Consider the following 113361-nt stretch of genomic DNA (forward strand, 5'->3'; position numbering starts at 1 on the left):
TCGTCCGAAACCACCTTCCTGCGCGAGCGCGCCGCGACCGCGGCCTACATCGCCTATCAGCGGGCAGGTAATGCCGGCGAGGAGGCCGAGGCGCTGGCCGTGCTCGGCCGAGCCATGGAAGAACGCAGACTGTGGCGCCCGGCGCTGGACGCGCTACGCCTGTCGCTCGAGATGCGCGAGGTCGCCGATGTGCGCGGCCAATACGAGAAGCTGCGCGACGATCACGGCTTCCGGCTGCTCGATTACACAGTGGACTCTGATTCCGCCTCGCCGCGGGCCTGTTTCCAGTTCTCCGAGGAGCTCGCCAAGCGGGTGGATTTCGCGCCGTTCCTGGCGCTGGCCGGCAGCGACAAGCCGGCACTGACCTCCGACGAGAAGCAGCTCTGCGTCGAAGGCCTCAAGCATGGCGAGCGCTACAACATCAACCTGCGCGCCGGCCTGCCGTCGACGGTGAAGGAGAGTCTGCCGAAATCGGCCGAGTTCAACATCTATGTGCGCGACCGCAAGCCGTTCGTGCGTTTCACCGGCCGCGCCTATGTGCTGCCGCGCACAGGCCAGCAGGGCATCCCCGTGGTCTCGGTCAACACCCAGGCGGTCACCGTCAATGTGTTCCGGATCGGCGATCGCAACCTGATCAACACTGTCATCGGCAGCGACTTCCAGACGGCGCTGAGCAAGTACCAGCTTGAAAGCCTCGGCGACGAGCGAGGCGTGAAGGTCTGGACCGGCGAACTGGCGACGGCGTCCACGTTGAACGCCGACGTTACCACGGCATTCCCGGTCGATCAGGCGATCGGTGAGTTGCAGCCTGGCGTCTATGTGATGACCGCGGCGGCCAAGGGACCGGGGTCCGGCGGCAGCGATGACGATGGCTCGCTGGCGACCCAGTGGTTCATCGTCTCGGATCTGGGCCTGACCGCCTTCTCCGGCAATGACGGGATTCATGTGTTCGTCAATTCGCTGGCCTCGACCGATCCGATGGCCAAGGCAGACGTGCGCCTCGTCGCGCGCAATAACGAAATTCTCGCGACCAGGAAGACCGACGACTCCGGCCATGTGCTGTTCGAAGCGGGCCTCGCGAAGGGCGAGGGCAGTCTGTCGCCGGCGATGCTCACGGTTACCGGCGACAAGAATGACTATGCGTTTCTGAGTCTCAAATCGAACGCCTTCGATCTCAGTGATCGCGGCGTCTCGGGCCGGGCTGTTCCTGCCGGCGCAGACGCCTTCGTCTATGCCGAACGCGGCGTCTATCGCTCCGGCGAGACGGTCTATCTCACCGCGCTGTTGCGCGACGGGCAGGGCAATGCGGTGACCTCTGGGCCGATGACGCTCGTCGTCGAGCGCCCGGATGGCGTCGAGTTCCGCCGCGCTGTCCTGCAGGACCAAGGCGCAGGCGGTCGCAGCCTGACACTGCCACTGAATTCGGCGGTTCCAACGGGCACCTGGCGCGTTCGTGCCTTCACCGATCCGAAGGCGCCATCGGTCGGCGAGACTACCTTCATGGTCGATGATTACGTCCCGGATCGGATTGAATTTGACATATCTTCCAAGGATAAGCTGATCAAAGCTGATGCTCCTGTAGAACTTAAGGTGGATGGTCGCTTCCTCTATGGCGCGCCCGCGTCGGGCCTGCAGCTCGAAGGCGATCTGCTTGTCAGCCCTGCCGCGAACCGTCCGGGATTCGTCGGCTATCAGTTCGGCGTGGCCGACGAGGAAACCGCCAGCAATGAGCGGACGCCGATCGAAGGCCTGCCGGAGGCCGATGCCAACGGCGTCGCGACGTTCCCCGTCAGCCTCGCCAAGCCGCCGTCTTCGACCCGGCCGCAGGAGGCCCAGATATTCATCCGCATGACAGAAGCCGGCGGTCGCGCCGTCGAGCGCAAGTTTGTGCTGCCGGTTGCCCCCAGTGCACTGATGATCGGCGTGAAGCCGCTGTTCAAGGACAAGAACGTCGCCGAGGGCGACAACGCAGCCTTCGACGTGGTGGTCGTCTCGCCCGAGGGAACCTCGCTGGCCCGTAGCGGCCTGCGTTACGAATTGCTCAAGATGGAATCCCGCTACCAGTGGTATCGGCAGAATTCGTCCTGGGACTATGAGCCGGTCAAGTCGACCAAGCGCGTGGCCGATGGTGACCTCACCGTCGCCGCCAATGCTCCAGCCCGCATCTCGCTGCAGCCGCAGCCCGGCCGCTATCGTCTCGACGTGAAATCGAATGAAGCCGACGGTCCGATCACCTCGGTGCAGTTCGATGTCGGCTGGTATTCCGACGGCAGCGCCGATACGCCGGACCTGCTGGAGACCTCCATCGACAAGCCGGAATATCTGTCGGGCGACACCATGATCGTTTCGGTCAATGCCCGCACCGCCGGCCTGCTGACCATCAATGTACTTGGCGACCGCCTGCTGACCACCCAGAGCATTCAGGTCAAGGAAGGCGCATCGCAGATCAAAATTCCGGTCGGCAAGGACTGGGGCACAGGCGCTTATGTGGTGGCCACGTTGCGTCGGCCGCTTGATGCCGCCGCCAAGCGGATGCCTGGCCGTGCCATCGGTTTGAAGTGGTTCGGTATCGACAAGAAGGCGCGTACGCTCGACGTGGCACTGTCGCCGCCCGCGCTGATCCGGCCCAGCACGACGCTGAAACTGCCGGTGAAACTCGGCGGGCTCAATCCCGGTGAGGACGCCAAGATCGTCGTTGCCGCGGTCGATGTCGGTATTCTCAACCTGACCAACTACAAGCCACCGGCGCCGGATGACTATTATCTCGGCCAGCGGCGCATGACGTCGGAAATTCGCGACATCTATGGGCAGTTGATCGACGGCATGCAGGGCACCCGCGGCCAGTTGCGCACTGGCGGTGATAGCGCCGGCGCGCAGATCGAGGGCTCGCCGCCCACTCAAAAGCCGATGGCGCTGTATTCCGGCATCGTCACCGTGGCTGCCGACGGCACTGCGCAGATCGAGTTCGAGATTCCCGAATTCGCCGGCACCGCCCGCGTGATGGCCGTGGCCTGGACCGCGACCAAGCTGGGCCGCGCGACCGTGGACGTCACGGTGCGCGATCCCGTGGTCCTGACGGCGACGCTGCCGCGGTTCCTGCTGTCCGGTGACAAGGGCACGATGAGCTTCGATCTCGACAATGTCGAAGGTGCCCCCGGCGACTACACCATCGCTGTAAAGACCTCCGGCCCCGTCAAGGTGACCGGCAATCCAGCGACGACGATCAAGCTCGCGGCCAAACAGCGGACCTCGATGGCGCTGGCCATCGATGCATCCGGTGCCGGCACGGCCCAGTTCGACGTCGATATCAAGGGACCGAACGGGCTGACACTGGCACGGCACTATGTGCTCGACGTCAAGGCGGCCACGCAGGTGCTGGCGCGGCGCTCGATCCGGACGCTGGCGAAGGGCGAGAGTCTGACACTGACGTCGGATATGTTCTCCGATCTCGTATCGGGCACCGGCGGCGTCTCGCTGTCGGTCAGCCTGTCCACGGCACTTGATGCGGCGACCATCCTGAAGGCACTGGATCGCTATCCCTATGGCTGCTCCGAGCAGATCACCAGCCGCGCGATGCCGTTGCTCTATGTCAACGACCTCGCGGCCGGCGCGCATCTGGCAATGGACGCAGGTGTCGATCAGCGCATCAAGGATTCCATCGACAGACTGCTGGCGCGTCAGGGCTCGAACGGTTCGTTCGGTCTGTGGTCGGCGGGTGGCGACGATGCGTGGCTCGATGCCTACGTCACGGACTTCCTGACCCGCGCCCGCGAAAAGGGTTTTGTGGTGCCGGACGTTCTGTTCCGTGCGGCGCTGGACCGCGTCCGCAACTCGGTCGTCAATGCCGCCGAGCCGGAAAAGGACGGCGGTCGCGATCTCGCTTACGGTCTCTATGTGCTGGCCAAGAACGGCACCGCGCCCATCGGCGACCTGCGCTATCTCGCCGATACCAAGCTGAAGAACCTGGCAACGCCGATTGCCAAGTCGCAGCTGGCGGCGGCGCTGGCGCTCGTCGGTGACCGTGCCCGCGCGGAACGTGTCTATGCGGCGGCCGTCGAAAGCCTAGCGCCGAAGCCGGCGATCGAATTCGGCCGCGTCGATTATGGCTCGGCGCTCCGCGACGCTGCTGCTCTGGTCTCGCTCGCCAGCGAAGGCAATGCGCCGCGCGCAACACTGACGCAGGCGGTTCAGCGTGTCGAAGCCGCGCGCGGTCTGACGCCGTTCACCTCCACGCAGGAAAACGCGTGGTTGGTGCTGGCGTCGCGTGCGCTGGCCAAGGAAGCGAATACGCTGGCGCTGGACGTCAACGGTTCGCCGGTGAAGACCGCACTCTATCGCAGCTACAAGGCCGCGGAGATGACGGGCCAGCCGATCAAGATCACCAATACCGGCGACACGCCGGTGCAGGCGGTTGTTTCGGTTTCGGGTTCGCCGATCACGCCGGAGCCGGCCGCGTCCAACGGCTTCAAGATCGAGCGCAATTACTTCACGCTCGACGGCAAGCCTGCCGACGTCACCAAGGCGAAACAGAATGATCGCTTCGCCGTGGTGCTGAAGATCACGGAAGCCAAGCCGGAATACGGACACATCATGGTGGCCGACTATCTGCCGGCTGGTTTCGAGATCGACAATCCGCATCTGGTGTCGTCGGGTGACAGCGGCACGCTGGACTGGATCGAGGATGGCGAAGAACCTGAGAACACCGAATTCCGCGATGACCGCTTCACCGCGGCGATCGACCGGAAGAGCGACGACAAGGCGGTGTTCACCGTCGCTTACATCGTCCGCGCGGTGTCGCCCGGGAAGTACGTGCTGCCGCAGGCCTATGTGGAGGACATGTATAATCCGTCGCGCTACGGGCGGACGGGAACGGGCTCGATCGAGGTCGCGAAGGCGAAATGAGTGAGAGGCTAACAACAGAAGCGCCGTCATGCCCGGGCTTGTCCCGGGCATCCACGTCTTCTGTAACGGGTTGCCAAGGCGTGGATGGCCGGGACAAACCCGGCCATGACGTGAGTAGGGGCTGGAAGCGCACCCGGAAAACGTTGATCTCTGTGGCCGCCATTGTGGCCCTCGGAGGTCTTTCATTTGCCGCGTGGGTGGCCTCTCTTGGCCCGCTCCCCCTCGAACAAGCGCGGAAGATCTCCACCACCGTCATTGATCGCAACGGCAAGCTCCTGCGCGCCTATGCCATGTCCGATGGACGCTGGCGGCTTCCGGTTGATGCCAGGACCTCAGTCGATCCCGGTTATCTCAAGATACTGCTCGGCTATGAAGACAAGCGCTTCTACAGCCATCATGGCGTCGATCCACTGGCGCTCGGCCGCGCCGCGCTTCAACTCGTGACGCGCGGCGAGATCGTGTCGGGTGGCTCGACCATCACGATGCAACTCGCACGGTTGATCGAGCCGCGGCAGCAACGCTCGATATCGGCCAAAATCAGACAGGCCGTCCGGGCGCTGCAGATCGAGCGGCAGATGAGCAAGGATCAGATCCTTGATCTCTATCTGGCGCTGGCGCCGTTCGGCGGCAATCTCGAAGGTCTTCGCGCCGCGTCGATCGCCTATTTCGGCAAGGAGCCGAAGCGACTGTCGCTGGCGGAATCCGCATTGCTCGTAGCGCTGCCGCAATCGCCGGAACATCGCAGGCTTGATCGCCATCCCGGCAATGCCCGCGTGGCGCGCGACCGCGTGCTCGAGCGCATGGTCGGCGAGGGCAGAGTGTCGGCTGCCGATGCCATGCAGGCGAAATCCGTCAGCGTCCCGAAGTTGCGCAAGCCAATGCCGATCCTGGCGCCGCATTCCGCGGATCAGGCGACGTCGCTGCACAAGGACCGCCCCATTATCAAGCTGGCGCTTGATGCCGGCATCCAGCGTGTACTTGAAGGTCTCGCGCATGACCGCGCGGCGGCGCTGGGCAACAATATCTCCATCGGCATCATCGCAGTCGACAACGAGAGCGGCGACGTGCTCGCCCATGTCGGTTCGCCCGACTATTTCGACGATCGCCGCGCCGGGCAGGTCGATATGACCCGCGCGGTGCGCTCGCCTGGCTCGACGTTGAAGCCGTTCATCTACGGCCTCGCCTTTGAAGATGGCTTCGTGCATCCGGAAAGCCTGATCGAGGATCGGCCGGTGCGTTTCGGTAGCTACGCGCCGGAGAATTTCGACATGAGCTTCCAGGGCACCGTGCCGGTGCGCAAGGCGCTGCAGCTTTCGCTGAATGTCCCTGCCATTGCGCTGCTCGATCGTGTCGGCGCATCGCGGCTGTCGTCGCGCCTCAAACAAGCGGGCGGCAATCTGATGCTACCACCGGGTGAGGCGCCGGGTCTCGCCATGGGCCTCGGCGGCGTCGGCATCACGCTGCAGGACCTCGTCCAGCTCTATACGGGCGTGGCGCGGCTCGGCAGCTCGAAGCCGCTGCGGGAAATCATGCAGGCCAATGGGGGCGACGATCGCGAGCCATTGCGGCTGATGGACCCGGTCGCGGCCTGGCAGGTCGGCAATGTCCTGATCGGCACGCCGCCGCCGGAGAATGCCGCGCATAACCGGATCGCGTTCAAGACCGGCACCAGTTACGGCTATCGCGACGCCTGGTCGGTCGGTTTCGACGGACGCATGACCATCGGCGTCTGGGTCGGCCGACCCGATGGCGCGCCGGTGCCCGGCCTGGTCGGTCGCACGGCCGCGGCTCCGATCCTGTTCGATGCCTTTGCCCGGACCGGCAAGCTGCCGGCTCCGTTGCCAAAGCCGCCCAAGGGCGTGCTGATGGCCAGCAATGCAAAATTGCCGCTGCCACTGCGCCGGTTCCGCCCGGTCGGCGAATTGATCCGGACCGGCAGCGATCAGGCCCTGCACATCCAGTTCCCGCTGAACGGTTCCCGGATCGATGCCAGTGGCGGCGAGGGGAAGCTTTTGGCCGTGCCGGTCAAGGTGGCCGGCGGGGTTCTGCCCATGACCGTTCTGGTCAACGGCATGGCCGCCGGGGAACTCGACAGCCGGCGCCAGCGGCTGGTTGATCCGCCTGGTCCGGGCTTCGTCCGGCTGACGGTTATGGACGCCATGGGCACCGCAGACACAGTTGTGGTCAGAATCCAATAAGCGCGGGCTAACTGGTTGTCCGGTCGGCGGTTTCAGCGTATGCGACAGGCATGGCCGAGACCTATCCAAGACCCCGATTTGGCGCCCCGCGTGAGCCGAAAACCCGTGTTGATCCGGGCAGCAGACTGGTGCGTGTGCTTGATTTCGTCAGCTCCGGCCATGCTCGTGTGGTCGCTTTCCTGACGATTTGCGGGTTCCTGTTTTTTCTGCCGGGCTTCTTCACCATCCCGCCGATCGACCGCGACGAAGCCCGCTTCGCGCAGGCGACCAAGCAGATGGTCGAGACCGGCGATTTTGTCGACATCCGGTTCCAGGACGAGGTCCGCTACAAGAAGCCGGTCGGCATCTACTGGATGCAGGCGACCGTGGTCGAGACCGCCGAGGCGCTGGGCTTGCAGAACGCCGAAGTCCGCATCTGGCTCTATCGGGTGCCATCGCTGATCGGCGCCATTGGTGCAGTGCTGCTGACCTACTGGACCGCGCTGGCCTTCCTGACGCGGCGCGGCGCCGTATTAGCGGCGTTGATCATGTGCAGTTCGGTGCTGCTCAACGTCGAGGCCCGGCTTGCCAAGACCGACGCCATGCTGCTGCTGACGGTCATTGCCGTGATGGGTGCGATGGCGCGGATTTATCTGGCGTGGCAGCGCGGCGAGGAGGCCGACAAGGCCCGCTGGCAGGAGCCGGTGGTGTTCTGGACGGCGATGGCGATCAGCATTCTCGTCAAGGGACCGCTGATCCTGATGTTCGTAGGGCTGACGATCATTGCACTGGCGATCATGGATCGCTCGGTCGGGTGGCTGTGGCGATTACGGCCGCTGGTTGGCGTCGTCTGGATGCTATTGCTGGTGCTGCCGTGGTTTGTCGCGATCTTCCTGAAGTCGGGGCAAGCGTTCTTCTCCAATTCGCTCGGCGGCGACATGTTGAGCAAACTGGCAGCGCAGGAATCCCACGGCGCGCCTCCGGGCATGTATTTCCTGCTGTTCTGGATCACCTTCTGGCCCGGGGCACCGCTGGCCGGTATGGCCACCCCGGCGATCTGGCGCGCGCGACGCGAGCCTGGTGCACAATATCTGCTGGCTTGGCTGATCCCGTCCTGGATCGTGTTCGAAGTCGTGATGACGAAGTTGCCGCATTACGTGCTGCCGCTCTATCCGGCGATCGCCATCCTTGTCATCGGTGCGCTTGAGCGCCAGGTGCTGGCGCGCAATTGGCTGGCGCGCGGCGCGGCCTGGTGGTTCGCGATCCCGGCGCTGACCGCTGTGGTCGCCGAGATCGGTGCCGTCGCGATCGTCCGCCATCCGGTGTTTCTGGCCTGGCCATTTGCCGCCGCGGCACTGGTCTTCGGCCTCTTTGCCTGGTGGCTGTATGATAACGCCCGCGCAGAACGCTCGTTGCTCAATGCAGTTGTGGCCTCACTGTTCATGAGCGCCGCCTTTTACGGCGTGCTGCTGCCGTCGCTCCGGCCGCTGTTTCCAAGCGTGCAGATCGCACGTGCGCTGCGTAACGTGGTCTGCGTCGGTCCCAAGGCTGCGGCAGCGGGATATCACGAGCCGAGCTTGGTGTTCATGACCGGCACATCCACACAGCTCACTGATGGTGCCGGCGCCGCGGATTTCCTCGGGCAGGGCAGCTGTCGCTTTGCGCTTGTCGAATTGCGTTCGGAGCGCCAGTTCGCCATGCGCGCCGAGGCCATCGGCCTTCGCTACAACATGGCGACCCGTATCGACGGCTATAACTTCTCGCAGGGCAAAGCGATTTCGGTGGCAATCTATCGCTCCGAAGGGACCGAGTGATGGTAGCCCCGGACAAATCGCAGCCACAGACCTATCTGTCGCAACTCACGGTGCTGCTCTGGCAGTCGTTCGCGCAGCTCGTTCGTGCACCGTCGCATTCGCGGCGTGCCGAAGCCGCGCGTTACTGGGCGCGCCGTTCGCTGATGCTTGGCGCCGTGACCGCCGTAATCATCATCGCGCTGATGTTCATCGTCGATGCCACCGAGATCGGCTTGATGCCGGCGCGCGGCACGGCCGGCCTGTGGCCGCTGCGTATTTTTACGGATTTTGGCAAGGACGAGTATGTCCTGCTGGCGTTGTTCGCGCTCATGATTGTGCTGGCCCTGCTGACGCCACTGCGGCACGGCACGTCACGCGCCGTACTTGTCAGCTTCGGCACGCGCATTCAGTACATCTTTCTGTCGGTTGCGCTGTCGGTCTTCGTGGCTGAAATCATCAAAGGCATGCTCGGCCGTGGCCGGCCTTTTGTCAGCGGCGCGGCGGATCCCTTCCACTTTTCGCATTTCGCCTGGACGCCGGCCTATGCCAGTTTCCCGTCGGGCCATGCGACCACCAGTTTTGCGCTGGCCTTCGCGGTCGCTGCGCTCTGGCCGCGGCTGCGCACGGTGATGATCGTCTATGCGGTCGCCATCTGTGCCAGTCGGCTCGTCCTGCTGGCGCATCATGCCAGTGACGTGGTCGGCGGCGGGCTGGTCGGCTGGATCGGCGCCATGAGCGTGCGATACTGGTTTGCGGCCCGGCATCTTGCCTTCACCATCCACCAGGACGGTACGATCGACCCGCTGCCAGGGCCGTCCGCAGGCCATCTCAAAAGGGTTGCCCGCGGGACCGCGGCCCCATAATAAGCGGTCTTCGTTCGGCTGGCTGCGACAAGTTCCCGCAGGCTGGCCTTGCGAAAATCTGCTTCCAACCATGAGCTCCGATTTGTCCGCTCCCGAAGCTGCCCCCGTCGACGTCTCTATTGTCGTGCCCGTGCGCAACGAGCAGGACAATGTCGCGCCTTTGATCGCCGAGATCACGGCTGCGCTCGATAGCCGTTGGCCCTATGAGATCATCTACGTCAATGACGGCTCCACCGACGCGACGCCAGCACGGCTCGCCGAACTGATGCAGACGCGCGCCAATCTGCGCCGCATCGATCACGCCGCATCATCGGGCCAGTCGGCCGCCGTGCGTACAGGCGTGCGCAACGCCCGCGGCGCCATCGTGGCCACGCTGGATGGCGATGGTCAGAACAATCCGGCATTCCTGCCCAACCTGATTTCGGCCATTCAGGATGGCGGCGGTCGCGTTGGTCTCGCCGCCGGGCAGCGTGTTGGCCGCAAGGATACCGGCTTCAAGAAAGCCCAATCGAAGATCGCCAATGCAGTGCGCAACGCGATCCTGAAGGACGGTACCCGCGATACCGGCTGCGGTCTGAAGGCATTCCGCCGCGATGTGTTCTTGTCGATGCCTTATTTCGATGGTTTGCATCGCTTCCTTCCGGCGCTCGTGCGTCGCGAGGGCTTCGACATCGCCTATGTCGATGTCACCGATCGGCCTCGCCATTCCGGTGTGTCCAATTACGGATTTTTCGACCGACTCTGGATCGGGATCATGGATCTCGCCGGCGTCTGGTGGCTGATCCGCCGCAAGCGTACGACGCCGGTCGCAACCGAGTTCAAATAAATGCTGATTCAATACGGTCAGGCGCTTGGCGACTATATTTACGACGTCTTCGTCGCGAAGTTCGATTTCTGGCTTGCCTTTGGCCTGATCGCGCAACTGCTCTTTACCGCGCGCTTCCTCGTGCAGTGGATCTCCAGCGAACGTGCCGGGCAGAGCGTGGTGCCTATGGCCTTCTGGTTCTTCTCCATGGCCGGCGGGTTCATGACGCTGATCTACGGAATCGCCAAGCGCGAGCCAGTGATCATCCTCGGTCAGGCTTTTGCCACCGTAATCTATGTCCGCAACATCATGCTGATAATCAAGAACCGCGGCAGCGGATCAAAGACGCTCGATAGCTGAGCGTCTTTGTCTGGCGACCCCGCCGATTAGAGCGCCGCGTTGAACGCCGCCAAGCCTCGCTCCAGATCAGCCTTCAGATCATCGACGCTTTCCAGCCCGATATGAAACCGCAATGCCGGGCCGCCGGGCGCCCACTTGGTCGCACTGCGATAGTCCGAGCAGTCGAACGGGATGACGAGGCTCTCGAAGCCGCCCCAAGAGTAGCCCATGCCGAACAGCTTGACGGTGTCGAGTAGGGCATCGACGGCTTTTTGCGACGACGGCTTCAGGATGATGCTGAACAGACCGGATGCGCCTGTGAAGTCGCGCTTCCAGATGGCGTGGCCGGGATGGCTGGGCAAAGCGGGATGCAGCACCTTCAGCACTTCGGGACGGGTCTCCAGCCACTGCGCTATCCCTAGCGCCGAGCGCTGATGATGCGCGAGCCGCACCGACATCGTGCGTAGTCCGCGCAGCGCGAGGAAGACGTCGTCCGGGCCTGCACATGTCCCGAGCAGCCTGATTCCTTCGCTGATCAGCGGCCACGCTGCGTCATTGGTGGAGATGGTGCCGAACATGATGTCCGAGTGGCCGCCGATATATTTGGTCGCCGCCTGGATGCTGATATCGACGCCTTGTTCGAGCGAGCGATGATAGAGCGGCGTGGCCCAGGTGTTGTCGTCGAGCACCAGAGCGCCGCGCGCATGCGCTATGCCGGCAATGAGAGGCACATCTGGCATTTCGAATGATTGCGAGCCCGGCGCTTCGATCAGGACGGCGCGAGTATTCGGCTTGAACAGCGCTTCGATGCCCGCGCCGATCAGCGGATCGAAATAGGTGGTCTCGATGCCGTAGCGTGCCAGCATGCCGTTGCAGAAATTGCGTGTCGGCCGATAGGCGCTGTCGCTGACAAGGAGATGATCGCCGGCCTTGAGCACTGAGAGCAGGGCAGTCGAGATCGCGGCGAGGCCCGACGGCACGAGTCCCACGCCGGCACATTGCGGGCCTTCCAGCGCCATCAGTGCTTCCTGCAATGCCTTGGTGGTGGGCGTGCCATGGCGCCCATACTGAAACTCGCCGCGATGCGCGTGGAGGTCGTCGGCGGTCGGATACAGCACCGTGGAGCCGCGCACGACCGGCGGATTAACGAAGCCCCTCTGCGATTTGGTGTCGCGGCCGGCGGTGACGATCACGGTGTCCGTGTCGAGCGAGGTGGTGCCGTGATTGTCGTTCGAAGCTGTCATAATGGGGCCGCCAGTCTGCAGGTGTTGCGCGGCCATTGGCATCTCGGGCGCCGAATGGCTGGTTCCGTCACTAAGAGGACACGGAAGATGGCCGTCAACCCCTTGACCCGGCTGGCTGATCGTTCTCTGTTGCGGACCTCGGCGATCCCCCGCGACCCGTTGAGGGGCATGCCGCGAAATCTGCGATTTCCTGCTGATTCGTCCGGTCTTTTTAGATCGTCTCTGCTGTAGTTCGCCTTTCCGGTCGGGCAATTCAGGGCTATGGAACTGATCCGTAGGCTCGTCATTCAATTCTTTGCGTCGACCGAGCGTCCTGACGTCCCCAAAGAGGCCTTACATGAAACGCGCAACCCTGATGCTCTCTATCGCTCTTGCCGCTGGTCTGACCGCGCAAGGCGCATCTGCGCAGACGCTCAAGACGGTGAAGGACCGCGGCATGCTGTCCTGCGGCGTCACCCAGGGCCTGCCGGGCTTCTCGGCGCCGGATGACAAGGGCAATTGGGTAGGCTTCGACGTCGACCTGTGCCGCGGCATCGCGGCGGCGATCTTCAACGATGCCACCAAGGTGAAATATGTGCCGCTCTCGGCGAAGGATCGCTTTACTGCTTTGCAGTCCGGCGAGATCGACGTGCTGTCGCGCAATACGACCTGGACGCTGTCGCGCGATACGTCGCTTGGCGTAAACTTCGCCGGCATCAATTACTATGACGGCCAGGGCTTTCTGGTTCGCAAGGCGCTCAAGGTGAACTCGGCGCTCGAACTCAACAGCGCCTCGATCTGCCTGCAGACCGGCACCACCAACGAGCAGAATGTTGCCGACTACTTCAAGGGCAACAACATGAAGTATGAGGTAATCGCGTTCTCGACCGCCGACGAAACCATCAAGGCCTATGAGTCGGGCCGCTGCGACGTCTTCACCGCTGATCTCTCGCAACTTTATGCGGAACGCCTGAAGCTCACCGTGCCTGCCGATCACGCGGTGTTACCTGAAGTGATCTCCAAGGAGCCGCTCGGCCCGCTGGTACGCCATGGCGACGATCAGTGGCTGGACGTGGTGCGCTGGACGCTGTTCGCCATGATCAATGCGGAGGAGCTCGGCATCACGCAGAAGAACGTCGATGAACAGGCAAAATCCGACAAGCCGGAGCTGAAGCGTATCTTCGGCACCGACGGCAATCTCGGCGAAACGCTGGGCCTCACCAAGGACTGGTTCGCACGCATTATCAAGGCGACGGGTAATTACGGTGAGGTGTTCGACCGTAATGTCGGCGCAGGCTCCAAGCTCGGGATCTCGCGCGGGCTGAATCAGCTCTGGAACAAGGGCGGCATCCAATACGCACCGCCGATCCGCTGAGCGCATCATCGCTCGTGGCGACATCGACCGAAGCCAGAAAACCGCCGCTGCAGCTCGCTGCGAAATTGCGACGCGTGCTGGGCGGGCAGGCGGGCTGGAGCGGCTTTGTGCTCCAGGTCGTGTTTGTCGCGGCCCTTGTCTGGATCGGCTATGAGATCGTCGAGAATGCGCGCAGCAATCTGGCCGCGCAGAAGATCGCATCCGGCTTCGGTTTCCTGTCAAATACTGCGGGCTTCGCCGTCAGTCAGGCGCTGATCCCGTATTCTGAATCCGATACCTATCTGCAGGTGTTCTTCGTCGGCCTCGTGAACACGCTGGTCGTGTCGTTGATCGGCATCTTCTTTGCGACCATCATAGGCTTCATCGTCGGGCTCGGTCGGATGTCGCCGAACTGGCTGCTGGCGCGCATCGCCGGCGGCTACGTCGAACTGATCCGTAACCTGCCGCTGCTGTTCCAGATACTGTTCTGGTATCTCGCCGTGCTCGCGAGCTTGCCGCAGCCGCGGCAGAGCATCTCGCTGCTGGACAGTTTCTTTCTCAGCAATCGTGGCTTTGGATTACCGAAGCCGATTGGGACGGAGGCTTTCACCGCGTTCGCGATCGCCGTGGTCGTTGCGATCATCGCTGCGCTGGTGTTGCGTGTTTATGCGCGACAGCAGCTCTTCGCCAAGGGGCGTGTGATATCCGTCTGGCCGATCGCCTTGGGCTTGCTGGTCGGCTTGCCACTTCTGACGGCGCTCGTGCTCGGCAAGCCCGTGACATTCGAGTATCCGGTGCTGAGAGGTTTTAATTTCTCAGGCGGCCTGCGTGTGCTGCCAGAATTCGTCGCGCTGACACTGGCGCTCTCGACCTACACCGCCGCCTTCATCGCCGAGATCGTGCGTGCCGGAGTCCAGTCGGTGCATAAGGGACAGACCGAAGCGGGCGCATCGCTTGGACTTAGCCGGGGTGCGACGCTCCGACTGATCGTGGTGCCGCAGGCGATGCGCGTGATCCTGCCGCCACTCACCAACCAGTATCTCAACCTCACCAAGAATTCGTCGCTGGCCGTCGCCATCGGCTATCCAGACCTCGTTTCGGTGTTTGCCGGCACCACGATGAGCCAGACCGGGCAGGCCATCGAGATCATCGCCATCACCATGGCGGTCTATCTCGTGATTTCGCTGATCACGAGCGCCATCATGAGCGTCTATGGCTGGCGTATCTCACGGAGCATGGGCGCATGAGCGATACCAGCTTCGTTGCAAAAGGACTGATTGTGGAGCGCGCCGCGCCAGTGCGCAGCTCGGGTTTTATCGGCTTTGTGCAGACACGGCTGCTGAATTCGCCGACCAATATTTTGCTGACTGTCGTCAGCCTGTTGCTGCTGTGGTTCACCATTGTCCCCACGGTCAAATTCCTGCTGATCGACGCCGTCTGGCATGGGCAGGACCGCACGGCGTGCCTGCCGGAAAACGTTGACCACGCCGTTGGCGCCTGCTGGCCGTTCGTGCAGGCCAAGTTCATGCAGTTCATCTACGGCTTTTATCCCGAGCCGGAACGCTGGCGCGTCAACCTGACATTCCTGCTCGGTGCGCTGCTACTTCTGCCGCTCCTGATCCCGCCTCTGCCCGCGAAGAGCGTGAATGCTGGACTGTTCTTCCTCGCATTCCCCGTCGTGGCGTTCTTCCTGCTGTATGGCGGTGGCATCAATGGCTTCGGCATCAGTTGGGCCGCAGATTGTCTGTCGACCTTCGCGGTCCACTTTATGGATATTGGCCGCTGGCTTCGGGGTGTGGGTCTTCTGTCCGATGTTACTGTCATCGGTTACCCACTCACGCTGATTGGCAACGGCATCGTGGCATTCGGAGAGGGTCTGCAGCTCGTCGCGCTGCCGTTCGACTGGCTGCGCAACGAAGGCGTCAACCGGGGTGAACCCGTCTGGTTCGAACTGGCGGCAACAACGATTATCGTTTCGCTGCTTGTCTTCCTGTCGAATGGCCATGTTCGCAACGGCTGGCGCGTGCTTGCCAACACGATCTCCATCTTTATTGGCATCGCCGTCGTCATCGCCTTGCTGCGGCTCGATCGCGGCGGATTGCCGATTGTCGATACGCGGCTGTGGGGCGGATTACTGGTGACGCTGGTGGTGTCGATCACCGGCATCGTGACGTCGATGCCAGTTGGTATCGCGCTTGCACTCGGCCGCCGTTCCACCATTCCGCTGATCCGTCTGTTCTCAATCGCCTTCATCGAATTCTGGCGCGGCGTGCCGCTGATCACCGTATTGTTCTTTGCGACCTATATGCTACCGCTGTTCCTGCCTGGCAATTTCACTGTCGATGGTTTGGTGCGTGCGCTGATCGGCATCGCGCTGTTTGCCGGCGCCTACAATGCCGAGGTGATCCGCGGCGGACTGCAGGCAATCCCGCGCGGGCAGGCGGAGGCGGCTAGTGCGCTGGGCCTGTCCCACTGGAAGACCACGCGTCTGGTGGTGATGCCGCAGGCGCTGCGCCACGTCATTCCCGGCCTCGTCAACAGCTTCATCGCGCTGCTGAAGGATACATCGCTGGTGTCCATCGTCGCGCTATTCGATCTGCTCGGTCAGCTCCGCGCATCCTTTGCCGATCCGAACTGGTCGACGCCAACGACCTTGTTCACCGGCTTTGCCTTCACCGGCATCATGTATTTCGTGATGTGCTTTGGCATCTCGCGCTATTCGCTATTCGTCGAGCATCGGCTCAATGTGCATCGACGGAGTTGAGGTGACATGTCCGTATCCGTGAATCCCATCGTCTCGGTTGCCGGCCTCAACAAATGGTTCGGCGATTTCCACGTGCTGCGCGACATCGATCTTGCGGTCGGTCGCGGCGAGCGCATCGTGATCTGCGGGCCGTCAGGCTCGGGCAAATCGACGCTGATCCGCTGCATCAATGCACTGGAGGAGTTTCAGGAAGGCCGCATCACCGTCGACGGCATCGAACTCGGTCCCAACCTGCGCCGCGTCGACGATATCAGGCGTGACGTCGGGATGGTGTTTCAGAGCTTCAACCTGTTTCCGCATCTGACCGTGCTGGAGAACTGCACGTTGGCGCCGATCTGGGTACGGCATATGCCGAAGAAGGACGCCGATGCCGCGGCGATGAAGTATCTGGAGCGAGTGCGCATTCCGGACAAGGCCAATGCCTATCCCGGTCAGCTCTCCGGCGGCCAGCAGCAGCGTGTGGCGATCGCGCGGGCGCTGACGATGACGCCGAAAGTCATGCTGTTCGACGAGCCGACATCAGCGCTGGACCCCGAAATGGTCAAGGAAGTGCTCGACACCATGGTCGATCTCGCCGGCGAGGGCATGACCATGCTTGTGGTCACGCACGAGATGGGCTTTGCCAGGGAAGTCGCCAGCCGGGTGGTATTCATGGACGCTGGGCAGATCATCGAGGCGAATACACCGGACAAGTTCTTCGCCAATCCGCAGCACGCTCGGACGAAGCTGTTCCTGAGCCAGATTCTTCGCTGAGGCTCTGCGCCTCAGACTGTCTTGAACGGCACCGAGATATCGCTCTTGGTCTCCAGCCATGCCGGCACCGGCAGGTTCTTGCTGCGCATGAAGTCGGGATTGAACAGCTTCGACTGATAGCGGCCGCCGGAGTCGCACAGAATGGTGACGATGGTCTTGCCTGGGCCCAACTCCTTCGCGAGATGGATCGCGCCGGCGATGTTGATGCCGGTTGAGCCGCCAAGGCAGAGGCCTTCGTGCTGGAGCAGGTCATAGATCACAGCGACGGCTTCCTCGTCAGGGATCAGGAAGGCGGTGTCGACCTTCGCGGTCTCGATGACCGGCGTCACGCGGCCGATCCCGATGCCTTCCGTGATGGAATCGCCGGGCGTGGACTTGGCCTCGCCATGCTTGAACCAGTTATACATCGCAAAGCCTTCAGGATCGGCGCAGGCCGTAACGATGTTGTTGTTCTTTTCCTTCAGGTAGCGGGTTGTGCCGGCTAGCGTGCCCCCGGTGCCGACTGCCGAGATGAAGCCGTCCACCTTGCCGCCAGTCTGCTCCCAGATCTCGGGGCCCGTCGATTCGTAATGGGCTTTGGCGTTGTCGAGATTGTTCCACTGGTCGGCAAACAGAACGCCGTTCGGCTCGGTCTTGCGCAGCTGATCTGCGAGCCGTCGTCCGACATGCTGATAGTTGTTTGGATTGGCGAACGGCAGCGCCGGCACTTCGATCAGTTCGGCGCCGTTGAGCCGCAACATATCTTTCTTTTCCTGGCTCTGCGTCTCCGGGATCACGATCAGCGTGCGATAGCCACGCGCGCTCGCCACCACGGCGAGACCGATACCGGTATTGCCCGCGGTCGACTCGACAATGAGACCGCCGGGCTTCAGATCGCCGCGCTTCTCAGCTTCGAGGATCATCCATTTTCCGGCGCGGTCCTTCACCGACTGGCCGGGATTCATGAATTCGGCCTTGCCGAGAATGGTGCAGCCAGTCAGTTCGGATGCGCGTTTCAGCTTGATCAGAGGCGTGTTGCCGATCGCCGCGACGACGTCTTTGTTGAAGGTCATGGTGCTGAAATTCTTCGCTCGGGTTGTCGATCTTGTCGCGACCCTAGTGGAGGCCGCCGGGCCAGACAAGGGAAGGGTCAGGCCTCAAGATCTGGTGCCGCAGTGCGGAAAGTCCAGAGCGCGGGCTATGGGGTTTTTGCGAATACGACCTGGCGGACGTCGATATTCCCCGACAGGAAACCGGCCTCGCAATAGGCCAGGTAGTATTCCCACAACCGCCGGAACCGGTCGTCGAAACCGAGCGGCGTCAGGCTCGGCCAGGCCGCGCGGAAACTATGTCTCCAGGTCGCCAGTGTCTTGGCATAATCCAGTCCGAAAATGCGTTCCTTGATGACAGGAACGCCGTATCTGACCCCGAAGGATTTCAGGATCTCGGGCGTCGGCAGCATGCCGCCGGGAAAGACGTAGCGCTGGATGAAGTCGACCTCGCGACGATAGGTCTGGAAGAATTTGTCTTGGATCGTGATGGCCTGAATGCCCACGAGCCCGCCCGGCAGCAGACGGTCGCGCAATTGTGAGAAGTACTGCGGCCAGAACTGTTCGCCGACGGCCTCAATCATCTCGATGGAGGCGATGCGATCATACTGGCCGCGCTCGTCGCGATAGTCCTGAAACTTGATTTCGACCTGATCGTCGAGGCCCGCGTCCTGCATCCGCTTGCGGGCGAAATCGCGCTGCTCGGTCGAGATGGTGAGACCGGTGACATGCGCGCCGTAGTTCTTCGCGGCATATTCGGCAAAGCCACCCCAGCCGCAACCGATCTCAAGCACCTTCTGGCCGGGCTTGAGATCGATCGCTTCTGCAAGCCGGCGATATTTGTTGTTTTGCGCGGCGGTGAGATCCTGCGTACCGTCTTCGAAAATCGCAGACGAATAGGTCATGCTCGGATCGAGCCACGCGGAATAGAACGCGTTGCCGATGTCGTAATGCGCGTAGATGTTCTTGCGAGCTTGCCGCTTGGTGTTGCGGTTGAACCAGTGGCGAACGATCTGGACGAAGCGCATCAGCGGATTGTTGCCGAGCATCACCTGAATGAGATCGTGATTGACGCAGAACAGATACAGGAATTGCGTGAGATCCGGCGTGTCCCATTCGCGGTGTAGATAGGCTTCCGCGATGCCGATATCGCCGCCATTCAGAAGGCGCGACGCGAAAGCGTAGCTGCTGATCGTCATCTCTGCGGCGGGACCGGGTTCCATGCCGCCGAGGCGGACACGCCGGCCATCGGGCAAAGTCACGTCGAGCGTGCCCCGGCGCAGACGCGAGCCGAAACTAAGCGCGAGCCGGACGATGCGCGGCAAATCCGGCAGCGCCTTGTCGACATTTTCCGGAGTAAGAACGATCAGGTCAGACATCTGCAGATCCAAGGGAGTTCGTGGTTCTGTGTCCGCATTCAAGTCGCATGGATGGATGTGGCCGCCGCTCTTCTGTCGGACAGGATCGCGCTTGTGCGTTGCAAAATCCGATCAACGCGCGGACGATTTTACAGGAGTATAAGCGCGGCTTTGTTCGCTCGCCAAGCGGGTATTTCTTGCAGAGCTTGCTTCATGCGGCACAAATCGGGCGCCCTTGATCCACAGGCGCAGCGCTTCCCAGTGGATGGCGGCCATGATCTTAACGGTCACCAGCGGAAGCGCGAAGAACGAGCGCAATAGCGCGCCCGACGTCAGCGCGTGCCGCTTGCCATTGAAGGTCGCGGCGAGGATCGGCCCCTCCGGGTCGGTCTCCAGGATGCGCAACTTCACGTCAGCGCCGGGAGGTGAGACACGGAAGTGATAGCGCATCGGCATATCGATAAAGGGGGAGACGTAAAACAGCTTGTCCTGCTCCTGCCGGATACCGACGTCTGTTTGTTCGCCCGGCTGAATCGGCAGGACGTAGGAGTGGATGTCACCAAAGGTGTTGCGGACCTCGTAGATGATCAGAGCAAGCTCGCCATCGGCGCGGCTGCAGAAATAGGTCGAGAGCGGATTAAACGTGTAACCGAGCAGGCGAGGGTAACACAGCAATTCCACGCGTCCGCCGGTCAGGTCGATGCCACGCTCCCGCGCACAGCGCTGCGCAAACGCAAGCAGTGACGAGCCATCGCGATCGCCATGATCGGACTCGCGAAAGCTGTACAGCGCGGCACGATTGACGCCGAATAGCGGTGATATCCTGTCCGCGTCATCCAGACGGTCGAGATTGATCAACAGGCTCATCACGCGGTAGCTGAAGCGATGGCCCATCGGCTTGAGCCGCGCATGCATCACGTTCCCAAAATACAGCGCCGCAGTTGCATCTACTGAGCCCGATTTCGCTGTTGTGCTGGTCACGACGTCACGCATCGCTACTCCGCGGCTTCGGCGAGTTCCGGCGGCGGCGCCCGCCATGGCACGGTTGCACCCAACGCTTCGGCCACGGCGAGACCGGAGCGCAATCCGTCCTCGTGAAAACCATAGCCGGTCCATGCACCGCAGAACCAAGTGTGGCGCTTGCCCTGGATCTCGTCGAGGCGCTTCTGTGCCGCAAATGCCCTGGCATTGTATTGCGGATGCTCGCACATGTAACGCCCGAAGGTCAGATCGGGATCCGGTGCGAACGGCGGATTGAGGCTGACGAACAGCGGTTTGTCGTCGGCAATGCCTTGCAGCCGGTTCATCCAGTAGGTCACTGCGACGTCGTTGACGTGGCTGCTTTTGCGCTGCCAGCGCAGGAAGTTCCAGGATGCCCAGGCATTCTGTCGCTTTGGCATCAAACGGGCATCGCGATGCAGGTAGACGATGTTCGGCGCATACCCGATGTCGCCGAGAATGGCGCTCTCGTCGGCGCTCGGGTCTGACAACATCGCCAGCGCCTGGTCGCTATGCGTGGCGACGACGACATGGTCGTAGGTCTCGTGGCGACCGTGGCTGTCGTGGACCACAACCCCATGCGCGGAGCGCTCGATCGCGGTCACCGCGCAGCCGAGGCGCAGGTGATCGCCGAATGCGGCCGTGAGCTTCTCGACGTAAGTCTTGCTGCCGCCTTTGACCGCGCGCCAAACCGGGCGATCATATTGCAGCAGACGGTGATTGCTGAAAAAGGCGATGAAGTTCTCTACCGGAAAATCCAGAATCTCGTCGGCTGGTGCGGACCAGATCGCGGCACCCATTGGCCCCAGGTAGTCGGTCAACAGACGCGGCGCGAATTTGCGCCAGCGGAAATACTGGCCGAGCGACATATCGCCGAGCAGGCCTTCGGCACGATCCTTCACGCTCTGCTCGTTGAAGATCAGAATATCCTTGAGCATCCGCAGATAGGAGGGCGAGAACAGGTTGCTCGGCTGTGCGAACAGACCTTTGGCCGTATCCGCCCATGTATCGCCGCCGCCCTTCCATTCGAACCGCCCGCCATCGGCGGTGACCGCGAAACTCATGCAGCTTTCCACGGTCTCGACGCCAAGATGGTCGAACATCGCGGTGAGGTCGGGGTAATTGAGCTCGTTATAGACGATGAACCCGATATCGACGGCGACCTGGGTGCCGTCATAATCGACGCTCACGGTGTGGCTGTGGCCGCCCGGGCGGAGTTCGCGGTCGTAGACCGTGACGGGATAGCGCTTTGACAGTGCCCATGCGGCGGCATTGCCGGCAATTCCCGTTCCGATGACTGCGACGCGCATTCCAAGTCCCCTGTGGCCAATTCGTGACCAAGTTACGGTTGGTATTCCCGGCAGGTTTCAAAATGGCGCAGGGGAGCGCGAACTTGGCGTCAGCAACAAATGAACACATGAAATCTTCGTAAGCCTGACCTGTCGGGCGCTTCTGTCAGCGGCCAAAAAGCTCGATAAAATCGGGGGAATCTGTGCAAATCCGCTCATTCGCGGGTATGTCGCATCTATGCCGCTTGCACGTTGCGACACGTAAGAACACTGTCCGCAGGATGATTGGGCCGCTAGAATGCGGGCTCGTTTCATTGACCAAGCATCACCCGGTGAACGTGTCTCAGGCTGCATACCCCAACGCCCCGAATCTCGGCGCAAAGCGCGCGCGGCGGAGCCTTGTCCGGATGTTCGTGCGGTGAATCTCGTGTTCGCGAAAAAGATCGGGCGTTCGGTCGTCGCCTTTGCCGTTGTTGCCAGTTCGGCAGGCTGCATTTTGACCAAGGATCTGCCTGATCCGGCCCTCGATATTCCCGAGGGCTACAAGGCGGCACGGCTGGCCAATCCGAACGGCGCCACGCCGACACTGGACTGGTGGCGCGGCTTTCGTTCCAGGGAACTGACGCAGCTGATGGAGGAGGCCCAGACAGTCAACCTCGATATCGCTGCGGCAACATCGCGAATCATGCAGGCCGATGCGCAGGCCCGAATCACCGGCGCCGCGCTGCTGCCCAGCGTGGGCGGCGGTGGGCAGGAAACCTATTCGCGGACTTCGGGCTCCAGTTCCAGCGGCCTGACCAATGGCGGCCGCGAGGTGGTGACCTATTCGGCCTCGCTCTCGGCCAGCTACGAGATCGATTTCTGGGGCAAGAACCGTGACGCGGCTCTGGCTGCGGAAGAAACCTCGACTGCCAATCGCTTCGACCGCGACGTGGTGGCGCTGACCACTATGGCGGCCGTCGCCAATGCTTATTTCCAGGTGCTGACCTCGCAGGACCGCATTCGCACGGCGGAGCGCAACATCGCTAGCGCGCAGCGCATCCTTGATGCGATCAAACAGCGCTTCAGTGCCGGCACCGGCACCGATCTCGATGTCGCGCAGCAGGAAAGCGTACTGGCCAATCAACGCGCTGCGGTGCCGCCGCTGCGGACCACGCTGGCGCAGAACGTCAATGCGCTGGCGACGCTGGTGTCCCGGCCCCCTGAAAGCGTGCGCGTGGCCGGCGGCTCGCTGAACAATATCGCAGCCCCGCGCGTCACGCCCGGTCTGCCGTCAGAGCTGTTGACCCAGCGGCCGGATATCCGCCGGCAGGAAGCGCAGTTGGCCTCGGCGACGGCCAATGTCGGCAGCGCCCGGGCGCAGTTCTTCCCCTCGATCCAGCTCACCGGCTCGGGAGGCTATCAGAGTGCTGCGCTGGCCTCGCTGTTTCAGCCCAATGCCGCCTTCTTCAGCCTCGTCGGCGGCCTGACCCAGCCGATTTTCGATGGCGGGCGCATTCAGGGCAATTTCGAGCTGACCCAGGCGCGGCAGGACGAGCTGCTGCAGACCTATCGCAAGACGGTCGTGCAGTCCTTTGCCGACGTCGATAACGCGCTGGTCGCGATCCGCCAGACCACCGAGCGGCTGCGGCTACAGCGCGAGGTGGTCCGGGCGTCGAAGCGGGCCTTCGAGCTGTCCGAGCAGCAATTGCGCGCTGGAACCGCTGACATCGTAACTGTGCTAAACACCCAGCTGACGCTGTTCCAGGCGGAAGATGTCCTGTCGCAGGCGCAACTGGCGCGGCTACAGGCGATCATCAGCCTCTATCAGGCGCTGGGGGGCGGCTGGGAGCCGAAAATGGAAAGACCGGTCAATGCTCTTTAAGCCGGAGTTGAAAGAGGCCGCGAAAGCGACGGGCGACGGTGTTGCCAAGGTCGCCGGCAAGGCGCGCCGCCGTACTGTGTCGATTGCCGTGACACTGCTGATCCTCGGCGGGCTCGGCTATATCGGCTGGAACGCGTTCCAGCAGCGGCAGACGGCCGGTCGCGGCGGCTTCCGTCCGGACATGATGACCGTGCCGGTGCTGGCAGCGACGCCGAAGATCCAGGACGTGCCGGTCTATCTCGATGGTGTCGGTTCGGTAAAGGCGTTGAACAACGTCACCGTGCGCGCGCAGGTCGACGGCAAGCTGATCAAGGTCAATTTCAAGGAAGGCCAGGACGTCAAGGCCGGCGACGTGCTCGGCGAGATCGATCCGGTACTCTACAAGGCACTGTACGATCAGGCCGTCGCCAAGAAGGCGCAGGACGAGGCGACGCTGGCCAACGCGCGGCTCGACCTGATCCGCTACCAGCAGCTTGCAACGTCAAACGCTGGCTCCAAGCAGCAGGCCGACACCCAGAAGTCGCTCGTCGCCCAGCAGGAAGCGCTGGTGAATGCCGATCAGGCCGCAATCGACAATGCCGCAGCGACGCTGAGCTATACCAAGATCATCGCGCCGCTCTCCGGCCGCGCCGGTCTGCGACAGGTCGATCAGGGCAACATCATCCATGCGTCGGACACCACAGGCCTCGTGGTGATTACGCAGCTGCAACCCATCGCTGTGCTGTTCAGCTTGCCGCAGCAGCAGATTGTTCGCGCCAATGCGGCTGCTGCCAAGGGGACGCTGCTGGTCGATGTATTCGGCAATGACGGCGTCACCGTCATCGACACCGGTACGCTCACTGGCATCGACAATCAGGTCGATACAACCACCGGCACCGTGAAGCTGAAGGCCGAATTTTCGAACCCGAATTATCAGCTCTGGCCCGGCCAGTTCGTTAATGTGCGGCTGAAGGTCGAGACGCTGAAGGATGCCATGGTGGTGCCGACCTCGGCCGTGCAGCGCGGTCCCGCCGGCACGTTCAGTTACGTGATCGAGGAGGGCGACATCGTCAAGGCGGTGCCGGTCACCGTTACGCAGCAGAACGAGACCACGGCTGTCATCGCCAAGGGCCTGTCGGCGACCGAGCGTGTTGTCACCACGGGCTTTGCCAATCTCGCAGAGGGATCGAAGGTGTCAGTCGGCACCAATGATCAGGAACCGACAGCCGATCTCGCGCCACGCAAGCGTGGCGGGGGCAAGGGCAATGATGCCGGCGAACGTCGCGGCAAGCGCGGCCAGAATTCGGGTGGCGCGGGCGGCCAGGGCAATCCGCAGGCACCGATTGGCCAGACACCGCCTCCAGCCAGCCCGAGTGCTGCGCCATCGGGAGCGAAGTAGCCATGATATTCGCACGATCGATCGCCTGAGTTGATGATTTCGATACCAAAGAGCGCACAGTCATGAGCGTCTCGGAACCCTTCATCCGCCGGCCCATCGCGACGTCGCTGCTCGGCATCGCGCTGCTGATCGGTGGCGCGCTCGGCTACTTCGGGCTTCCGGTGTCGGCGCTGCCGCAGGTCGATTTCCCGACTGTGCAGGTCTCGACGCAATTGCCGGGCGCGAGCCCCGAAGTGACCGCGTCGCTGATCACCGCGCCTCTGGAGCGTCAGCTCGGGCAGATTCCGTCGCTGTCGTCGATGACCTCGACGAGCTCGTTCGGCGTCAGCCAGATCTCGCTGCAGTTCGATCTGAACCGCGATATCGATGGCGCGACCCAGGACGTGCAGGCGGCGATCAATGCCGCCGCCGGCGTTCTGCCGAAGAACCTGCCATATCCACCGGTCTACGCGAAGGTCAATCCGGCCGACGCGCCTGTGATGACGTTGGCGCTGACCTCGGACACGATCTCGCTGCGATCGATGAGCGATCTGTCCGATACGTTGCTGGCGCAGCGGCTCAGCCAGATCTCGGGTGTCGGGCGCGTTGCCGTGTTGGGCGGCTTGAAGCCGGCGGTGCGGGTGCAGGCGGATCTGGCGCGGCTCGCTGCCTACGGCATCGCGATGGAGGACCTGCGCGCGGCAATTGCCGGCGCCAATGTGTCGGGCCCCAAGGGCTCACTCGATGGCGCACAGCAGGCCTATACGATTGCGGCCAACGACCAGATCGTTGCAGCGGATGCGTACAGGCCGATCATCATCGCCTACCGCAACGGATCGCCCGTCACCATCGGCGACATCGCGCAGATCGTCGATGGGCTGGAAAACGACCGCACTGGCGGTTGGTATCAAGGCACGCCTGCCGTCATCATCGAGATCCAGCGTCAGCCCGGTGCAAATGTCATCGAGGTCGTTCGCCAGATCCGCGAGGAAATTCCGAAGGTACAGCGCGCGATGCCGGCCGGCGTCAAGCTGACCATCGTGAGCGATCGCACCGTGACCATCCGCGCCTCGGTCCATGACGTGCAATTCACGCTGGTGTTGTCCGTCATCCTCGTGACTTTGGTGGTGCTGCTGTTCCTCCGGTCGCTGCGGGCAACGCTGATTGCCGGCGTGGCCCTACCGCTGTCGCTGATCACGTCCTTCGGCGTGATGTATTTCGCCGGCTTCAGCCTCGACAATCTTAGCCTGATGGCGCTGACCATCGGCACCGGCTTCGTGGTCGACGACGCCATCGTGATGATCGAGAACATCGTCCGTCACATGGAAGAGGGCGAGAGCCCGATGGAAGCGGCACTGGCAGGCGCGAAAGAAATCGGCTTTACGGTCATCTCGCTGACGGTGTCGCTGATCGCGGTGTTCATCCCGCTGCTATTCATGTCCGGTCTTGTGGGCCGCATGTTCCGTGAATTCGCGATGACGCTGACCATCGCCGTCGTCATGTCCGCCGTGGTCTCGCTGACGCTGACGCCGATGATGTGCTCGCGGCTTTTGAAGCACACCAAGGATGAATGGCAGGTGCCCGGTCTCGGGGCCGTCAGCCGCGGTATCGACCGGATGGTGGCGTTTTATCATCGCACGCTGTTGTGGGTGCTGCAGCATCAGGCGGGTACACTCGTGGTCACGTTCTTGACCATCGTCGCGACGCTGGGCCTCTATGTCATCGCCCCCAAGGGCTTCCTGCCGCTGCAGGACACTGCCTCGATCACTGCCGTGACGGAGGCCGGCGCCGACGTGTCATTCGCAGAGATGCAGAGCCGACAGAGCGCGGCGGCAGCGGCGATCCAGGCAGATCCGGATGTGACGGGAATCATCTCGGTGATCGGCGGCGGCTCGGTCAATCCGACCACCAATGTCGGTCGGCTCGTGATGACCCTGAAGCCGCGCGGTGAGCGCAAGGATGACATGAATGCCGTGATAGCGCGGCTCAAGGATCGCGTCGCGGCGATCCCGGGTATGACCGTGTATTTCCAGCCCGTGCAGGATATCCAGATCAGTACACAGAGCAGTCGCTCGCAGTACCAATATACGCTGACAGGGACCGACGCGGCGCAGGTGACCGAGTGGTCACAGAAGCTCGTTGCTGAGTTGCGCCGCGATCCGATGTTCCGAGACGTGTCCTCGGAAGCCCAGACCGGTGGATTGCGAGCATCGCTCGATATCAATCGGCAGCGTGCCGGTCAGCTCGGCGTCAATCTGCAGGGCGTCACCGACACTCTGAATGATGCCTTCGCGCAGCGCCAGATTTCGACCATCTACGGTCAGGCCAATCAGTACCGCGTCGTGCTTGAAGCATTGCCGTCGCAGCAGCGCGATCCCGACGTGCTGTCGAAACTGTATCTGCCCGGTGTAGCAGGCGCGCAGGTGCCGCTATCGGCTGTGGCCACACTGACTCGCACGACAGCGCCGCTGGCGATCTCGCATCAGGCGCAATTCCCGGCGATCTCGCTCAGCTTCAACCTCGGGCCGAACGAAGCGCTTGGGGATGCGGTCGATGAAGTGAAGAAGATCGAGACCCGGATCGGTATGCCGACCAGCATCGTCGGGATGTTCTCCGGCGACGCTGCAGAATTCTCCAAATCGCTGTCCGGCCAGCCCTGGCTGATCCTCGCTGCACTGGTGACGATCTATATCGTGCTCGGTGTGCTCTATGAGAGCTACATTCATCCGATCACGATTCTCTCGACGCTGCCATCGGCAGGTGTCGGTGCGATCCTCGCGCTGATGCTGACCGGGCAGGACCTGTCGGTTATCGGCCTGATCGGCATCATCCTGTTGATGGGCATCGTCAAGAAGAACGCGATCATGATGATCGACTTTGCGCTGGATGCCGAACGCAATCGCGGCATGGCACCGGAAGCGGCGATCGTCGAAGCCTGTCTACTGCGGTTCCGGCCGATCATGATGACCACGCTGGCGGCATTGTTTGGTGCGTTGCCGCTGGCGATCGAAAGCGGCACCGGCGCAGAGCTGCGCTTCCCGCTCGGTGTGTCGATCATCGGCGGTCTGCTGCTCAGCCAGATCCTGACGCTCTACACCACGCCGGTGATCTATCTGGCGCTGGATCGCATCAATCGTCGGTTCGAGAAGAGTACAACGCCCGTGGCGGGTGCAGCCGGAACGGCGGGAGCAGGGGGGGCGCCCTAGTGGCCATCTCCATCTCAGCACCATTCATCATGCGGCCGGTCGGCACCACGTTGCTGGCGATCGGACTGTTTCTTCTCGGCGTTGTCGCCTATCACTTCCTGCCGGTCGCTGCGACGCCCAATGTCGATTTCCCGATGATCCGCGTGCAAGCGTCGCGGCCCGGCGCCGATCCGTCGATCATGGCTGCGACCGTCGCAGCGCCGCTGGAACGACGGCTGGGTATCATTGCTGGCCTGGATCAGATCACCTCAACAAGCTCCTTGGGCTCGACGAGCATTCAGCTGCAATTCGCCATAGGCCGCGACGTCGATCGCGCCGCGCGTGACGTCCAGGCTGCCATCAATGCGTCGATGGCCGATCTGCCGACCGATCTTCCGACGCTGCCGACGTTCCGCAAGGCGAATCCGTCAGCCGCACCTGTCTTCATTCTCGCTTTGACGTCGCCAACGATGTCCGCATCCGCAATCTACGACGTCGCCGACACCGTGATCGTGCAGCGGCTGTCGCAGGTGCCGGGGGTCGGCGAGGTCACGGCCAGCGGCGCCGACCAGCCCGCAGTTCGCATCCAGCTCAATCCGGTCGCGCTGTCGAATGCCGGGATTGCCACCGACGACGTGCGCACCGCCATCGTCAATGCGAATCCACTTGGCCCAGTCGGCATCTTCCAGGGATCGCGGCAGAGCGAGACGATCTCGATGAATCCGCAGATGCGCACGGCGGAAGAGTTTCGCGAGATCATCGTCAAGAGTTCGAATGGCAATTATCTGCGGCTGTCCGATGTCGCCGATGTTCAGGATGCGACGCGCAACAGCCGCTCGGTTGCCTGGTTCAACAAGCAGCCGGCGGTGCTGATCCAGATCACCAAGCAGGGCGATGCCAATGTCATTGACACCGTCAATCGCGTGAAAGCGCTGATCCCTGATCTGAAACAATGGATTCCTGCCGGGATCGAGATTTCGGTTCTGACCGACCGCACCGGTACCATTCGCGCCTCGGTCGAGGACATGGAGTGGACGCTGTTTGCCACCGCCGTGCTGGTGATGGCCGTGGTGTTCCTGTTCCTGCGTCGCGGCACGCCCACTATCGCGGCCGGCGTCTCGGTGCCGCTGGCGCTGGCCGGCACCTGCGTCGGCATGTGGCTGGCCGGCTTCTCTATCAACAACCTGTCGCTGATGGCGCTGGCGATCTCTGTTGGCTTTGTGGTCGATGACGCCATCGTCATGATCGAGAACATGTACCGCAATCTCGAAGAGGGTATGGCGCCGATGCAGGCGGCGTTCGCAGGCGCCAGGCAGATCGGCTTCACGGTGCTGTCGATCAGCCTGTCGCTAATCGCTGCCTTCATCCCGCTGATCTTCATGGATGGTCTGGTCGGCCGATTGCTGCGCGAATTCTCGTTGACGTTGACATTCTCGATTGTCGTCTCGACGCTGGTGTCGCTGACGGTGACGCCGATGATCTGCGCGCAATATATCAAGAGCGGTCTGTCGAGTACGGAGACCCGTTTCGACCGTATTGTTGAGGGCACGCTGTCACGCGTCGTAGCGTTCTATGAGCGCACGCTGCATGTGGTACTAGGCTTTCCGTTGCTGACGCTGGTGGTGTTCTTCGCCACCATCGCGCTGACGATCACGCTGTACATCAAGACGCCGAAAGGTTTCTTCCCGAACGACGACAGCGGCTTCGTGATCGGTGCAACGCGGGCATCGGCTGATGTCTCGTTTCAGGCGATGCTCGGACTACAGCAGCATATGGCGGATCTTGTGCTGGCCGATCCGGGCGTGGCCAGTATCGGTTCGTCGCTTGGCGGCACGGGCGGGCCGGGCGGCGGCGGCGCCAACCGGGGCACGATGTTTATCGCTTTGAAGCCGCCGGAAGAGCGTAACGGAGCATCGACCGAAGACGTGATCAACCGGTTGCGTCCGAAGCTCAGCGCGGTCCCGGGTATCCGTCTCTTCATGTTTGCTGCACAGGACCTGCGCGCCGGTGGACGCCAGAGCGACTCCAACTACCAATACACGCTGACCTCGACCAATCTCGATCTCCTGCAGAAATGGGCCCCGCTGGTCGGCAAGCGGCTGGAGAGCGTCGAGGGCATCACCGATGTGTCGAGCGACCGCGATCCCGGCGGATTGCAATTGACACTGACCATCGACCGCAAGATGGCATCGAGCCTCGGCGTCAGGGTGCAGGACATCGACAATGCCTTGAACAACGCGTTCTCGCAGCGACAGATCTCGACGATCTACACCCAGCGCAACCAATATAAGGTGGTGCTGGAAATCGATCCAAAATTCCAGAACGATCCGTCCGACCTCGATCGCATCTATGTCGCGGGCCTGAATGGGTCGCAGGTGCCGCTGTCGGCGGTTGTGCGCATGTCGCGCACGTTGTCGGCGCTGGCGGTGTTCCATTCGCAGGGGTTCCCGTCGACGACGGTGTCGTTCAACACGCTGCCCGGCGTGCAGCTCGATGCCGTGACAGGCAACATCCAGCGCGCGGTCGACGAATTGCATATGCCGGAAGGCATCCGCGGCGGCTTCGATGGCAATGCCGGTGACTTCAGCAAGACCACGGGGCGGCAGCCGCTGCTGATCCTCGGCGCGCTGATCGCCATGTATATCGTGCTGGGCGTGCTCTATGAGAGCCTGGTGCATCCTCTGACCATCATCTCGACACTGCCCTCAGCCGGGCTCGGCGCGTTGCTGGCGTTGCAGATCACCAATACACCGCTGACCGTGATCGCCTTCGTCGGCATCATTCTTCTCATCGGCATCGTCAAGAAGAACGGGATCATGATGGTCGATTTCGCCATCGAAGCCGAGCGGCATCGCGGGCTGTCGCCGGCGGAGGCGATCTTCGAGGCCTGCAGCGTGCGCTTCCGCCCGATCCTGATGACGTCGCTGGCCGCGGTATTCGCCGCCATCCCGCTGGTCATTGCCACCGGACCGGGCACCGAGCTGCGGCGGCCGCTGGGCATTACCATCATCGGCGGGCTGTTCGTCTCGCAGGTGCTGACGCTCTACACGACGCCGGTGATTTACCTGCTGATCGACCGGTTGCGTAACCGCTTCGCCCGGGCGCCGCTGCCGGTCCCGGCCGAATAGCCATAGTCGGCCGTCACGACGGTTGAAGCCTCAGGCCGCGCAGCGTATAGCGGGCAATGTCCAAGAAATCAGATCTGCAAGCTGCCGAGGCCGCCGACGCGATCCCGGTATGCCCGCATTGCCAGAAGCCGATGCCGCTGTGCATCTGTGATAGCATCACGCCCATCGACAACAAAATCGAGCTCCTGATCCTGCAGCATCCGCAGGAGCAGGATGCGGCGCTCGCGACGGCCCGCGTCGCCGCCCAGCATTTCAAGAAGGCGACGGTGAAGATCGGTCTGTCATGGCCAAGCCTCGCCAAGGCGCTGGGCAAGCCCGTCGCCGATCCCCAGCGCTGGGCGATCCTCTATCTCGGCTCCGCCAAGGTCACCGATTACGAGACCGATCGCGATATCCTGGCTATCGACCGCAAGGGGCAGGCCGAGGAAAACCAGAAGGCGTTACTCAAGGATATTCAGGGCATTGTGCTGCTGGACGGCACCTGGAGCCAGGCCAAGGCGCTGTGGTGGCGGAATGCCTGGATGCTGAAATGCCAGCGCGTCATTCTCGGACCGGAAAAACCGTCGCTTTACGGCAAGCTGCGCCGCGAACCGCGCAAGGACGGGCTATCGACCATCGAGGCCGCGGGGATGCTGCTGGCCAGCCTCGAACGGAAGCCCGAGATCGAGACCACGCTGAACGAGGCTTTCGAGCGGATGCTGGCAAAATATCGCGAAGCACAGAGCGTCATGCCGGAACTGGCGCCCAAACCGAAGCCCAAGCGTGACTGGCGGCGCAAGAAACGCGCCTGATCGCGTTCGGTTTTGGTTGATCCCGGCCTATCGGCTGCCGGGCGGAGGACCGACGCCGGCTTCACGCTCGTCACTCGATGATGACGGCCTGACGAGCGACGGAAACGGATTGCGGAACAGTCCGCCGCGCGCTTCTTCCACGACGGGGGCGGGAGGCGGTGCCGGGGCTGCGGCCTGTGGCGGCATCACCGGAACCGGCAGCTTCTCGCACTTCATGGAATAGACCAGCTGGCCGTCGGCGGTCCGGCCGATCGGCGCGCAGGGATCGGTGCGAACCGGAACGGGCGGTTTGGCCTGGGCCCAGCCTGGCGAGGTCATCAGCAACGTGGCGATCAAGACCCGGATGTTCATCGTGCCCCCTAGGGTTGGCAGGATGCTACGATCAATACTCCAATCCTGCCAAGCGAAGTGTTGCAGCGCACCACTCATAGCAATCGCGCCCGATCACGGGTCTGGCAGGCTAAGTCATTGATTGGATTTATGGAGGCCACGTCGGGAATCGAACCCGAATAAACGGTTTTGCAGACCGGCGCGTAACCATTCCGCCACATGGCCCCATAGCGGGTTAGTTACAGACCATCAGCCATTTAGGCAATGCCCGGCTGGAATCTTTCATGGGTTCCGACATACCGACACAATGATCAGCAGGAGGCCTGCCAGCCATCCGGAAACGGAATCAGTGGCCAAGGGCCGTCATTGTCGTTCGCAGCGGTCGGAATCGGGGCGAAGAACATTTCCTGGCTGCGCAGATCGTCCCGCACATCGGCCTCGATTTCGGCCCGGACCGTCTCCAGCAGATAGTCAAATTCGGCTTCGCTCATCTTTTAGCTCCCTGTCTTGGGAGCAATCTGACGCAAAGCCTTTGTTGGGCTGTTGAATGGATCGTTCAAATTGTACCGATCCACACGTCAGGCCCGTGATGGTTACCGGGACGTTTACCTCGTTAAATCAGATGCGGGGTTTTCCGGCACCGATCAGATGGTCCGCGGTAACATCAAACTGTTTGCTCCGTGACGGGTGTGTCCGTCTCCAGCAGCGTATCCAGCATCTTGCGGCCCTTCGTGCTGGCCTGCATCAGGGGATCCGCCTTGAAGGTCGACTTCAGGAAACTCGACACCGCGCGGATGCGCGGCACGAATTGCAGGTCATTATGGACGTTGATCCACAGCTCTCGCGTGGTGGACAGCTTGTCGTGCAGCACCGGGATCAGGTCGGGACGACGCGCCGTGGCAAAACTCGGCAGCAGCACGAGCCCGATGCCGCCGGCCGCAGCGTTCATCTGCGCGCACATGCTGTTGGAATGGAACGAGACTGGCGGGCTCTTGATGATGTCATCGAGCCAGCGCACCGAGTCGAGCTGGATCTGGTCGTCGATATAGGTGACGAAGCTGTGTTGCGTGAGCTCGGATGCGCTCTTGGGCATGCCATGCGCGTCGAGATATTCTTGCGACGCATAGAGCCCGAGCTGAAAGCAGCCGATCCGCTCGGACACCATGCCCTGGCCGGTGGGGCGGAAGAAGCTCAGAAATAGATCGGCCTCGCGACGATTCACTGAGACGCTCTGCGGTGACGTCAACAGTTCGACGGTCAGGTCCGGATGCTGTTTGCGCAGTTCGACGAAGCGGTAGGCGAGGTAGAGCGAGGCGATGCCCTCCATCGTGGCAAGGCGGACCCGGCCAGCCATACGGCTGCCGCCGCATTGCACGTCTTCCCGCATGGCGATCACGGCGCTCTCGATGCGCTCGGCATGGCAGAGCAGGCGGTCGCCGGTCTCGTTGACCTTCAATCCGGACGGCAATCGCTCGAACAACGCCACGCCCAAGGTGCTCTCGAGATGCGCGATCCGGCGGCTGATGGTGGATTGATCAACCCGAAGGCGCTTGGCCGCATTGCCCAGGCTGCCGCCGCGGGCTGCGTGAATGAAGACCTTGAGGTCATCCCAATCGAGAGCTTTGAAATTTTCCATCCAAGACAATCAGCAAGAGCTGTGCCAGCAAACCATACCCGGGACGCGATGTCGCGGTGGAAAAACCAGTCTGCAAGGCCCTTTGCAGGATTGTCTATACCCCGCGCGATCCGAAGCAACCTAGCCTGACGGGAACAAAGAACGATCCGTTCTCTCTCACTTTGCGGACGCGACGCTGCCGGTATTTCGGGTTCAGCGAGTGACCATGAATGAGGCTCCTGCGATGATCTCGCAGGCACCGCGAGAGCCACGGCGGCATCCCGTTCCAGAAACTCAACTTCGCCGGGGCCAGCCCCCATCGCAGCTCACCGGCCAATGGCGGCGGTGATCGAACCAGAAGGGTGTGTCATGCAGTTTGACCGTCGACAACTTTTGCTCGGAGGAGTTGGCACTGCCGCTGGCCTTATGCTTCCAGGCAGCGCGTTCGCACAATCGCCGGCCACTATCGGTACTTTCCCGGAAGGCGTCACGGCGGATTCGGTGTTCGTCGGTCTGACCATCCCGCTCACCGGTGTATTTTCGGGCGACGGCGGCGATCTCAAGCTCGGCTATGAACTGGCCATCGCGCAGATCAATGCCGGCGGCGACATCGCACAGAAGTGGGGCCTCAAGGGCAAGGGCGTGCTCGGCCGCCAGATCAAGTACAAGGTGTCCGACACCGAAGGTAAGCCCAACCTCGACGTGCAGAGCGCCACCCAGTTCATCCAGCGCGACAAGGCGATCATGGTGTCAGGCTCGGTGTCATCAGCCAGCGCCATTGCGCTCGAAGAGCTCGGGTCGCGTGAGAAGGTGCTGTACATGGTCGGCATCGCCGGCTCCAACGACATCACCGGCAAGAACTGCCAGCGCTATGGCTTCCGCTCGCAGCAGAACGCTTACATGGCCGCGAAGGCGATGGCGCCTGTCGTCGCCAAGGCGCTGGGCAAGAACGTGAAGTCGGCCTTCCTCGTGCCCGACTACACCTATGGCCACACCGTCTATGACAGCTTCGCCAAGTTCTCGGCGGAGCAGGGCTGGAAGCAAGTCGCCAAGGAAGTCGTGCCGCTCGGCACCACCGACTATTCGTCGGCGCTCCTGAACATCGCCAATAGCGGCGCGGACGTATTCGTCAACATCGCCTTCGGCGGCGATGCGGTCGCTTCGACCAAGCAAGCCGAGCAGTTCGGCGTGCTGAAGCGCATGAAGCTCGTGGTGCCGAACCTGTCCTCGTTCCAGGACAAGGAACTCGGCGCCGAATTGATGCAGGGCGTCTATGGCAGCTGCGATTTCTGGTGGGGGCTGCAGGACACCTATCCGCTCGCCAAGACCTTCGTCGAAACCTTCCTGGCGCAGAACAAGTACTATCCGCGCTGGGGCGCGCATATCGGCTACATGCAAACCTATCTGTGGGCGATGTCGGTCGAACGCGCCGGTACGTTCAATCCGGTCGATGTGATCAAGACAATGGAAAACTCCAAGGCGCAGCCTTATGAGACCACCATCGGCAAGGTCTATTTCCGCGCCGAGGATCACCAGATGGTTCGGCCGATCCCGATCCTGCGTGGCAAGAAGCCGGCCGATATGAAGAACAAGGAAGACTTCTACGAGATCGTCGATATCGCCGACGGCGAAAGCGTGATGAACGCGCCAGACTTCTTCGGCTGCAAGCTCGGCCCCTATACCTAAGGATCACCATGCCAAGCTGGCCCGTCCTCATCTCGCAGGCCTTTAATGGCCTCGCACTCGGCACACTGCTGGCGCTCGTCAGCAGTGGTCTGACGATCATCCTGGGCACGCTTGGCGTTCTCAACTTCGCTCACGGCGCGCTGTTCGCCGTGGGCGCCTATGCCGCTTTCGTCCTGCTGCAATACACGTCGTCTTTTGTGCTCGCGATCGTCGTCGGCTGCGGCTTCATGCTGGCGCTGGGTTTCCTGCTGGAGCGCATCATCATCCGCTATTTCTACGACCGGCCGCATGAGGATCAGATCCTTGTCACTTACGGCGTGGGCATCGTGCTCGTCGAATGCGTGCGTGCAGCCTTCGGAGGCAATGCGCAGCGTGTGCCGGTGCCGTCCTGGGGGCAGGGCGCGACCCAGATGGGCTTCCTGATCTATCCGACTTATCGCCTGCAACTGATCGCCATCATCGCCGGGCTGCTGCTCAGTCTCTATCTCGTGCTCTATCGCACCTCGATGGGCCTTGTGGTTCGCGCCGGCATCGAGAATCCCGGCATGGTCGGCATCCTCGGCATCAATGTGCGCCGCGCCTTCCTGCTGGTCTTCGCCATCGGCGTTGTCGCCGTCGGTCTCGCCGGCATGCTCTATGCGCCGGTCGTGGCCGTGACGCCGGACATGGGCGCCAATTTCATGGCGCAGTCTTTCGTGGTCATCGTGCTCGGTGGCCTCGGCTCGTTCCCGGGCGCAGTCATCGGCGGCCTGATCGCGGGCGAGATCATCAGCCTGACCAGCGCTTTCAACTCGTCCTATTCGGAAGTGATGCTCTACGCGCTGATGGCGGTGCTGCTGATCATGCGCCCGCAGGGTCTGTTCGGTTCGGAAGGCCGCGCATGATGCGTCCTCGTTCCGGCGGCTTGCGGGGCTGGCTTCCCGAACTCGCGGTGCTGTGCACGCTGATCGTGGCACCCATCGTGTTCCCGCATCTCGGTTTCTCGACCGATCTGCTGACACGTGTGTTGAACTGGGGCCTGATCGGCCTCGGCTTCGACATCCTGTTCGGCCTGACCGGCCTGCTGTCCTTTGGACAGGCCGCATTTTTCGGGGTCGGCGGCTTTGTCAGCGCCTATCTGCTGGTGTCCCACACCATCGATAGCGTCTGGTTGGCGCTTTTGATCGGCACCATCGCGGCCGGCTTGTTCGGCCTCATGGTCGGCTGGTTCGCCGTGCGCCGTATCGGCATCTATTTCACAATGATTACGCTGGCCTTCGGCCAGATGGCCTATTTCATCGAGAATTCGCCGCTGTCGGACTACACCGGCGGCGAGAACGGCATCCCCGGCGTGCCGGTGCCGGTACTCGGCTTTGGCGCCAGTGCTATCCGCATTAGCGCGGGAATGCCGATGTATATCCTGTTCGCGGTGATCTTCTTTCTCGGTTACGTGCTGGCGCGCCGCATTGTCGGCTCGCCGGTCGGCGCGATCCTGCTGGCCATCAAGGAAAACACCGGTCGCGTCGCAATGCTCGGCCATAACGTGCCGGCCTACAAGCTGACGGCCTTCGTCATTGCCGCGCTCTATGCAGGCCTCGCAGGCGGTTTGCTCGGTTCGTTCCAGAGCTACATGCCGCCGGATGCGTTTTCGCTGGAGACGTCGGGACAACTCGTAGTTCAAACCATTGTCGGCGGCGCCGGCACGCTGATCGGTCCGCTGGTCGGCGCGGCCGTCTGGCTGTGGCTGCGCGACAATCTGCAACTCATTCCGGGCTTTGCGATCCTGTGGAAGCTGGTGCTCGGCATCGCCTTCATCATTCTGGTGATCGGGCTGCGCCGCGGCATCTGCGGCGAGATCGCCCATTGGTGGAACGAACGCCGTAACCTGGCTGCCGCACGAGCCGCCGAGGCCAAAACCGAAGCCATTGAAGCGCACAATATCGATGCCGCGACCAAACCCGTCGCGCCGCCCAAGGACGTCAAGCTGACACTTGCCGAACCGTCGACGGGTGACAGCGACGTGGCACTCGAAGCCAAATCGCTGGCGCGGCACTATGGCGGTCTCAAAGCCGTCGATGGTGTCTCCTTCAAGGTGCGCCACGGGTCGATTCATGCGGTGATCGGCCCCAACGGCGCCGGCAAGAGCACGCTGTTCAAGATGCTGCTCGACGAGGTCAGTCCGTCCTCCGGCGAAGTCCTGCTGTTCGGCGAGAAAGTCACGGGTGTCGGCGTCAGCCGCGCAGCACAGCTCGGTATCGCCAAGAGCAATCAGCTCAATCAACTGTTTCCCAATCTGACGGTGCGCAAGAACCTGCGGATCGCCGCACTGGCCCGCAGCCGCGGACCGATGCGTTTCGACCTGTTGCGCGGCGCTGGCAGCCTTCCGGATGTCGAGGCGCAGATCACCTCGATCCTCGGTCTGCTCAATCTGGTCGAGCGCGCCGACACGCCCGCGCATATCCTGGCTTACGGCGAAAAACGCCGGCTTGAGATCGGCATGGCGCTGGCGACCAGCCCGAATGTGCTGCTGCTGGACGAGCCGCTGGCCGGCATGAGCCCGGCAGAACGCATCGCGACCTGCGCCTTCATTCGCGACATCGGGCGCTCGCGAACCGTGATCATCGTCGAGCACGATCTCGACGCCATCTTCGAACTCGCCGAGCGCATCACCGTGCTCTACGAAGGCCGACTGCTGGCGGATGGCACCGCCGATGAGATCCGGCGCAACCCGGCCGTGCAGGACGCCTATCTGGGAGGGCTGCACGCGCATGAGCCTGCTTGAAGTCGACAAGATCAATACGCTGTATGGCGATTCCCACGTGCTGTTCGACCTGTCGATCCGGGTCGAGCAGGGCGAGGTCGTGGCACTACTCGGCCGCAACGGCGCCGGGAAGACCACGACGCTGCGCTCGATCATGGGCGTGCTGTCGCCGCGCAGCGGCAACATCCGCCTTGACGGCAAATCCATCGAGGGCCTGCCGCCGTCGGCCATTGCCGGCATGGGCGTGCAACTGGTGCCGGAAGAGCGCGCCATTTTTGGCGGCCTGACGGTCGAGGAAAACCTGCGCATCGCGGCGCTGACGGCGCCGAATGCCTGGTCCTACGATCGAATCTACGACGTGTTTCCGCGCCTCAAGGAGCGCCGCAAATCCGCCGGGCGCACACTGTCCGGCGGCGAACAGCAGATGTTGGCCATCGCCCGCGCGCTGATCCGCGATGCCCGTATCATCCTGCTGGACGAGCCGTTCGAAGGCCTCGCGCCGCTGATCGTGCGCGATCTCGTCGAGGTCTCACGCAATCTCGCCGCCGAGGGCCGCACCATGATTGTGGTCGAACAGAACGTTACGGCGGCATTGAGTTTCGCCAACCGCGTCTATGGGCTCAATAACGGCCACGTGGTGTTCGAAGGCACGCCGGCCGATCTCAACGCCAGCCCCGACCTGATGCGGGACTTCCTCGGCGTCGGGATGTGATTCCCGGGATCTCATCTCCGGGGACGGGGTCCCCGGCTACTTGATTCCCTAGATTTCGATCGGCACCGCGAGGCGTCCGATCAGAAGCGCCACCTCATCAAGGTGATCGCTGTCATGCGCCTCGACGGCTTCGGCGAGCCGGGTGACGCATTCGTCATCACTGATAAAGGGCAGGGAGTTGAGGTCGGTCGGAAGCGCGCGGTCGGTGTGCGTGGCTGGCATCGGTCACCTCGTTCGATTCGGAACTTGTTCAACGTCGCGAAGGGCAGTCTTGCGGTGCAATAAGACTAAATAGCGACACGGTTGGAAAGATTATTCTGTGCGCGCATGCGACATGGGCCCGGTGAGAACGGGCCGAGCATCAAGAATATCCCGTAACATCAGGCATTTTCTGAGTTTTCCCGGATTGGCGATTGCTGTACGACGAGCTGCATTTCCTGCTTTCCAAGCGCGGATCGCTTTGTTATACGCTGCGGCCTGCGAACAAGCTTCGCACGTTCCCTGGTAGCTCAGCGGTAGAGCATTCGACTGTTAATCGAATGGTCGCTGGTTCGAATCCAGCCCGGGGAGCCAAACATCCTTCCGCAAAACAGCTGCCAGAAACCGCGCTCGGGATCGTCTCGATAGTGCGTTGGCTGCTGTGTTTTTACGAACCTTGCATCCCGCTTTGCGCTGCCGTAATTCCTGCAAAAGGAACTTCCAGCCGTTTGCAAGGGATCGCTCATGTCCGACTTTTCGACCGCACGCCAGAAGATGGTTGATGGTCAGGTGCGTCCCAGCGACGTCACCGATTTGCGCATCATCGATGCCATGCTCGCGGTGCCGCGTGAGGAGTTCGTTCCTGCCAGCCAGCGCGCCATGGCCTATCTCGATCTCGACCTCGAAGTTGCCCCGAATCGCTTTCTGATCAAGCCGGTGGTGCTGGCGCGGATGCTGCAAGCCTCCGACGTAAAGGCGACCGACAAGGTTCTGGTGGTTGGTTGCCCCACGGGCTATGCGGCCGCCGTGATCGCCCAGTTTGCCGGGCAGGTCACCAGCGCGGCCGGCATGCCGGCCGATGGCGATGCCGCGAACGGCCCCTATGATCTGATCGTTCTGGCCGGCGCGACGGAAGTCGTCCCGACGGGGCTCTACAAGCAGCTGGCCTCCGGTGGCCAACTGGTGGGCGTGTTCGCCCTGACCAAGCCCGCCCGCGCCGTGATCGTGACCCATTCCCACGACGATTTTGGCTCCCGTCCCCTGTTCGATGCTACCGCGCCGGTTCTGCCGGGCCTGGAAAAGCTCCCGGCATTCGTCTTCTAGGGCTGACCGAGGGCCCTTAGCGGGCATCGGGGCACCGCTAATATCGCCAGCGGTAATTACAAGTGTGGCTTGGATGTCCCATTCGCCAAGTTTTCACTGTCAAATTTCCACGAGAGGTTCCGTCTCGCCAATGCGCGGAATATGGTGAGTGGAGACTCGCTAACGGACATCACCTGTTCCGCCGCCATAATTGTGCGCCCGGATCAGTGAACGGCATGAATGGATTACCAAGAATGGGCGGCGTTAAAGCTCTCACCGGTGCTGCAGCTGCGGCCCTTTTGCTGGCATTTGCCGGAGCGTCACCAGTTCTGGCTGACACGATCGAAGCGGCGTTGGTTCGCGCTTATCAGAACAATCCTCAATTGAATTCCCAGCGCGCTTCGGTGCGCGTCACTGACGAAAATGTGCCACAGGCTTTGTCGGGTTATCGGCCGCGGGTCGCGATCACTGCGAGCGGTGGCTATCAGTACACGGACGCGGTCAACAGCATTGCAGGTACTGCGACCGCAATTCACGGCGTGCAGGTTCCCCGCGCCGTTGGCGCGACCATCACGCAGAATGTGTACAACGGCCAGCAGACGGCGAACCGCACGCGTGCCGCCGAGGGACAGGTGTCGGCTGCACGCGAAGGTCTGCGCGTGCTCGAACAGTCTGTGATTCTTTCCGCCGCAACCATCTACATGGACTATCTGCGCGACTCGGCCGTGGTCGAGGTGCAGAAGAGCAACGTGCGTGTGCTCGAGCAGACGCTGAAGCAGACCCGCGATCGCTTCAATGTCGGCGAAGTCACCCGTACCGACGTTGCGCAGTCCGAAGCCCAGCTCGCTGCCGGCCGCACCCAGTTGCTGACCGCCGAGTCGAATCTCACCACCACGCGCTCGAACTTCCGCCGTATCATCGGCAACGAGCCGAGTAACCTGCAGGCGGGTTCGCCGGTTGATCGTTTCCTGCCGAACACGCTGCCCGGCGCCGTCGATCTCGGTCTCGTCGAAAACCCCAACGTCACCGCCGCGATGTTCGGTATCGACGTCAGCTTCCTCAATGTGAAGGTCAACGAGGGGGCGCTATTCCCGAGCGTGACCTTGCAGGCCAACATCCAGCAGGGCTGGGAACAGTCGATTTCGCAGCCGCGCGGTCTGACGGCATCAGGCATCGCGCAAGTGTCGATCCCGGTTTACCAGGGCGGCGCCGAATATTCGCTGATCCGTCAGTCCAAGGAAACGCTGGCGCAGCAGCGTCTGGCACTCGAACAGGTGCGTGACCAGACCCGCGCGAGCGTCGTGCAGGCCTGGGGCCAGTTGCTGGCGGGCAGGGCGCAGGTCTCGTCCGCACAGGCGCAGGTGCAGGCTTCCGAAATCGCGCTGAACGGCGTTCGCGAGGAAGCCAAGGCCGGCCAGCGCACCACGCTCGACGTGTTGAACGCCCAGCAGGCACTGGTGAATGCGCGCGTCGCACTCGTCACCGCGCAGCATGATCGTGTGGTGGCATCATACTCGGTGCTCAACGCAGTCGGTCGTCTGTCGCCGACGGTGATGAAGCTGAACACCAATGTGTATGACCCAAGCGTGCACTACCATCAGGTGCGCGATAGCTGGGTCGGCGTGCGTACGCCCGACGGGCGCTAACGCGCTCGGATATCACCTGATATCGTGTCGAAAGGGCCGCTTGTGCGGCCCTTTGCTTGCAATCAATTTGTCCGATGACGTACCGTTTGCATTGCTGGCTTAGCGATTCGGAACGCCTCTCCTAATTCCTTGGGCATTTCCCGCGCGACAGTTGGTGGTCAGGCCTTGCTTGATCTTGGGGACAAGTCAGGCTTGCGCGCTGAATCGAACGGTCGTCAAAACGACAACCCGCAAATTCAGCCTCGTCTGGTGTAAAATATTGACGAGAGCGTTGATGATGCGGAGTCGGACATGACGCAACCTGCAAAGGTCCAGGAGCCCTCGATGGAGGAGATTCTGGCGTCGATCCGACGTATCATCGCCGACGACGAAGCCAAGCCGGCCGTCGCCGAAGTTGCTCCTCCGCCGCCGCCCAAGCCAGCTCCTGCACCCAAGCCTGCTGCGATGACAGACATTCCGCCGTCGGCGATTCCTGCCGCGCAGGCTGCTGCCGCCAAAGCACCGCCGCCGCCAGCCCCGAAGCCTGCGCCGCCACCAGAGCCGGAGCCTGCTGCTTCCAACAGCCAGGACGACATCGACGCGATGTTGGCCAGCCTGGAAGCCGCGACCACCGAGGAAGAGGTGCGCCCGGCGCAGCCCGACGGTGATGTATTCGAACTGACCGACGAGATGATGGTCGCCGACCCCGAGCCGGAACCCGCATTCCAGCATGTCGAGCCAGATGACGACCTCGAATTCGCCGAAGCTGTCGCCGCCAGCAGCGAACGGCCGGCGCCGCGCTTCGACGCGCCGTCCTATGATCCGCCGCCGGTCGCGCCGCAGCAGCAGATCCTGTCGCACAGCACCGTGTCGTCCGTGGAGTCGGCCTTCAATGCGCTGGCCAATACGGTTCTGAGCAACAACGCGCGGACCCTTGAAGATCTCGTCAAGGAAATGCTGCGTCCGATGCTGAAGTCCTGGCTGGACGACAACCTGCCAGGCCTCGTCGAACGCATCGTCAAGGCCGAGATCGAGCGCGTCTCGCGCGGCGGCCGCTAGGCCCGCGAGACAGGCAACGACGGCCTTTCGGGGCCTTCGTTTGGCCCTCCGGGGCGGTTAAACAACCCTGTATGTTGACTTGAGCCGCGCTGGCGGGTTTCTAGCGCCATCGGCTTCCTGCGTTCGCCCCAAACCTGAAAATCGGGCCTCAAACCGTGGCCGAAAACCCCTGATTTGATTGAATTGTCATGATCGAAAAGACCTATCAGCCCGCCGATATCGAGACCCGCATCGCCGCCGCCTGGGAAGCCGAAGGCGCGTTCAAGGCCGGCCGCGCGGACCGGGTGGATGCCGAGCCCTATACGATCGTGATCCCGCCTCCGAACGTCACCGGCTCGCTGCATATGGGCCACGCCCTCAACAACACGCTGCAGGACGTGCTCTGTCGTTTCGAGCGCATGCGCGGCCGCGACGTGCTGTGGCAGCCCGGCACCGACCATGCCGGCATCGCGACCCAGATGGTGGTCGAGCGCCAGCTGATGGAGCGTCAGGAGCCCGGTCGCCGCGACATGGGCCGCGAGGCATTTCTCGAACGCGTCTGGAAGTGGAAGGCCGAGAGTGGCGGCGTCATCGTCAATCAGTTGAAGCGCCTTGGCGCCTCCTGTGACTGGTCGCGCGAACGCTTCACCATGGACGAGGGCCTGTCCGAAGCCGTCATCAAGGTGTTCGTGCAGCTACATCGCGAAGGCCTGATCTACAAGGACAAGCGCCTTGTGAACTGGGATCCGAAGCTGCTCACGGCGATTTCAGATCTCGAGGTTCAGCAGGTCGAGGTCAAGGGTAACCTCTGGCATCTGCGCTATCCGCTCGAAGGCAAGAATTTCAACCCGGAAGACCCGGCTTCTTTCATCACCGTCGCGACCACACGCCCCGAGACGATGCTCGGCGACAGCGGCGTCGCCGTGAATCCGGATGACGAACGCTATACCCATCTGATCGGCAAGAACGTCGTTCTGCCGCTGGTCGGTCGTCTGATCCCGATCGTCGCCGATGAATATTCCGATCCGGAGAAGGGCTCCGGCGCAGTCAAGATCACGCCTGCGCACGACTTCAACGACTTCGAAGTCGGCAACCGCCACGGCCTTGCACGCATCAGCATCCTCGATATCGAAGGCAAGCTCGCACTCGCCGACAATGAAGATTATCTGCGCGGCCTGCCGATCGCGGCGTCGGAGCTGGTTGAAGAATTGCACGGCATGGAGCGCTTCAAGGCGCGCAAGACCATCGTGCAGCGGCTGGAGGACTTCGGCTTCCTGGAGAAGATCGAGCCCAACACGCATATGGTGCCGCATGGCGACCGCTCCGGCGTCGTCATCGAGCCCTATCTGACCGACCAGTGGTATGTCGACGCCAAGACCATGGCGCAGCCGGCGATCGCCGCCGTGCGCACCGGCGCCACAGAGTTCGTGCCGAAGAATTGGGAAAAGACCTATTACGAGTGGATGGAGAACATCCAGCCATGGTGCATCTCGCGCCAGCTGTGGTGGGGCCATCAGATCCCGGCCTGGTACGGCCCGGATGGCAAGGTATTCGTCGCCGAGACCGAGGAAGAAGCGGTCGGCAACGCGCTTGGCTATTATGTCGAGCAGGAAGTGATCACGGAAGAGCAGGGCCACGAGATGGCGCTCGATCCGGCGAAGCGCGAGGGCTTCATCACGCGCGATGAAGATGTGCTCGACACCTGGTTCTCGTCAGCGCTCTGGCCGTTCTCGACGCTGGGTTGGCCGCAGAGCTCGGTCGATGTCGATCGCTACTATCCGACCAATGTGCTGGTCACCGGCTTCGACATCATCTTCTTCTGGGTCGCCCGGATGATGATGATGGGCATGCACTTCAAGAAGGACGTGCCGTTCCCGACCGTCTACATCCACGCCCTCGTCCGCGACGAGAAGGGCGCCAAGATGTCGAAGTCGAAGGGCAACGTCATCGATCCCCTGAACCTGATCGACCAGTACGGTGCCGATGCGTTGCGCTTTACGCTGGCTGCGATGGCCGCACAGGGCCGCGACATCAAGCTCGCAACCCAGCGCGTCGAGGGCTATCGCAATTTCGCGACCAAGCTCTGGAACGCCTGCCGCTTCGCCGAAATGAACGAGTGTGTGCTGCCGGTGGGCTTCGATCCGACCAAAGCCAAGGAAGTGCTCAACCGCTGGATCGCGCATGAGACCGTCAAAGCGACACGCGAAGTCACCGAAGCCATCGAAACCTATCGCTTCAACGATGCGGCGGGCGCGGCCTATAGGTTCGTCTGGAATGTGTATTGCGACTGGTATCTCGAACTCGCCAAGCCTTTCATGATGGGCGAGGACGGTCCAGCCAAGACCGAGACCCGCGCGATGGTCGCCTGGGCGCGCGACGAGATCCTGAAGCTGCTGCATCCGTTCATGCCGTTCATCACGGAAGAACTCTGGGCCGTGACGGCGCCGCGCAACGGTCTGCTGGCGCTCGCACCGTGGTCACGCAAGGCGAGCGGCCTGACGCGCGAGCAGGAAGCCCTGATCATCGCGACCGCCGCGAGCGATCCGATCGTTGCACCAATCTTGATGGGCGATCCCGAACCGGTCGCCGACTTCAAGGATGACGCCGCCGAAGCCGAAATCGGCTGGGTCATCGATCTGGTGACGGAGGTCCGCTCGGTGCGTGCCGAGATGAACATCGTGCCGGCGACATTGACGCCACTGGTGCTGGCCGGTGCGTCTGCGGAAACTCAAGCCCGTGCCCAGCGCTGGAGCGATGTCGTGAAGCGCCTCGCGCGTCTCGGCGAGATATCCTTTGCCGATGTCGCCCCGCAGGGTGCTGTGCAGCTCTTGATCCGCGGTGAAGTCGCAGCGCTGCCGTTGAAGGGCGTGATCGATCTCGGCGCCGAGAAGACGCGTCTCGACAAGGAACTCGTGAAAGCCGAAGCCGATATCAAGCGCGCTGACGCCAAACTCTCCAACGAGAAATTCGTCGCCAACGCCGCGGAAGAGATCGTCGAGGAAGAGCGCGAGAAGCGCGAGGCAGCCGAGGCCCGTAAGGCCAAGACGCTGGAAGCGCTAGAGCGACTCAAGAACGCAGTGTGAGCGGAAACGGTTTGCTGAGATAACGCGAGCCGCGCACCCCATAGCGCCACGGCAGCTCGACTGCCTTGGTAATGCCGATGCGAATGCCGGCGACGATGTCCGGCACCTCCGTCCGGGCATGAATGGCGATCGGCGGCTTGTCCAGCGCCAGCCCGTTATGTGCGATGCTGATGCCCAGGGCCTGGCAAACCTTGCCAGGCCCGGAGCACAGCATGCGCTCATCCTGCAGCCCGCGCCGCAGCTGCATCTCGCCAATCCCGAAAGTCGGCTGCAGTGCCCGGATCAGCACCGCGCTGGCCGATCCCTCGGCCTCGCAGACGAAATTCACGCACCAGTGGATGCCGTAGGAGCGGTAGACATAGGCAAAGCCGGGTGGCCCGAACATGATCTGGTTGCGCGGTGTCTGCCCGTTGAAGGAATGGGCCGCGGGCTCGGTGTGATGATAGGCCTCGACCTCGACGATCTCGCCCCCGATGCCATCCACCAGAAGCGTCGCACCGATCAGGTCAGGAGCCACATCGTGCACGCTCCGCGCGAAAAAGCTGCGTTTGAGTGCCTTGCCGAGCTTTTGGGGGATTTGGTGAGGTTTTGGAGCCATTCTGCCCGCTATGTTATGATGCAGGGCCGGGCAAGGCGAGGGCGGGTTGCAGGACAGGGCCCGGCGGATTACCTAAGGCTTCACTCAGAACGGACAGTTCATGGTCGTCGTCCTCGATACCGTTTCCGCCACGCCGCTCCGCCCGCGTCACCCTGAAAAAGTGAATCGCCCGGATTCGTTCTCGCCGCCAAAGCCGGACTGGATCCGGGTCCGCGCGCCGACCAGCCGTGGCTATGGCGACACCCGCAAGATCGTCAAGGAAAACGGCCTTGTTACCGTGTGCGAGGAAGCCGGCTGCCCGAATATCGGCGAGTGCTGGCAGAAGAAGCACGCCACCTTCATGATCATGGGTGACACCTGCACCCGCGCCTGTGCGTTCTGTAACGTCAAGACCGGCATGCCTAGCGCGCTCGACGGCACGGAGCCCGAGCATGTGGCCGAAGCCGTGCGCAAGCTCGGCCTGCATCATGTCGTCATCACCTCGGTCGACCGCGACGATCTCGCCGATGGCGGCGCCGAACATTTTGCGCAGACGATTCGTGCCATTCGCGCGGCATGTCCCACAACCACGATCGAAATCCTGACGCCCGACTTCCTGCGCAAGCCGGGCGCCCTCGAAGTCGTCGTTGCGGCCAAGCCTGACGTGTTCAACCATAATCTGGAAACCGTGCCGTCGCGCTATCTGACGGTACGCCCCGGCGCGCGCTACTTCCATTCGCTGCGCCTGCTGCAGAAGGTCAAGGAACTCGACCCGACCATCTTCACCAAGTCCGGCATCATGGTCGGCCTCGGCGAGGAGCGCCCTGAAGTGCTTCAGGTGATGGACGACATGCGTTCCGCCGATATCGACTTTCTGACCATCGGCCAGTATCTGCAGCCGACCCGCAAGCATCACGTGGTGTCGCGCTATGTCACGCCCGATGAATTCAGCGGCTACGAGAAGGTCGCCTATACCAAGGGCTTCCTGATGGTGTCGGCGAGCCCGCTGACGCGCTCGTCGCATCATGCCGGCGAGGATTTTGCCAAGCTGCAGGCCGCGCGCGCCGCATTGGTGCGCTGAGTTACGATACCGAGTTCCTGAATGCCGAGATTTGCCAACAAGCGCCGCGTGCGTCACAGCGCCTCCCAGATGTTCGATCTGGTGGCCGATGTCGAGCGCTATCCGGAATTCGTGCCGCTGTGCAAGTCGTTGAAGATTCGCCAGCGCACGCCGAAAGATGACGGTACCGAAGTGATCGTGGCCGACATGACCGTGTCGTTCAAACTGGTTCAGGAATCTTTCACCAGCCGCGTGACGCTGGATCGGCCGAACCTCAAGATCATGGTCGAGTATCTGCGCGGCCCGTTCAGCAATCTCGAAAACCGCTGGACCTTCGAGCCGAAAGCCGATGACGTTGAATGCGACGTCGGCTTCTTCATCAATTATGAGTTCAAGAGCCGCATGCTCGCGATGCTGATGGGCACGATGTTCGACGCGGCATTCCAGCGCTTTGCCGTAGCCTTCGAGAAGCGCGCGGACGAAGTCTATCGTGTGCCGCGCGTCACGGGCGTTCCGTCTACTTCTTAGTCGTGGGCTTCTTCAACGGCGCGGTTGTCCTGCGTCGTTTGACGGCGGTCCGTCGCGGCGACCGTGCTCCCCTTGGACGAGCGAGACTGGCGGCTTCGCGCTTCTTGGCCGGCGGCTGTGGGCCACGTGCCAATTCCATCAGCATCCGTAGAGCTTCCAGCACCGAGCGCTGACGCACCGCGCTGCGGCCGATGGCGCCGAAACGGCATTCCTTGTTGACGATGCGACCGTCACGCGACGCGACGGCAAAATGCACAAGGCCGACCGGCTTGCCCGGCGTTGCACCGCCAGGACCGGCAATGCCGGTGATCGAGACCGCGAGATCGACGTCGGCTTCTTCGAGCGCGCCGACGGCCATCTGGATCGCCGTCTCCTTGCTGACCGCACCGAAACTGTCGAGCGTTGCCGTCTTGACGCCGAGCATCGCGTGTTTGGCCGCGTTGGAATAGGTGACGAAGCCGCGATCGATCACATCGGACGAGCCGGGGATTTCGGTCAGCGCGCCGGCGACGAGGCCACCAGTACAGGACTCGGCGGTAGCGATCGTCAGCTTGCGGCTGCGGCAGAGATCGAGCAGCGCGCGGGATAAAGCTCGTGCGTCGCTCGCTGCCATGTCAGTCCGTCCAGGGGAGGCGAATGGTGGCAGCCGCAGTCGCGGCGATGCCTTCCTCACGGCCGGTGAAGCCGAGACGTTCGCTGGTGGTCGCCTTCACCGCGACGCGTGACAGTGCCACGCCGGAGATCTCGCTGATCTTCTCGCGCATCGCATCGCGTAGCGGGCCAATCTTGGGCCGCTCGCAGATCAGCGTCACTTCGAGATTGGCAATACGGCCGCCACGAGCAGTGACGCGATCGACGGCGTATTTAAGAAACTTGTCGGAGGCTGCACCCTTCCATTTGTCATCACTCGGCGGGAAGTGCGAACCGATATCGCCATCGGCCAGCGCACCGAGGATCGCATCGACCAGCGCATGCAGGCCGACGTCGCCATCCGAGTGAGCAAGGAAGCCGCGCGTATGCGGCACGCGGACGCCGCAGATCATCAGATGATCGCCGTCGCCGAAGGCGTGCACGTCATAGCCCGTGCCCATGCGGATATCGCCGAGCGAGGCTGCGAGGCGCGCTTCTTCGCGAATGAAATCTTCGGGAGTCGTGAGCTTCATATTTGCAAGATCGCCTTCAAAGGTTGCCACGGTCAATCCCGCCCATTCGGCGAGCGCGGCATCATCGGTGAAATCATCACGGCCTTCCTTTACAGCACGACGATGCGCTTCAAGGATGACATCGAAACGAAATGCCTGTGGCGTCTGCGCGCTGCGTAAGCGTGCACGGTCCGGCGTGGCTTCCACGTGACCGGCCTCGTTGACCTGTTTGATCGTATCTGTGACAGCGACGCCCGGCACGGCAGCGCCGGTAATCTGCGCCGCGGCAATCGCGCGCTCGATCAAGGCAGGGGTCACGAACGGGCGGGCTGCATCGTGAATCAGCACGATATCCGGCGCGTGATCGGCCAGCGCCTCAAGCCCGGCATGCACCGACGCTTGACGCGTCGCTCCGCCATTGGCCGGAGCATGATACCGCAGGTCACTCACCGCTTCGTTGAAGACAGCGATGTCGTCGGGGTTTGTGATCGGTTGGACCGCAAAGACCTGGGGATGGTTGCAGAATGGCTCCATAGCGCGCGAAATAACGCTGCGGCCTCCGATCATGCGATATTGCTTCGGTCCACCGGCTCCGGCGCGGAGGCCGCGGCCGGCGGCAACGATAATGGCGACTGTCTTCAAACCGGCAGGATTAGGTGATTTTGTCATCAGGGTCAGGTGATTAAGGGGTAAGCGGTGATCGCACAGCCCTTAGCACGGCCGCGGGCAAAAACAGTATGATTACATTCTCGTGGCTGCATAAGAGTGCATTGCTGCACTGCACTTGCAAAATGAGCGCATCTGTCTAATGTGTAGGCATGAAGGTTGACTGCACAACAAATGTGCGCATTATGCGCCCTATGCCCGCAATGCGGCGGACGAGACAACGACGAGCAGGTCTGTGACCACCCCGGACTCAGTATACAGCAAGCCGTTACAAATCGGTGGCATCGAGATCGCCAACCGGGTCGTTCTGGCGCCGATGTCGGGCATCACCGATGCGCCGTTTCGCAGGCTGACCGCCGAACTCGGGGCAGGCCTCGTCGTGTCAGAAATGACCGCCAGCGACGATCTCGTCAATGGCCGTCCCATGTCGGTATTGCGCTGCGAAGCGACCGGGATTGGCCCGCATGTGGTCCAGCTGGCCGGCTGTGAGACCCACTGGATGGCCGAGGGGGCCCGTGTGGCCGAAGCCGCGGGCGCCGACATCATCGATATCAATATGGGCTGCCCGGCACGGCATGTGACCGGTGGCCAGTCGGGCTCAGCGCTGATGCGCGACCTCGATCATGCGCTGAAACTGATAGAAGCGACCATCGCTGCAGTGAAAGTGCCTGTGACCCTGAAGATGCGTCTCGGCTGGGACGATCGCACGCTGAATGCACCAGACCTCGCGAAGCGCGCGGAAGAGGCGGGTGTGCAGCTCATCACCGTGCACGGTCGCACCCGATGCCAGTTTTACAAGGGCGAAGCAGACTGGAGCGCCGTGCGACCGGTGAAGGACGCCGTCAGCATTCCCGTCATCGTCAATGGCGACATCACCTCCTACGACAAGGCTGTAAGCGCGCTTGAAATGTCTGGTGCCGATGCCGTCATGATGGGGAGGGGCGCGCAGGGCATGCCGTGGTTGCCCGGTCAGATCGGCCGCCGCCTCGAAACCGGCATCGCGGAAGCCGTGCCGTCGCTGCAGCAGCAGCTCAAATATATCTGCGCGCTCTATGACGACGTGGTCAGTCACTACGGACTGCGCATCGGCCTGCGCCACGCACGCAAACATCTCGGCTGGGCGCTCGATGCGGCCGCGGCGACGAGCTGCGCACCGGCTGAGACCCTGAAGACCTGGCGACAGAAGATCCTCACATCCGAAGATCCCTCCGGTGTGCAGCGATCTCTGAATGACGCTTTTGACGATTTCGCATGGAGTGCTGCCGCATGAACGCCGCAGAGCACCGTCGCCCTGTCCCGACCGACAGTGAGGCCATTCTCAACGCGCTACCTAATCCGGTGATCCTGATCGCGCCCGACGGCAAGATTGTCGACGCCAATATGGCCGCAGAATCCTTCTTCGAGATTTCCGCGCAGTTCCTGCGCCGGCAGTCGCTGAAGGAACTGGTGCCGTTTGGCAGTCCGCTGCTGGCACTGATCGACCAGGTTCGCGCCGCCGGCTCGCCGGTCAACGAATACAAGGTCGATCTGGGCACGCCGCGCATCGGCGGCGACCGTCAGGTCGATCTGCATGTTGCGCCACTCACCGAACGTCCGGGCCATATCGTGGTGATGCTGCAGGAGCGCACCATCGCCGACAAGATGGACCGCCAGCTCACCCACCGCAGCGCGGCTCGTTCGGTGATCGCGCTGGCTGCCATGCTGGCGCATGAAATCAAGAATCCGCTGTCGGGCATTCGCGGCGCGGCACAGTTGTTGGAGCAGTCGGCATCATCGGAAGATCGCATGCTGACGCGGCTGATCATGGACGAGGCCGACCGTATCGTGACGCTGGTCGACCGCATGGAAGTGTTTGGCGACGATCGTCCGGTGGCACGCGGCCCGGTCAACATTCACTCCGTCCTTGATCACGTGAAGCGCCTCGCGCAGTCCGGATTCGCCCGCAATATCCGCTTCATCGAGGATTACGACCCGTCGCTGCCGCCGGTGCTCGCCAATCAGGACCAGCTCATTCAGGTGTTCCTGAACCTAGTGAAGAATGCCGCCGAGGCCATCGTCGACCTCGGCTCCGATGGCGAGATCCAGCTCACCACCGCGTTCCGGCCCGGCGTGCGGCTGTCGGTGCCGGGCAAGAAATCGCGCGTCTCGCTGCCGCTGGAGTTCTGCGTCAAGGACAACGGCCCCGGCGTTCCCGAAGATCTTCTGCCCAACCTGTTTGATCCCTTCGTCACCACCAAGCCGACCGGAAGCGGCCTGGGTCTTGCATTGGTGGCAAAGATTGTCGGCGATCACGGCGGGATCATCGAATGTGAATCTCAGCCACGAAAGACGACGTTTCGCGTGCTGTTGCCGATGTTCAACCCCGCCAAGAAATTGGACGACAAGACCCTTGATCCGAGCAGCGACGATGCCCCCGCGGCACCGACGCACACCTCACAGACGTAAGACGAGGACTAACGATGGCTGCAGGTAGCATTCTGGTCGCGGACGATGATACGGCGATCCGCACCGTCCTCAATCAGGCGCTGTCGCGCGCCGGATATGAGGTTCGCCTGACCGGAAACGCAGCCACGTTGTGGCGCTGGGTCAGTCAGGGCGAGGGCGACCTTGTGATCACCGACGTGGTGATGCCCGACGAGAACGCCTTCGATCTGCTGCCGCGTATCAAGAAGATGCGCCCCAATCTGCCGGTTATCGTGATGAGCGCGCAGAACACCTTCATGACCGCGATCCGCGCGTCGGAACGCGGCGCGTATGAGTATCTGCCGAAGCCGTTCGATCTGAAGGAATTGATCGCGATCGTCGGCCGCGCTTTGGCGGAGCCAAAGGAGCGTGTCGCAAGCCACGCCGATGACGGCGAGTTTGACTCGATCCCGCTCGTCGGCCGTTCGCCGGCGATGCAGGAAATCTACCGCGTCCTCGCCCGCCTGATGCAGACCGATCTGACGGTGATGATCTCCGGCGAGTCCGGCACCGGCAAGGAATTGGTGGCCCGCGCGCTGCACGACTACGGCAAGCGCCGCAATGGCCCGTTCGTTGCGGTCAACATGGCGGCGATCCCGCGCGACCTCATTGAGTCCGAATTGTTCGGCCACGAGCGCGGCGCGTTCACCGGCGCCAATGCCCGCGCCACCGGCCGCTTCGAGCAGGCTGAAGGCGGCACACTGTTCCTGGACGAAATCGGCGATATGCCGATGGAAGCCCAGACCCGTTTGCTGCGCGTGTTGCAGCAGGGCGAATACACGACGGTTGGCGGCCGCACGCCGATCAAGACCGACGTGCGTATCGTCGCCGCCTCCAACAAGGATCTGCGCATCCTGATCCAGCAGGGTCTGTTCCGTGAGGATCTGTTCTTCCGCCTCAACGTCGTGCCACTGCGCCTGCCGCCGCTGCGCGAGCGCATCGAGGATTTGCCCGATCTGATCCGCCACTTCTTTGCGCTGGCCGAGAAGGACGGCCTGCCGCCGAAGAAACTCGACGCCTTGGCGCTCGAGCGCATGAAGCAGCATCGCTGGCCGGGCAACGTTCGCGAACTGGAAAACCTCGCGCGCCGTCTGGCAGCCCTCTATCCGCAGGACGTCATTACCGGCTCGGTGATCGACGGTGAACTGGCGCCGCCCGCTGTGGCCTCGGGTGGTAGTGCACCGACCGGCGTGGATAATCTCGGCGGGGCCGTCGAGGTCTATCTGTCCTCGCACTTCTCCGGCTTCCCGAACGGCGTGCCGCCTCCGGGTCTCTATCACCGCATTCTGCGCGAGATCGAGGTACCGCTGCTGACCGCGGCACTGGCCGCGACCCGGGGCAACCAGATCCGCGCTGCGGATCTGCTCGGCCTCAACCGCAACACCCTGCGGAAGAAGATTCGCGATCTCGACATTCAGGTCTATCGAACTGGCGGCTGATCTCGGTAGTGAGATTGAGCAATTCCAGGGTTTGAGATGCAAAAACAAACGAAAACGCAGGGTATGCGTTTTCGTTGGCTAGTCTGCGCCGTGGATTTGTCGTAATTGGGCAACATTGTTGTATGATTGCATCAGTGCGGTCCGGACTGTCCCCGGCAGCCGCACGGCGTCCACGCTCACCACATTGTCGGAATGACCAGCGCAGACACGTCGGCTACAGCCTATGAACCGTCGATGGCGGAGCCGCGCAGGTGGACCCTGCGGCGGCTGTTCGTGCCGTTGGCTGTCGGCCTGGCACTCCTGTCGTCATGCCTGACCTTCCTCGTCCTGAACGGCCTCACGCCAATCGCGCCGACCCATCAGGTCGTCGTTACCTTCCTACTGATCAATGCCGCCAGCGTCTTCCTGCTGGTCCTGATCATCGCGCGGGAGATCTGGAAGGTTGTCCAGGCGCGTCGCAGGGGCAGGGCGGCGGCCCGGCTGCATGTCCAGATCGTCAGCCTGTTCTCGGTGATCGCCGTGCTGCCGGCGGTGCTCGTCTCGATCGTCGCCAATGTGACCCTCGACCGCGGCCTCGACCGGCTGTTTTCCGGCCCAACCAAGGCGGTGATCAACAATTCGCTCGTGATTGCCAGCGCCTATCTGCACGAGCATGGCCAATTGATTGGCGGCGATATTCTCGGCATGGCCGACGATCTCGCGCGCATCCAGCCGCTTTTCTACCAGGACCGCGGTACGTTCCGTTCGTTGATGCTGGCAAATGCAACCGCGCGCAATCTGCCGGGCGCCATGTTGATCGACAAGGATCGCAACGTCATCGAACCCGACCAGCCCGGCGTCAAACAGGAATTCTCGCCGCCGCCGGCAGACTTCCTCGTCAATGTCAGTGCGTCCGAACCGGCCATTGCTGTGATCCCCGAGGGAAATTACGTCGCCGCCGTGATCCGGTTGCGAGCGTTCGACAACATGTTCCTCTATGTCGCCCGCAAGCTCGATCCGCGCGTGGTCGCGCAGATGAACCAGAGCCAGGCCGGCGCGGCCGAATATGCCGAACTGGAATCGCGCAGGCTCGGCATTCAGGTCGCCTTCGCGCTGATGTTCACCGTGATCGCGCTGACGGTGCTGATGTCGGCCGTGCTGATCGGCCTGAATTTCGCCAACTGGCTGGTGGCGCCGATCCGCCGCCTGATGGGCGCTGCGAACATGGTCTCAACCGGCGATCTACATGTTCAGGTGCCGGTGATCCAGTCAGAGGGTGATCTCGCCCATCTCGGCGAGACTTTCAACAAGATGACGCAGGAGCTGCGCACCCAGCGTGACGAACTGGTCAGCGCCAGCGACGTCATCGACAGCCGCCGCCGTTTCATCGAGGCGGTGTTATCATCGGCCAGCGCCGGCATCATCGGCGTCGACGGCTCGAACATGATCGGCATTCTCAACCGCTCGGCTGAGAAGCTGGTCGGACATTCGGAGACCGAGACGCTGGGCCACCCGCTGCACGAGATCATTCCCGAGCTCGACGAATTGATGCAGACCGCACGCGAGGGATCGCAGCGGTTGGTACAGGGGCAGGTGACGATCACCCGCGACGGGCAGGAGCGCAATCTGTCGGTACGCGTCAGCGCCGAACAGACCAGCCAGTCGCGCGACAGCTACATCATCACCCTCGACGACATCACCGAACTCGTCTCGGCACAGCGTACCTCGGCCTGGGCTGACGTGGCGCGCCGCATCGCGCATGAGATCAAAAATCCGCTGACGCCGATCCAGCTCTCCGCCGAACGCATCAAGCGCAAGTTCGGCAAGGTGATCGTCGACGACAAGGCGATCTTCGAACAATGCACCGACACCATCGTCCGGCAGGTCGATGACATCAGGCGCATGGTCGATGAATTCTCGCGCTTTGCGCGCATGCCCAAGCCTGTGATCGAGGGCGAGGATGTCGCCGACACCGTGCGTCAGGCCGTATTCCTGATGCGGGTCGGTCACCCCGACCTCGACATCTCCGCCGAGATCAAGGAAGAGCCGATGCGCGCGCGGTTCGACCGCCGGCTGATCTCGCAGGCGCTCACCAATATTATCAAGAATGCGACAGAGGCGATCGAGGCCGTGCCGCCAGAAGAACTCGGCAAAGGTCGTATTGATGTCACAGCGTCGCGCGAGAACGACATGATCTTGATCGACGTGATCGACAACGGCATAGGTCTGCCGACTGTCAACAGGTCGCGTTTGCTCGAACCCTATGTAACGACTCGCGAGAAGGGCACTGGCCTAGGCCTCGCGATCGTCGGCAAGGTGCTCGAGGATCATGGTGGAGGCATCGAACTCGGCGACGCTTCGAGCGTTCGCCCAGGCCAGCGTGGCGCCTGGATGCGGTTGCGGTTCGCGGTGTCCGGTCAGAAGCCTGACGCGGACAAGAGCGAACCGGACGCCGCGCCTGATGACGAACCGAAGATCAAAACTGCTACCGGCAACTGACAAGAATAAACGTGACCAGGATATTTTGACCCATGGCAAATGACATTCTGATCGTCGACGACGAAGCCGATATTCGCGATCTTGTTGCGGGCATTCTGGACGATGAGGGCTTCACCACCCGCACCGCACGAGACAGCGATTCCGCGCTCGCGGAAATCGCCAATCGCCGCCCCAGCATGGTGTTTCTCGACATCTGGCTGCAGGGCAGCAAGCTCGACGGCCTGCAACTGCTCGAGCAGGTCAAGCGCGACAATCCCGAATTGCCTGTGGTGATGATCTCAGGCCACGGCAATATCGAAACCGCGGTCGCGGCGATCAAGCGTGGCGCCTACGACTTCATCGAAAAACCGTTCAAGGCTGACCGGCTGATCCTTGTCGCGACGCGCGCGCTGGAAACCTCGCGGCTGAAACGCGAAGTCAAGGAACTGAAGCAACTCGCGCCGGTCGCCAATTCGCTGACCGGGCGCTCGGCCGCCATGAACCAGCTGCGCCAGACCATCGATCGCGCCGCCAAGGCCAATAGCCGCATTCTGATCGTCGGCCCGTCGGGCGCCGGCAAGGAGCTCGCCGCACGCACGCTGCACACGGCCTCTGCTCGCTCCACGGGGCCGTTCGTCGTCATCAACGCTGCAGCGATTACGCCGGAGCGGATGGAAGTCGAACTGTTCGGCGTCGAACAGTCCAATGGCGAACAGGCGCGCAAGGCTGGCGCTCTGGAAGAAGCCCACGGTGGCACGCTGTTCATCGACGAGATCGGCGACCTGCCCCGCGAGACCCAAAACAAAATCCTGCGCGTACTGGTCGATCAGACTTTCATGCGGGCAGGAGGCACCACCAAGGTCAATGTCGACGTCCGCATCGTCTCCTCGACCGCGCGCAATCTCGAGGAGGAAATCGCCGAGGGGCGCTTCCGTGAAGATCTTTATCACCGTCTCTCGGTGGTGCCGATCCGCGTTCCGCCGCTGTCCGAGCACCGCGAGGATATCCCGGAGCTCATCGAATACTTCATGGAGCAGATCTCCATTGCGACCGGTCTGCCGAAGCGGCAGATCGGCGAGGACGCCATGGCCGTCCTGCAATCCCATGTCTGGCCGGGCAATATTCGCCAGCTTCGCAACAACGTCGAACGCGTCATGATCCTGGCGGGCGGCGGGCCGGAGATCATCATCACCGCCGACATGCTGCCGCAGGATGTCGGCTCGATGGTGCCGTCGATGCCAACCAGCAACAATGGCGAGCACATCATGGGCCTGCCGTTGCGCGAAGCCCGCGAAGTGTTCGAACGCGATTATCTGATTGCGCAGATCAGCCGCTTTTCGGGTAATATCTCGCGCACCGCTGAATTCGTCGGCATGGAGCGCTCCGCCTTGCACCGCAAACTCAAGGCGCTCGGCGTCGGCTAAATCACTCACCTCAAGCTTCAACTCAAGCCTCGGAACGAACATGTCGCGCATCGCCTATGTGAACGGTCAGTATGTCAACCTGCGCGATGCCGCCGTGAACGTCGAGGACCGCGGCTATCAGTTCGCCGATGGCATTTACGAGGTCTGCGAGATCATCGGCGGCAAGATGGTCGACTTTCCCCGCCATATCGCGCGCATGCAGCGCTCGTTGCGGGAATTGCGCATCGCCGAGGCCATGCCGCTGACATCGCTCAAGGTGGTGATGCAGGAAGTGATCCGCCGCAACCGCATCAATTACGGCATCGTCTATCTGCAGATCAGCCGCGGTGTCGCTCATCGCGATCATGGCTTTCCGTCGCCGGACGTGAAACCCAGCGTGGTCGTGACGGCCAAATCGCTCAACTTCGCCAAGAATCAGGCGACCGCCGCCAAGGGCGTGAAGGTCATCACGACGGCTGAGAACCGTTGGCCGCGCGTCGACATCAAGACCGTCGGTCTGCTGCCCAATGTGCTGGCGCGACAGGAAGCCCGCGACAAGGGCGCCTATGAGGCCTGGTATGTCGACGCTGACGGTTTTGTCACCGAGGGCGCATCCTGCAACGCCTGGATCGTGACCAAAGATGGCAAGGTCGTTACGCGCACGGCTGAGCGCGGCATTCTCGCAGGCATCACCCGTGCCGTACTGATCGAGGTTCTGGCTTCGATGCAGCTCAAGCTTGAAGAGCGGAACTTCACACCCGCCGAGGCCTATGACGCCGCGGAAGCCTTCGTCTCCTCGGCGAGTCAGATCGTGATGCCGGTCATCAATATCGATGGCAAACTGATCGGTGACGGCAAGCCCGGTGGTATCGCGACGCGCCTGAGGCAGGAATTCCATAAATTCGCAGCGATTTCATAAAATTTGCCGCGCTTTTAGGCACCAATTCGGCGTTCCGGCTTGCCTAAAAAGCGCGCCTGCCGTCTAATCACATCGTCGCGCTCCCGGAGGGGGATCTCAGGGGAAAGTGCGGCAGCTTGGTAAGGCCCCGGAGAGGGCTGCGCCGAGTTCAAAAAAAGCAACAAAACAGACTGCGGGATTAAAAAAAATGGCGGCAGACCGCGCACAGAATCTACAGGACACCTTCCTCAACCACGTACGCAAGACCAAGACTCCGCTCACGATCTTTCTGGTGAACGGCGTCAAATTGCAGGGCATTGTCACCTGGTTCGACAATTTCTGTCTTCTGCTCCGGCGCGACGGACACTCGCAGCTGGTGTATAAGCATGCGATCTCGACCATCATGCCGGGCGCACCGATTCAGCTTTTTGAGGGTGGCGAGGATCCGGCTTGAGCGAACTCCTGAGAGACGCTTGATTGGAATTTCGTAGCTTCGAAGGCAATGCTGCCGACCGACCCTCGGCCAGCAGCGAATCGACCGGCCGCGTTCTCGTGGTCGGTCCTTACTTGCGCGAACGGCGGGGCGACGCCGACGCGCAAGCCTATTCTCATGTCCGCGATACGGAAGCCCGGCTCGAAGAGGCGGTTGGTCTCGCACGCGCCATCGACCTCACCGTGGTCGAGGCCGTCGCCGCGCCGCTGAGCCAGATCCGCCCGGCCACCTTTCTCGGCAAGGGCAAGGTCGAGGAGATCGCCGGCCTGATCGCAGCGAACGAGATCGGCATCGTGGTGATGGACTGCGCGCTGTCGCCAATCCAGCAGCGTAATCTCGAAAAGGAACTGAAGGCCAAGGTGCTCGACCGCACCGGCCTCATCCTCGAAATCTTCGGCCGCCGCGCCAAGACCAAGGAAGGCACGCTGCAGGTCGAGCTTGCACATCTCAATTATCAACGCAGCCGTCTGGTCCGTTCATGGACCCATCTCGAGCGCCAGCGCGGCGGCTTCGGCTTCATGGGCGGTCCCGGCGAAACCCAGATCGAGGCCGATCGCCGCATGATCGGCGACCGCATCGCGCGGTTAGAGGCCGATCTCAGGAAAGTGCAGGCGACGCGCCGGCTCCACCGCGCCGGCCGCCAGCGCGTGCCGTATCGCGTCGTCGCGCTGGTCGGTTACACCAATGCCGGCAAGTCGACGCTGTTCAACCGCCTGACCCGCGCCGATGTGCAGGCCGAGGACATGTTGTTCGCGACCCTCGATCCGACGCTGCGTGCACTGACGCTGCCGCATGGCGGCAAGGCGATGCTGTCGGACACGGTGGGCTTTATCTCCAACCTGCCAACCCAGCTCGTCGCGGCCTTCCGCGCCACGTTGGAAGAGGTGCTGGAGGCCGACATCATCCTGCATGTCCGCGACATCTCGCACGAAGACGCGGACGCGCAGCAGAGCGACGTCGACAAGGTTTTGCGCCAGCTCGGCATCGACACCGATGCATCGGCGCGCATCCTCGAAGTCTGGAACAAGATCGATCGTTTCTCGCCGGACGAGCGCGAGAACCTTGCCAATATCGCTGCCCGCCGTCCGCCCGAGAAGCCCTGCTTCATGGTCTCGGCGGAAACCGGCGAGGGCATCGATGCGCTGCTCAACGCCATCGAGGAGCGGCTTGCCGCTGCGCGCGTGACGCTGGATTTACAGATCGATGCCGCCGACGGTGCCGGCGTGAGCTGGCTGCACCGCAATGCCGAGATTCTCGTGAAGGAACTGCACGACGGACATTTCGACATGGTGGTCCGCGTCGATGAGACGAAGCGCGATGTGGTGATCAGCAAATACGGCGCGGTGCTGCATCCCGTGGAGTACTGACGGCTACTCCGCGTCCTTCGCCTCGTTCCACAGTGCATCCATCTGTTCGAGCGACGCCAACTGCAGCGAGCTTCCCTTCGCAGCCAGAGCCCGCTCGATATAGCCGAAGCGCCGCTCGAACTTCGCATTGGTCCCGCGCAGCGCCAGTTCCGGATCAGCCTTCACATGCCGCGCGAGATTGACCAGTGCGAACATCAGATCGCCGGTCTCGGCAGCCACTTCGCTCTGATCACCGCGATCGAGCGCCGCCTCGATCTCGTCGGCTTCCTCGCGGATTTTCGCCAGCACCGCGCGCGGATCATTCCAGTCGAAGCCGACACTGGAGGCTTTTGTCTGCAGCTCCATGGCCTGGCTCAACGCAGGTTGCCCGGCCTTGACGCTGGCGAGGAACGAGGAGGGTGGTGCGACCTCCACGCCGCGGCGTTCAGCCCGCTCGGCCTTTTCTTCGGCCTTGATGCGGCCCCACGTGCCCTTCACGTCGGTCGCTGCGATCTTGCCGTCCTTGCCGGGAAACACATGCGGATGCCGGCGGATCATCTTGCGGGTGATCGCCTCCACCACATCACCGAAAGCGAAGGCGTTCTGTTCTTCAGCCATGCGCGCATGGAACACCACCTGCAGCAGGAGATCGCCGAGTTCGTCGCAGAGATCGCCGAGATCATGCCTGATAATGGCGTCGGCGACCTCATAGGCTTCCTCGATCGTATAGGGCGCGATCGACGCGAAGTCCTGTTCCAGATCCCACGGGCAGCCGGTCACGGGCGTGCGCAACTGGGCCATGATCTCGATCAGGCCGGCGATATCGCGGGAAGGGGTCATGAGGCACCAGATTCACAGCAGGGCGGATTCATAGCAGGAACCTCTGCTATGCCGCAGGATGGCGGCGTGGCCCAGCGGAAATGGCCGGTTTTGCTTGTCTTTCACACAGGGCTGCAGAGTGCTATCTGCAGCCCATGAGCGACACTTTTCCAGATCAAACCGCACTGGTGCTGTTCTCCGGCGGCCAGGATTCCGCGACCTGCCTGGCCTGGGCGCTGGCGCGCTTTAAGCGCGTCGAGATGCTCGGCTTCGCCTATGGCCAGCGCCACGCCATCGAGCTCGACAGCCGCGACAAGCTGCTGGCCGGCGTGACGACGCTCAATGCCGACTGGGCCGCCAAACTCGGCGACAGCCACACGCTGGATATCCCGACACTGTCGGATATCTCGGACACGGCACTCACGCGTGACGTCGCCATCGAGATGGGCGCCGACGGTCTGCCCAACACCTTCGTGCCCGGCCGCAATCTGGTGTTCCTGACTTTTGCTGCGGCCTTGGCCTATCGGCGCGGCATCACCCACATCATCGGCGGCATGTGCGAGACCGACTATTCCGGCTATCCCGATTGTCGCGACGACACCATCAAGGCGCTGCAGCAGGCGCTCAATCTCGGCATGGCCAAGAACTTCACGCTGCACACGCCGCTGATGTGGCGCGACAAGGCGGCGACCTGGGCGCTGGCGCATGAGCTCGGCGGACAGGGCCTCGTCGACCTGATCCGCGAACATTCGCACACCTGCTATCTCGGTGAGCGCGGCGCGTTACACGACTGGGGCTATGGCTGCGGCAAGTGCCCAGCCTGCGAACTCCGCGCCAAAGGCTGGCGCGAGTTCGCAGCAACGGCTGTCTAGACGGACAGCGACTCGCGGACCTTGGCGGCGTCGCTCACGCTGAGGCCCGTCAGCGGCGGACGTACCCGCAGCCAGCCGTCATTGTTGTCACGCTTCGCCAGCAGCACCTTAAGCGAGGGAAGCTGTACATAGGTGGACACCGCATTGCGCGTTGCCACGATCCGCTCTTGCGCAGCGGCGACTTCAGTCTGTTTTGCTGGATCGTTGAAGCCGTTGAATACGGTCGCGAGTTCGCGGCTGACGAGGTTGGACGCCGCCGTGATGCAGCCCGCGCCGCCCAGCGGCAGCAGCTTCAGCATCAGGGGATCGGCGCCGACCAACACGGAGAAGCCTGGGAAGCGCTCGACGATGGCCTTCATGTTGGCAAATTCGCCGGCGGAATCCTTGATGCCGACCACGATCTCCGGGAAGCGCTTGCGCAACCGATCGATCACGTCGAGGGAGATCGGCACCGCCGACATCTGCGGGATGTGATACAGCACGACGCGCAGGCGCGGATCGTTGACGCGCTCGATCACCGCCGTATAGGCGTCGACGATGCCGTCATCGGACACGCCCTTGTAGTAGAACGGCGGCAGCATCACGACAGCGCCGACACCACTGGCGACGGCGTGCTTCGTGAGCTCGACGGTTTCCATGATCGACGCAACGCCGGTGCCCGGCAGCAGCTTCGACGGCGCGATCCCCGACTTCACCACGGCGTCCAGCAGCGCCATGCGCTCGCGGGACGACAGCGAGTTGGCTTCGCCCGTGGTGCCGAGCATGGCGATGCCGGTGCAGCCATTATCGAGCAGGCGCTGGCAGTGCGACATGAACAGGCCCTGATCGACCGTCAGGTCGGCGTTGAAGGGGGTGGTCGCCGCGCAGAATACGCCGGCCGGAAATGGTGCAGTCATGGTGAAGCCTCCCAGATTGGTTGTTTGAGATGTTACGGCACGACGGGCCGCGCCGCAGCCTTGTTCAAGGCATGATCTGCCCGCCATTGACCTCGATGACCTGGCCGGTGATGTAGCTGCTCATGGTCTCGTCGGCGAGGAACTGATAGGCGCCGACGCAATCCTCGGGCGTGCCGATCCGGCCCAGCGGGATGCCCTGGCGGGCGCCTTCGAGCTGCTCTGCGGTCGAGTAGCGCTGATGGAACGGCGTCATGATCACACCCGGCGCCACCGCATTGGCGCGCACGTTGAACGGCGCCAGTTCCTTCGCCAGCACACGCGTGATGGTCGAGACAAAACCCTTGGCCGATCCATAGAGGCCAGCGCCGCCGCTGCCGCCGTTCCGGGCTGCGACCGAGGTCGTATTGATGATCGAACCCGAGCGCTGCGCCTCCATGATCTTCGCGGCCTTGCGGCAGGCGAAGAACACCGAGCCGATATTGAGATCGACCACGTCGTCATACTGTTCGTCGGTGGCATTGGCGATCGAGGTACGGCCGAACATGGCGCCGGCATTGTTGATCAGCACGTCGATGCGCCCGAGCTTGGCATGGGCTTCGTCGATCACGCGCGCAGCTTCGGCGCGCTCCGACACGTCGCCGCGCACGAGGTCGGCCGTGCCACCACTCGCGCGAATATTCGCGACCACTTCCTCGGCGCCTTCCGGATTGCCGTTGTAGTGCACGATCAGCCTGGCACCGAGGGCGCCGAATTTCTTCGCCACGGCAGCGCCGATGCCGGAGCTTGCGCCGATGATCACGATAGCCTTGCCGTTCAGTCCGTTGGTCACGCCTGGTCCTTTCCGATTGAGCGAGCGTTCGACCACGATTTCCGCAAGCTGACAAGTTGCCATCTTTTGTGCGATGCAGCACGATACTTGATCAAATCAAGTTATTTCACCGTTAAATATCAATGGTATACGAAAATGTCAGTCCATATGCCCGACATTGACATGTTGACAAGTTTACTGCCGCCTCGCATGGTCGCCGAAATTTTTGGGCGAGGAAGTGTTTCCATGCGACGGCGCTCCCGAGCGATCGGGCTGTCACACGAAACCTCCGCCGCCACCCTGCAAGCTGCGGTTTGACCGATCATGAAGCCGATTGATCCCTCTGAATTGCCCGAAGCGCCGCGTCCGCGCGGTGCCTCTGGTTCGCTCGTCGACAAGGTCTATGGTGAACTCGCGCAGCGCATCGCCAATGGCGAATACGCGCCGGACCAGAAGCTGCCCGGCGAGCACGAACTCGCTGATATGTTCGATGTCTCCCGCCCCGTGCTGCGCGAAGCCCTCGGCCGGTTGCGCGAGGATGGCCTGATCACGTCTCGACAGGGCGCGGGCAGTTTCGTGCAGATGCGTGCGCAGCAACAGCCACTCGGATTCGCACGGGTGGAGACCATCGCCGACATCCAGCGTTGCTTCGAATTCCGCATCACCATGGAATCCGATGCCGCGCATTTCGCGGCGCTCCGACGCAGCGACGACAATCTCGGCAAGATGGAAGCAGCGCTCGGCCTGCTGCGCGAGGCGACGAAGAAGCGCAAGCATCGCGAAGACGCTGACTATGCCTTTCATCTCGCTGTCTCCGAGGCGACCAACAACCATTATTTCGCGACCTCGCTGAACGCCCTCAAGGACCACGTCGCTGTCGGCATGAAGCTGCACGGCCTGTCGCTGATGGGGCCGCGGCCCGGCCTCGAGCAGGTGTTCGAGGAACACAGCAGTATTTTTGAAGCGATCCGTGATCGCGACGCCGAAGCGGCGCGCACGGCCATGCGTCTCCATCTCGAAACGTCGCGCGACCGCCTGTTCGAAGGCCGGCTGCTCGACCTCTCGTTCCGGTGACGGGGAGAGTGAATTGACCGACCATACCGCATTTCTCGCAACGCTCGCCGGCATTGTCGGCGACCCCCGTCACGTCATCGGCCCCGGCGGCGACTTCGAACCTTATGTCGTGGACTGGCGCGGCCGCTATCACGGCAAGGCGCTGGCCGTCGTGAAGCCCGGCTCGACGCAGGAAGTCTCCGACGTGGTCAAGGCCTGCGCGGCCGCCGGCATCGCCATCGTACCCCAGGGCGGCAATACCGGCATGTGCGGCGCTGCGACGCCGCTCGGCGAGCGCGACATGATCGTGTTGCGCCTCGATCGCCTCAACAAGATCCGCAGCGTCAGCCGTCTCGGTGACTCCATCACCGTCGATGCCGGCTGCATCCTCGCCGATATCCAGAAGGCCGCCGACGATATCGATCGCCTGTTTCCGCTCAGTTTGGGAGCCGAAGGCTCCTGTCAGATCGGCGGCAATCTCTCCACCAATGCCGGTGGCACCGCGGTGCTGCGCTACGGCACCACACGCGAACTCACGCTCGGCCTCGAAGTCGTGCTGCCCGATGGCGAAATCCTCGACGGCATGACGGCGCTGCGCAAGGACTCCACGGGCTTTGACACCAAGCAGCTCTTCATCGGTGCCGAAGGCACGCTCGGCATCATCACGGGTGCGGTGCTGAAGCTGTTTCCGAAGCCACGGGCGAGGGCAGTGTCCTTCGTCAAGCTGAACAGCATTGACGCGGTGCTCGACCTGCTCGCTCAGGCACGTACTGAACTCGGTGACCGCATCGGCGCCTTCGAGGTCATGTCGCGCGGCCAGATCGAGGTGATCGCCGAGAACCTGCCGCTGGTGAACATCCCGTTCGAGCTGGATACGCCGTGGTATGTGCTGATCGAACTCGTCGATACGCTGGTGTCGGTGGATCTGAATGCAGCACTCGAAGCGTTGCTCAGCAACGCCTATGAGCGCGAGCTGGTCACCGATGCGCTGGTAGCTTCGAGCGAGACGCAGGCCGCAGCGTTCTGGAAGATCCGCCACAGCGTGTCGGAAGGCAGCAAGAAGGCCGGTTACGTCATCTCGCACGATAGCGCCGTACCCTTGTCGCAGCAGGCAACGTTCGTCACGCAGGCGGAGAAGCGCATCGCTGCCTATCGGCCCGACGCCCGCATCGTGATGCACGGCCATATCGGCGACGGCAACATCCACATCCTCGCGATCATTCCAGGCCTCGAGCAGAACCAGAAGGATCAGATCCAGGACACGATCCGCGGCATCAACACCATCGTCGATGAAGAGACCGTTGCGCTCGGCGGCAGCATCAGTGCCGAACACGGCATCGGCATCGCCAATCGCGAGCGGCTTGCACGCGTCACCAAGCCGACCGAGCTGCGGCTCTTGCGCAGCGTCAAGCAGATGCTCGATCCGAACGACATCATGAATCCCGGAAAAGTGCTGCCTGCGCAATAAGCGAGGCGGCTGCAAGCATTCATCAGAATACAATTCGAGAAGAGGAACACGCATGAAAATCAAATCCACCCTGATGGCCGCCTGCGTCGCCTTGGGCGCCGTCGGGCAGGCGAGTGCGCAGGACGCGAAATATCCCACCAAGCCGATCACCATCGTCGTGCCCTTCGCGGCGGGCGGCACCGTGGACATCATCGCGCGCATGGTATCGGAGAACTTGCAGAAGAAGCTCGGCGCCACCGTGCTGGTCGAAAATATGGGCGGCGCCGGCGGCAATATCGGCGTCACCCGCGTCGCCCGTGCGGCGCCGGATGGCTACACGATCGGTCTCGCTAGCACCTCGCCGCTGGCGATCGCGCCGTCGCTCTATGGCAGCAAGCTTCAGTTCCAGCCGGAGAAGGACCTGGTGGCCTTCGCGCAAGTGAGCATCGTGCCCAACGTGCTGGTCGTGAATCCCGATCGCATCAAGGCCCGTACCGTGCCGGAGCTGATCGCCTATATGAAGGCCAATCCCGACAAGGTGACGTTCGGTTCGGCCGGACCCGGCACGTCGCAGCATCTTGCCGGCGAACTGTTCCAGCAGATGACCGGCACCAAGATGGTTCACGTGCCCTATAAGGGCTCGAGCCAGATGGTCACCGACCTGATCTCGGGTCAGATCGACATCGCCTTCGACAATGTCCCGCTGCTGCTGCCGCATGTGGCCGGCGGCAAGCTGGCGATGCTCGCCACGGCAACGCCGAAGCGCGCCGAGTTCGACGCGAATGTCCCGGCGGTCGCCGAATTCCTGCCGGGCTTCGAGGCTGTCGCTTGGCACGGCTTCATCGCGCCGGCGGCAACGCCGAAGCCGATTGTCGACAAGCTCTCGGCGGAAATCCGCGAATTCATGAGCCTGCCGGAAACCAGGAAGAAGATGGCCGAACTCGGCGCAGTCGCCGTGGCGATCCCGCAGGATGAGTTCACCAAATACATCGCCAGCGAGACCCAGCGCTGGAAGGGCGTGATGGAGAAGGCCAACGTCACGATGAACTAGGCGACCGCGCAGGTGGTGACGGCGTTACGTTCGTCACCACCTCAAATTCGAGCGTCCACCAAAGGACGCCGACAATCAAAACGTCAAAATACATGGAGGAATGTTCAATGAGACTTCGGTCAATCCTGATGGCTGCCTGCCTGACGCTCGGCACGCTCACGCAAGCGACGGCCCAGGACTCGAATTACCCGAGCCGTCCGATCACCAGTATCGTTCCGTTTGCTGCCGGCGGCACGGCCGATATCTTTGCGCGCATGGTGGCGGAGCATCTGCAGAAGAAGATGGGCGCGACGGTTATCATCGAGAATGTCGGCGGTGCCGGCAGTATCATCGGCGTCACCCGTGTCGCACGCGCCACGCCCGACGGCTACACGATCGGCCTCGCCAGCACCTCGGCGCTGTCAATCAATCCGACGCTGTATGGCGCAAAACTGTCCTACAATCCCGAAAAGGATCTCGTGCCGATCGCGCAGATCAGCATGGTGCCGAATGTGCTGGTGGTAAACCCGACCAGGGTCGCGGCGCGCACGGTGCCGGACCTGATCGCCTATATCAAAGCCAATCCCGACAAGGTGACATTCGGCTCGGCCGGCGTCGGCACCACGCAGCATCTCGCCGGCGAACTGTTCCAGCAGATGACCGGCACCAAGATGGTCCATGTGCCATATAAGGGCTCAAGCCAGATGGTCACCGACTTGCTGAGCGGGCAGATCGACATCGCCTTCGACAACGTACCACTGCTGCTGCCGCACGCGGCAGCCGGCAAGCTCGCACTGCTGGCGACGGCCTCGCCGAAGCGGGCCGAGTTCGATCCGAATCTGCCGGCGGTGTCCGAATTCCTGCCGGGGTTTGAAGCCGTCGCCTGGCACGGCTTCATGGCACCGGCCGGCACGCCGAAAGCCATCACCGACAAGCTGTCGGTCTCGATCCGCGAATTCATGCAGCAGCCCGAGACGAAGAAAAAGATGTCCGAACTCGGTGCCGTCGCCGTGGCGGTCCCGCCGGACGAGTTCGCCAAATACATCGCCGGCGAAACGCTGCGCTGGAAGGGCGTGATCGAGAAGGCCAACATCACGATGAACTGAGTTGTGCCATAGGGTGGATCAGCTTCGCTCGTCCACCCTATGGCTGCGCCTCCTTCACCGATGCCAGATAGCGCGACAACCGATCCGCATCCGGAACGTGGTGGCTGTGGCGGTCGCGAAGCTCGGCCGGCGCACTCCAGCCGGGCTCGATCCCGGTCATGTCAGGCAATTCATGCGCGATGCCCTTGTGGCAATCGATGCAGGTACGCTCGCCGGTGACGAGGTACTTGGCATGGATCGCCGCCGCGCGCGGCGCCTGTTTGGTGAAATCCATCGCGATCGCCGAATGGCAGTTGCGGCATTCCAGCGAGTCATTGGCCTTCAGGCGCGACCATTCATGTTTCGCAAGCTCCAGACGCATGTCGAGGAACTTCTCGCGCGTCGAGATCGTCCCGAAGATCTTGCCCCACACTTCCTTCGATGCCTGCATCTTGCGCGCGATCTTGTCGGTCCAGTTATGCGGCACATGACAATCCGGACAGGTGGCACGCACGCCGGACCGGTTGGCAAAATGCGGGGTTCGCTGCAGCTCCTGATACACGTTGTCACGCATCTCATGGCAGCCGGTGCAGAATTTCTCGGTATTGGTGACCTCCAGCGCCGTATTGAAACCGCCCCAGAAGATCACGCCACCGAGGAAGCCGCCCAGCGCCAGCACGCCGAGACTGATATGCGTGGCCGGTCGGCTGGCGATGCGCCAGAACCACAGAAACTTGGATATCAACCACTTCATGGCGCTCACCTGCCGGATGCCTTCATGTCGGTGAAGGTGTTCGGGACGAGCGGACGCGCATCGGTTTGCGGCACGTGACAGGCCGTGCAGAAATAGCGTCGCGGTGTCACATCGGCGAGCATCTGGCCATCGCGATCCATGAAATGCGTAATGCTAATCATCGGCGCACCGGAGCCTTCGGTATATTCGCGGCGATGGCACTCAAGACAGCGATTGGCCCGCAGCGTGAGCTGATAGTTCTCGATCGAATGCGGAATGACTGGCGGCTGCTCCGGATAGTTCCGCATCACGCGCTTGTCGTCGGTGACAGGCCGCGGGAAGGGCGGCGCAGGAACTTCGCCCATCGGCTGCGCTGCGCCGGTGACGCGCGGAACGATCTGCGGCGCAGTCTGAACAGACTGCGCGTAGATCGCACCGGACACCAGCACCATGGCGCCGGCGATGATTGCCGCGATGACCGTCTTCATCGCACTTAAACGGAAACGATCTTGACCGCGCATTTCTTGAAGTCCGCCTGTTTGGAGATCGGGTCGGTTGCATCCAGCGTGACCTTGTTGATCAGCTGGCTGGCATCGAACCACGGCACGAACACCACGCCGCGGGGCATCCGGTTGCGGCCGGTCGTATCGACGCGCGTGCGGATCTCACCACGCCGCGACATCAGCCGGATTTCGGCGCCCTGGTTCAGGCCGCGTGCACGCGCATCCTCGGCATGCATGAAGCAGCGTGCGCCGGGAAAAGCCTTGTAGAGCTCAGGCACGCGCATGGTCATAGAACCGGAATGCCAGTGCTCCAGCACGCGGCCGGTTACCAGCCAGAGATCGAACTCAGCATCGGGCGACTCGGCCGGCGGCTCGTACGGCACCGCGATGATGCGCGCGCGTCCGTCCGGGTTGCCGTAGAATTCGACCTTCTTGCCCGGCTTGACGTAGGGATCGAGACCTTCGCGGTAGCGCCACTTGGTCTCCTTGCCATTGACCACCGGCCAGCGAAGGCCGCGCACCTCGTGATAGGTGTCCCAGGGCGCAAGGTCGTGGCCGTGGCCGCGGCCGAACGTGGCATATTCCTCGAACAGCCCCTTCTGCACATAGAAACCGAAATCCTTGGACTCGTGGTTGCTATAGTCAGTGGGGATTTCGCTGACGGGAAACTTATCGACCTCGCCGTTGCGATACAGCACATCGAACAGCGTCTTGCCCTTGTAGTTCGGATTGGCGTCGAGGAGGGCGGCGGGCCACACTTCGTCCGTCGTGAAGCGCTTGGAGAACTCCATTAGCTGCCAGAGATCCGAGCGCGCCTGGCCGGGCGCATTGACCAACTGGCGCCAGACATGGGTGCGTCGTTCGGCATTGCCATAGGCGCCTTCCTTCTCGACCCACATCGCCGCCGGCAGCACGCAATCGGCGGACATCGCCGTCACCGTCGGATAGGCATCCGACACGACGATGAAGTTGGCAGGGTTGCGGTAGCCCGGATAGGTCTCGCCCGAACTGTTGGGCGCCGCCTGCACATTGTTGTTTACCTGAACCCAGTAGAAGTTCAGCTTGCCGTCATGCAGCATGCGGTCCTGCTCGACGGCGTGATAACCGACCTTGTCGGGCAGGAGGCCATGCGGCACGCGCCAGATTTCTTCAGCGTGCTTGCGGTGCTCCGGATTGGTCACCACCATATCGGCGGGGAGGCGGTGCGCGAAGGTACCGACCTCGCGCGCCGTACCGCAAGCCGATGGCTGGCCCGTCAGCGAGAACGGCGAGTTGCCCGGCTCGGAGATTTTTCCGGTCAGCAGATGGATGTTGTAGACGAGCTGATTGGCCCAGACGCCGCGGACATGCTGGTTGAAACCCATGGTCCAGAGCGACATCACCTTGCGCTTTGGATCGGCGTAGAGCTCAGCGAGCTCCAGCAGGAAGCCGGGCTCGACACCGGTCAGCTTCGACACCTTCTCGAGCGAATAGTCTTTCACGAATTCGGCGTAGGCCGCGAAATCGATTGGCGTCGTCGCTCCGGCTGTGGCTGCGCCCTTGGCTTTCTTCTCCAGCGGATGTTCGGGACGCAGCCCGTAGCCGATATCTGTCGTGCCCTTCACGAAAGTCGTGTGGTTGTTGACGAATTCGGTATTCACGCGACCGGTCGAAATGATGTGGTTGGCGATGAAGTTGAGAATGGCCAGATCAGTGCCTGGCTTGAACACGATCGGGATGTCAGCGAGGTCAGAGCTGCGATGCGTGAAAGTCGAGAGCACCGCGACTTTCACATGCGGATGACCAAGGCGGCGATCGGTGAGGCGCGTCCACAGGATGGGATGCATCTCGGCCATGTTCGAGCCCCATAGCACGAAGGCATCGGCGGCCTCGAAGTCGTCATAGCAGCCCATCGGCTCGTCCATGCCGAAGGTGCGCATGAAGCCTACAGCCGCAGAGGCCATGCAATGCCGCGCATTGGGATCGAGATTGTTGGAGCGGAAGCCCGCGCGCATCAGCTTGGTCGCGGCATAACCTTCGAGGATCGTCCACTGGCCCGATCCGAACATGCCGATCGCAGTCGGTCCTTTTTCTTTCAGCGTCGCTTTGGCGCGCTGCGCCATGGTGTCGAATGCTTCGTCCCAGCTCACCGGCGTGAGTTCGCCGTTCTTGTCGAACACGCCGTTCTTCTTACGGAGGAGGGGCGTGGTCAGGCGGTCGGCGCCGTACATGATCTTGGAGAGGAAGTAGCCCTTGATGCAGTTCAGGCCGCGATTCACTTCCGCCAGCGTGTCGCCATGGGTGGCGACGACCTTGTTGTCCTTGACGCCGACCATGACACCGCAACCGGTACCGCAGAACCGGCACGGCGCCTTCGACCATTTGATGGATAACGACCCGACGCCGCCGGCAATCGATTGTGCGGCTGCCGGAAGGTTGATGCCAGCCGCCGCTGCAGCGACAGCCGCTGCCTGGGCCTTGAGTAGATCACGCCGCGAAAGGGGCATTTCGTCGTTCTCCTAATCGAGACGCTGTTCGAAGACCATGTTGGCCGAGAGCACGCCCGGCCATGATGAGATGTCAGCGAGCATCGCACCTAGTGCGCCGCTGCCTGGCCCTTCGAGGACCGCCACGAGTTTGGAGGCCGTGCGGTGATGTATCTCGACACCGGGAAGGCTCGACAACCGCGCAGATACCGCGTCGATATGGGCTGGAAGCACCGACACGACGGCGCTGGAAATGTGCTCATTGTCGTGCGCGGATGCGCCGGTGGTCGCGCCGGTCAACAGAGCGCGTCTGGTGAATTTGTCTGTCATGTGAAAGTCCTAGTGAAGCAGAGGCGGGCCAGGCGGGCCGAAAATCAGCTGGGTCATCCAGACCAGAAAGCCGTAACCGCCGACCACGCCCACCGCGACGACGGGCCAGATGAGAACGACGATCGTGAAAAAGACGAGCAACTCCGACATGCGGCTGTTGCGTCTTTGAGCCTCTGCAGGCTGAGCGATATTCTGGTCCATCACCATACGCTCCCCCTTCGGTTTGCGGCCATATGCCTGGAGAAGAGGCGAGATTCGCCTAGAGCAAGGGCAATATGCCTGCTGCAGCGCCCACCTTCTTTGCGCTGGATCAAACAACAAACTCTGCGGAGGAATTATTTGATATCGGTGTTCTGATCGCGATGTCGCCGTGCAGAGCCGCTCGCATCAGAATCTTTGATGACAGTTTTATCTGATTGCGACAGCAGCTCAGCGAAATCGCTCGTTCCGGAAGGCGAGCAATGGATCGTGAGATGTGCAAGTCGTTTGGTCAAACGCCGCTTTTTGCGAGCCTGGACGAGGGCTCACGCGGTATCATCATCGAAGCCGGCAGAAAGCATGTTCTGGATTGCGGCTTTCCGCTCTGGCAACAGGGCGACGCACCGGTGATGATCGCTGTGGTCATCGATGGTCAGCTCAAAAAGACGATGATCGATACACATGGCGCGCAGAAAACGCTGCAATTCATGCGACCCGGCGATCTCGCCGGAGCCGCATCGGTGTTCGGCAATTTTTCTCACCCGACAACCCTGCGCGCGACAGTCGCGACCGAGCTTTTATGCTGGTCCGCGGATCGCTTCAGCGGGCTGATGCATGTTGTCCCGCAGCTCGCGATCAATGTCCTCGGTATCGTCGGGCGGCAAACCGATCACCTGCTGCGCCGTCTTCACGAGGCAACGAGTGAGAACGCCCATCGACGCATCGCACGGATCGTTCTGCGCCTGGTAAGGGAAGGAGATCCGGATGGTGATTGCGTTCCGATCGAACTGAGGATCTCGCGCCAGGAGCTGGCCGAACTCAGCGACACCACGCTGTTCACGGTCAGCCGCACCGTTTCGGCCTGGAACCGGATGCTGATCCTGAAAGCCGGTCGCGGCCGGTTGACGGTCATCGATCCCGCGAGACTCGCAGGCCTGGCGGGGTGACGCGCGGGCGCTCTGAGGCGACTTACACCGGGGTCGATCCCAACCTGCAGGCGATGGCGGCCGATGCCGCCGCCCATCACGCCGGGTCGAGATATGGCTCGAACGCCTCGACCGAGACCTTCAGCGTCGGATCGCCATCGGGTCCCCACAGTTCGGCGCCGTCGAACACGACGGTGTAAAGCCACTGCGGATTTTCGCCTTGCTCATGCGCCGCGGTGTCGGGATAGACATGGGCGCCGTGTATCCGCTCGATCACACCGACATGACCGCGGACATAGCGCGGCAAGCGCGTATGGGTGGTCGGATGGATGTTCTTCATCCGCACGCGATCACCGATCGCGAATGCGGCAGGCGCCGAAGCAGGGCGCGTGAATGAACCGCGGGTCAGCACGCGCTCGACACTATCAACGGTGAAGTTGCCGCGCTTCAGTGGCTTCGGCGGCACAGATGCGTGGCCAGCCTTGACCTCGTCCGCAGCAAGGAAGCCGCGTTCGACCAGCATGTCCTCAAGGCCGAGAAACCATTTCTTGTAGTAGCTGCTGGAAAGATAGATCTCCGGCGGCAGCGTTTCGCGGTAGAAGCGCGACGCGTCGATGTTGAAGGCGCCTGCCGCGCCCATGGCGCGCACCATGGCCAGCACGCGAGATTCCCATTCAGCATGAAACATCGGCTCGTTCGGCTCCGGCTCGACCTTGCCGAAACCGTCCATGCCGCCCATGTCGTGGACGCCGTTCATGAGGGCGCTCCCGGCGTTCGAACGAGACCCGTCCCGATCATGGAGTCGCGCGTGACGATGTCGGCGAGCTGCGCTTCGCTCCAGCCCTCGGTGCCTGCAGGTCGCATCGGCAACACCAGGAAGCGGGTTTCAGCGGTCGAATCCCAGACACGGATTTCAGTGTCGTTCGGAATCGAAAAGCCGAAGTCGGCCAGCACGCCGCGCGGATCCTTCACCGCGCGGGAGCGATAGGGCGCCGCCTTGTACCAGACCGGGGGCAGGCCAAGCATTTCCCAAGGGTAACAGGAGCACAGTGTGCACACGATCATGTTGTGACGTTCGGGCGTGTTTTCGACCACCACGAGATGATCGCCGGTGCGACTGACATGGCCGAGGGTGCCGACCGCCGCAGAACCATCGGCGAGCAGCGCGGCCTTGAAGGCGGGATCGGTCCAGGCCTTGGCCACCACTAGGGCGCCGTTATGCGGCCCGATCTTGGTCTCATAGGCCTGGATCATCGCGTCCAGCGCCGCCGGATCGATATAGCCTTTCTCGGTCAGGATGGTCTCGAGTGCACGGACGCGCAGCTCGGTGTCCGACAATTCGGAATGGTCGTGATCGTGGTCGTGATGATGGTGTTCGGTCATGCCATCAGGATAAGCGAGGCGCGATTGTTCTGTCGAGGATTTCGGGACTCAGCTAGTCCTGCGACATGGCTGCTCCTCATTATCGCGCGCTGGCGCTGGTCGGTTTCGTTCTGGTCGCGCTGCCGGTGGCGGGTGGTCAGGCGGAGGCGGCCAACGGCGCCTATGCGGTCGATGCGGCGGATATTTCGGACCTCGGCTCCTGCAAGGTCGAGAGCTGGTATTCGATGGCCACCAACAGCGACTTTGCGGCCGTGGCCAATCCGTCCTGCGTGGTCGAAATCACGCGGCCGGTCGAACTCAGCGTGCTCACCAATTACAGCCGCTCTGACGGTGATTTCAGCACCACGCTGGCGCCCAAGGCGAAGATCAACCTCGAGCCGACGGGAATCGGAAAATTCGGCGTATCGGCCCTGGCCAGCGGCACCTTCGACGCCATGACCGGCCAAAACACCGCGGTGTTCGCGGAAATTCCGGCGACCTATCGCTTTTCCGAAACCACACGCATCAATCTCAATGCCGGCTGGCTGTGGGACCGCGTGCTTGATCGCCACTACTTCACCTATGGCGTCGGCTTCGACTGGAAGTTCACCGACGTGCTGGAATACACGGTCGAGTTATACGGGCAGGCGGGCCGCGCCGAATTCGCCAGCGTGATCCAGCCGCGGATCCAGACCGGCGTGCGCTATCGGCCCAACGAGATATTCTCCGTTGACGTGATCTATGGCCGCAACATCACCGGCGAGAATTCGAACTGGATCACCTTGGGCACCACGATCCGGTTTCCGCCGCCGGGAAGCGTGAGCAAACCCGGCGCGCATTTGTGATCCACACGAGGCCATCGATCGCGGTAAAACCGCGATATCGGAAAATTGCGTGATTTTCCGACAAGTATCTGAAATATCTCGGTGTTAGTGTCCGACCGTGTTCAAGCCCGCTTGCGGAAATCCAGTGTCAATCTTGCGACGATCTTGCGACTTCCTGTCCATCTTCACCGTCGCTGCGGCGCTGGTCACGCCCGCATTGGCAAGCACCAGCCTGCTGACCGACAAGCCTGATCTCAGCAGCTTTTCCCAGGACGGCCTGAACCGCGTCACCGAAATGCTCGACCGCGAGGTCGGCCAAGGCCATCTCGCCGGCGCGATCATGCTGATCCAGCACCGCGGCAAGCCGGTCTATTATGAGGGCTTTGGTGTCCGCGATCCCGCGACCATGGCTCCGATGACGACCGATACGATCTTCCGGCTCTATTCGATGTCGAAGCCCGTGACATCGGTCGCGGCAATGATGCTGGTCGAGCAGGGCAAGCTCAAGCTCGACGATCCCATCGCCAAATACATTCCGGCCTATGCGCATCCGCAGGTCGCGACCGAACGCACGGATGCCAGCGGCAAACCCTATCTCGACTTCACACCGGCGCTGAAGCCGATCACCGTGCTCGATCTGATGCGGCAGTCGTCCGGCATCAGTTCGGCCTTCACCAATCTCGGGCTGATCACGCAGCTTTATCTCGATGCCGGCCTGTTCGACGGCGATTTCGACAATGCCGACTTTGCAGCACGGCTTGCGAAACTGCCGCTGGCCTATCAGCCGGCCACGGTCTGGGACTACGGTCATTCGACCGATCTGCTCGGCCGCGTCATCGAGATCGCATCAGGCCAGTCGCTGTACGATTTTCAGAAAGAGTATCTGTTCGATCCGCTAGGCATGACGGACACCGGCTACTACGTGCTCGACCCCGCCAAAGCGCCGCGGATTGCGCAGCCGATGCCGACTGACCGCATCATCGGCAACGAGACCATCAGCAATCCCACGGTGAAGCGAAAATGGGAATCCGGAGGAGGCGGGCTCAATGCCACCACGGGCGATTACGCGCGCTTCCTGCAGATGCTGATCAATGGCGGCACGCTCGACGGTGTCCGAATCCTCAAGCCCGAGTCGGTCCAGCTGATGCGCCAGAACCAGGTCGCACCGGCCAGCGATGTGAAGCCCTGGGCTTATTACTATCCGGGCGCCGGCTTCGGTTACGGCCTCGGCTTCGGCGTCCGTACCGGACCCGGCGACGACGGCGTTCCCGGCTTTGTTGGCGAGATGGCCTGGGGTGGCGCCGCCGGGACGTATTTCTGGACCTATCCCGATCAGGACATGGTGATGATTCTGATGGTGCAGACACCGACCCAGCGCGGCCGCATTCAGCCGATCCTGAAGACGCTGGTTTACGACGCGATCAGGAAGTAGCGGGAGCGTGGCCGGGGTCGCGGCTTTAAGAGAACTGAAACTGGGACCACACGTCCACATTTCGGATTCGCATAAGGTATATTATGGAATATATTATCACATAGCGATCCCAGAGACTTAGCTCAAATTGTTGCGATATTCGGTTGAATGCGCAGCCATTCCAGCCAGTTTGTGGCCCCACGTCATTGCATCTTCAGCCGCCGAAATATCTGACGTGATCGAGGTCCGAGATCAATCCTGACTGCGTTGGTCGCCACCCAAGCTGCTGTTGTGTCCAGTCGCTGGATGCCGGCGCATCCATCGATGCGAAGCCTGCGAACCAGCCGAAGTGATCGGCGGCTTCGGCCGGCGATTTCGAGACGACTGGCAGGTTCAGGTGACGACCGATGATCTCGGCAATCTCACGAAATGCAACGCCTTGTTCGGCGCTGGCGTGATAGCGAATGTCGGCGGAACCGTGCTCGAGGACGAGCCTGTAGAGCCGGGCGACGTCCAGCCGGTGTGCCGCGGGCCAGCGGTTGAGACCGTCGCCGAAGTAGGCCGAGGCGCCCTTCTCCCGCGCGATATTGATCAGCATCGGCACGAAGCCATGGTCGCCATTGCCATGGACCGATGGCGGCAGCCGGACCGACGAAGCGCGCACGCCGCGTGCCGCCAGACGTTCGGCGACCTGCTCCGATACGCGCGGGCTCGGCGACGCGCTCGACGGGCCCATATCTTCGGTCGCGAGCCGTCCGGGCGCGATGAAAGCCATGCCGGAGGTCACGATCAAGGGCCGATCGGAGCCCGCCAGCACGTCGCCAAGCGTCTCGATGGCGCGCGCGTCGATCGCGCTGTTTTCCTTGAACCTCGAGAAGTCGTGGATGAACGCCGTATGGATCACGCCGTCGGAATTGGCGGCGCCGGAGCGCAGGCTGTCCAGATCTTCCAGATCGCCGCGATGGATCTGCGCACCCACTTCGGCCAGCGCCTTGGCGGATGCGTCCGAGCGCGCGAGACCGAGCACCTGATGACCGGCGCCGATCAGTTCCTGAACGATGGCAGATCCGACAAAGCCCGAAGCGCCGGTAACGAAAACACGCATGTGATATTCCTCTCGTGACTGCGCGGATGTATCGGTCCTGCGCTACACTGCGTGAAGCCGTGACGTTATACGGGTATCGCGACTAACAGGCTTAACATGACGATTGCCGAAACATCTCAGAGCCCAAGCGCCAATCCGCTGGGCGCCTATCTCAGGGATCGTCGCGCCAAGCTCGATCCCGTGGCGTTCGGTTTTTCGTCGGAGCGACGCCGCACGCCAGGGCTGCGGCGCGAGGAAGTCGCGCAGCGCGCCAATGTCAGCGCCACCTGGTACACATGGCTCGAACAAGGCCGCGGCGGCGCGCCATCGGCCGATGTGCTGAACCGCATCTCACGCGCGCTGGAACTATCGGCAGTCGAGCGCGAGCATCTGTTTCTGCTGGCGCAGCACAGGCTGCCGGAAGTCCACTACGAGCCGTCCGATATCGTCACGCCGACGCTGCAGCGCGTGCTGGATTCGATGGAGTTCAGCGCTGCAGTCGTGCGCAATGCGACCTGGGATATCGTGGCCTGGAATCGTGCGGCGCTGGCCGTGCTTGGCGACTATCCGAACATAGCGCCCGAAGACCGTAACGTCCTGCGCATCCTGTTCTGCCGTCCGAATGTCCGCGCCAAGATGCCGGACTGGGAGAATGATGCACGTTTCGCCGTGGCAGCATTTCGCGCCGACATCACGCGCAGCGGCGCATCACAACGCGCCCAGACATTGATCGACGAACTGTGCCGGATCAGCCCCGACTTCGCGGCCATGTGGCAGGACAACGATGTCGGTAGCTATGGCGAAGGCAAGAAGCATGTGAATCATCCCGCCGTCGGGCCATTCACGATGACCTATTCGACATTCTCGGTCGATGGCCAGCCAAATTTGGGCATGGTGGTCTACACACCGGCGACGAATGCGGATGCCGAGCGAATGAAGGCGCTGATCGCGGCGAAAAGCTAACGCTCTAACGCCCGTCTTCATCGTCATGCCCAGCCAGCGCGAAGCGAGCTTCGCTAGATGTGCCGGGCATCCACGTCTGGGCTGCGAGAGAAGAAAGGCGTGGATGGCCGGGACAAGCCCGGCCATGACGGAGCTTTGTTTGCTCCTACGGATATTTCGGCAGCAACCCATGTGCGGCAAAGCCACCATCGACATTGAGAACGTGCCCGGTGACGAAGCTCGACTTGTTGTCATCCAGCAGGAACATCGCAGCACCCGCGACCTCCTCCGGCTCGGCGTAACGCCGCTGCGGCACCACCTGCATCCAGCCTTCGCGCGTCGCCGCCGTGTGCATCTCCTGCACCATCGGCGTCTCGAACGGGCCCGGCGCAATGGCATTGACGCGGATCTTCAGCGGCGCCAGTTCGCAGGCCATCACCTGGGTCAGCGTGATGACGCCTCCCTTGGAGGCGCCATAGGCCGCGCGCTCGATATTGCCGCGCAGACCCGACACCGATGCCACGTTGACGATGGCGCCGCCACCATGGGCTTTCATCATCCGCGCAGCTTCCTTGGCAACGGCAAAGGTGCCGACCAGATTGATGTCGAGGATCTCGCGGAAGAGTTTCACGGAGGTTTCGAAGAACGGCACCTGACGACCGATGCCGGCGGAATTCACCAGACCACGCACCGGGCCGAAACCGGCTTCGCAGTCCTTCAGGCCAGCAATCACGGCGTCTTCATTGGCCACATCCATGACGACGGTTTTGGTCACACCGGCTTTGATGGCGTCGACCTGGGCCTTGGCGGCATCCAGAGCAGGCTGGGTGAGGTCGGCGAGGAGCACCTTCCATCCCTCGCCCACGGCCGCCTTAGCGATCGCCAAACCGATTCCCGATGCGCCGCCGGTGATGATCGCTACGCCGTGATCCCTATTCATATGCTGTCCTTGCGTTTCTCCACCGGTCCCGGCTGCCGGCGGCTTCAGTCGCGCGATGCTTCCCACAAATTCGCGCGGTGCAAAAGCCGTGCGCCGACGTCCTCTATTGGGCTTTGGCCTTTGGTCGCACTGCGAAAAGGCTTGACCGGGCAGCCCGGGCATGATGACCAGACGGCAAGGGCCCTTGCGCCTCACAAAGGCAAACAAAGAAGTGGTTGGGAGAAACAAAATGACGATTTCACGCCGGACTCTGTTGAAGGCATCGGCTGCCGCGACCGCATTTGGCGGCGTCAGCATGCCGTTCATCGCGCGCGCGCAGCAGGCCGAATACGTCTACAAATACGCCAATAACCTGCCCGATACGCATCCGATGAACATCCGCGCCCGCGAGATGTCGGCGGCGATCAAGACCGAGACCAACGGCAAGGTCGACCTGCAGGTGTTTCCGAACAACCAGCTCGGCTCCGACACCGACATGCTGAGCCAGATCCGCTCCGGCGGCGTCGAGTTCTTCACGCTGTCCGGCCTGATCCTGGCGACCTTGGTCCCGGCCGCCTCGATCAACGGCATCGGCTTCGCGTTCCCGAATTACGACACGGTCTGGAAGGCCATGGATGGCGATCTCGGCGCCTATATCCGCAAGGAGATCACCAAGGCCAATCTCGTAGTCATGGACAAGATCTGGGACAACGGTTTTCGCGAAATCACCTCGTCCACGAAGCCGATCAAGAGCCCGGACGACCTGAAGGGCTTCAAGATCCGCGTGCCGGTGTCGCCGCTCTGGACCTCGATGTTCAAGGCGTTCGACAGTGCGCCCGCCTCGATCAATATCAGCGAAGTCTATTCGGCGATGCAGACCAAGGTCGTCGAAGGCCAGGAAAACCCGCTGGCGATCATCTCGACGGCGAAGTTCTACGAAGTGCAGAAGTTCTGCTCGCTGACCAACCACATGTGGGACGGCTACTGGTTCCTGGCCAACCGCCGCGCCTGGGAGAAGCTGCCGGCCGATCTGCGCGACATCGTCGCCAAGAACATCAATGCCGCCGGCATGAAGGAGCGCGAGGACGTCGCCAAGCTCAACGCCAATCTGCGCGGCGAGCTGGAATCCAAGGGGCTGGCCTTCAATGAGCTCGAGCCCGGCCCGTTCCGCGACAAGCTGAAATCGGCCGGCTTCTATAAGGAATGGCAGGGCAAGTATGGCGACGAAGCCTGGGCCATCCTCGAGAAAGCTGTCGGCAAGCTCGGCTGATCGGAACCATTATGGCCGTGCATGACATCTCCGCCCTCGAAAGCGGGGCGTCCAGCGTGGAGGGGGACTCCCTCTCCCGCCGCGACGCCATCCTGACATCCATCGACCGCACCCTCGGCCATCTCGTCGAGATTCCCGCGGCGCTGCTGGTGGTGGCGGAGGTGATCATCCTGTTCATCGGCGTGGTGGCCCGTTACGGCTTCCACCGCCCGCTGATCTGGTCCGACGAGCTGTCCTCGATCCTGTTCCTGTGGCTCGCCATGCTCGGCTCCGCCGTTGCGTTCCGGCGCGGCGAACATATGCGGATGACCGCACTGGTGGCGTCTGTCGGCCCCCGGATGTGGGCCTTTCTCGATGTCGTCGGGACCTGCGCCGCACTCGCCTTCCTGTTGATGATCGTCGCGCCGTCCTTCGAATACGCCTACGAGGAAAGCTACATCACCACGCCTGCACTGCAGATCGCCAACAGCTTTCGCGCGGCCGCGCTGCCGGTCGGCATCTCACTGATGATCGTCTTCGCGCTGCTGCGGCTGGTGCGCTACGGGCAGGTTCGCACCGTGCTGACAGCGCTCGGCACCGTCGTGGCGATCATTGGCCTGTTCTGGCTTGCCGAGCCGCTGCTGCGGACCCTCGGCAATCTCAACCTGATCATCTTCTTCGTCGGCGTCGTGGCGCTCTGCGTATTTGCCGGCGTGCCGATTGCCTTCGGTTTTGGCCTCGCAATCTTCGGCTATATGGCGCTGACCACACGGACGCCGATGATGGTGCTGGTCGGCCGCATGGACGAGGGCATGAGCCACCTCATCCTGCTGTCAGTGCCGCTGTTCGTGTTCCTGGGCTTGCTGATCGAGATGACCGGCATGGCCCGCGCCATGGTGGCGTTCCTCGCCAGCCTGCTCGGCCATGTCCGGGGTGGTCTCCATTACGTGCTGATCGGTGCGATGTATCTCGTCTCCGGTATTTCCGGTTCCAAGGCCGCCGACATGGCGGCGGTAGCGCCAGTGCTGTTCCCGGAAATGAAGGCGCGCGGCGCCAAGCCGGGCGATCTCGTCGCCCTGCTCTCGGCCACCGGCGCCCAGACCGAAACCATCCCGCCGAGCCTGGTGCTGATCACCATCGGTTCGGTGACCGGCGTCTCGATCTCGGCGCTGTTCACCGGCGGTTTGCTGCCGGGCGTCGTGCTGGCGATCACGCTCGGCGCATTGGTGTGGTGGCGCTATCGCGGTGAGGATCTCAGCCATGTGAAGCGGGCGTCCGGGCGCGACATCTTCAAGGCCTTCATCATCTCGGTGCCGGCCATCGCACTGCCTTTCGTGATCCGCGCTGCCGTGGTCGAAGGTGTGGCGACCGCAACGGAAGTCTCCACCATTGGCATCGTCTACGCTGTGCTGGCGGGCCTGTTGATCTATCGCCAGTTCGACTGGAGCCGGCTGAAGCCGATGCTGGTCGATACGGCCTGCCTCTCCGGCGCAATCCTGCTGATCATCGGAACTGCGACCGGCATGGCCTGGGGCCTCACCCAGTCCGGCTTCTCGCGCTCGCTGGCGGCGGCCATGACGGGCTTGCCCGGCGGCGGCGCTACCTTCATTGCGGTGTCTATCGTGGCCTTCGTGATCCTCGGCAGCGTGCTGGAAGGCATCCCGGCCATCGTCCTGTTCGGGCCGCTGCTGTTCCCGATCGCGCGGCTGGTCGGCGTTCACGAGGTCCATTATGCGATGGTGGTCATCCTCGCTATGGGCATCGGACTGTTCGCGCCGCCCTTCGGTGTCGGCTACTATGCCGCCTGCGCCATCGGCCGTGTCGATCCCGCGGAAGGCATCCGGCCAATCCTCGGCTATCTGCTGGCGCTGCTGATCGGCCTGATCATCGTCGCAATCTTCCCATGGATATCGATCGGATTCCTTTAAGATATAATCTTTCAGAAGGTTATGATCATTACCTCGCGTAATTTTGGAAGATCATTTCTGTGATAATCTGATAGATGAGATATCTTACATAACTTACTGAATTGAATATAGGAGTCTCAAAAATGATCCCAGATCAGGGCGCCTATAGCGTCGGCCTCGACCAGACTCCGGCCAACTTCGTGCCGCTGTCGCCGCTGAGTTTTCTCAAGCGCAGCGCGGCGGTTTATCCGAACCTGACCAGCACGGTCTATGAGGACCGCCGTTTCACTTGGGCGCAGACCTATAAACGCTGCCGGCGCTTTGCCTCGTTCCTGACGGGGCGCGGCATCGGACGGGGCGACACCGTCGCGGCGATGCTCCCGAATCTGCCGGCAATGAATGAGGCGCATTTCGCAGTGCCGATGGCGGGCGCCGTGCTCAACGCCCTGAACATCCGGCTCGACGCCGCGGCCATCGCGTTCCAGCTCGACCATGGCGGCGCCAGGCTGCTGCTGGCCGATCCGGAATTTTCCGGCGTGATCACTGAGGCCCTCGGCCTCATGACCGGCCCGAGGCCGACCGTGATCGATGTCGATGACACCTCCTTCGCCGGCGGCCAGCGGATCGGGGAACTCGAATATGAAGCCGCTCTCGCCGAGGGCAGCCCCGATTTCACCAGCGCCTTCCCGCTCGACGAATGGGACGCCATCGCGCTTGGCTACACCTCGGGGACCACAGGTAATCCGAAGGGCGTCGTGACGCATCATCGCGGTGCCTATCTCAACGCGGTCTCCAACATTCTCGCAGCCGGCCTCGGCCAGCACCCGGTCTATCTCTGGACCCTGCCGATGTTCCACTGCAACGGCTGGTGCTTCCCCTGGACCGTGGCGGCGAGTGCCGGCGTCAATGTCTGCCTGCGCAAGGTCGACCCGACAAAGATATTCGCGCTGATGCGCGAGCACGGCGTCACCCACATGTCCGGCGCGCCGATCGTCTACAACACGCTGATCAATGCGCCCGATGCGCCGGTCTATTCCGGTGGTCCTCTGGTGCAGGGGTCAATCGCCGGTGCGCCGCCGCCAATGGCGGTGCTGTCGGGTGCCGAGAAGATCGGCATCAAGCTGACCCACGTGTACGGCCTGACCGAAGTCTACGGCCCCGCCTCGGTCTGCGCGGAGCAGCCGGGCTGGGATGCCCTGCCCGCCGATGAGCGCGCCCAGCTCAAGCGCCGCCAGGGCGTGCCGTACCATCTGCAGGAAGGCGTCACGGTGATCGATCCCGAGACCATGCAGGAAGTGCCGCGCGATGGCGAAACCATCGGCGAGGTCATGTTCCGCGGCAATATCGTGATGAAGGGCTATCTGAAGAACGAGAAGGCCACCAAGGAGGCGTTCGAAGGCGGCTGGTTCCATACCGGCGATCTCGGCGTGCTCGACGCCGCCGGCTACGTCACCATCAAGGACCGCTCCAAGGACATCATCATCTCCGGCGGCGAGAACATCTCGTCGGTGGAGGTCGAGGACGTGCTCTACAAACACCCGGCCGTACTATTCGCCGCCGTGGTCGCCAAGCCCGATGCCAAATGGGGCGAAGTGCCGTGCGCTTTCGTCGAGCTGAAGACGAATGCCGAGGCGACGGAAGCCGACATCATCGCGTTCTGCCGCGCACAAATGCCGGGCTTCAAGACGCCGAAGGCGGTGGTGTTCGGCGTGATTCCGAAAACGTCGACAGGCAAGATCCAGAAATTCATGCTGCGGGATCGGGTGAAATCGACGGCATCGTTTAGTAGCTGATTGCAGCAAACTCGTCATTCCGGGGCGGGGTCTCGGCGAAGCCGAGAGCACGAGCCCGGAATCCCGTTATGTTCAAAACACTTCTGGATTCCGGGTTCGCCCGCGCAAGATGCGCGAGCGCCCCGGAATGACGAGATTGGTGTAAGGGTCTCGTCGTCCCCTTGCCGACGCAGAGGTCCCACATATGACGCAGAGCTTCGCAGCAATCATTCTCGGCGGGACCGGCCAAGTCGGTGGCGCAGCGGTCGCCGAGCTGCTGGCAATTCCCCAATGCCGGGAAGTGGTGATGATCACCAGAAAGCCCAGCGCCGCGCGATCGCGGGTGCGCAACGTCGTTCTTGATACCGGCGCTGCTGACTTCGCCGAGCATGCTGCCGCCCTTGCCCGTGAAGTTTTAAGCCAGGGTCCCGTCAGCGCCGTGAGCTGCGTGGGTGTCGGTTCCGGGTCGATGCGCTGGAGCGAAGAAGAGTTGCGACGACTTGAACTCGGCGTCGTCGGTGCCTTTGCGCGTGGCTGCCATGACGCCGGAATCGCCCAGTTCTGTCTACTTTCCGCGGTAGGAAGCACTGCCCAAAGCCGATTTCGCTACGTCCGCGTCATGGGCATGAAGGAAGACAATGTGCGCAACGTCGGTTTCGCCCGCCTCGCCATCTTTCGCCCCGGCATTATCGTCGGCAACGCCCATACTCCGGCATGGGTGGAGTGGCTGGGACAACTCGTGCCGGGCCGGTTCGGCAATGTCGATCAGCGTGACATCGGCCGTTCAATCGCTGCCGAGATCGCCCTGCATCACCGCGAGACCGGCGTCGTGATCCTTGAGAACGCCGCCATGAAAGCGCTCGCCGCACAGGCTATTCCACCGTCAGCCTGATCCCGTCATAGGCCGGGATCACGCCCTCGGGCAGCATCGCCTTCACCGCCTCGTAATCCACATCCGCCGTCATATTGGTGATCACCGTCTGCTTCGGCTTGAAACGGTCGCGCCAGCGCAACGCATCACTGATGCTGAAATGGCTGGGATGCTGCGTATAGCGCAGCCCGTCGACGATCCAGAGATCGAGACCCTCGAGCGCCGGCCAGCTCTCTTCCGGGATGTCGTTGAGATCAGGCGTATAGGCGGTATTGCCGATCCGGTAGCCCAGCGCCGGGATATTGCCATGCTGGACCAGGAACGGTGTCAACGTCAGGTCGCCGCCCTTCCCCGTGATGGTACGGCTCTCGCCGGCCTCGATGCTGAGGCGATCGAGGATCGGCGGATAGTCGCTGCCGGGAGGCGACTGAAAGCAGTAGCCGAAGCGCAGCATGATATCACTCGCCGTCGAGGCGTTCATATAGACCGGGATACGCTTGCGACGCTTCAGCACGACCGAGCGCAGGTCGTCCATGCCGTGGGTCTGGTCCGCATGCTCATGCGTCAGGAAGACCGCATCGATGTCATCGACATCAGCGTCGATCAGTTGCTCGCGCAGGTCCGGCGAGGTGTCGATCACCACACGCGTGACGCCCTCGGGCCCGATCCGCTCCGCCATCATCGAACAACGACGGCGACGGTTTTTCGGATTGGTGGGATCGCAGGCGCCCCAGCCCAGCGCCGGGCGCGGCACACCCGCCGAGGATCCCGAGCCGAGAATGGTGAGCACCAACGTCATGCCGGCACGCCAGTGCCAGGCGCGCTCTCGGCGGATGCCTTGCTGAACAGGCGGAAGAAGTTCTCGGTGGTCTGCCGCGACAGTTCTTCGAGCGACACGCCTCGCGTTTCGGCGAGCACCTTCGCCGTCTCGACCACATAGGATGGCTCGTTGCGCTTGCCGCGCCATTTGCCGGGCGCCAGATACGGCGCGTCGGTTTCGACCATGATGCGGTCGGCGGGAATCTCAGCCGCGAGATCGCGCAGCTCCTGCGACTTCTTGAAGGTAATGATGCCCGTGAAGGAGATCGACAGACCCATGTCGATGGCTTTCATCGCCAGCTCCCGTCCGCCGGTGTAGCAATGCAGCACCGCCTTGAACGCGCCCTTCGTCATCTCGTCTGCGAGAATGGCGCCGCACTGCTCGTCCGCCTCGCGCGTATGGATCACCAGCGGCAATCCGGTCGCGCGGGCTGCGGCGATATGGGCGCGAAAGCCGCGCTCCTGCGCGCCTGATGAGCCGTGTTCGTAGAAGTTATCGAGCCCGGCTTCGCCGAGCGCGATGACTTTCGGATGCTTGGTCAGTTCGATCAGCTCATCCGCGGAAATGCCGTCTTCCTCGTCGGCATTGTGCGGATGGGTGCCCACCGAGCAATAGATGTTCGGAAAGCGTTCCGCGATCGCGAGCAGTGCCGGCAGGCGGCGCACCCGCGTCGAGATCGTCACCATACGCCCGACGCCTGCGGCTTCCGCGCGCGCGACAATGCCGTCGAGGTCTTCGGCGAAATCGGGAAAGTCCAGATGGCAGTGACTATCGACCAGCATCACATCAACTCAGCTCGCGGCCGCCGGCTCGACATAGCGCGGGAATACGCCGGTCGGTGTCGGCAGTTGCGTGCCAGCCTTGATGCGGTTGGCCAGTGCCACGAAGTCGCGTTCGCCCTCAGGGATGCCAAGCACATCGAGTAGCTTGGCGCAGGACGCCGGCATCACCGGCTGCGCCAGGATCGCGACCTGCCGCACGACTTCGGCGGTCACGTAAAGCACCGTGGCCTGCTTCTTCGGATCGGTCTTGGCGAGCGCCCACGGCGCCTCGCCCGCGAAATAGCGGTTGGCTTCGGCAACCACAGCCCAGACCGCATTCAGCGCCTGATGGATCTGCTGCGTTGCCATCGCGGTGCGTGCGAGTTCCAGCATGCCATCGGCCTGCGCCAGGATGGCCTTGTCGTTATCGCTGAAGTCGCCGGGCTCCGGCAGCACGCCGCCATATTGCTTGGCGATCATCGACAGCGAGCGTTGCGCGAGATTGCCGAGATCATTGGCGAGGTCGGCATTGGTCCGATTGACGATGGCTTCGTGATTGTAGCTGCCGTCCTGTCCGAACGAGACTTCGCGCATGAAGAAATAGCGCATCTGATCGACGCCATATTGCTGGGCCATGCCGATCGGATCGACCACGTTACCGACCGACTTCGACATCTTCTCGCCACGGTTGAGAAGAAATCCGTGACTAAAGACGCGATGCGGGACCTCGACCCCTGCAGCCATCAGGAATGCCGGCCAGTACACCGCGTGGAAGCGAACAATATCCTTGCCGATCACATGCAGATTGGCAGGCCAATAGCGCTTGAAGCTTTCGCCATCGACATCCGGATAGCCGGCTGCCGTGATGTAGTTGGTGAGCGCATCGATCCAGACATACATCACGTGGCCGGGCGCACCCGGCACCTTGATGCCCCAGTCGAACGTGGTGCGCGAAATCGACAGATCCTGCAGGCCGCCTCTGACGAAACTCGTCACTTCGTTGAGGCGCTCGCGCGGCAACACGAAGTCCGGAACACGCGCGTATAGATCGAGCAGCTTGTCCTGGTAGGCTGACAGACGGAAGAAATAGGTCTCCTCCTCGGTCCACTCGACCGGCGAACCGAGCGGCTCGCGCCGGACACCATCGTCGCCGAGCGTCGTTTCCGCTTCGTCGAAATAGGCTTCCTGGCGAACCGAATACCAGCCGGCATACTTGTCGAGATAGATCGCGCCGGCCTTCTCCAGCGCGACCCACAGCGCCTGAACGGAGCGCTCGTGGCGCTTCTCGGTGGTGCGAATATAGTCGTCATAGGAAATGTTGAGCGCGACATCCATCTCGCGGAAGCGCTCCGAATTCCGGTCAGCCAGTTCGAGCGGTGACAGGCCTTCCTTGACGGCGGTCTGCTGCATCTTCAGACCATGCTCATCCGTTCCGGTCAGGAAGCGAACGTCGTAACCGTCGAGCCTCTGGAAGCGGGCAATCGTGTCGGTCGCCATGACCGTATAGGCATGACCGATATGCGGCACGCCGTTGGGATAGAAGATCGGCGTTGTCAGAAAATACGCCGGTCGGGTTGCATCGGTTGCAGATGTCATGGCTGACTTTACGGACCTTGAATAAGACGATCTTGGTGAAGCGCGGATCGGCTGAAACCAGTCTCGCAGCGATCAGCGCGTTGCTTCCGCGAGCAGTCCAAACACCGAGAAAACCAGCGGTTTTCGCTCGAGATTGTAGGATTCGGTCTCGCGCGCGGCTCGATTGATCTTTTCCCATACCTCCGCCAGCCGCGCAAGGCGGGGCAGATTGGCGTTGGCATTGGCGTCATCGGCCCGCATGCGCTCGCCGATCCAGCGGTCGACACTGTCGACAAAAGCGCCGAGCGCGACACGGTCACTGGTCCCCAGCGCATCGCCCAGCGCATGCAACTCGCGCGGATCGACATGCGGCAGCGTGTTCAGGAGCGAGGCGGTGCGCTGGTGCAGTTTCAGCGCGCCGCCGCCGAGCAAATTCAGAGCGCGCGACACGCTGCCTTCGGAGGCTTCAGCGACCTCTTTGAGCAAGGGATCGCTGGCCTCCAGTTCGGCGGCCTGCGCGGTGGCGCGGGTTACATCCGTCGTCGACAGCGCACGCAGTGGCAGCTTGCGACAGCGCGACTGGATGGTCGGCAGCACGCGCGCCTGCGCATGTGTGATCAACAGGAACAGCGAGCGCAGCGGCGGCTCTTCAAGCACTTTCAGCAGCGCGTTGGCAGCATTGGCGTTCAGCTCATCGACGGTGTCGACGATGCAGACGCGCCAGCCGTCGACAGCGGCGGTCGAGCCGAAGAACGACACGGTCTGCCGGGTCTCATCGACGGTGATGACCGTGCGCATCACGCCCTTGTCGTTGAGCGAGCGTTCCAGTGTCAACAAACCGCCATGGGATTCGGCGGCGACCTGGCGCACGATCGGATGCGTCGGATCGAGACCGAGCGATGTTGCGGATTGTACTTGCGGTGATGTGGGATCGCGATGCGCCAGTACGAAACGCGCCATGCGATAGGCCAAAGTCGCCTTGCCGATCCCCTGCGGGCCGCCGATCAGCCAGGCATGCGGAATGCGGCCGCCGCGATAGGCATTGAGCAGCGTGGCCTCGGCATCCTGATGACCGAACAGCGCGATCGTCTCGCGCGGATGCGGAACCGAGATCGTTTGCTCGGATGACTTAGCACTCATGCCGAAGTGACCTCGTGGTTCGACGGCGTCAAAAGGCGTCGGCGCAACACGCCCCAGATATTGTTCGATACGATCTTTGGATCTGCATTGGCGTCGATGAGTACGCAGCGTTGGGGTTCATCGGCTGCGATCTGGCGGAACGCGTCACGCAGCCCCTGATGAAAGGCGATGCCCTCGGCCTCGAATCTGTCGGGCACATCATTGCCACGCCGCGCTGCTGCGCGTCGCATGCCGATCGACACCGGGATATCGAGAATGACGGTGAGATCGGGCTTGAGCCGTCCGATGGTGACGCGCTCCATCGCATTGAGCAGTTCCGGCGAGACATGCCCAAGCCGGCCCTGATAGGCCCGCGTCGAATCCGAGAAACGGTCGCACAGCACCCAGATGCCCTGCTCCAGCGCCGGCGCAATCACCGCATGAACATGGTCGTCGCGCGCCGCGGCAAACAGCAGCGTCTCGGCTTCGGGGCCGAGCAGCTTGCCCATGCCCGACAGCACCACATGACGGATGATCTCGGCGCCGGGCGAACCGCCGGGCTCGCGGGTGACGATGACGCGCTTGCCTTCGGCCTCCAACCGGTCGGCCAGAATCTTGATCTGGGTCGATTTTCCGGCGCCCTCGCCGCCCTCGAAACTGACGAAGCGACCGCGCGGCGGCGGTGTCGTGGGCGTGTCCGTCATGTCAGAGCTTCTCGGCGCCAGCGCGAAACAGTCCGATCACCAGCTCGCCGGCGCCGTCCACGGCGCGCCGCATGGTCGATCCGGTGCCGACGGCAGCCGCCGTATAGAGCGGGGTCTCGACAGCGATATTGGCGCCGCGCCAGACCTTGATCACGCCGACTGGCTGACCGGGCTCGACGGGCGCACGCACCGGGCCTTTATAGACGACGCGGGCGATCAGCTTGTCGCTGCCGTTCTTCTGCACCATCACCTTGACCGGTTCTTTTGCAGAGAGCGCGACCGAGCGGCTCTCGCCGCCGAACACCTTGGCGAAGCCGACGATCTGGTCGGCCGCGAACAGCGTGCGGGCCTCGAAATTCTTGAAACCCCACTCCAGCAGCTTCTTCGCTTCAGTCGCACGATCGTCCGGATCGTCCAGACCGTTGATCACCACGATCAGCCGCATGCCGTCGCGAATGGCGGAGCCGACCATGCCGTAGCCACCGTCCTTGGTGTAGCCGGTCTTGAAACCGTCAGCGCCGTCCAGCGTCGCCAGCAGCGGATTGCGGTTCTGCTGGCGGATCTTGTTCCATGTGAATTCGCGCTCGCCGAACAGCTTGTAGAAGTCAGGATAGGTGCGAACGATGTGTCGGGCGAGAACGCCGAGCTCACGCACCGTCATCTTGTTGCCGGGGTCCGGCAGGCCGTTGGAATTGGCGAAGGTGGATTTCGGCATGCCGAGCACACGTGCACGCGCTGTCATCTTCTCGGCAAAGGCCGCCTCGCCGCCTGCAATGCCCTCGGCCAGGATCATGCAGCTATCGTTGCCGCTCTGGATGATGGCGCCGCGCAGGAGATCAGCGACCGGCACGCGGCTGTTGATGGCGGCGAACATGGTCGATGCGCCTGCCGGCGCACCGCCCTTGCGCCAGGAATTCTCGCTGACGCGGTATTCGTCCGTGAGCTTGATGTCGCCGCGGGTCAGCGCGTCAAACACCAGTTCGACGGTCATCAGCTTCATCATGCTCGAGGGCGCGCGAAGCTCGTCGGCATTTTTCTCGAACAGCACGCTGCCGGAGCCAGCCTCGATCAGGATCGCGGTCGGCGCATCGGTGTCGTAGCCGCCGTCTTCGACGACCTTCTTGGCGCCCTGCACGCTCTGGTTCGCGGCCTGCGCGGTTGGGCCGAGGGCGACGCCAAACGTCACCAGGGCAGCCAGAAGCGTCCGCCAGCTCCGCGCGGCGAATTGCGGTCGTTTCAAGGGGATGGAGCCAGATGCCATGTGCTGTCCTGAGTGCTCTGGTCTTAACAGGATCAACGGAGGCAAACAACGCGGCAAGGTGCAACGCAGATCAGGGCGCCATGCTGCGCCCGTCTGGTGTCGGTCGCAAACGACGAACCGGCTTAGTAGAGACCGCGGCCGGACAGGATCGCCTGGGCGCCGCGCGCATCGACCGTGCCGTCATCAGGCTCGGCAGGTGCCGCATAAGCGGCGTTGCTCTCATAGGACACCGCGCGATGGTTCTCGCTCATCCGCGGCGCCGATGCCGTGCGCATGCGGCTGGACGCCGACATTTCCGACGTCGAACGGATCGAGGCCATATCGGCCGAGGTATTGCCGAGCGAATACGGGCGGCCCTCCGGCAGAGGAACATCGCGCGAGACAACACGACCACCCTGCATGTCGGGCACGAAGGAGCGCGCCGAGGCGACACGCACCAGCGATGGCGACGGTGCGGGTTCACCGGTACGCAGCGTGGCTACGAGCTGGCGATCGTCCGACCCTTCCAGCGGCGCGCGGCCGACATATTCGACGCGGACCTTGGCGGTGCCGTTGCCCTTGAATTCGAGCAGTTCGGCGGCCTTGTTCGAGACGTCGATCAGGCGGTTGCCGTGATACGGGCCGCGATCGTTGACGCGAACGATCAGCGACTTGCCGTTATAGACATTGGTCACACGGGCATAGCTCGGGATCGGCAGCGTCGGATGGGCCGCAGTGAGCGAGGCCATGTCGAACACTTCGCCATTGGCTGTCAGACGGCCATGAAACGCGTCGCCGTACCAGGAGGCGATGCCTTCAGCGCGGTAATTGATGTTTTCTTCCGGCACATAGAGCTTGCCGGCGACGGTGTAGGGCTTGCCGATACGGTAGGTGCCGCCGCCCTTGGGAACCGGCTCACCCATCCCGACGACCCGAGGACTGCTCGATACGCCATATTTCGGATCGAGGCGGCTGAAGCTGGTGGTGGAGGACGAACAATTGGCCAGCGCCAGGCAGGCGCTGATGGCCGCTGCTGCCTGAACAGCCTGGCCGAGTCGGTTTGACCCACGAATCCCCATACGCCCCAATACCATTCCAGCGACCGCCTGCCCATCTCCGGGCATCCCCACGGTCAAAATTCCCGATGCGGCCCACTTCCGCATCAAGTGGTGAATATATCGCAGCCGGATCGCGGCGGAAATGGGGAGAGCCCCGGTATGGTAAACAGAGGATGTCGTATTTTGGCCCGTACAACGGGTGATCATCTCGCGCTGCACACACCGCGCGTGAGGCTTTGCGCCGTCCGGTGAAATGACACCGTAACTGTGTCTAACTACTTCCGGGAAAAGCTATTTTTTGCGGGATCGGCACATACGTATTTACTCAGGATTCAGACGGGGCCTATAGCGTCCGTTCACTATGAAAAACCTCATCAAGCGATTTATCGCAGACGAATCCGGCGCCACAGCCATCGAATATGGACTGATCGCTGCCGGCATTGCCCTCGCCATCATTGCCGTCGTCAACGGCATGGGCACCAAGCTGAACAGCAAGTTCACGTCGATCAACGCATCGCTGAAGTGACGACCTGACGATCCATCATCACTCCCCGCGCCGCCACGGCGCGCGGAGTTCTCCCTCACGTTACGTCTTGCACGATCAATCGTACCACTCGCGGCGGATATACGGGCCGTACAGCACGTCCTGACGCCAGCGATAGACCTGCACCAGCAGGCCGCCGACACCGGCAACAACACTCAGCAACAACAAGGTCTCGATCACCGCAACGCCCCCGGCATTCTCGTTGGGCACAGCAATACATGATGATTTTTAAGATCCCCGCTGCGGTTTGTTTTGAATTTGCGGGGCGCCGCTAACGGAGATTAATTTCCGCAACTCGCGCCCCGTCCGTTTCAACTATTTGTTAGTTGAACGATCGCGCACGATCTTGATCTGATAGCAGAACGCGCTGACGCGATTCCTGGCGGGACTCTTGCGGCGGGATTTTGGGGATGGAGATGGACGTTTCAAGGACGGACTGCGGCGGGATCACCGGTGCGGGAGAGTACAGGTTTCGCGATGGCCACCTGATCGTGACGCTCTACCAGATCGCGATCTGGGCCGAACATCCCGAAGCCATCTTCACCGTCGTCACATCGCGCTTCCACAACAGCATGAAGCTCTATGTGCTCGCGTCGTGGCGCCTGCCGAATGCAGCGCCGGGTGATCAGCCACCCGCTCCCGCTAGTGCGGAAGGAATGTCGCTGCATTGATCACGGTGACGACCGCGAAAGCCATCACCCATAGCGGCCAAACGGGCGCCTGCGCCCGCGGGCGGAACTGTCGGGGAACGCCGAAATTGCGTGCCATTGCCTGCTCCATTGCATCGACCGAACGACACTGAATGTGAGCGTGCAATCTGTTAAAATTACGTCGTGGCTTCGGCGACAATTTGCGCGCCCACGGCAAGCATAGCCTCGGCGTGCGGCGCTTCGTGGTGACGCGGAGTGAGCTGGCAGCCAAGCGGGGCACCATCCGCATCGCGACGATGGATACCTACCGACTATCAGGCGCACATGCTGCCGGTAAGGTTGATTGGTTAGGTTAAACCGGTAATTGCATTGACCGCACCTGCAGCCTTGCTCAATTGCCGGCATGATCGACGATGACGACAGCTATGAGTTGAATGACCAGGGCATCCGGGTGCTGATCGGGCTGACCGTGGAAGAGACTGCGGAATTCACCCGCCTCGACGGCACCATCGGTCACAGCCGCCCGCCTGGGATCTCGCTCGAACAATGGGCCCATGCCGAAGACCGGCGCTGGCTCGAACTCTATCAGAAACACGAAAATGCGCGGCAGCCGTTCCTGCAGGCCGGCAAGACCAGGCACTGAGCGCACGGAAGCGCCATTCTCCGACACCGCAAACTGGAAGCACTCCGCAAATTAAAAGCCGCGCCAACCCGAAGGTTGACGCGGCCATGGCCGTTCTGTTGCAAGGTGGACCTACCCCGAACGGTTACGCCGCGAGGCGCACTTCGTTCATGCGAACGTTATCGTTTGCATTTAGGTTTTGACCCGATAACGGCGGTATCATGCCGAGCACAATTCACGACTTCTTCGCGGCCATCGATCCTGTTTCGCCCCCGCCTGAGCAGCCCATGCATTTCACCGTCCGGCGAAATCGACCTCACTTGAGTAAGGCCTCGAGCTGCTGAGGTGGAGGCGCCGGGTACTGCCCCCGGGTCTGCCCGCAGTCCATCGTAAGGTTCAGCGCCATCGTCTTGCGACGAACCAGATATAGGCGCGATTGCCGGCGAAATCTAGGCTCGGTCCCCGCCTTGCTTTCCGGGCGGAATGCCGCTGGCGGCTAGGCTTTTTTGGCGGAACTCTTTTTGGCGATAGTCTTTTTTGCGGTTGTCCTGGCGCTGTCCTTGGCCGGCTTCTCCGTCGCCGTCTTTTCCTTGGTGGGCTGTGCTTTAGCCACCCTGGCCTTTGCAGGCTTGGCTTCGGAAGCGGGCATGTCTGCGGACGGGGCTTCCATCGCCTGGGCTTCGGCGGCCTGCGCCTCAATCACCTGGGTTTCTGCAACCTGTTTCTTGGCAGGCTTCGGAGCTGCGGCCACCTTGTTCGCCGCAGGCGCAGACTTGCTCTCCGTAGGTGCGGCGGCTTTGCCCGCTTCCCTGATTAGCCGCTGTGCGGCCTCGAATTTGGCCTCACGCATCGCACGCAAGGCGTCGGCGCGCGGTGTCGGGTTTGCCATGATGGTCTCCGTCCTCAGAATCGTCAGGCCTTGTTAGCACGCCCGGCGCCCGGCACCGACCAGCCCAGGAAAAACACCCGCATCGATGATTTCAGTGCCATAACCGCCGCCCCGGCGGAATCCTCTCTTTCCCTCGGCAGGCCGCTTTGCTAAGCGCTGTCCCACGACGGAAGGGTGGCCGAGTGGTTTAAGGCAGCGGTCTTGAAAACCGCCGTGCCTGCAAGGGTACCGTGGGTTCGAATCCCACCCCTTCCGCCACCGCCGCATCATCTTCTGTCGGACGACATGATCGATCAATCCGAGCCGACGACCCCCGTTGAAACACTCGGCGCTCTCAAACCGCCGCGCTGCGCGATGTGCCGGGCGCGGATGACATTGCTGGCTAGCGAGCCGGATAAAGCCGGCGGCGACAGATGCACCTTCGCCTGCCCGAAATGCGAATTCGTGAAGACCAAGATCGTCGGCGGCCCGCCCGATCTCAGCCGCCACAGGCCGCCCAGAAAAACACGACAGCCCCGGACGCGTTAGGCCGCTTGAGAGATCATCGCGGCGGCTGTGCCGCCGCCGGGAGCGGAGCGCCGCCGACTGAGATGGCACCGGCGGGACGATCGGCAGGTCGCTTGCGCGGCGCCGTGGGCGCTGGGCGCGCAGCCACTGGCGCAGCCGGAGCTGCCGCCATGGGCGCTAGCGCCGCAGCGGCGGGAGCCGGCGGAGCGAGAACGCCCCTGCCCTGCAACGTATCGATCTTGGCGGTCAGTCCGACCACTTGGGTCGTCAGGCCCTGGATCTGATCGGACAGGCGCTTCAACTCCGTCTGCTGCGCCGTCAGCAGTTCGGTGGCAGCCTGGATCGAAACTCCGGTCTGCTGCTGGAACGCTGCGAAATCAGTCGCGCTGACGCTGCCCTCCGCCGCGCTCGCCAACACCGGGGCGCTATCTCTGGGGCCAGTGCTTCCTGTCACGGCCTGTGCCATGTCGGTCAGTGCGTCGTGGTAGTTCAGCCAGAGATATCCACCGCCGCCAGCGAGGATCAACAGCACGGCGACAATTCCGAACGGGCCGAACGACCTGCGCTTGCGCAGCGGCACAGGGGGCGGCCCGACATTGATCTCGTTATTGAACGTATCGGCCACGGGAGATCCTCACTTGCGACGTCCGATCCTGCGGCTCGGGGAGCGAGACAACCGGCGCGATTCCTTGAAGCCTATGTAAGCAAAAAAGCCACAGAGGTGAACTGCTGCGACTTGGTCATCCCCCATGTCCCCTCATCATGCCCGCGTTGATACGCCTTCAGCGGCCGTTAACCCTGCGCCGGGCTGGCGCCGCCTCGCCGGCGCCGCATTGTCATCGCCGTTGCGCCGCGATCGCTCCGCTCAACTGCGTAAAATGTTGCAACGACGCATCACTACAGCTCCGAATGAAAAGCCGACCGCGAATCTCTTTGACTGTGCGGCCCCCCGTGCCCTCTGTAGTTCGCGGGGGAAAAGGACCACCATGATGATTGAGACCGTCACTGCACTCTTCGGATTTCTCAGCGCCGGCATTCTGGCCGCTCACGCCTATGACGGTTACCGCGCCCGCTTCTAAGCGCGCGACGATTTCGCGACACCGCCGCTCAGCCATCTCGCAACTCAGCGAGTTGGTGCGCCTGCAGCCACTGCTCTGATCGAGAGACCCGGCTTCGATGAAAGCTGTCTCCGACGAAACAAGACTGAAACACGATTCTCCAGAACCGCTTTGAACGCGTCCCGGCAGGGCAGCGACTGATGGGCAGGGACACAGCAAAGCGCTCGCGCGCCCACCCAATGGAGAAGATCTATGTTTCGCAAAGTAACCCTCGGACTGATCGCTGCAGCCTCGCTCGGTGCGGCCGCCCTCGCCCCCAGCGCTGCGTCGGCCCACGGCTGGCATGTCGGTGGCTGGCACGGTGGATGGGGTGGCTACGGTCACCACGCCTTCTATGGCGGGCCCACCTTCTATGTTGGCGGCCTGACCGATGGCTGCCTGCAGCGTCGCGTCGTGGAAACCCGCCGTGGGCCGCGCGTCAGGACGGTCAACGTCTGCGCCTTCTAATCGCACCAAATCACGGAATGCCCGGCCGCCCAACGGCCGGGCTTTTTGCTACCTTACTCAGGTATTGTTCTGCTTCTGTTGCCCCCCGGTGACAGCCAAGGTCAGCGTTTCCAGCTAAAGCTTGTGACGAATTCGCTCAATATCTTCAGAGCGATGGAAGGTCCTGGATGCGAACCCTTTGGCTGGCCGCGATCATCGCAGCGTCGGGCGCGGTGAATGCCGCTGCTGCCGATCTGCAGTCGCGCGTGTGGACCAAGACGCCCGCGACGACCGAAGCAGGCTATAGCTGGGGCGGCTGGTATGTCGGTGGGAACGCCGGCGGTTCCTGGGGCCAGAGCAACGTCTCCAACGCTTTCGTCAATGGCACCGCGCCGATCGCAAACCAGCAGGCGATTGCGGCTGCCTCACCGCGGCTCAATCCCGATGGCTTCACCGGCGGCGGTCAGATCGGCTACAATCATCAGGTGGACCGCTGGTTGTTTGGCGTCGAGGCCGACGCGAACTATTTCGGTCTGAAGCAGTCGCGCGGTTTCACCGCGCCGTTCCCGACCGGCGGTTCGTTCACCACCACAAATTCCGTCACGAGTGATTGGCTAGTCACGCTGCGCCCGCGCGTTGGCTACACCGTCGATCGTACGCTTTTCTACGCGACCGGCGGCCTCGCGCTCACCGAGTTGAATTTCGCCTCCTCGCTAACCGACACGACTGGCCAGAACGAAACCGCGTCACTGTCAAAGACCGTGGCAGGCTGGACCATCGGCGCCGGTATCGAACACGCGTTCACCAAAAACTGGTCGGCGAAGGTCGAATATCTCCATACCGATTTCGGCAAGCAATCGGTCTCGGCTCCGACCTTCACGGGACCAGGCGCTGCAACCGGTATCATTGCCCACGATATCGACCTGAAGACCAACACGGTACGCGGCGGGCTTAACTATCATTTCGGCGGCCCGTCGGTCGCGCGCTACTGATCGCTGTAGAACACATCCAAACAAAAAGCCCTCGCTAGCGAGGGCTTTTTGTTTGGAGGTGCGTGCGCCGATCAGCCGGTCATCGCCAAAACGCGGCTTTCGACTGGATACGGCTCCACGGTGATCGTCCAGCGCAGTGGCCAGCAGGTCAGATCCGGACGAACGGCGTGAACATAGCCGTTGACGAAAACGCTGTCGGCATCGTCGCTGAATCGCTCGTCGATCAACTCGCCATGAAGATGCGCCATCCGGCAGCGGCGCATCTGCGCGTATTTCGTCGTTTCGTATTTGGCCAAATCGGGCCTCCCCAACGTCGCAATGTCCCCATCGGGAACTCTCGGCGACTCGCGGTTAACAAAGCCTCAAACGAATCCGCGACGGTATTGGGCTGGCGCTCTCTGCATCTAATGCGAGAAAGACCCCGACTTTCGTCGATCGGATTCACGGCTGCTTCAAGAATGCAGAACAGTGTGGCGCCAATATTATTGGAGCGTCCCATGTTCATGATCGCGAGCATTCTGACGGTCGCTGCCGGTGTGTTTTACGCAGCGAGTATCAACAACAGCGGATGGGCGATGCAGGTGTGCCGCTACGGCGACATATTCTGCATGAACCCGTCATGGCTTGTCATCGCCGCCGTCCTGTCCATCATCTGGGCGTTCTTTTTGCGCGTCGACCGACTCTAGTCGTTCGATCAGCAGACGACCTGGTCCGCAACGAGTTCAGCGGGCTTGAGGTGTTGCCGGCGCGGCGCCAGGCGCAGCGATTTCGACATGGCACAATGTGGACAGCCAAAGGTGCGAATTTCACCGCCCTCGTCGTCCGACTCGATCTTGATCAAATAGACTTGGGTCCTGCAGCACGAACATTTCAGATGTTCGGTGCGAATGTTATCGTTCAAATGAACTCTGCGGGTGCCGGGCATCTGCAGTCTCCGAAAACTGATGACAGCTTGCCCGGAATGCCGCGTTTTCACGCGCACCGAGCGCCGAAACAGACAACCTTTAATTGCTTGAAAGACGCTCTACGCCCCTAAGGAATCGCCGCCGTAACGGGCTACCTTGTTCCAACTGTATTATCCAGATTTTCCCAAGCCCATATACGTCTTTTCGCGCAATTTGGAACTAATCCAAGTCTTTGATTGCAGTCCGCCGGTATACAACTGTAAATTTCGATGACTCGCCCCTTCTACGACTCGGACGTGTCGCGATGCACAAGCGATATCAGCCATTAAATATTCCTATCGAGATCGTCCGGACCGTGGTGGCAATCTCGGAGACCGGTAGCCTGACCAAGGCAGCCGAACGCCTGGGCCTGAGCCAGCCTGCCGTCAGCTCCCAAATCAAGCGCATTCAGGCCATGGTGGGAGGCATCCTTTTCACCAGATCAGTGAATGGGACGACGGCTACCCAGCTTGGCAAGCTGGTGTTGCATCAGGCGAGACGAATTCTGGAAGCCAACGACCAGATGCTGCGGATTGGCGGCGTGGCGCATCTTCCGCAGCCGATCCGGTTTGGATTGAGCACCCTGTTCGTGCAGGATTTCTTCAGTCGTCAGACCGCCCAAAGCCTAACCGACCTGGTCATTCACACTGACAACTCGGTGGGCATCACCAAAGGCCTGATCGACGGCTATATCGATATCGCCTACATTCTCGAAAATCCGGAAATGAGCAGCGAGATATCGCACCTGATCGTCAACGAGGCCGATGAGGAGTTCGTGTGGGTGCGCGCAAAGGACTTCGTCCTCAGTTCGGGCGCGCCCATCCCGATTCTGACCTGGCCAGGCGACAATCTGATGATCCGGACCCTGACGCGCCACGGCCTGTCCTACAAGATCGTATTCAACAGCCCCGACTATCACGCCAAGTTGGCGGCTGTGGAAAGCGGCATCGGCATCACCGCTATCCCGAAGCGAATGATTCCGCCTACACTTGTCTGGGCGCAGGAATATTACCTGCCACACCTGCCGCCCGTCAAAGCGTTGCTGTGCGCGCGCTCGAACTTGGAAACAATGCAGAGCACGGAATTGCTCAACGAAATCTCGTCACACTTTTTCAAATCGCCGGCCATGGTGAACCTGTAGTTCAGCCATGATCGTGAGCCCGGCCACAGTCCCGATCGGCAGTCAGCGTGGCACGAGATAGTGTTCGTCCCATTCGCTACGCGGCACCTCAGTGCCGAGCTGATAGGCAAAGGATTTGACGTCGAGCCCGTCAGGAGTGGTCTCGCAGACATAGGACAGTCTGTACCATTTGCCCCCACTGCGGACGGCACCGCCCGGCGCTTTGATCTCGTTGCCTCGAATGACCGGATCGGCAAACGCGTAGGCAACGAACTCGTCCGGCTTGTATCCCTTATGCTCGCGGCCCACGGAGCCCATCGCACGCGCATCGCAACGCTGCTCCAGACGGGTTTCCGGCGACAGTTTGAGCATCTGATCGGTCCGGGACGACGCTGCATGTACGGAAGATTGGGCAGCGATGCCGATAAGGGCAGCAACTGCGAACACTAGTTTTCTCATTGCCTTAGGCCAATTACCTTATTTGACTTGCGAGGATTTTGTGGCGCGAACCTACCATGTTCGCACGTGCAAAAAACCCCGCTCGTGTTACCGGCGGGGTTCCAAATTCGGGATCGTCAGCCGATCCGTTTGAATGTCAGCAGTTGATGAAATTCCGAGGGCGAGAACCGGCGGCCGCCAAGACCTGAGATACTCACCCGCCAACCCGCATCATTCAGCGTCCGGGCTTGCGCAACGGCCACGTCCGGAATGATCCGATGCGTCACCATGCTCTGGTCATTGCGCGTCGCGTGGATGGTGAAGATATCGCCCCGCCGCGAAGCGGCAGGGATATCGGTTGCTTCAAGATCATTGTCAGAGAACACGGTTGCCAACGCCAGTCTCCATCATCGCCTATCAAAGCCTGAAGCGATTGTGCAGCGCACGTAGTTAACCGAAGGTTACCTGCTGCGACACCATCATGATCTGAAAACCCCCGTGATCTTGTTCCACAGCGATGACCTGCCATCGTCGCTGTCGTGTTTCGATCGGTCAGGCTGGGTCGCGCTGACGGGATCTGAAGCCGGAAAAGTATCTTTCAGGCCGGTCTTGAGTTCTTCAGACGTCGTGCGATCGGCGCGTGCTGCTTCCTTCACGCCAACGGCATATTTGTCGTGGGGCGCGGGATCGAATTTCTCAGCCATGATCGTCTCCTTCATCTGGTGAAGGAAAAACGTCCCTGTGGCCAAGAGGTTCCTCTCTGCGACACTTAGTCGAGACCGCGCTCGCGGCTGAGGCCGACCATCTCCTGAATGAACAGTGCCTTCTGCTTGTCATCCAGCGTGGCGAACAGCGGCTCCGCGGCATCGGCAACGGCGCGCTGATCGACGGCCCGGTCGTTGAGGAACTGAGCCTCGTTGCGCATCTGCTCGATGATGTCATCCGGCGGATCGCGCTGGGCGCGGGCGATACGCAGCTTCAGACGCTCCGCGCCGTTATTGCCGAGCGTATGCATGGCATTGCTGAAACCGGCCCAGTTCTTTTCCTGCTCCGGCGTCAGATTGAGCGACGTCTTGATACGGCTAGTGTTGGCGTCGCTACTCGCGACGATCTGCTCGGCGGTCAGTTCCGGCTCCGCCGCGGGTTGAGCGCCCTTCTTGCCCTTCTTGGCCGCCTTGGTTTGTTTGGCACTCGACTGCCCGCCCACGGGACCGCGAACATTGCTGTTCGAAGGCACACCCAGGACACCGCCGACAACGCCCACGACTCCGCCGATCGCCCCGCCGAGAACGCCACCGATCGGCCCAGCCGCACGATTGCCGCTTCTTGCACCCTGCTGCACGCCCTGCACCAGCCCCTGCGCGTGGACCGCTGCCGAATTTCCGAGCAGCAGAACGGCGGCAACGCACAGCGCACGGCGCAGCGGTTGATGCGTGCGCTTGCGCAAATTCATTCTGGTCATCACCGTCTCCCTCAGCGCAATTTCGCGGCGCAGCAAATCACTTGCGATCATCAGCAACCATAGTGGCTTCAACACGGCCAAGTCCACACGCCGCGTCTCCGCCAATGGTAGACCTCATCGAGCCAAGCCTGTTAGATAACGCCCGCGTGGCCACTGGCGGGTGCGCAACAACATAGAATGCTTCAAGGGGTGGAAATGGCGACCAACAAGAAGAAACTTCTGATCACCGAGTCGATGTCGACCCAGGGAATGGACCTGTTCAATGCACGCGATGACATCGAAGTGGTCAAGTTCAGCAATCTGATTTCCGCTGCCGACTACATCAAGCTGATCGAGCAACACGCGCCGGTGCATGGCACCGCCCTCGGCGCCACGCGGTTCGGCGAACCCGAACTCGAGGCCTGCAAGGACATGAAAGTCGTGGCGCGTATCGGCGTCGGCTACGACGCGGTCGATGTACCGGCGCTGTCCAAGCGCAGGGTGCCGCTGATGATCGCCGGCACTGCCAACTCGCCCTCTGTCGCCGAACAGGCGCTGTTCATGATGCTGACGCTTGCCAAGCGCGCGGTCGAACTGCATGCCATGGTCAAGGAAGGAAAATGGGCGTCGCGCTTTGGAGCGCTGCCATTCGACCTGTTCGGCAAGACCGTGCTGGTGGTCGGCTTCGGCCGTATCGGCACCCGCACGGCCAAGCGCTGCCAGGCGATGGAAATGAACGTGCTGGTCTATGACCCCTATGTCTCAGCCGATACAATCAAGGCTGCCGGCTGCGAGCCTGTCAGCGATCTCGACGCCGCCTTGCCCCGTGCCGACTTTGTCAGCCTCCATTGCCCAAAGACTCCGGAGACGACCGGCCTGTTCAACGCCGCGCGCATCGCGCGCATGAAGCCGTCGGCCTATCTCATCAACACCGCGCGTGGCGGCATCATCGTCGAGACCGCGCTGCATGATGCGCTGGTCTCGGGCAAGCTCGCTGGCGCCGGCCTCGACGTGTTCGAAGCCGAACCGCCGCCGCTCGGTCACGCGCTGTTCGAACTGCCGAACGTGATCATCGCGCCGCATGTCGCCGGCGTGACTCGCGAAGCACTCGATCGCATGGGCGCGCAGACCGCGCGCAACATGCTGAGTGTGCTCGACGGCGAGCCGATCAAGCAGAATGCCGTCAACGCGGACGTATTTGGCTGAACCGGCAATTGCTGGCGCGGATGATTGATCCGCGCTAGCACTGCCGCAGTCCTCACCAGAGTACCCCGCGATGGCATTCAAGGAATACGGCGATCACGACGCGCTCGACCTTGCTGGTCTGGTACGCAGCAAACAGATCAGCCCGCGCGAATTGCTCGATGAGGCCGTGGCGCGCACCGAGCGCGTCAATCCCCGGATCAACGCTGTCGTGGTGCGCCATGAGGACTATGCGCAGCGGCAGATCAACGAGGGGTTGCCCGACGGGCCGTTCACCGGCGTGCCATTCCTGCTGAAGGATCTCGAACTCCTCGGGGGCACGCGCACGACCTTCGGGGCCAGTCTCTACAAGGACTTCGTCGCCGATCACACCGGCACCCTCGCCCAGCGCTTCCTCAAGGCCGGCCTGACGATGTTCGGCAAGAGCGCGAGCCCCGAATTCGGGCTGATGCCGACGACCGAATGCCGGCTGCACGGACCGACGCGCAATCCGTGGAATACCGATCATGCATCGGGCGGCTCGTCCGGGGGCGCGGCCGCTGCCGTGGCTGCGCGCATCCTGCCGGTCGCCCATGCCAGCGATGGCGGCGGTTCGATCCGTATTCCAGCCTCGGCCTGCGGCGTGTTCGGTCTGAAGCCGACCCGCGCTCGCAATCCGACGGGTCCTGACAAGGCCGAAGGCTGGGGCGGCTTTTCCTGCGGCCATGTCGTGAGCATCAGCGTGCGCGACAGCGCCGCGATGCTCGATGCCGTTCACGGACCCGAATTGACCAGTCCCTATATGGCGCCGGCGCCGGAACGTCCCTTCCTCGATGAAGTCAGCCGCGATCCCGGCAGGCTGCGCATCTTCTTCACCGACAAGTCGCCTTACGGCGATGCGATCGATCCCGAAATCGCCGCAGCCGTCCGCGATGTCGCCAGGTTGCTCGAAGCACAAGGTCATCATGTCGAAGAATGCGCGCCGGTTTTGCCGCTCGACCCTGCGCAAGTGATTGCAGCGATCGTGTCGGCCAATACGGCGGCTACCGTGCAGCTCGCGGAGAAGAAGTTCGGCCGCCCGATGACCTCGGATGATTTCGAAAAACTCACACTCGGCAGCGCGCACAATGCCCGCAAGGCAAGCGCAGTCGACTACGTGACAGCACTGCAGAGCGCATTTCAGATCTCCCGCAGCGTCACCGAATTCTTTACCGGCTGCGATATCTTCCTGTCGCCGACGTTGTGCACACCGCCGATCAGGATCGGCGAGATCGATACGATGTCGGACGATCTCGGCCATGTCGCGCCTTTGCTGCGCCGCTACATGCCAGGCACCAGCATGGCCAACATGACCGGTCAGCCGTCCATGTCGGTGCCCCTGGCCTGGAGCAGCAAAGGCCTGCCCATCGGTATTATGTTCACGGCGCATTTCGGCGACGAGGCCATGCTGTTCCGTCTGGCCGGGCAACTCGAGCAGATCCGGCCCTGGAAAGACAGGCATCCGCCGATCTCTGCCTAAAAACAGCCACAGCGATTACCAAAATGAAACCACAGCCGATTAGATATCGGTCCTATGTGGACGTTGCGTAATTGCGGGGAGGCGCATTTTTATGACCCAGAACGATCCGACCGATCACGCCCTCGCGGCCATTGCGAGCATTCTCGACCGCAAGGAAGCGGAATCGCAAGTGGCCGAACACGGCGACACCGAGCCCGCTTCGATCACCGTCGTCACTGAAACCGTGGTCACCGAGACTGTATCTGTCATGGTCGCCGCCGAGCCCGAAGCGCCGCTCGTCGAACACGAGTCGCCCTCCACGGTTCCAGAGGCCCTCGAGGTCGATGGCTACTCTCGTCTCGGTCCGGGTCCGCTCGATGCCATCCGCTTTCGCTGGACCGCACGCCGCGACGACGACGGCCAGTATTTCGTCGATGAAACCATCGGCAGTTCGCGGCCGATTTCATCAGGCCCGATGCCGCGTGACGAAATCATCGATTTCATTGATGGGCGCGAGCGCGCCGCTCGCGATCGTTTCGAGACGCTGAAGAGCCAGATGACCGTGGGCAGCAGCGCCTCGCGTTACAGCGACTACTGAGGAAAGCCATGTTTCAGGCGACGCCGCCATCCAACGGCGGCGTTGGGGCCTGTCAGGCTGCCTGAAACGGCACATATCCGGCGCATGATTGAACCACTTCTTCAGTCGGCGCCACACACCAAAGCAATTGCAATTCCCCCTGAGTGACGCGGATCACAGTGTTCGGTCGCATCCGCGGCTCGGTTCAGGGTCAGGATTTGAACCGCTTTGGAGGACACATGAAGCCGCTCTTCGCCCTCACCGCCATCCTGCTGACCAGCACCGCCGCTCAGGCCGGCGACAGCTATTCCTTCGACATCGGTGGCCGTACCATTACCATCGAAGCGCCAAGCGACTGCAACTCGACGGACTGCATCTCGGTTTCCATTCCCGGCGTCTACGAATATGGCACGAAGCGCAGCAAGCGCGAGCGTGACCGCGAGACGCGCGAGCAGGCCCCTAACACTCCGCGATCCGAACAAACGGCCAAGCCTGTGGAGACACAGAAGCCTGTAGAAACGCAGAAGCCCGCTGTCGCCCCAAAGGAGGCAGCAGCTCCGGCGACACCTGTCACGCCATCCGTCGCGGTTGCCCCGCAGCCTGCCCCGGCTCCGGCGCCTGCCGAGAAATCTGCGCCCTCTACGGTCATCGCCAACGCACCGCCCACAGATCCCGTCAACAAGCAGGATGCGCCCGCACCGGCGACGCCTGCCGCCGCGGCAACGCCGCTCGGCATCTGGATGACCGAGAAGAAGGAAGGCAAGGTTCGCATCGAACAATGCGGCGCCAATCTGTGCGGCTATTCGATGAATGCCAAGACCGACGCCAATGGGGAGAAGGTGCTGATCAACATGAAGCCCGGCAACAACAAATGGGCGGGAAAGATCTTCGATCCGAACAGCGGCAGCACCTACGAATCGACCATCGCTCTGAAGGGCAGCGACACGCTGCGTGTTCAGGGCTGTGCCTTCGGCGGCATGTTCTGCGGCGGCCAGACCTGGACGCGGGTGAACTGATCCCAGCAGACGCTGCTCATCGATTGAAAGGCCCAACATCCCCTGTAAGCTGATCGTAATGCGGCGCGCTTCGGAACGGTGCGCTCCACGATACAAACGGGGGAAACGTCATGATCCGGATCACCGCCGCCTGGCTGGCAGCCTGTCTGCTGCTTGCGGCGCCGTTGCAGGCACAGACGCCGGCCCCTGCGTCCTCACCCTCCCGCCTCGACGATATTATTGCCCGCGGGACGCTGCGTGTCGGATTGACCGGCGACTACATGCCGTTCAGCGCCTTCGATCCTGTCACGACATCGTTCAAGGGCTTCGACGTCGAGATGGCGGAAGCGCTCGGAAAAGCACTCGGCGTCAAGGTCGACTATGTGAAGACAAGCTGGCCAAAACTGTCAGCGGACTTTGCGGCAGACCAGTTCGACATGGTGATGGGCGGCGTGTCGATCACCCTCGACCGGCAGAAGAAGGGTGTGTTTTCGATACCCATCATGCGCGAGGGCAAGACGCCCATCGCGCGCTGCACCGATACCGGGAAATTTGGGACACTCGCCGAGATCGATCGTCCCGGCGTCAAGGTGATCGTGAATCCGGGCGGCACCAACGAGCGCTTTGCGCGGGCGCATATCAAGTCGGCCGAGATCACCGTGTTCAATGACAACACCCGCATCTTCGACGAGATCGCACAGGGCCGTGCTGATCTGATGATGACCGATGCGTCTGAGACCCGCTATCAACAGAAGCTCCATCACGGCGTGCTCTGCGCGGTGCATCCCGACACGCCGTTCGACTTCGCCGAGAAGGCTTATTGGCTCCAGCGCGATGTGGCGCTGAAGGCCTTCGTCGATCAGTGGCTGCACATCATGCAGGAAGACGGCAGTTTCCGCGCGACCGTCAACCGCTGGTTCGAGTGACCGGAGACAATCGGCGCGCCGGACAACCAAGCCGGCGCACGCGATGTAACGGCACTATCCATTACGGAACGCGTAGCCATATCCATTCAGAGCCGGCGCGCCGCCGAGATGCGCATAGAGCACCTTGGATCCTTCAGGGAAGTAACCCTTCTGCACGAGGTCGATCATCCCCTGCATCGATTTCCCTTCATAGACGGGGTCGGTGATCATCCCCTCGAGGCGCGCGCAGAGACGGATGGCGTCCTTGGTCTCTTCCGATGGCACGCCATAGACGGGATAGGCGTAGTCCTCGATCAGCACCACATCATCCTCGACGAGGTCTTTGCCGAGTTTGACGAGCTTGGCCGTGTCCTGCGCGATCTGCAGAACTTGCGCCTTAGTCTGGACCGGCGTGAAAGATGCATCGATGCCGATCACCCTGCGCTGGCGGTCGTCCTTGGCGAAGCCTACCAGCATGCCGGCATGGGTCGAACCGGTCACGGTGCAGACGACAATGTAGTCGAATGCAAAGCCGAGTTCCTTCTCCTGCGCGCGGACTTCCTCGGCGAATCCGACATAGCCGAGACCGCCGAATTTGTGCACGGAGGCACCAGCCGGAATAGCGTAGGGTTTGCCGCCCTTGGCCTTCACATCCTCGATCGCTTCTTCCCAGCTATGGCGGATGCCGATGTCAAAGCCTTCGTCGACGAGCTGCACATCCGCGCCCATGATCCGGCTGAGCATGATATTGCCGACACGGTCGTAGACGGCGTCCTCATGCGGCACCCAGCTCTCCTGCACGAGACGGCACTTCATACCGATCTTGGCCGCAACGGCCGCGACCATGCGTGTATGATTGGACTGTACGCCGCCGATCGATACCAGCGTATCGGCGTTCGACGCGATGGCATCGGGGATGATGTATTCGAGCTTGCGCAGCTTGTTGCCGCCATAGGCTAGCCCGGAATTGCAGTCCTCGCGCTTGGCGTAGAGTTCGACCTTACCGCCGAGATGGGCCGAGAGCTTCTCCAGCTTCTCGATATAGGTGGGTCCAAAGGTGAGCGGATAGCGTTCGAAGCCTTCGAGCATGTGACACCTGTTGTCGTGAAAACTGGTGGTACATCTAGCATTTTCGGTGCGGAAGGTGCTTTCAAAGATATGGCCGTTCGATACTATATATCGTACCATATCCATCTAAACTGGAAGTAAGACGCACTAGATTCCAAAAATTCGGAAGATTCTTTCATGGCAGAAACTCTTGATAAAATCGGACTTCGCATGCTGCATTTGCTGCAGAAAGACGGGCGTCTGAGCAATGCCGATCTGGCCGCGAAGGTAAATGTCAGTCCCGCCACCTGTCATCGCCGCACGCAGCAGCTGTTTGACGAAGGCTATATCAGGAACACACGTGCCATCATTGCGCCCGAGAAGGTCAACCGCGGCGCGCTGGTCATGGTCGGTGTCGTGCTCGATCGCTCGACGCCGGAAAGCTTTGCAGTGTTTGAAAAGGCGGTGGCCAAACTGAAATTCGTTCTCGATTGTCACCTGGTCGCCGGCGACTTCGACTATTTCCTAAAAATCCGCGTCGGCGACATGGCCGACTTCAATCGCATTCACGGCACGCAACTCATCGCGCTGCCCGGCGTCCGTCAGACCCGCACCTTCTTCGTCATGAAAGAGGTCGTGGACAATGCGCCGCTAGACTTTTGAACCCAGCGTTCGTCCCCGTACCCGGCGATGCCTAGCCGTCCTAGCCGACCGGCTTCGCATATTGTTCGTCGCTGACCTTTTCCATCCAGTCTGCGGTCTTGCCGTCGAGCGCTTCCTGCATGGCGATATGGGTCATGCCGGTGGTCGGTGCCGCGCCGTGCCAGTGCTTCTCGCCCGGTGGAATCCAGACGGTGTCGCCCGGTTTGATCTCGACGACCGGCTGGCCTTCGGTCTGAAAGCGCCCGGCGCCTGCTATGACGTAAAGTGTCTGCCCGAACGGATGGGTGTGCCAGGCGGTGCGTGCGCCCGGCTCGAAACTGACGCGGAAGGTCACCAGCCGCGCCGGCGCTTCGGCGACAATCACCGGGTCCTGCCAGACCGTGCCCGTGAAGTATTCCTCTGGCGCCCTTTTGGTCGGGCGCGAACCTGCTGGAAAAAGCTTCATGGCACGGTCTCGCTGTTGCTGTCTTCGTTACTTCTTCGACGCGGCGTAGCGCGCCTTGGTCTCGGCATTCATCGGATACAGGCCGGGCAGCGTCGCGCCGTTATTCACCTCGTTGACGATCCAGGCTTCCATGCGCTCCTGCTCGGCGCCTTCGGCGAGGATCAGATCGAGGAAGGCCTTGGGGATCACAACAGCACCGTCCTGGTCGGCGACGATGACGTCGTCCGGGAAGATGGCAACGCCGCCGCAGCCGATCGGTTCACCCCAGCCGACGAAAGTCAGGCCGGCGACCGACGGCGGAGCGGCATAACCGTCACACCAGACCGGCAGATTGGTGCCGAGCACGCCTTCGATGTCACGCACCACACCGTCGGTGATCAGCGCAGCCACGCCGCGCTTCTGCATGCGGGCGCAGAGGATGTCGCCGAAGATGCCGGCATCGGTGATGCCCATGGCATCGACCACGGCGATGCAGCCTTCCGGCATGGCTTCGATGGCGGTGCGGGTCGAGATCGGCGACGACCACGATTCCGGGGTGGCGAGATCCTCGCGCGCCGGCACAAAACGCAGGGTGAAGGCCGGACCGACGAGACGGGGCTGACCCGGGCGCAGCGGCTTGGCGCCGCGCAGCCAGACATTGCGCAGGCCCTTCTTCAGGAGAACGGTGGTGATGGTCGCGGTGGTGACCTTCGACAGGGTGGCAATGGCTTCGGGTGTCAGGGACATACGCAGGGCTCTTCAGGTCAGAGGATGCAGGAGATTGGACTTACGGCGGCGCATCTTGCGGTGGAATGCCAGCGCGTCAAGGGCTGCTGCTTCAAAGCGCCATGCAATGTGATGAAACCTCTGCGATCAGTACGGCTTATCGCCAACATGCGTATTAATTTATTGAAGATGCACGGCTATTTTCAGATTGCGAATTCCACTCGCTGGTAAAACGCGCTATGCATGGTCGTCCAATACTGACGTTGTGAGGCCATGGTCGCAGCTCTCTCCCCGCCCCGCATCCTCCCCAGTGGCGATGCTGCCATCACGGTCGAATTCAGCCGCACCATCGACGAGGAAGCCAACCGCCGGGTGCTGGCGCTCGACAAACTCGTCGCGTCAGCCGGCCTTGCTGCCGTCACCGAAACCGTGCCGACCTATCGCTCCCTGCTGGTGCATTACGATCCACTGCAGATCGGCTTCGATGCTTTGGGTGACAAGCTGACCGAACTGGCACTACAGCCGCTGCCTGAGGCCAAGGCGGCACGACGCTGGCGCATCCCGGTCGCCTATGGCGGCGAGAATGGCATCGATCTCGAAGACGTCGCCAAGGCGCTGAACATCACGCAAGACGAAGTCGTCGCGCGCCATGTGGGCGGAGACTACAAGGTGGCGATGATCGGTTTCACACCGGGCTGGTCCTATTTGAGCGGGCTGCCGAGTTCGATGCAGATGTCACGCCGGCAGAATCCGCGGCTGCTGACGCCGCCCGGCACGATCTCCATCGGCGGCATCCAGACCGGCGTGCAATGTCTCGCCGGCCCCAGCGGCTGGCATCTGCTCGGACGGACCGCCGTGCGCACCTATCAGCTCGGCCGCGATCCGACATTTCTTCTGGAGCCCGGCGACGCCATCACTTTCGCCGCCGTCGACGAGAAGACATTTGCCGAGCAGGACCGCGCGGCCGAAGCCGGTGCATTCGTCGCGGAGCTGATCGCGTCATGAGCAAGCTCATCGTCACTTCCGTGAGCCCCGGTACGTCAGTGCAGGATGTCGGCCGGTTCGGCGCACAGCGCTATGGCCTGGTGCCATCGGGTGCCGTCGATCGACTGGCGATGGCCGCCGCCAATGCGCTGCTCGGCAACACACTGTTCGCAGCGACCATCGAACTCGGCCCGTTGAACTCAGTCTTCACTGCCAAAGGCGGCGCTGTTCGGATTTCGCTCACCGGTGCAACACGGCCAGCCGATATTGCCGGCACACCTGTCGCGGTCAACACGTCGGTAACATTGGCCGATGGCGAGAGCCTCAATCTCGGCGTCGCCCGCGCCGGCACCTTCGGCTATCTCGCCATCGAGGGCGGGATCCGCGGCGAGCCGATGTTTGGCAGCCTGGCCGTGAATGCCCGCGCCGGTCTCGGCAGTCCCTATCCGCGCCCGCTGCAGGCTGGTGACGAATTGCCGGTGGCGACGGCCAGCAGCGCCAACGAGAAGCGCATCGACCTGCCCGCGCCGGTCGAGGGTCCAATCCGCGTGGTGCTTGGGCCGCAAGATGACGAATTTGGTGACGCCAAGGATCTGTTCCTGAATAGCGACTGGAAGATTTCGGCGACCAGCGATCGCATGGGCTATCGCCTCGAAGGCCCCGTGATCAAACATCTGCACGGCCACAACATCGTCTCCGACGGCACCGTGAACGGCTCGATCCAGGTACCCGGCAACGGCCAGCCCATCGTGCTGATGCCCGACCGTGGCACATCAGGCGGCTATCCGAAAATCGCGACCGTGATCTCGACCGATCTCGGCCGCTTCGGCCAGACCCAGCCGGGCCGTGCTTTCCGCTTCAAGGCCATCTCCATGGCCGAAGCGCAGGCTGAATACCGCGCCTTCGCCGAACTGCTGCAGAGCCTGCCCGGCCGTGTCCATGATTCCAACATCCTGATGCTGGACATCAAGGCGCTGCTGTCGGCCAATGTCGCTGGCACCGCAGTCAGCGCGATCGACGTCGAGACGTGGCAGGCGCCGCAGCCGGCAGACGCGCAAGACTGATTTCGAACCCTATTTACGAAAGAGCACGACCATGGCGACCATCGATCTGAACTGCGACCTCGGCGAAAGCTTCGGCATGTGGGAGATGGGCAATGACGCCGCGATGATCGACCTCGCATCCTCGGTTAACATTGCCTGCGGTTATCATGCCGGCGACGCCGACGTGATGCGCAAGACCGTGCAGCTTGCGAAAGCGCGCAACGTCAAGATCGGCGCCCATCCCGGCTATCGCGATCTGCACGGCTTCGGCCGCCGCCCCATCGTCGGT

Annotated in this window: 105 protein-coding genes, 3 tRNA genes and 1 other RNA gene (2 of these 109 only partly in view); 64 read left to right on the forward strand and 45 right to left on the reverse strand. The window is 62.2% G+C overall.

All coding sequences use genetic code 11. The features are described from left to right. From AB8A33_RS12730 to AB8A33_RS12755, 6 genes are all read left to right on the forward strand, one after another. Positions 1-4902, forward strand: the 3' portion of a protein-coding gene (locus AB8A33_RS12730; protein ID WP_439093117.1) for an alpha-2-macroglobulin family protein. It extends 318 nt beyond the left edge of the window; only the last 4902 of its 5220 coding nucleotides appear in the window; the start codon falls outside the window, past its left edge; its stop codon occupies positions 4900-4902. Next, entirely contained in the window at positions 4899-7100 is a 2202-nt protein-coding gene (gene pbpC, locus AB8A33_RS12735) for a penicillin-binding protein 1C (protein WP_439093118.1), read from the forward strand. Before AB8A33_RS12730 ends, pbpC begins: the two co-directional genes overlap by 4 nt. Positions 7101-7150: 50 nt before the next feature. Further along, complete coding sequence (locus AB8A33_RS12740) at positions 7151-8893, forward strand: ArnT family glycosyltransferase (protein ID WP_439093119.1); 1743 nt, start codon at positions 7151-7153, stop codon at positions 8891-8893. Then, complete coding sequence (locus AB8A33_RS12745; protein ID WP_439093120.1) at positions 8893-9735, forward strand: phosphatase PAP2 family protein; 843 nt, start codon at positions 8893-8895, stop codon at positions 9733-9735. The genes AB8A33_RS12740 and AB8A33_RS12745 overlap by 1 nt, the downstream gene beginning before the upstream one ends. A 70-nt stretch (positions 9736-9805) precedes the next feature. Continuing rightward, positions 9806-10561: a glycosyltransferase family 2 protein gene (locus AB8A33_RS12750; protein WP_439093121.1), complete on the forward strand. Its 756-nt coding sequence runs from the start codon at positions 9806-9808 to the stop codon at positions 10559-10561. Beyond that, the gene (locus AB8A33_RS12755) at positions 10562-10900 is read left to right on the forward strand and encodes a lipid-A-disaccharide synthase N-terminal domain-containing protein (RefSeq protein ID WP_068736456.1); all 339 of its coding nucleotides are present in this window, start codon (positions 10562-10564) and stop codon (positions 10898-10900) included. 26 nt (positions 10901-10926) lie between these two features. On the opposite strand, the gene metC is transcribed toward AB8A33_RS12755, so the two are convergent. Beyond that, positions 10927-12123, reverse strand: coding sequence for a cystathionine beta-lyase (gene metC, locus AB8A33_RS12760; RefSeq protein WP_439095924.1), 1197 nt, complete (start codon positions 12121-12123; stop codon positions 10927-10929). A gap of 337 nt (positions 12124-12460) precedes the next feature. Between metC and AB8A33_RS12765 the strand changes: the two genes are divergently transcribed. The 4 genes from AB8A33_RS12765 to AB8A33_RS12780 are packed head-to-tail and all read left to right on the forward strand — an operon-like array spanning position 12461 to position 16973. After that, positions 12461-13477: an amino acid ABC transporter substrate-binding protein gene (locus tag AB8A33_RS12765; RefSeq protein ID WP_439093122.1), complete on the forward strand. Its 1017-nt coding sequence runs from the start codon at positions 12461-12463 to the stop codon at positions 13475-13477. Positions 13478-13491: 14 nt separating this feature from the next. Further along, positions 13492-14703 (forward strand): amino acid ABC transporter permease, encoded by a 1212-nt coding sequence (locus AB8A33_RS12770; protein WP_439093123.1) that lies wholly within the window; start codon positions 13492-13494, stop codon positions 14701-14703. Continuing rightward, entirely contained in the window at positions 14700-16220 is a 1521-nt protein-coding gene (locus AB8A33_RS12775; RefSeq protein WP_439093124.1) for an amino acid ABC transporter permease, read from the forward strand. The genes AB8A33_RS12770 and AB8A33_RS12775 overlap by 4 nt, the downstream gene beginning before the upstream one ends. Before the next feature lie 6 nt (positions 16221-16226). After that, positions 16227-16973, forward strand: a complete 747-nt coding sequence (locus tag AB8A33_RS12780; RefSeq protein WP_439093125.1) for an amino acid ABC transporter ATP-binding protein — start codon at positions 16227-16229, stop codon at positions 16971-16973. A gap of 11 nt (positions 16974-16984) precedes the next feature. Here the strand turns inward: AB8A33_RS12780 and AB8A33_RS12785 are convergent, their stop codons facing one another. From AB8A33_RS12785 to AB8A33_RS12800, 4 genes are all read right to left on the reverse strand, one after another. After that, positions 16985-18025, reverse strand: a complete 1041-nt coding sequence (locus tag AB8A33_RS12785) for a cysteine synthase A (RefSeq protein WP_439093126.1) — start codon at positions 18023-18025, stop codon at positions 16985-16987. A gap of 125 nt (positions 18026-18150) precedes the next feature. Then, on the reverse strand, positions 18151-19380 hold the full coding sequence (locus tag AB8A33_RS12790) for a class I SAM-dependent methyltransferase (RefSeq protein ID WP_439093127.1): 1230 nt from the start codon (positions 19378-19380) through the stop codon (positions 18151-18153). Positions 19381-19491: 111 nt separating this feature from the next. Further along, on the reverse strand, positions 19492-20352 hold the full coding sequence (locus tag AB8A33_RS12795) for a DUF1365 domain-containing protein (protein WP_439095925.1): 861 nt from the start codon (positions 20350-20352) through the stop codon (positions 19492-19494). A 2-nt stretch (positions 20353-20354) separates the two neighbouring features. Next, positions 20355-21668, reverse strand: a complete 1314-nt coding sequence (locus AB8A33_RS12800; protein WP_439093128.1) for an NAD(P)/FAD-dependent oxidoreductase — start codon at positions 21666-21668, stop codon at positions 20355-20357. 406 nt (positions 21669-22074) lie between these two features. Here AB8A33_RS12800 and AB8A33_RS12805 point away from each other — a divergent pair, with 406 nt between their 5' ends. The 5 genes from AB8A33_RS12805 (at position 22075) to AB8A33_RS12825 (ending at position 31972) form a co-directional block, all read left to right on the forward strand. Then, positions 22075-23511, forward strand: a complete 1437-nt coding sequence (locus AB8A33_RS12805) for an efflux transporter outer membrane subunit (protein ID WP_439095926.1) — start codon at positions 22075-22077, stop codon at positions 23509-23511. After that, positions 23501-24889: an efflux RND transporter periplasmic adaptor subunit gene (locus AB8A33_RS12810; protein ID WP_439093129.1), complete on the forward strand. Its 1389-nt coding sequence runs from the start codon at positions 23501-23503 to the stop codon at positions 24887-24889. The genes AB8A33_RS12805 and AB8A33_RS12810 overlap by 11 nt, the downstream gene beginning before the upstream one ends. A 62-nt stretch (positions 24890-24951) precedes the next feature. Continuing rightward, entirely contained in the window at positions 24952-28074 is a 3123-nt protein-coding gene (locus AB8A33_RS12815; RefSeq protein WP_439093130.1) for an efflux RND transporter permease subunit, read from the forward strand. Positions 28075-28103: 29 nt separating this feature from the next. Continuing rightward, positions 28104-31181, forward strand: a complete 3078-nt coding sequence (locus tag AB8A33_RS12820) for an efflux RND transporter permease subunit (RefSeq protein WP_439095927.1) — start codon at positions 28104-28106, stop codon at positions 31179-31181. A gap of 56 nt (positions 31182-31237) precedes the next feature. Beyond that, positions 31238-31972 carry a tRNA-uridine aminocarboxypropyltransferase gene (locus AB8A33_RS12825; RefSeq protein ID WP_439093131.1) on the forward strand — a complete coding sequence of 245 codons (735 nt, stop codon included), beginning with the start codon at positions 31238-31240 and terminating at the stop codon, positions 31970-31972. Between the two features lie 27 nt (positions 31973-31999). On the opposite strand, the gene AB8A33_RS12830 is transcribed toward AB8A33_RS12825, so the two are convergent. The 4 genes from AB8A33_RS12830 to AB8A33_RS12845 form a co-directional block, all read right to left on the reverse strand. Beyond that, positions 32000-32323, reverse strand: coding sequence for a hypothetical protein (locus tag AB8A33_RS12830; protein ID WP_439093132.1), 324 nt, complete (start codon positions 32321-32323; stop codon positions 32000-32002). Positions 32324-32453: 130 nt separating this feature from the next. After that, a tRNA-Cys gene (locus tag AB8A33_RS12835) sits at positions 32454-32527 on the reverse strand. 86 nt (positions 32528-32613) lie between these two features. Further along, entirely contained in the window at positions 32614-32793 is a 180-nt protein-coding gene (locus AB8A33_RS12840) for a hypothetical protein (RefSeq protein WP_068736432.1), read from the reverse strand. A gap of 173 nt (positions 32794-32966) precedes the next feature. Continuing rightward, on the reverse strand, positions 32967-33938 hold the full coding sequence (locus AB8A33_RS12845; RefSeq protein ID WP_439093133.1) for a LysR family transcriptional regulator: 972 nt from the start codon (positions 33936-33938) through the stop codon (positions 32967-32969). Between the two features lie 348 nt (positions 33939-34286). Between AB8A33_RS12845 and AB8A33_RS12850 the strand changes: the two genes are divergently transcribed. From AB8A33_RS12850 to AB8A33_RS12865, 4 genes are read left to right on the forward strand one after another with little or no spacing between them, the layout of a single operon-like run. Then, positions 34287-35603 (forward strand): ABC transporter substrate-binding protein, encoded by a 1317-nt coding sequence (locus tag AB8A33_RS12850; RefSeq protein WP_439093134.1) that lies wholly within the window; start codon positions 34287-34289, stop codon positions 35601-35603. A gap of 8 nt (positions 35604-35611) precedes the next feature. Further along, a complete protein-coding gene (locus AB8A33_RS12855; protein ID WP_068736430.1) occupies positions 35612-36487 on the forward strand; it encodes a branched-chain amino acid ABC transporter permease in 876 nt (291 codons plus the stop codon). After that, positions 36484-38364 carry a branched-chain amino acid ABC transporter ATP-binding protein/permease gene (locus AB8A33_RS12860; RefSeq protein ID WP_439093135.1) on the forward strand — a complete coding sequence of 627 codons (1881 nt, stop codon included), beginning with the start codon at positions 36484-36486 and terminating at the stop codon, positions 38362-38364. The genes AB8A33_RS12855 and AB8A33_RS12860 overlap by 4 nt, the downstream gene beginning before the upstream one ends. Beyond that, positions 38351-39055, forward strand: a complete 705-nt coding sequence (locus AB8A33_RS12865) for an ABC transporter ATP-binding protein (RefSeq protein WP_439093136.1) — start codon at positions 38351-38353, stop codon at positions 39053-39055. The genes AB8A33_RS12860 and AB8A33_RS12865 overlap by 14 nt, the downstream gene beginning before the upstream one ends. A 48-nt stretch (positions 39056-39103) precedes the next feature. On the opposite strand, the gene AB8A33_RS12870 is transcribed toward AB8A33_RS12865, so the two are convergent. Continuing rightward, positions 39104-39277: a hypothetical protein gene (locus tag AB8A33_RS12870; protein WP_170849674.1), complete on the reverse strand. Its 174-nt coding sequence runs from the start codon at positions 39275-39277 to the stop codon at positions 39104-39106. 276 nt (positions 39278-39553) lie between these two features. On the opposite strand from AB8A33_RS12870, the gene AB8A33_RS12875 reads away from it, so the two are divergent. The 5 genes from AB8A33_RS12875 (at position 39554) to AB8A33_RS12895 (ending at position 46082) form a co-directional block, all read left to right on the forward strand. Then, positions 39554-39628 (forward strand) — tRNA-Asn (locus AB8A33_RS12875). 150 nt (positions 39629-39778) lie between these two features. Further along, positions 39779-40357, forward strand: coding sequence for a protein-L-isoaspartate O-methyltransferase family protein (locus tag AB8A33_RS12880; protein WP_439093137.1), 579 nt, complete (start codon positions 39779-39781; stop codon positions 40355-40357). 233 nt (positions 40358-40590) lie between these two features. Beyond that, entirely contained in the window at positions 40591-41982 is a 1392-nt protein-coding gene (locus tag AB8A33_RS12885) for a TolC family outer membrane protein (protein WP_439093138.1), read from the forward strand. Positions 41983-42273: 291 nt separating this feature from the next. Further along, positions 42274-43020: a PopZ family protein gene (locus AB8A33_RS12890; protein ID WP_439093139.1), complete on the forward strand. Its 747-nt coding sequence runs from the start codon at positions 42274-42276 to the stop codon at positions 43018-43020. Between the two features lie 188 nt (positions 43021-43208). Beyond that, positions 43209-46082 carry a valine--tRNA ligase gene (locus AB8A33_RS12895; RefSeq protein WP_439093140.1) on the forward strand — a complete coding sequence of 958 codons (2874 nt, stop codon included), beginning with the start codon at positions 43209-43211 and terminating at the stop codon, positions 46080-46082. Here AB8A33_RS12895 and AB8A33_RS12900 read toward each other — a convergent pair. Beyond that, positions 46066-46680 carry a DNA-3-methyladenine glycosylase gene (locus tag AB8A33_RS12900; protein ID WP_439093141.1) on the reverse strand — a complete coding sequence of 205 codons (615 nt, stop codon included), beginning with the start codon at positions 46678-46680 and terminating at the stop codon, positions 46066-46068. The genes AB8A33_RS12895 and AB8A33_RS12900 overlap by 17 nt on opposite strands. 100 nt (positions 46681-46780) lie before the next feature. Here AB8A33_RS12900 and lipA point away from each other — a divergent pair, with 100 nt between their 5' ends. Both lipA and AB8A33_RS12910 read left to right on the forward strand, forming a co-directional pair. Beyond that, positions 46781-47740, forward strand: a complete 960-nt coding sequence (gene lipA / locus AB8A33_RS12905) for a lipoyl synthase (protein WP_439093142.1) — start codon at positions 46781-46783, stop codon at positions 47738-47740. A gap of 21 nt (positions 47741-47761) precedes the next feature. After that, the gene (locus AB8A33_RS12910; protein WP_439093143.1) at positions 47762-48247 is read left to right on the forward strand and encodes a type II toxin-antitoxin system RatA family toxin; all 486 of its coding nucleotides are present in this window, start codon (positions 47762-47764) and stop codon (positions 48245-48247) included. On the opposite strand, the gene AB8A33_RS12915 is transcribed toward AB8A33_RS12910, so the two are convergent. Both AB8A33_RS12915 and AB8A33_RS12920 read right to left on the reverse strand, forming a co-directional pair. Continuing rightward, a complete protein-coding gene (locus tag AB8A33_RS12915; protein WP_439093144.1) occupies positions 48237-48860 on the reverse strand; it encodes a CinA family protein in 624 nt (207 codons plus the stop codon). The genes AB8A33_RS12910 and AB8A33_RS12915 overlap by 11 nt on opposite strands. A 1-nt stretch (position 48861) precedes the next feature. Continuing rightward, positions 48862-50058 (reverse strand): bifunctional 2-C-methyl-D-erythritol 4-phosphate cytidylyltransferase/2-C-methyl-D-erythritol 2,4-cyclodiphosphate synthase, encoded by a 1197-nt coding sequence (locus tag AB8A33_RS12920; RefSeq protein WP_439093145.1) that lies wholly within the window; start codon positions 50056-50058, stop codon positions 48862-48864. 313 nt (positions 50059-50371) lie between these two features. On the opposite strand from AB8A33_RS12920, the gene dusB reads away from it, so the two are divergent. The 8 genes from dusB to hflX all read left to right on the forward strand — a co-directional run bounded on the left by dusB (position 50372) and on the right by hflX (position 60575). Continuing rightward, positions 50372-51325 (forward strand): tRNA dihydrouridine synthase DusB, encoded by a 954-nt coding sequence (dusB, locus tag AB8A33_RS12925; protein ID WP_439095928.1) that lies wholly within the window; start codon positions 50372-50374, stop codon positions 51323-51325. Further along, on the forward strand, positions 51322-52500 hold the full coding sequence (locus AB8A33_RS12930) for a two-component system sensor histidine kinase NtrB (protein WP_439093146.1): 1179 nt from the start codon (positions 51322-51324) through the stop codon (positions 52498-52500). The genes dusB and AB8A33_RS12930 overlap by 4 nt, the downstream gene beginning before the upstream one ends. 14 nt (positions 52501-52514) lie before the next feature. Then, positions 52515-53957 (forward strand): nitrogen regulation protein NR(I), encoded by a 1443-nt coding sequence (gene ntrC / locus AB8A33_RS12935; RefSeq protein WP_315842053.1) that lies wholly within the window; start codon positions 52515-52517, stop codon positions 53955-53957. A gap of 192 nt (positions 53958-54149) precedes the next feature. Continuing rightward, positions 54150-56435 (forward strand): ATP-binding protein, encoded by a 2286-nt coding sequence (locus AB8A33_RS12940; protein WP_439093147.1) that lies wholly within the window; start codon positions 54150-54152, stop codon positions 56433-56435. A 32-nt stretch (positions 56436-56467) separates the two neighbouring features. Further along, positions 56468-57838 carry a nitrogen assimilation response regulator NtrX gene (ntrX, locus tag AB8A33_RS12945; RefSeq protein ID WP_439093148.1) on the forward strand — a complete coding sequence of 457 codons (1371 nt, stop codon included), beginning with the start codon at positions 56468-56470 and terminating at the stop codon, positions 57836-57838. A gap of 40 nt (positions 57839-57878) precedes the next feature. Continuing rightward, positions 57879-58736: a D-amino-acid transaminase gene (locus AB8A33_RS12950; RefSeq protein WP_439093149.1), complete on the forward strand. Its 858-nt coding sequence runs from the start codon at positions 57879-57881 to the stop codon at positions 58734-58736. Positions 58737-58923: 187 nt separating this feature from the next. Further along, on the forward strand, positions 58924-59169 hold the full coding sequence (hfq, locus tag AB8A33_RS12955) for an RNA chaperone Hfq (protein ID WP_068731834.1): 246 nt from the start codon (positions 58924-58926) through the stop codon (positions 59167-59169). Between the two features lie 23 nt (positions 59170-59192). Further along, entirely contained in the window at positions 59193-60575 is a 1383-nt protein-coding gene (gene hflX, locus AB8A33_RS12960) for a GTPase HflX (protein WP_439093150.1), read from the forward strand. 3 nt (positions 60576-60578) lie between these two features. On the opposite strand, the gene mazG is transcribed toward hflX, so the two are convergent. Beyond that, the gene (mazG, locus tag AB8A33_RS12965) at positions 60579-61394 is read right to left on the reverse strand and encodes a nucleoside triphosphate pyrophosphohydrolase (RefSeq protein WP_439093151.1); all 816 of its coding nucleotides are present in this window, start codon (positions 61392-61394) and stop codon (positions 60579-60581) included. 134 nt (positions 61395-61528) lie between these two features. Between mazG and queC the strand changes: the two genes are divergently transcribed. Further along, on the forward strand, positions 61529-62245 hold the full coding sequence (queC, locus tag AB8A33_RS12970; protein WP_439093152.1) for a 7-cyano-7-deazaguanine synthase QueC: 717 nt from the start codon (positions 61529-61531) through the stop codon (positions 62243-62245). Here queC and AB8A33_RS12975 read toward each other — a convergent pair. Together AB8A33_RS12975 and AB8A33_RS12980 are read right to left on the reverse strand one after the other, a co-directional pair. Beyond that, positions 62242-63141 (reverse strand): dihydrodipicolinate synthase family protein, encoded by a 900-nt coding sequence (locus tag AB8A33_RS12975; RefSeq protein ID WP_439093153.1) that lies wholly within the window; start codon positions 63139-63141, stop codon positions 62242-62244. The two genes, queC and AB8A33_RS12975, sit on opposite strands and share 4 nt — an antisense overlap. Positions 63142-63205: 64 nt before the next feature. Next, complete coding sequence (locus tag AB8A33_RS12980) at positions 63206-63970, reverse strand: SDR family NAD(P)-dependent oxidoreductase (protein WP_093759102.1); 765 nt, start codon at positions 63968-63970, stop codon at positions 63206-63208. A gap of 303 nt (positions 63971-64273) precedes the next feature. On the opposite strand from AB8A33_RS12980, the gene AB8A33_RS12985 reads away from it, so the two are divergent. From AB8A33_RS12985 to AB8A33_RS13000, 4 genes are all read left to right on the forward strand, one after another. Next, a complete protein-coding gene (locus AB8A33_RS12985; RefSeq protein ID WP_439093154.1) occupies positions 64274-65023 on the forward strand; it encodes a FadR/GntR family transcriptional regulator in 750 nt (249 codons plus the stop codon). A gap of 13 nt (positions 65024-65036) precedes the next feature. After that, positions 65037-66470, forward strand: a complete 1434-nt coding sequence (locus AB8A33_RS12990) for an FAD-binding oxidoreductase (RefSeq protein ID WP_439093155.1) — start codon at positions 65037-65039, stop codon at positions 66468-66470. Positions 66471-66522: 52 nt separating this feature from the next. Then, the gene (locus AB8A33_RS12995; protein WP_439093156.1) at positions 66523-67500 is read left to right on the forward strand and encodes a Bug family tripartite tricarboxylate transporter substrate binding protein; all 978 of its coding nucleotides are present in this window, start codon (positions 66523-66525) and stop codon (positions 67498-67500) included. Positions 67501-67607: 107 nt separating this feature from the next. After that, on the forward strand, positions 67608-68585 hold the full coding sequence (locus tag AB8A33_RS13000) for a Bug family tripartite tricarboxylate transporter substrate binding protein (protein ID WP_439093157.1): 978 nt from the start codon (positions 67608-67610) through the stop codon (positions 68583-68585). A gap of 37 nt (positions 68586-68622) precedes the next feature. Here AB8A33_RS13000 and AB8A33_RS13005 read toward each other — a convergent pair whose 3' ends face one another. Genes AB8A33_RS13005 through AB8A33_RS13025 form a run of 5 tightly spaced genes read right to left on the reverse strand, consistent with a single transcriptional unit; the run spans position 68623 to position 72796 of the window. Continuing rightward, on the reverse strand, positions 68623-69318 hold the full coding sequence (locus tag AB8A33_RS13005; RefSeq protein WP_439093158.1) for a NapC/NirT family cytochrome c: 696 nt from the start codon (positions 69316-69318) through the stop codon (positions 68623-68625). A 5-nt stretch (positions 69319-69323) separates the two neighbouring features. Further along, positions 69324-69818 (reverse strand): nitrate reductase cytochrome c-type subunit, encoded by a 495-nt coding sequence (locus tag AB8A33_RS13010; RefSeq protein ID WP_439093159.1) that lies wholly within the window; start codon positions 69816-69818, stop codon positions 69324-69326. Further along, positions 69791-72286, reverse strand: coding sequence for a periplasmic nitrate reductase subunit alpha (gene napA, locus AB8A33_RS13015; RefSeq protein ID WP_439093160.1), 2496 nt, complete (start codon positions 72284-72286; stop codon positions 69791-69793). Before napA ends, AB8A33_RS13010 begins: the two co-directional genes overlap by 28 nt. A gap of 12 nt (positions 72287-72298) precedes the next feature. Beyond that, positions 72299-72595, reverse strand: a complete 297-nt coding sequence (locus AB8A33_RS13020; protein WP_439093161.1) for a chaperone NapD — start codon at positions 72593-72595, stop codon at positions 72299-72301. Positions 72596-72604: 9 nt separating this feature from the next. Further along, complete coding sequence (locus tag AB8A33_RS13025; RefSeq protein WP_439093162.1) at positions 72605-72796, reverse strand: nitrate reductase; 192 nt, start codon at positions 72794-72796, stop codon at positions 72605-72607. A gap of 260 nt (positions 72797-73056) precedes the next feature. Here AB8A33_RS13025 and AB8A33_RS13030 point away from each other — a divergent pair, with 260 nt between their 5' ends. Further along, on the forward strand, positions 73057-73740 hold the full coding sequence (locus tag AB8A33_RS13030; protein WP_439093163.1) for a Crp/Fnr family transcriptional regulator: 684 nt from the start codon (positions 73057-73059) through the stop codon (positions 73738-73740). Positions 73741-73816: 76 nt separating this feature from the next. On the opposite strand, the gene nthB is transcribed toward AB8A33_RS13030, so the two are convergent. Both nthB and nthA read right to left on the reverse strand, forming a co-directional pair. Continuing rightward, positions 73817-74476, reverse strand: a complete 660-nt coding sequence (nthB, locus tag AB8A33_RS13035) for a nitrile hydratase subunit beta (protein WP_439093164.1) — start codon at positions 74474-74476, stop codon at positions 73817-73819. After that, positions 74473-75102 carry a nitrile hydratase subunit alpha gene (nthA, locus tag AB8A33_RS13040; protein ID WP_439093165.1) on the reverse strand — a complete coding sequence of 210 codons (630 nt, stop codon included), beginning with the start codon at positions 75100-75102 and terminating at the stop codon, positions 74473-74475. Before nthA ends, nthB begins: the two co-directional genes overlap by 4 nt. Before the next feature lie 65 nt (positions 75103-75167). On the opposite strand from nthA, the gene AB8A33_RS13045 reads away from it, so the two are divergent. Next, positions 75168-75926: a hypothetical protein gene (locus AB8A33_RS13045; protein WP_439093166.1), complete on the forward strand. Its 759-nt coding sequence runs from the start codon at positions 75168-75170 to the stop codon at positions 75924-75926. 124 nt (positions 75927-76050) lie between these two features. Next, complete coding sequence (locus AB8A33_RS13050; RefSeq protein ID WP_439093167.1) at positions 76051-77337, forward strand: serine hydrolase domain-containing protein; 1287 nt, start codon at positions 76051-76053, stop codon at positions 77335-77337. Positions 77338-77530: 193 nt separating this feature from the next. Here AB8A33_RS13050 and AB8A33_RS13055 read toward each other — a convergent pair whose 3' ends face one another. Further along, positions 77531-78421 (reverse strand): SDR family oxidoreductase, encoded by an 891-nt coding sequence (locus AB8A33_RS13055; protein ID WP_439093168.1) that lies wholly within the window; start codon positions 78419-78421, stop codon positions 77531-77533. Positions 78422-78517: 96 nt separating this feature from the next. Here AB8A33_RS13055 and AB8A33_RS13060 point away from each other — a divergent pair, with 96 nt between their 5' ends. Then, a complete protein-coding gene (locus AB8A33_RS13060) occupies positions 78518-79363 on the forward strand; it encodes a helix-turn-helix transcriptional regulator (protein ID WP_439093169.1) in 846 nt (281 codons plus the stop codon). A gap of 145 nt (positions 79364-79508) precedes the next feature. On the opposite strand, the gene AB8A33_RS13065 is transcribed toward AB8A33_RS13060, so the two are convergent. After that, positions 79509-80282: an SDR family NAD(P)-dependent oxidoreductase gene (locus tag AB8A33_RS13065; protein ID WP_439093170.1), complete on the reverse strand. Its 774-nt coding sequence runs from the start codon at positions 80280-80282 to the stop codon at positions 79509-79511. A 229-nt stretch (positions 80283-80511) separates the two neighbouring features. Between AB8A33_RS13065 and AB8A33_RS13070 the strand changes: the two genes are divergently transcribed. From AB8A33_RS13070 to AB8A33_RS13085, 4 genes are all read left to right on the forward strand, one after another. Continuing rightward, positions 80512-81531 carry a TRAP transporter substrate-binding protein gene (locus AB8A33_RS13070; protein ID WP_175369049.1) on the forward strand — a complete coding sequence of 340 codons (1020 nt, stop codon included), beginning with the start codon at positions 80512-80514 and terminating at the stop codon, positions 81529-81531. Between the two features lie 11 nt (positions 81532-81542). After that, a complete protein-coding gene (locus tag AB8A33_RS13075; protein ID WP_439093171.1) occupies positions 81543-83438 on the forward strand; it encodes a TRAP transporter large permease in 1896 nt (631 codons plus the stop codon). 122 nt (positions 83439-83560) lie between these two features. Next, positions 83561-85210 (forward strand): acyl-CoA synthetase, encoded by a 1650-nt coding sequence (locus tag AB8A33_RS13080; RefSeq protein ID WP_439093172.1) that lies wholly within the window; start codon positions 83561-83563, stop codon positions 85208-85210. 184 nt (positions 85211-85394) lie between these two features. Then, a complete protein-coding gene (locus AB8A33_RS13085; RefSeq protein WP_439093173.1) occupies positions 85395-86081 on the forward strand; it encodes a hypothetical protein in 687 nt (228 codons plus the stop codon). Here AB8A33_RS13085 and AB8A33_RS13090 read toward each other — a convergent pair. The 7 genes from AB8A33_RS13090 to AB8A33_RS13120 all read right to left on the reverse strand — a co-directional run bounded on the left by AB8A33_RS13090 (position 86062) and on the right by AB8A33_RS13120 (position 93358). Continuing rightward, positions 86062-86859 (reverse strand): MBL fold metallo-hydrolase, encoded by a 798-nt coding sequence (locus AB8A33_RS13090; protein WP_439093174.1) that lies wholly within the window; start codon positions 86857-86859, stop codon positions 86062-86064. The two genes, AB8A33_RS13085 and AB8A33_RS13090, sit on opposite strands and share 20 nt — an antisense overlap. Further along, positions 86856-87662 (reverse strand): TatD family hydrolase, encoded by an 807-nt coding sequence (locus tag AB8A33_RS13095; protein ID WP_439093175.1) that lies wholly within the window; start codon positions 87660-87662, stop codon positions 86856-86858. The genes AB8A33_RS13090 and AB8A33_RS13095 overlap by 4 nt, the downstream gene beginning before the upstream one ends. Positions 87663-87671: 9 nt before the next feature. Further along, positions 87672-89237, reverse strand: coding sequence for a methionine--tRNA ligase (gene metG / locus AB8A33_RS13100; protein ID WP_439093176.1), 1566 nt, complete (start codon positions 89235-89237; stop codon positions 87672-87674). 72 nt (positions 89238-89309) lie between these two features. Further along, a complete protein-coding gene (locus AB8A33_RS13105) occupies positions 89310-90356 on the reverse strand; it encodes a DNA polymerase III subunit delta' (protein ID WP_439093177.1) in 1047 nt (348 codons plus the stop codon). Further along, the gene (gene tmk / locus AB8A33_RS13110; RefSeq protein WP_439058372.1) at positions 90353-91039 is read right to left on the reverse strand and encodes a dTMP kinase; all 687 of its coding nucleotides are present in this window, start codon (positions 91037-91039) and stop codon (positions 90353-90355) included. The genes AB8A33_RS13105 and tmk overlap by 4 nt, the downstream gene beginning before the upstream one ends. A 1-nt stretch (position 91040) precedes the next feature. Beyond that, the gene (locus tag AB8A33_RS13115) at positions 91041-92300 is read right to left on the reverse strand and encodes a D-alanyl-D-alanine carboxypeptidase family protein (protein ID WP_439093178.1); all 1260 of its coding nucleotides are present in this window, start codon (positions 92298-92300) and stop codon (positions 91041-91043) included. A gap of 122 nt (positions 92301-92422) precedes the next feature. Continuing rightward, positions 92423-93358: a septal ring lytic transglycosylase RlpA family protein gene (locus AB8A33_RS13120; RefSeq protein WP_439095929.1), complete on the reverse strand. Its 936-nt coding sequence runs from the start codon at positions 93356-93358 to the stop codon at positions 92423-92425. Positions 93359-93698: 340 nt separating this feature from the next. Here AB8A33_RS13120 and AB8A33_RS13125 point away from each other — a divergent pair, with 340 nt between their 5' ends. After that, a complete protein-coding gene (locus AB8A33_RS13125; protein ID WP_439093179.1) occupies positions 93699-93863 on the forward strand; it encodes a Flp family type IVb pilin in 165 nt (54 codons plus the stop codon). A gap of 75 nt (positions 93864-93938) precedes the next feature. On the opposite strand, the gene AB8A33_RS13130 is transcribed toward AB8A33_RS13125, so the two are convergent. Then, positions 93939-94091: a hypothetical protein gene (locus AB8A33_RS13130; RefSeq protein ID WP_439093180.1), complete on the reverse strand. Its 153-nt coding sequence runs from the start codon at positions 94089-94091 to the stop codon at positions 93939-93941. 206 nt (positions 94092-94297) lie between these two features. On the opposite strand from AB8A33_RS13130, the gene AB8A33_RS13135 reads away from it, so the two are divergent. Both AB8A33_RS13135 and AB8A33_RS13140 read left to right on the forward strand, forming a co-directional pair. Next, positions 94298-94552: a hypothetical protein gene (locus tag AB8A33_RS13135; RefSeq protein ID WP_439093181.1), complete on the forward strand. Its 255-nt coding sequence runs from the start codon at positions 94298-94300 to the stop codon at positions 94550-94552. A gap of 382 nt (positions 94553-94934) precedes the next feature. Further along, positions 94935-95174, forward strand: coding sequence for a hypothetical protein (locus tag AB8A33_RS13140; protein WP_439093182.1), 240 nt, complete (start codon positions 94935-94937; stop codon positions 95172-95174). Between the two features lie 82 nt (positions 95175-95256). Here the strand turns inward: AB8A33_RS13140 and ssrA are convergent. Both ssrA and AB8A33_RS13150 read right to left on the reverse strand, forming a co-directional pair. Continuing rightward, positions 95257-95609, reverse strand: a transfer-messenger RNA (tmRNA) gene (ssrA, locus tag AB8A33_RS13145). Between the two features lie 40 nt (positions 95610-95649). Next, on the reverse strand, positions 95650-96042 hold the full coding sequence (locus AB8A33_RS13150; RefSeq protein WP_439093183.1) for a hypothetical protein: 393 nt from the start codon (positions 96040-96042) through the stop codon (positions 95650-95652). 168 nt (positions 96043-96210) lie between these two features. Here AB8A33_RS13150 and AB8A33_RS13155 point away from each other — a divergent pair. Beyond that, a tRNA-Ser gene (locus tag AB8A33_RS13155) sits at positions 96211-96300 on the forward strand. A 283-nt stretch (positions 96301-96583) separates the two neighbouring features. Here AB8A33_RS13155 and AB8A33_RS13160 read toward each other — a convergent pair. Further along, positions 96584-97174 carry a hypothetical protein gene (locus AB8A33_RS13160; protein ID WP_439093184.1) on the reverse strand — a complete coding sequence of 197 codons (591 nt, stop codon included), beginning with the start codon at positions 97172-97174 and terminating at the stop codon, positions 96584-96586. 685 nt (positions 97175-97859) lie between these two features. Here AB8A33_RS13160 and AB8A33_RS13165 point away from each other — a divergent pair. Together AB8A33_RS13165 and AB8A33_RS13170 are read left to right on the forward strand one after the other, a co-directional pair. Beyond that, complete coding sequence (locus AB8A33_RS13165; protein ID WP_439093185.1) at positions 97860-98114, forward strand: hypothetical protein; 255 nt, start codon at positions 97860-97862, stop codon at positions 98112-98114. 167 nt (positions 98115-98281) lie between these two features. After that, complete coding sequence (locus AB8A33_RS13170; RefSeq protein ID WP_439093186.1) at positions 98282-99085, forward strand: outer membrane protein; 804 nt, start codon at positions 98282-98284, stop codon at positions 99083-99085. A 71-nt stretch (positions 99086-99156) separates the two neighbouring features. On the opposite strand, the gene AB8A33_RS13175 is transcribed toward AB8A33_RS13170, so the two are convergent. Then, positions 99157-99381 (reverse strand): hypothetical protein, encoded by a 225-nt coding sequence (locus AB8A33_RS13175; RefSeq protein ID WP_068731744.1) that lies wholly within the window; start codon positions 99379-99381, stop codon positions 99157-99159. Positions 99382-99582: 201 nt separating this feature from the next. Here AB8A33_RS13175 and AB8A33_RS13180 point away from each other — a divergent pair, with 201 nt between their 5' ends. Then, entirely contained in the window at positions 99583-99771 is a 189-nt protein-coding gene (locus AB8A33_RS13180) for a hypothetical protein (RefSeq protein WP_089264349.1), read from the forward strand. A gap of 8 nt (positions 99772-99779) precedes the next feature. Here the strand turns inward: AB8A33_RS13180 and AB8A33_RS13185 are convergent, their stop codons facing one another. Continuing rightward, positions 99780-100010, reverse strand: coding sequence for a hypothetical protein (locus AB8A33_RS13185; RefSeq protein ID WP_439093187.1), 231 nt, complete (start codon positions 100008-100010; stop codon positions 99780-99782). Between the two features lie 284 nt (positions 100011-100294). Between AB8A33_RS13185 and AB8A33_RS13190 the strand changes: the two genes are divergently transcribed. Further along, positions 100295-101170 carry a LysR family transcriptional regulator gene (locus tag AB8A33_RS13190; protein WP_439093188.1) on the forward strand — a complete coding sequence of 292 codons (876 nt, stop codon included), beginning with the start codon at positions 100295-100297 and terminating at the stop codon, positions 101168-101170. A gap of 42 nt (positions 101171-101212) precedes the next feature. Here the strand turns inward: AB8A33_RS13190 and AB8A33_RS13195 are convergent, their stop codons facing one another. From AB8A33_RS13195 to AB8A33_RS13210, 4 genes are all read right to left on the reverse strand, one after another. Continuing rightward, positions 101213-101521 carry a DUF930 domain-containing protein gene (locus AB8A33_RS13195; RefSeq protein ID WP_439093189.1) on the reverse strand — a complete coding sequence of 103 codons (309 nt, stop codon included), beginning with the start codon at positions 101519-101521 and terminating at the stop codon, positions 101213-101215. A 203-nt stretch (positions 101522-101724) separates the two neighbouring features. After that, on the reverse strand, positions 101725-101982 hold the full coding sequence (locus tag AB8A33_RS13200; protein WP_092142860.1) for a hypothetical protein: 258 nt from the start codon (positions 101980-101982) through the stop codon (positions 101725-101727). Between the two features lie 84 nt (positions 101983-102066). Continuing rightward, positions 102067-102291, reverse strand: a complete 225-nt coding sequence (locus AB8A33_RS13205) for a hypothetical protein (protein ID WP_439093190.1) — start codon at positions 102289-102291, stop codon at positions 102067-102069. A gap of 65 nt (positions 102292-102356) precedes the next feature. After that, the gene (locus AB8A33_RS13210; RefSeq protein WP_439093191.1) at positions 102357-103049 is read right to left on the reverse strand and encodes a Spy/CpxP family protein refolding chaperone; all 693 of its coding nucleotides are present in this window, start codon (positions 103047-103049) and stop codon (positions 102357-102359) included. 195 nt (positions 103050-103244) lie between these two features. On the opposite strand from AB8A33_RS13210, the gene AB8A33_RS13215 reads away from it, so the two are divergent. The 5 genes from AB8A33_RS13215 (at position 103245) to AB8A33_RS13235 (ending at position 108206) form a co-directional block, all read left to right on the forward strand. After that, on the forward strand, positions 103245-104234 hold the full coding sequence (locus AB8A33_RS13215) for a hydroxyacid dehydrogenase (RefSeq protein WP_439093192.1): 990 nt from the start codon (positions 103245-103247) through the stop codon (positions 104232-104234). A gap of 70 nt (positions 104235-104304) precedes the next feature. Then, positions 104305-105729: an amidase gene (locus AB8A33_RS13220; protein ID WP_439093193.1), complete on the forward strand. Its 1425-nt coding sequence runs from the start codon at positions 104305-104307 to the stop codon at positions 105727-105729. Positions 105730-105820: 91 nt separating this feature from the next. Continuing rightward, positions 105821-106306: a hypothetical protein gene (locus tag AB8A33_RS13225; protein WP_093758593.1), complete on the forward strand. Its 486-nt coding sequence runs from the start codon at positions 105821-105823 to the stop codon at positions 106304-106306. A 218-nt stretch (positions 106307-106524) separates the two neighbouring features. After that, positions 106525-107301, forward strand: coding sequence for a DUF2147 domain-containing protein (locus AB8A33_RS13230; protein ID WP_439093194.1), 777 nt, complete (start codon positions 106525-106527; stop codon positions 107299-107301). A gap of 110 nt (positions 107302-107411) precedes the next feature. Beyond that, positions 107412-108206 (forward strand): transporter substrate-binding domain-containing protein, encoded by a 795-nt coding sequence (locus AB8A33_RS13235; protein ID WP_439093195.1) that lies wholly within the window; start codon positions 107412-107414, stop codon positions 108204-108206. 54 nt (positions 108207-108260) lie between these two features. Here AB8A33_RS13235 and AB8A33_RS13240 read toward each other — a convergent pair whose 3' ends face one another. Beyond that, positions 108261-109274, reverse strand: coding sequence for a 1-aminocyclopropane-1-carboxylate deaminase (locus AB8A33_RS13240; RefSeq protein WP_439093196.1), 1014 nt, complete (start codon positions 109272-109274; stop codon positions 108261-108263). A 156-nt stretch (positions 109275-109430) separates the two neighbouring features. Here AB8A33_RS13240 and AB8A33_RS13245 point away from each other — a divergent pair, with 156 nt between their 5' ends. After that, positions 109431-109895 (forward strand): Lrp/AsnC family transcriptional regulator, encoded by a 465-nt coding sequence (locus tag AB8A33_RS13245; RefSeq protein WP_439093197.1) that lies wholly within the window; start codon positions 109431-109433, stop codon positions 109893-109895. Positions 109896-109935: 40 nt separating this feature from the next. Here the strand turns inward: AB8A33_RS13245 and AB8A33_RS13250 are convergent, their stop codons facing one another. Both AB8A33_RS13250 and AB8A33_RS13255 read right to left on the reverse strand, forming a co-directional pair. Next, complete coding sequence (locus AB8A33_RS13250) at positions 109936-110340, reverse strand: (R)-mandelonitrile lyase (protein ID WP_439093198.1); 405 nt, start codon at positions 110338-110340, stop codon at positions 109936-109938. A 27-nt stretch (positions 110341-110367) separates the two neighbouring features. Continuing rightward, entirely contained in the window at positions 110368-111066 is a 699-nt protein-coding gene (locus AB8A33_RS13255) for a ribonuclease activity regulator RraA (RefSeq protein ID WP_089264363.1), read from the reverse strand. 252 nt (positions 111067-111318) lie between these two features. Between AB8A33_RS13255 and pxpB the strand changes: the two genes are divergently transcribed. The 3 genes in view from pxpB to AB8A33_RS13270 are tightly spaced (at most 31 nt apart) and all read left to right on the forward strand, a layout consistent with a single transcriptional unit that may run on beyond the window. Further along, positions 111319-112050 carry a 5-oxoprolinase subunit PxpB gene (gene pxpB, locus AB8A33_RS13260; RefSeq protein WP_439093199.1) on the forward strand — a complete coding sequence of 244 codons (732 nt, stop codon included), beginning with the start codon at positions 111319-111321 and terminating at the stop codon, positions 112048-112050. Then, complete coding sequence (locus AB8A33_RS13265; RefSeq protein ID WP_439093200.1) at positions 112047-113093, forward strand: biotin-dependent carboxyltransferase family protein; 1047 nt, start codon at positions 112047-112049, stop codon at positions 113091-113093. Before pxpB ends, AB8A33_RS13265 begins: the two co-directional genes overlap by 4 nt. 31 nt (positions 113094-113124) lie before the next feature. After that, positions 113125-113361, forward strand: partial view of a LamB/YcsF family protein gene (locus tag AB8A33_RS13270; protein ID WP_439093201.1) — the beginning only. It continues 534 nt past the right edge of the window; the window shows 237 of its 771 coding nt (coding positions 1-237); it begins with the start codon at positions 113125-113127; its stop codon lies beyond the right edge, outside the window.

It is taken from the genome of Tardiphaga sp. 813_E8_N1_3 (assembly GCF_051811025.1).
GTDB lineage: Bacteria > Pseudomonadota > Alphaproteobacteria > Rhizobiales > Xanthobacteraceae > Tardiphaga.

Excerpts from the sequence above, each read along its gene's own strand:
- AB8A33_RS13000 (WP_439093157.1), top strand. The coding sequence starts at position 67,608 with ATGAGACTTCGGTCAATCCTGATGGCTGCCTGCCTGACGCTCGGCACG.
- AB8A33_RS12930 (WP_439093146.1), top strand. The coding sequence starts at position 51,322 with ATGAACGCCGCAGAGCACCGTCGCCCTGTCCCGACCGACAGTGAGGCC.
- AB8A33_RS12785 (WP_439093126.1), bottom strand. The coding sequence starts at position 18,025 with ATGACCTTCAACAAAGACGTCGTCGCGGCGATCGGCAACACGCCTCTG.
- AB8A33_RS12975 (WP_439093153.1), bottom strand. The coding sequence starts at position 63,141 with ATGACTGCACCATTTCCGGCCGGCGTATTCTGCGCGGCGACCACCCCC.
- AB8A33_RS12900 (WP_439093141.1), bottom strand. The coding sequence starts at position 46,680 with ATGGCTCCAAAACCTCACCAAATCCCCCAAAAGCTCGGCAAGGCACTC.
- AB8A33_RS12775 (WP_439093124.1), top strand. The coding sequence starts at position 14,700 with ATGAGCGATACCAGCTTCGTTGCAAAAGGACTGATTGTGGAGCGCGCC.
- AB8A33_RS12820 (WP_439095927.1), top strand. The coding sequence starts at position 28,104 with ATGCGGCCGGTCGGCACCACGTTGCTGGCGATCGGACTGTTTCTTCTC.
- metC (WP_439095924.1), bottom strand. The coding sequence starts at position 12,123 with ATGACAGCTTCGAACGACAATCACGGCACCACCTCGCTCGACACGGAC.
- mazG (WP_439093151.1), bottom strand. The coding sequence starts at position 61,394 with ATGACCCCTTCCCGCGATATCGCCGGCCTGATCGAGATCATGGCCCAG.
- AB8A33_RS12810 (WP_439093129.1), top strand. The coding sequence starts at position 23,501 with ATGCTCTTTAAGCCGGAGTTGAAAGAGGCCGCGAAAGCGACGGGCGAC.
- AB8A33_RS12910 (WP_439093143.1), top strand. The coding sequence starts at position 47,762 with ATGCCGAGATTTGCCAACAAGCGCCGCGTGCGTCACAGCGCCTCCCAG.
- napA (WP_439093160.1), bottom strand. The coding sequence starts at position 72,286 with ATGCCCCTTTCGCGGCGTGATCTACTCAAGGCCCAGGCAGCGGCTGTC.
- ntrC (WP_315842053.1), top strand. The coding sequence starts at position 52,515 with ATGGCTGCAGGTAGCATTCTGGTCGCGGACGATGATACGGCGATCCGC.
- AB8A33_RS13030 (WP_439093163.1), top strand. The coding sequence starts at position 73,057 with ATGGATCGTGAGATGTGCAAGTCGTTTGGTCAAACGCCGCTTTTTGCG.
- AB8A33_RS12840 (WP_068736432.1), bottom strand. The coding sequence starts at position 32,793 with ATGAGCGAAGCCGAATTTGACTATCTGCTGGAGACGGTCCGGGCCGAA.
- AB8A33_RS13060 (WP_439093169.1), top strand. The coding sequence starts at position 78,518 with ATGACGATTGCCGAAACATCTCAGAGCCCAAGCGCCAATCCGCTGGGC.
- AB8A33_RS13205 (WP_439093190.1), bottom strand. The coding sequence starts at position 102,291 with ATGGCTGAGAAATTCGATCCCGCGCCCCACGACAAATATGCCGTTGGC.
- AB8A33_RS13185 (WP_439093187.1), bottom strand. The coding sequence starts at position 100,010 with ATGCCCGGCACCCGCAGAGTTCATTTGAACGATAACATTCGCACCGAA.
- AB8A33_RS12795 (WP_439095925.1), bottom strand. The coding sequence starts at position 20,352 with ATGCGTGACGTCGTGACCAGCACAACAGCGAAATCGGGCTCAGTAGAT.
- AB8A33_RS12895 (WP_439093140.1), top strand. The coding sequence starts at position 43,209 with ATGATCGAAAAGACCTATCAGCCCGCCGATATCGAGACCCGCATCGCC.
- AB8A33_RS13025 (WP_439093162.1), bottom strand. The coding sequence starts at position 72,796 with ATGGACCAGAATATCGCTCAGCCTGCAGAGGCTCAAAGACGCAACAGC.
- AB8A33_RS12815 (WP_439093130.1), top strand. The coding sequence starts at position 24,952 with ATGAGCGTCTCGGAACCCTTCATCCGCCGGCCCATCGCGACGTCGCTG.
- AB8A33_RS12850 (WP_439093134.1), top strand. The coding sequence starts at position 34,287 with ATGCAGTTTGACCGTCGACAACTTTTGCTCGGAGGAGTTGGCACTGCC.
- AB8A33_RS13190 (WP_439093188.1), top strand. The coding sequence starts at position 100,295 with ATGCACAAGCGATATCAGCCATTAAATATTCCTATCGAGATCGTCCGG.
- AB8A33_RS13085 (WP_439093173.1), top strand. The coding sequence starts at position 85,395 with ATGACGCAGAGCTTCGCAGCAATCATTCTCGGCGGGACCGGCCAAGTC.
- AB8A33_RS12825 (WP_439093131.1), top strand. The coding sequence starts at position 31,238 with ATGTCCAAGAAATCAGATCTGCAAGCTGCCGAGGCCGCCGACGCGATC.
- AB8A33_RS13220 (WP_439093193.1), top strand. The coding sequence starts at position 104,305 with ATGGCATTCAAGGAATACGGCGATCACGACGCGCTCGACCTTGCTGGT.
- AB8A33_RS12790 (WP_439093127.1), bottom strand. The coding sequence starts at position 19,380 with ATGTCTGACCTGATCGTTCTTACTCCGGAAAATGTCGACAAGGCGCTG.
- AB8A33_RS12755 (WP_068736456.1), top strand. The coding sequence starts at position 10,562 with ATGCTGATTCAATACGGTCAGGCGCTTGGCGACTATATTTACGACGTC.
- AB8A33_RS12920 (WP_439093145.1), bottom strand. The coding sequence starts at position 50,058 with ATGACAAAATCACCTAATCCTGCCGGTTTGAAGACAGTCGCCATTATC.
- AB8A33_RS13230 (WP_439093194.1), top strand. The coding sequence starts at position 106,525 with ATGAAGCCGCTCTTCGCCCTCACCGCCATCCTGCTGACCAGCACCGCC.
- AB8A33_RS13265 (WP_439093200.1), top strand. The coding sequence starts at position 112,047 with ATGAGCAAGCTCATCGTCACTTCCGTGAGCCCCGGTACGTCAGTGCAG.
- AB8A33_RS13215 (WP_439093192.1), top strand. The coding sequence starts at position 103,245 with ATGGCGACCAACAAGAAGAAACTTCTGATCACCGAGTCGATGTCGACC.
- AB8A33_RS13120 (WP_439095929.1), bottom strand. The coding sequence starts at position 93,358 with ATGGGGATTCGTGGGTCAAACCGACTCGGCCAGGCTGTTCAGGCAGCA.
- metG (WP_439093176.1), bottom strand. The coding sequence starts at position 89,237 with ATGACATCTGCAACCGATGCAACCCGACCGGCGTATTTTCTGACAACG.
- ntrX (WP_439093148.1), top strand. The coding sequence starts at position 56,468 with ATGGCAAATGACATTCTGATCGTCGACGACGAAGCCGATATTCGCGAT.
- AB8A33_RS13105 (WP_439093177.1), bottom strand. The coding sequence starts at position 90,356 with ATGAGTGCTAAGTCATCCGAGCAAACGATCTCGGTTCCGCATCCGCGC.
- AB8A33_RS12860 (WP_439093135.1), top strand. The coding sequence starts at position 36,484 with ATGATGCGTCCTCGTTCCGGCGGCTTGCGGGGCTGGCTTCCCGAACTC.
- AB8A33_RS12870 (WP_170849674.1), bottom strand. The coding sequence starts at position 39,277 with ATGCCAGCCACGCACACCGACCGCGCGCTTCCGACCGACCTCAACTCC.
- hfq (WP_068731834.1), top strand. The coding sequence starts at position 58,924 with ATGGCGGCAGACCGCGCACAGAATCTACAGGACACCTTCCTCAACCAC.
- AB8A33_RS12985 (WP_439093154.1), top strand. The coding sequence starts at position 64,274 with ATGAAGCCGATTGATCCCTCTGAATTGCCCGAAGCGCCGCGTCCGCGC.
- AB8A33_RS13045 (WP_439093166.1), top strand. The coding sequence starts at position 75,168 with ATGGCTGCTCCTCATTATCGCGCGCTGGCGCTGGTCGGTTTCGTTCTG.
- AB8A33_RS12950 (WP_439093149.1), top strand. The coding sequence starts at position 57,879 with ATGTCGCGCATCGCCTATGTGAACGGTCAGTATGTCAACCTGCGCGAT.
- AB8A33_RS12915 (WP_439093144.1), bottom strand. The coding sequence starts at position 48,860 with ATGGCAGCGAGCGACGCACGAGCTTTATCCCGCGCGCTGCTCGATCTC.
- AB8A33_RS12745 (WP_439093120.1), top strand. The coding sequence starts at position 8,893 with ATGGTAGCCCCGGACAAATCGCAGCCACAGACCTATCTGTCGCAACTC.
- AB8A33_RS12780 (WP_439093125.1), top strand. The coding sequence starts at position 16,227 with ATGTCCGTATCCGTGAATCCCATCGTCTCGGTTGCCGGCCTCAACAAA.
- AB8A33_RS13240 (WP_439093196.1), bottom strand. The coding sequence starts at position 109,274 with ATGCTCGAAGGCTTCGAACGCTATCCGCTCACCTTTGGACCCACCTAT.
- AB8A33_RS12880 (WP_439093137.1), top strand. The coding sequence starts at position 39,779 with ATGTCCGACTTTTCGACCGCACGCCAGAAGATGGTTGATGGTCAGGTG.
- AB8A33_RS13010 (WP_439093159.1), bottom strand. The coding sequence starts at position 69,818 with ATGCGCGGTCAAGATCGTTTCCGTTTAAGTGCGATGAAGACGGTCATC.
- AB8A33_RS13245 (WP_439093197.1), top strand. The coding sequence starts at position 109,431 with ATGGCAGAAACTCTTGATAAAATCGGACTTCGCATGCTGCATTTGCTG.
- AB8A33_RS12845 (WP_439093133.1), bottom strand. The coding sequence starts at position 33,938 with ATGGAAAATTTCAAAGCTCTCGATTGGGATGACCTCAAGGTCTTCATT.
- AB8A33_RS13125 (WP_439093179.1), top strand. The coding sequence starts at position 93,699 with ATGAAAAACCTCATCAAGCGATTTATCGCAGACGAATCCGGCGCCACA.
- AB8A33_RS13005 (WP_439093158.1), bottom strand. The coding sequence starts at position 69,318 with ATGAAGTGGTTGATATCCAAGTTTCTGTGGTTCTGGCGCATCGCCAGC.
- AB8A33_RS13180 (WP_089264349.1), top strand. The coding sequence starts at position 99,583 with ATGTTCATGATCGCGAGCATTCTGACGGTCGCTGCCGGTGTGTTTTAC.
- AB8A33_RS12830 (WP_439093132.1), bottom strand. The coding sequence starts at position 32,323 with ATGAACATCCGGGTCTTGATCGCCACGTTGCTGATGACCTCGCCAGGC.
- AB8A33_RS13095 (WP_439093175.1), bottom strand. The coding sequence starts at position 87,662 with ATGCTGGTCGATAGTCACTGCCATCTGGACTTTCCCGATTTCGCCGAA.
- AB8A33_RS13150 (WP_439093183.1), bottom strand. The coding sequence starts at position 96,042 with ATGGCAAACCCGACACCGCGCGCCGACGCCTTGCGTGCGATGCGTGAG.
- AB8A33_RS13195 (WP_439093189.1), bottom strand. The coding sequence starts at position 101,521 with ATGCTCAAACTGTCGCCGGAAACCCGTCTGGAGCAGCGTTGCGATGCG.
- AB8A33_RS13135 (WP_439093181.1), top strand. The coding sequence starts at position 94,298 with ATGGACGTTTCAAGGACGGACTGCGGCGGGATCACCGGTGCGGGAGAG.
- AB8A33_RS13225 (WP_093758593.1), top strand. The coding sequence starts at position 105,821 with ATGACCCAGAACGATCCGACCGATCACGCCCTCGCGGCCATTGCGAGC.
- AB8A33_RS13020 (WP_439093161.1), bottom strand. The coding sequence starts at position 72,595 with ATGACAGACAAATTCACCAGACGCGCTCTGTTGACCGGCGCGACCACC.
- AB8A33_RS12855 (WP_068736430.1), top strand. The coding sequence starts at position 35,612 with ATGCCAAGCTGGCCCGTCCTCATCTCGCAGGCCTTTAATGGCCTCGCA.
- AB8A33_RS13165 (WP_439093185.1), top strand. The coding sequence starts at position 97,860 with ATGTTTCGCAAAGTAACCCTCGGACTGATCGCTGCAGCCTCGCTCGGT.
- nthB (WP_439093164.1), bottom strand. The coding sequence starts at position 74,476 with ATGAACGGCGTCCACGACATGGGCGGCATGGACGGTTTCGGCAAGGTC.
- queC (WP_439093152.1), top strand. The coding sequence starts at position 61,529 with ATGAGCGACACTTTTCCAGATCAAACCGCACTGGTGCTGTTCTCCGGC.
- lipA (WP_439093142.1), top strand. The coding sequence starts at position 46,781 with ATGGTCGTCGTCCTCGATACCGTTTCCGCCACGCCGCTCCGCCCGCGT.
- AB8A33_RS13255 (WP_089264363.1), bottom strand. The coding sequence starts at position 111,066 with ATGTCCCTGACACCCGAAGCCATTGCCACCCTGTCGAAGGTCACCACC.
- AB8A33_RS12750 (WP_439093121.1), top strand. The coding sequence starts at position 9,806 with ATGAGCTCCGATTTGTCCGCTCCCGAAGCTGCCCCCGTCGACGTCTCT.
- tmk (WP_439058372.1), bottom strand. The coding sequence starts at position 91,039 with ATGACGGACACGCCCACGACACCGCCGCCGCGCGGTCGCTTCGTCAGT.
- pbpC (WP_439093118.1), top strand. The coding sequence starts at position 4,899 with ATGAGTGAGAGGCTAACAACAGAAGCGCCGTCATGCCCGGGCTTGTCC.
- AB8A33_RS12865 (WP_439093136.1), top strand. The coding sequence starts at position 38,351 with ATGAGCCTGCTTGAAGTCGACAAGATCAATACGCTGTATGGCGATTCC.
- AB8A33_RS13090 (WP_439093174.1), bottom strand. The coding sequence starts at position 86,859 with ATGACGTTGGTGCTCACCATTCTCGGCTCGGGATCCTCGGCGGGTGTG.
- AB8A33_RS12890 (WP_439093139.1), top strand. The coding sequence starts at position 42,274 with ATGACGCAACCTGCAAAGGTCCAGGAGCCCTCGATGGAGGAGATTCTG.
- AB8A33_RS13115 (WP_439093178.1), bottom strand. The coding sequence starts at position 92,300 with ATGGCATCTGGCTCCATCCCCTTGAAACGACCGCAATTCGCCGCGCGG.
- AB8A33_RS13250 (WP_439093198.1), bottom strand. The coding sequence starts at position 110,340 with ATGAAGCTTTTTCCAGCAGGTTCGCGCCCGACCAAAAGGGCGCCAGAG.
- AB8A33_RS12765 (WP_439093122.1), top strand. The coding sequence starts at position 12,461 with ATGAAACGCGCAACCCTGATGCTCTCTATCGCTCTTGCCGCTGGTCTG.
- AB8A33_RS13140 (WP_439093182.1), top strand. The coding sequence starts at position 94,935 with ATGATCGACGATGACGACAGCTATGAGTTGAATGACCAGGGCATCCGG.
- AB8A33_RS13075 (WP_439093171.1), top strand. The coding sequence starts at position 81,543 with ATGGCCGTGCATGACATCTCCGCCCTCGAAAGCGGGGCGTCCAGCGTG.
- AB8A33_RS13170 (WP_439093186.1), top strand. The coding sequence starts at position 98,282 with ATGCGAACCCTTTGGCTGGCCGCGATCATCGCAGCGTCGGGCGCGGTG.
- AB8A33_RS13235 (WP_439093195.1), top strand. The coding sequence starts at position 107,412 with ATGATCCGGATCACCGCCGCCTGGCTGGCAGCCTGTCTGCTGCTTGCG.
- AB8A33_RS13065 (WP_439093170.1), bottom strand. The coding sequence starts at position 80,282 with ATGAATAGGGATCACGGCGTAGCGATCATCACCGGCGGCGCATCGGGA.
- AB8A33_RS13070 (WP_175369049.1), top strand. The coding sequence starts at position 80,512 with ATGACGATTTCACGCCGGACTCTGTTGAAGGCATCGGCTGCCGCGACC.
- pxpB (WP_439093199.1), top strand. The coding sequence starts at position 111,319 with ATGGTCGCAGCTCTCTCCCCGCCCCGCATCCTCCCCAGTGGCGATGCT.
- AB8A33_RS12885 (WP_439093138.1), top strand. The coding sequence starts at position 40,591 with ATGGGCGGCGTTAAAGCTCTCACCGGTGCTGCAGCTGCGGCCCTTTTG.
- dusB (WP_439095928.1), top strand. The coding sequence starts at position 50,372 with ATGTCGGGCATCACCGATGCGCCGTTTCGCAGGCTGACCGCCGAACTC.
- nthA (WP_439093165.1), bottom strand. The coding sequence starts at position 75,102 with ATGACCGAACACCATCATCACGACCACGATCACGACCATTCCGAATTG.
- AB8A33_RS12995 (WP_439093156.1), top strand. The coding sequence starts at position 66,523 with ATGAAAATCAAATCCACCCTGATGGCCGCCTGCGTCGCCTTGGGCGCC.
- AB8A33_RS13210 (WP_439093191.1), bottom strand. The coding sequence starts at position 103,049 with ATGACCAGAATGAATTTGCGCAAGCGCACGCATCAACCGCTGCGCCGT.
- AB8A33_RS13080 (WP_439093172.1), top strand. The coding sequence starts at position 83,561 with ATGATCCCAGATCAGGGCGCCTATAGCGTCGGCCTCGACCAGACTCCG.
- AB8A33_RS12740 (WP_439093119.1), top strand. The coding sequence starts at position 7,151 with ATGGCCGAGACCTATCCAAGACCCCGATTTGGCGCCCCGCGTGAGCCG.
- AB8A33_RS13055 (WP_439093168.1), bottom strand. The coding sequence starts at position 78,421 with ATGCGTGTTTTCGTTACCGGCGCTTCGGGCTTTGTCGGATCTGCCATC.
- AB8A33_RS12940 (WP_439093147.1), top strand. The coding sequence starts at position 54,150 with ATGACCAGCGCAGACACGTCGGCTACAGCCTATGAACCGTCGATGGCG.
- AB8A33_RS12800 (WP_439093128.1), bottom strand. The coding sequence starts at position 21,668 with ATGCGCGTCGCAGTCATCGGAACGGGAATTGCCGGCAATGCCGCCGCA.